Genomic DNA, 112,782 nt, shown 5'->3' with positions numbered 1-112,782 from the left:
AATGGACACGGGAGATACGATCTCGGTCAATGCGACGTTCGTCGTCGGGTGTGACGGTGGCAACAGTTTCGTCCGGCGCACTCTCGATATTAGGTTTGAGGACCTTGTGTTCGACCAACCATGGCTCGTGATCGACGTCGTTCTAGGTGACGAAGACGTCAATCTGCCGGAGACGAACGTACAGTTCTGCAACCCCGCCAGGCCACACACATTCGTGGTGCTACCGGGGAACTTGCGGCGCTGGGAGTTCATGCTGCTGCCTGGCGAAACTGGCGAAGAGATCAATCGATCGGAGCGCATCTGGGAACTTCTTTCTCCGTGGCTGAAGCCGGGGCAGGCGGAAATCTGGCGCTCGGCGACCTATAGGTTCCATGCCTTGGTCGCTGAATCCTGGCGCAAGGGCAACGTGTTTCTCGCTGGAGACGCCTGTCACATGACGCCGCCTTTCCTCGCGCAGGGGATGGTTCAGGGTATCAAGGACGCGTCGAATCTCGGTTGGAAGATCGCCAGCGCACTACAGGGAGGTCCCGCGAAATTACTGGATACCTACGAGCAGGAGCGAAGGCCTCTCGTCCACAAGGTCATTTCTATAACCAAAAGCTTGGGTGAGGTCATATGCGAAATCGATCAAGAACGGGCGGAGGCAAGAAATGCGGCGATGAAGGCCCTGGTAGCGGAAGGAAAGGGTACCGTTATCAGGCAGAGCCTCTTTCCCCCGATAGCTGACGGCGCCATCGGCTTTGCAAGTAATGGCCGGCCGGCACCTGGTGCCGGTGAAGTTTGCCCACAGCCGCGCGTGGTGGTGGGCGGTATATCGATACTGTTTGACGATGTGCTTGGGAACGATTTTGTCGTCATTGCCAAGGGCTTGAACATCACCGATGCGGTTCGGAATCAATTATCCCGGCTCGCCATAGCGCTTTTTGAGTTCGGCGTTGCGGATGGATTTGAGGAAGAAGAGCATATATTAGAAAGTTGGCTGTCAGAGCGGGGTTTCCGCGCGATCGTCGTTCGTCCAGACCGTGTGATATTCGGCGCCGTCTCTGACGAAAGTGAACTGACGATGCTACTCGAACAACTTGCCGGGTGGACCGTTTCCGCGAACGATGAAGGTGACCGGACCAAAGCGTGGGTGGATAAATCTCGATATTGAAGTCCGCCATGAATACCGGCGCATAGGCGTTGGCCGCGTTGATCGTGTCGATGCCGCGCAGCCGCAGTTCTTGACCATGCGATCCTGCAGCGTCTGGTTGGCCTCTTCCACGCGTCCCTTGGCCTGCGGGGTGTTGGCGCAGATGATATCGATGTTGAGTTCAGAGAGAGCCCCCCGAACTGCGTCAGGCCGCTCGTCCGGTCTTCTCCGACGCACGGATCGGGCGCAACGCTGTAGAATGCCAGAGGTTTGCCCCATTGCTGCAAATAGGCCTTCGTCGCATGCAGATGGACACGGACGGTGAACAAATAATCTCGGGGGCTGACACAGCAGCTCAAAAGAGCTGATTCAATCAACATTTGTGTGCCATATAAGCGTTTACGTGCCTACTGGGAGAAGCCTCCCGAGCTTTACCGCGTTGCCGACCAAGAAGAGGGATCTTTCGTTAGCCGCAATTCCATTGACGCCCTCTCCTGACAATCGCTCAAGCGACTGAGTCTCGAATTGGCCGAACGATCCCTTGCCTACAGCGGCGCCAAGTCAGTTTGAAATCCCGCCGAGAACGCCGCCAGCGCGATTGCCGTCCAGACAACACACGCGCCGGGATTGCGTCCGAGGCCCATCTCGGCCCGAGCAAATCAGATGCTAAGGCAGAGATATTTGATCTCGATATAGTCGTCGATACCGTATTTCGAGCCTTCGCGTCCTTGGCCCGACTGGATGATACCACCGAACGGCGCCACTTTCGTTGAGACGAGGCACTTACGGGTGTTGATACGGTGACGGTCTCTTAAGTCTGATCCATGGCCAATCCTACGAAAGAGAAATCCGGTCCGATCTCGGTACCATGTCAGCGTCGTGCGAAGTCTATGATAGGACGGCGTTCGCTCAGTGGATACCGAAATTGGCTAGGCGAAAAATGGTAAGACTTGATCCAAGCTCTTCCTCGCATCACCATAGAACATACGGGTGTTGTCCTTGTAGAAGAGCGGGTTCTCTATGCCGGAATATCCGGTTCCCTGGCCACGCTTGGAGACGAAGACCTGTTTGGCCTTCCAGACTTCCAACACTGGCATGCCCGCGATCGGTGAGTTCGGATCTTCCTGGGCAGCCGGGTTGACGATGTCGTTGGAGCCGATGACGATGACGACGTCGGTCTCGTGGAAGTCGTCGTTGATCTCGTCCATTTCGAGCACGATGTCGTAGGGTACCTTGGCTTCAGCGAGCAGAACGTTCATATGTCCGGGCAAGCGGCCGGCCACCGGATGGATGGCGAAACGGACATTTTTGCCGGCGGCGCGTAGCTTGCGCGTCAGTTCCGACACCGACTGTTGGGCCTGTGCCACAGCCATGCCGTAGCCGGGGACGATGATAATGCTGTCGGCCTCGTTTAGCGCACTCGCGACACCTTCTGCATCGATCGCTACCTGCTCACCAAGTATTTCCATGGCTGGGCCGGCAACCGCGCCGAAGCCGCCGAGGATGACCGAGACGAAGGAGCGGTTCATTGCCTTGCACATGATGTAGGAGAGGATCGCACCCGAGGAGCCGACCAGGGCGCCGGTGACGATCAGAAGATCGTTGCCGAGCGTGAAGCCGATCGCCGCAGCCGCCCAGCCGGAATAGCTGTTCAGCATCGAGACGACGACCGGCATGTCGGCACCACCGATGCCCATGATCAGGTGGTAGCCGATGAAGAAGGCGAGTGTCGTCATCAGCACCAGCGTCCAGGTTCCGGCGCCGTTAAAAAACATCACCAGCAGCACGAGCGTGGCGATGGCGGCAACGGCATTCAGCAGATGACCGCCCGGCAGTTTCCGGGCCTTGCCATCCAATTTGCCGGCCAGCTTGCCGAAGGCGACGACCGAGCCAGTGAAGGTGATCGCGCCGATGAAGATGCCGAGGAAGACCTCGACCTTCATGATCGACATTTCCACCATGTCCTTGCGCGCCAGAATGGCGGCAAATCCGGTGAGCGTTGCGCGGGATGCTTCGTTAAGACCGGCGACATGAACCGCCTCGAGATGGGCATTGAAGCCGATGAACACGGCGGCGAGGCCGACGAAGGAATGCAGCGCCGCAACAAGCTGCGGCATTTCTGTCATCTGCACCCGGCTGGCGACATAGTAACCGAGCACCGCGCCGCCAGCGACCATCAGCGCGATGATGAACCAATTGCCGACGCCGGGACCAAAGATTGTGGCGACAACGGCGAGGGTCATGCCGACAATGCCGTACCAGACGGCGCGCTTGGCGCTTTCCTGGCCGGACAGGCCGCCGAGCGAGAGGATGAAGAGAACCGCTGACGCAACATAGGCGGCTGCTACGATACCAATGGTCATTGTGAAGATCCCTGCCACTTAAGTTTTCTGGAACATGGCGAGCATGCGCCGGGTGACGAGGAAGCCACCGACGATGTTGATGGTGGCGATCAGCACCGACAGGGCCGCCAGCGCCACCACCAGCCCATTACCCGAGCCGATCTGCAAGAGCGCGCCGAGAATGACGATGCCGGATACGGCGTTGGTCACCGCCATCAGCGGCGTATGCAGCGAATGCGACACGTTCCAGATTACTTGGAAGCCAATGAAGCAGGAGAGCACGAAGACGACAAAATGGCTCATGAAGCTCAACGGCGCATAGACGCCGACCAGCAGCAGAAGCGCCGTGCCGATGACGAGCATGATGCCTTGGTTCTTGGTCTGCGCCTTGAAGGCGGCCATTTCCCGGGCCCGCTTTTCCTCCGGCGTCGGCTCCTTCACCTTTTCCTTCGGTTTTGCGGCGGCGATCGCCTGTACCCTCGGCGGCGGTGGCGGATAAGCAATCTCGCCACCCTTGGTGACGGTAGCCCCGCGGATGACGTCATCGTCCATGTTGTGAACGATCACGCCATCCTTTCCCGGAGTTAGATCCGTCAGCATATGGCGGATGTTGGTCGCGTAGAGCGTCGAGGCCTGCGCCGCCATGCGGCTCGGGAAATCCGTATAGCCGATGACGATCACGCCGTTGTCGGAGACCGTTTTCTGATCCGGCACGGTGAGATCGCAGTTGCCCCCGCGCTCGGCCGCCAAATCGATGACGACGGAGCCCGGTTTCATCGCCGCCACCATATCCGCGAGCCACAGCTTCGGCGCATCCCGGCCGGGGATCAGGGCTGTGGTGATGACGATGTCGATCTCCGGCGCGAGCTCGCGGAACTTGGCAAGTTGCTTCTGTCGGAACTCCGGCGAAGACGGGGCCGCATAGCCGCCGGTCGCGGCGCCATCCTGCCGTTCGTCGTCGAAGTCGAGATAGACGAACTGGGCACCCATGGACTCGATCTGCTCGGCCACTTCCGGGCGCACGTCGAACGCATAGGTGATCGCGCCCAGCGAGGTCGCCGTTCCGATCGCGGCAAGACCGGCCACGCCCGCACCGATAACCAGCACTTTGGCCGGCGGTACCTTGCCGGCGGCCGTGACCTGGCCGGTGAAGAACCGCCCGAAGTTGCTCCCAGCCTCGATGACCGCCCTGTAGCCCGCGATGTTGGCCATCGACGACAGCGCGTCCATCTTCTGGGCGCGCGAGATGCGCGGCACCATGTCCATGGCGATGACAGTCGATCCGGTGGTCTTCGCCTGCTGCAGCAGTTGGTTGTTCTGGCCGGGATAGAAAAACGAGATCAGCGTTTTGCCGGCACGTAGGCGCTGTACTTCCGAGGCTTCCGGCGGACGCACTTTAACGATCACGTCGGCCGCTTCGTAAAGCGCCGCCGCCGTGTCGACTATGACAACGCCGGCTGTACGATAGGCATCCTCGGAAAATCCGGCCGCTCTGCCCGCACCAGTCTCGATGACGCACTCATATCCGAGTTTGCGCAGTTGGAGCGCGCTCTCGGGCGTCAGTGCAACCCGGGCCTCGCCTTCCCATATCTCTTTCGGGGTGCCAATCAGCAAGTCATCCTCCCAACGCTATGAATTCTAATCAAATCTCTCAGTCAGCAGACGACCACGCGACGGACGCTTTGGCCCGAAGTTCGACGTGCTTGTTGATGTCTTCGAATGCCAGGCGGTGATCGGTTTTGATCTCGATCTTGCCCTGCATGTACCAGTCGACGATGTCAGGCACGCTATGCGGCCGCGGGCGGCTGCGACACCGGATGCGACCCTTCAGCTGCGCCAGCACTTCGTTTCAAGCGCGGCAACTCCGCAGATGATCGAGAACACTCCAGACCAAATGCAGCGGAGTGCCGATCGTGATTTCAGTTTCCAAAACAAACCCGGATAGATCTCTTGAAGGAGAGGGGGCCGGCCAGCGCCGTTTCGCGAGAGCGCTGCGGTGCCGGTCAAGAAAATTCCGCCGGCACAGCAACGCCCCGCTTGACACCCTCCTCCGCCAAACGCTTGGCGGTACCTGCGGTAATGGGAATACCGTCCGCGCTTCGCCTTGCAGCCGTCAGAAATCCTCGCTCTCCGGGCAACAGCACCTCCTTGACGCCGGCCGCCGGCGGCAGGCCTTTGATGGCTCGTGCCAGCGCCGCGATATCTTCCACGACCGCATGCGGCAATCCGAACGCGAAGGGATTGATGGCTATTGCCAAGCCGTTGAAGCCGTTGTCCTTTTTCTGCGAGAGGGCTGCTGAAATCAGCGGATTGCCACCAAGTACGCTCACCAGAACCTCAATCATCAGCGACAGACCGGAGCCTTTTGGTCCTGCCATCGGTAGAACCGCCTTGACTTTGGAAGGATCGGTTGTCGGGACGCCCTCAATGTTCACCGCCCAGTCCGGAGGAATCGGGCGGCCCGCGTCCTTTGCCGCCATGATCTTGCCGAGCGCGACTGCTGCAGTCGACATATCGAAGATGAGAGGGTTTTGTCCTTCTCCAGCCGGTGCACTGATCGCAATCGGATTGGTCGAAACCCCCTCACCCCGTGCTCCATGATAGACCATCAATGGCTTCGAGGCCGCCATGACAATACCGATCATTCCGGCTCGGGCGATCTTCTCAGCGAAATAACCGATGGCGCCTGAATGGCTTATGCGGGAAATTTCGCACAGACCGATGCCGAACGTCCCGGCAAGCTCAATGGCCCTCTTCGTCGCCATCGACATCCCGACTGCGCCCGGAACAAGATTGCCATCCAAACGGCAAATCGCGCCAAATTCATGCGACACGGCAGGCTCGGCGCAGCCCTTTACGATGCCGAGTTCCACCATTTCGATGTAGCGTGGGATGCGCAAAACGCCGTGGGAATCGGCGCCCCGCATATTGGCCCAGACCAGAAGCTCGGCGGACTGTTTTGCGTATTGTTCGCTAAAACCGCCTGCCTGCAGCAGCGCCGCCGCAAAATCCTCGAGTGCCTGCCTGCTGATAGGCTTTGTCTCTGAAGCTCCACTCATGACGCAGTGCCCAGCGGAGACGGAAAGAACTTGTCCAGCCAACCTTTCATCATCGCCTTGGTGCGCGGCGCATCGCCTGGTGCAAGCGGGAAGTGCGCCGTCGTATCGATCAACATGAGTTCGGTTGGCTGGCCGGCCCTCTCGAACATGCGGATGGATTCACTTGTCGGCGTGATGATGTCATTGGCGGTGTGGAACAAAAGCAAGGGGCGCGGCGCGATATTGCCGATGACATCGTCCGCACGGAAATTATACATCGACCACGCAGTTTCGACCGGGATCTCCATGATTGCCTTCGGCGAGAGGTTCTTGCGCAGATGTTCAGGGATCGGGACGGCATCGAAGCGGGACATCCAGAGGCTTTGGCCGGTCTCCTGCTTATGCTTGCGACCGTTTTCGAGAATGCCGATGAACTTATCCCATGATTCGGGCGTCGGGTGCTGGCCGCGGAACTTTCGCTCGCCGTTACCCCAACCACAGGACGAGAGGCAGCAGGCAACACGCTCGTCAACACCTGCCGTGTAGACGGAGACGGCCGCACCGAAACTATGACCCGTTATGCCGATACGCGCCGAATCCACTTCCTCTCGGCCGGCAAGGAACGTCAGGGCGTTCTTGGCATCAGCAACCTGGTCGAAGCAGCGCACCTGCGCACGCTCCCCCTCGCTTTCGCCGCAGCTGCGAAAATCGAACCGCAAGGCGATATAGCCGAATGCTTCCATCATTTCGGCCTGAATCTGCGCGTGACTTTCATCCTTGGAGCCAACAAAACCGTGGCAGACGATGAATGCGGGGAGCTTCTGCCCGGCCTGGCGAGCGTCCGGGATATGGAGCACGGCTGATATCTTCAGTCCGTCCGACATAAACGTGAGCTTTTGTTGCATGACATCTTACCTCGGATTGTTCAGACGATCTTGGTGAAGGGGTGGAAATGTTCACGCCATTCCAATGGCGCAGGCGTGCCCCAGACGTTCATGTCGCGGACGTTACCGGGGCGTTCCAAGTTCGTTATGACGTTGGGTTCGAAGTTCAAGTCGTCAGCAATGTGCGACATCGGACCAGAGCATTCGATCATCATGCCGCTGGCATCGGTGTAATAGGCATAGGTATTGTCGCCCGGACGATGCCGTCCTGGGCCCCAAAGAAGTTGCCGGTCAAAGCGGTCGAGGATATCGCCGAGCCGGCAATACATGTTGAACTCTACAAACTCGAACGAGACATGGTGCAGCCCGGCTGCGGCACCCTTGACCACACCAAGAACATGGTGCTGGCGGTTACCGCCATACATCCAACTGAGCGCATCATTGACCATACGCTCGGACAGCTTCATGCCCCCAACAGCTTCAAGCTGCGCTCTGGTGGCAACCGGATCCGGCGAAATCAGATTGATGTGGTCAATGCGGCGCGGCATGATGCCGTTCGTGGGAAAACGCTGCCCCCGAATGTTGTTGCGGATCGGCGTATGGACCTCGAAACGCAAGCCTTCCGGTGTCGCGAAGGTCACGCCTGCATCCATGCAGGACAGGCTTGGTTGGTGAGACAGAATACGGCAGCCGGCAGGCTCTATACGCGACGCCACAGCCTCGACGTCGGTCTTTGTCAGGGCTTCAAGGCCGATCGTGTGGGCCGAATTCTCGTCTCCATGGACCAGCACCAGCTCAGCCGCACGCCCGTTTGAGCTGAGCCAGGTCTGATCCCTTTCCTGGTGAGAAACCCTCAATCCCAAAATTTCGGTCGAATCACGAATAACCGCATCCGGGTTCGTCACATTGACCTTCAAGTGCCCAATGGCGTGCACGAGGTGCGTCATTTCTTCCTCCCTTGAAATTGCGATGCTCTGTTCCGCTGCAGTTCTGATACGCCAGTTAGATCGTCAATGCAAGGGATTTTCGAAATTATGGAGTTTTACGAAATTTATGATTGGGCGCATTTCGAATACGGTTTTTTCAGAATGGAAATGATAAATTTCGCCAAGATTGATTTTTTCGAAATTATCCCTAAACTTCCATAAGGGTTGAAACGTGTGGCATCTCAACACATGAGCCGGGAGACCATCTTGGAAAAACAAAATGCAGGCGGCGAGACACGAGCCGGCGACGTGCTGCAACGCATGCGACGGGATATCGTAAATTGCGATCTCAAACCCGGTGAGAAGTTGCGCTTTGAAAGCCTGCGTGAACGCTACGAAGTAAGTTTCTCGACCTTGAGAGAAGCCCTCTCACGTCTCTCTGCAGAAAATCTTGTGGTTGCAGAAGGACAGCGTGGTTTTGTGGTGGCACCCGTCTCGATTGCCGATCTCAACGATCTTACGGATGCACGCGTCCTCATTGAACGAGAAGCACTTGCCAAAGCGATACGCAAGGGCGATGACCTTTGGGAAGGCAATATCCTTTCCGCGTTTCATCGAATGGAGAGGCTCCAGCAGCGCATCGGCGGAGAATACTATCTTTCTGATGAGTGGAGCGTGGTGCATGGCGAATTCCACTATTCGCTTGTTGCTGCCTGCGGCTCGCCAGTGCTGCTCGAAATGAGAGCCAAGCTTTTTGAGCGCGCACATCGGTATCGACGCATGTCGTCACAGTTTCGCACGAAATGGCGGGAGAAGGACGTTGAACACAAGATGATCGTTGACGCTGTCATGGAGCGGAATGTCGATACGGCATTAAAGTTGATCGAGCTTCATATCCGGGAGACGAGCGCGAACGTCATCGAGCATGCCGGTCATCTATTTCCGGAATTGACGTCGGAAGCCCGACGGCCGACCAAGAAGCCTCCGAGCGTCGCCGCCGAATAAGCGCTCATCGGAGTGGCTTTTTACCTGTTCCGTTGAAAAGAAGGCGATCAAGGAGTAAGGCCGAGGCTACCGGTTATCGTTCTGAACTGACCTCCCCCCGATACTCGCGGTGATCGTCTCCGTCCGGCGACCGATTGAGACATGACGTCGTCACGTCAGCCAACAACTGCCGTGCCCAGCGATGCAAGCCCGATTTATGGGTCCGCTCTGTCCAATACATGTCGATGTCGATTGCAATGTGAACCGGAAAACGCCGCACGCAGAGTCGCCCGCCGTAGGCACGTGCCAGCCTGTTGGGAATGGTCGCAACAAGGTCCGTGCCAGCAATCATTAGTTCAATACTATCGTGACTTGGAAGGGTGAGCTGCGGCGTGAGAAAGATGTCGTGTTCACGCAGCGCCGCGAAATAAAGCGCCTGCCATTGGCCGTTGTGCGTGACGGCGACATGAGCGGCTTTGCGGAAGCGCTCAAGCGTCAATTCATCGGCGGCAAGCGGATTTTGCGCATCCATGACACAGGAATAGTGGTCGGAGAATATCCTTCTACGGAAATAGCCTTCTCCGAGGATGCGGACTGGCCCAAGCACGATATCGGCGCTGTTTTCCTTCAACTGCTGCTTTCCGTTGACGGCCGATTCCAAGACATTGAGCACCACCTTCGGCGCCGCCGCCCGCAAGGCCGGGATGAACGTTGGCAGCAGCAGGAAGCGCTCGTGGTGATTGCATGAAAGTGTCACTGTACCGTCCGCGGTCTCGGGATCGAATTCCTCCGGTACGGCAATCGCCAGCATGCGGTCGACGATCTCGCGCGCTTGCGAGACGAGATCCTTGCACTTGTCCGTCTCGGCAATGCTGTTGCCCTGCCGCACAAAGAGGGGGTCGCGGAATGCGCGGCGAAGGCGGTCGATCGCATAACTCACCGTGGACTGGCTGATATCCAACTGCACAGCCGCAGCAGAAAACGACCTTGCGTCATGGACTGCAACAAGCACATGCATCGATCTCAAATCGATCTGGGCCAAATCGTCCGGAATCATCGCTTTTCCTGGGTCATCGAAAAATCCGATGACATTCATCGTATCCATCCAATTGTCGCAAGGAAAGTCTCTTTGTAACTTCATCGCTGAGCAACTCGCTGGAGGGCGAGATTGGAGGAGATACAATGCCTGCAAACGATCAAAGATCTGTGCCCGCAATTTCGGATGTCTCGTTCGGCGAGCTTTTGAAGGATCCTTATCCGACTTTCGAACGCGCTCGCAAAATGGCTGCCATCGTCAAGATCGAAGCCGCCAATATCATGGTTGCGACCCGCTACGACGACGTCGTGGCCATGGAACGTGATTCTGAGACATTCTCGTCGGTCAATCCGCAATCCCTCGTCAACAAGGTCATGGGCCACACCATGATGCGTAAGGATGGGGAGCTTCACGCACGCGAACGCAAGGCCATCGAGCCAGCGCTGCGACCGGGCGCGGTCAAATCCTGTTGGGCACCGCGACTGGAAATCATTTTCGACGAGGTGGTCGCCACTTTCGAGAAAGACGGCGAGGCTGATCTGCTGAATGCGCTCGCCGCCCCGATGGCCGGCCGGGCATTGGCGGAGGTGCTCGGTTTCATCGACATCGACTGGCAGACGATGGCGCTCTGGTCGCAATCCTTGATCGACGGCGCCGGCAACTACTCGGCCGATCCCGAAATCTCCCAAAAGGCGGAGGACGCCGCACGCGGCGTTGAAGATGCAATCCAACGCGCGCTGCCCTACCATCGTGACCAGCCGAACGGTTCCGTTCTGTCTTCGATGCTCCATGCGGAGGATCCTCATAGCCTCGAGCAGATCTATGCGAATATCAAGGTTGCGGTTGGCGGTGGCCTGAACGAACCACGCGACTCCATCCTGACGCTGTTGCTCGGACTTCTCGAGAACCCCGATCAGCTGGAACGGGTCAAGGCTGACCCGAACCTTTGGCCGACGGCTTTCGAGGAATCCGTCCGTTGGATCTCGCCGATCGGCATGTATCCGCGCCGAGTGACGCGAGACGTGGTTTTTTCCGGCATCCAGCTGCACGAGGGGGACCAGATCGGCTTATGCGTCGGCGCGGCCAACCGCGACGGAAGCCGCTTCGAGGCTCCCGACCATTTCGACGTCTTCCGGGAAAAGAAATCGCATCTGGCTTTCGGGGCCGGCCCTCACTTCTGTGCCGGCGCCTGGCTTGCCCGCCATATGGTTGGTCGTCTTGTCGTACCCGGACTATTCGAACGCCTTCGCAATTTGCGTCTTGCCCGTCATGACGAGGTGCGCGTTCACGGATGGGTTTTCCGCGGGCCGACCACCCTGCCCGTGACCTGGGAGGTTTGAGAGGAGGAAAAAATGGCCAACGTCACATTCATACTTCCGGACGGAAGCGCACGTGCATGCAACGCATCCCTGGGTCTCAGCCTGATGGAGGTTGCCCTGCAGAATTCGGTGACGGGTATCGTCGCCGAATGCAATGGCGCCGCCGCCTGCGCGACTTGCCACGTGATCATCGATGAGGACCTCGCGAGCAGGCTCGATCCTGCCAGCGACCACGAAAATGACATGCTCGATTTCACCACCGCGGCCCGTGAACCCGGCAGCCGACTCGGTTGCCAGATCAAGGTGGACGCTCGGCTTGACGGCGCGATAATCCGCGTCCCCAGGGGGATGTAAACCATGGCCACGCGCGTTGTCATTATAGGCGCCGGGCAAGCCGGCTTCGCCGCGGCGGCAACACTGCGGCAGGAGAAGTTCGAAGGTGTCATAACGCTGCTCGGCGCTGAGGAGGTGACGCCCTATCAACGCCCGCCGCTCAGCAAGGCATACCTGCTCGGAACGCTTGCGGCCGAGCGCCTGTCGCTTCGCAATGACGACTTTTACGAGCGAAACGGGATAGACCTACGGCCCGACGAACCCGCACTCTCTATCGATCTCGCCTGCAAGACCGTCGAGACATCACGAGCGCAATTGCCCTACGATCATCTCGTTCTTGCCATGGGGTCCAGTCCGGTGCGCTTGCCGGCGTGTATGACGGAAGGCATCGACAGGATCTTCTACCTGAGGAGCAAGGCAGATGCGGATGCACTGCGACCACTTCTCGTTCACGGCGCTCGCCTTCTCGTCGTCGGCGGGGGCTATGTCGGGCTAGAAGTGGCAGCGGCCGCACGCCAGGCTGGTGTCGCGGTGACGCTGGTCGAGATGGCGCCACGTATCCTCAACCGCGTGGCCGCTGAACCGACGGCTGCCTACTTTCGGGAATTGCACCGCTCCCAAGGCGTCGACATCCGCGAGGGTACCGGCCTTGCTGGGCTCAAATCGGACGGTGCGGCGGTCATGGCCACGTTGGAGCACGGGTCGTCTCCGTCTTTCGACGCGGTTGTGGTCGGGATCGGTGTCCGACCTGAAACAAGTCTTGCAGAGTGTGCCGGCTTGGACACGCAAAGTGGCATCCTTGTCGACGCATTCGGCCACACATCCGACCCTGCAGTCTGGGCCGCAGGCGACTGCGCCGCGTTCGAACATGCCGGTGAGGTAATTCGGATCGAGTCGGTCCCGCACGCAATCGACCAGGCGGAACACGTTGCACGCAATATCCTCGGTATGAATGTTCCCTACCATCCCCGCCCCTGGTTCTGGTCAGATCAATATGCAACGAAATTGCAGATCGCTGGTCTCAATCGGGGCTACGATCGTACGACGACCACACTGGGCGCTACAGAAGCCAGCATGACCGTGTCCTATCTGAGCGGCGACCGGCTCCTTGCCGTCGACTGCCTGAACGATGCACGCAGCTTCATGCAAGCCAGGCGCAGTCTTGGTCTCTAAAGGTTACAACGATCAAGGTCACGGTGTCGTGGCAATAGGCTCGGCATCATTGTCGAGGGGGACGCTTCGAGCGAGGCGCGGCCAATAGTGCGCCACCGCTAAGCTCAGGTTCATGAGCCGGCTCGCAGCACCCCATCGAGCTCCCGGCAGGGCCTCGAAGATCGGCGACGAGACCGTAGTCGGCGACCTGGCACATCGGCGCCTCCTCGTCCTTGTTGATGGCGACGATGACCTTACTGCCCTTCATGCCGGCCAGATGCTGGATCGCCCCGGAGATGCCGGCGGCGATACAAAGCTGCGGGGCGACGACCTTGCCGGTCTGACCGACCTGCCAGTCGTTCGGCGCATAACCGGCGTCGACGGCGGCACGGCTGGCGCCGACGGCAGCGCCGAGCTTGTCGGCAAGCGGCAGGATGACTTCCTTGGACTTCTCCGCCGCCAAGCGCCCGGCCACCGGAGATGGTGATCTTCGCCGAGCTCAGTTCGCGGTGCATCCCTGATGAAGGTGGGCAGGTCAGCATTAGCCGCGGCGGCGATGGCTTCGACCGGCGACGAACTGCCTTCGGCCGCGGCGGCAAACAAGGCGGTGCGCACGGACCGGGAGAGGAGATGCGTTGACGAAACCCTGCCGGATGCGCTAACGTTAGCAAGAATGGAGACCAAGATGAAGATTGTACGCTACCAGGCAGCCGATGGAATTTACTACGGGGTCGAAAGTGAAGACAGGATCGAACGGATCGCTGGTGATCCGTTCCAGATTATCGAGCGGACCGGCGAGGTGGATCCGCTCTCGGATATCCAACTGCTATGCCCGGTCGATCGACCCCGGATCTTTGGGGTTGCCTACAATTACCGAGAGCACACCAGTGAATCCGGAAAGGAGCAGCCGACGCTGCCCGTTCTGTTCATGAAACCCAGCACGGCAGCGAGCGGAAACGGAGATGCCATCGAATATCCGTGCGACGGTGAAATCGTGCATTATGAAGCTGAACTTGTCGCCATCATCGGCAAGGGCGGACGCCACATCAGCAAGGAAGATGCCCTGCAGCACGTCCTTGGCTACACATGCGGCAACGATATCAGCGATCGCATCATTCAGCGCCAGGAAAGCAAATTCGGCTGCCTGTTGGCAGGCAAGGGCTACGATACCTTTGCCCCGATGGGTCCGGCCATCGTAACCGATCTTGATCCGACCGATTTGGACGTCATCCTTCGTCAAAACGGGATGGTCAAACAGTCGGGAAACACGCGAGATCTGGTTTACTCGGTGGCCGACATCGTTGCTTATCTCAGCCGCTTCATGACGCTTCTGCCAGGCGATGTGATCATGACCGGCACGCCGGCCGGGGTTGGCCCGATCCAGCTAGGCGACGAGCTCGAAGTCGAAATTCCCGGCATCGGCATCTTGAAAAATCCTGTCGTCGCCGCTTCTCATCGGGCCTAATTTCGCATCCGGAAAGATTTTGGTTGACCTCATATTTCGGAATGCTATCAATGCAAACGTTAGCACTTGACCTTGGTCACGGCACTTGCCTGGACGATTGGGCAAGTCGATCTACGACGGCAAATTGAGGGTGGAGAAATGGCACGAGTAAGATACGTCTCGAATTCGGAGCTGGCCGAAACGGAGCCGGCGCTCAACGCGCGCCTGCTGAACGAAAGGAAAGTTCCGACGGGAAACATCTTCCTTGCGCTTGCCAATGCGCCGGCGATCCTCAACGACTTCCTGACCTACGCAAATGCCGTGCGTGCAGCCGATCTCAGCCCCAAGCTGAGAGAAATGGCCATCCTTACGGTCGGCTATTGCACAAATTCGGAATACGAGGTGAAGCACCATCATTCTCATGGCCTCAAGGCCGGACTGTCGGAAGAGCAATTTCACGCAATACCGAACTTCGAAACTTCCGAGCTTTTTGACGAACAGGAAAAGGCCGTGATGGCGTTTGCCAAGGAGTCGACGCTCAACGTCGATGTTTCCGACGAGGCATGGAAAGACCTGGCGAGGTTTTTGACGGAAAAGCAGCTTGTCGAGCTCGCGATCAACGTTGCTTGGTATAACTCCGGTGTTCGTCTGATGGGCGCGCTGAAGATCGATCTCGAAGAGGGGTATCGATGATGGGTCGGTCAGCGGGGCGCTTTTGGCCTCGCTGGCTCGCTACATGATTTCGGCGGCGGCTCATCTTCGCAATCCGGAGCTATCAGCGTCTTGCCCTCGGCTGGCGGATGAATCGCGGCCAAACAAGAGAGGTGCGCGTTGCGTGAGACGTGCACCTCTCCGCTATTGAGCAGGCGTCACCGGGTTATGGAGCGCCCGTGCTGCCGCGAATGACCAATTGGGGAGGGGAAATGAAGCTGTAGGGTTTGCTGAGGTCACCCTTGTTCTGAAGGTGGTGCAGGAACCAAAGCCCGCAAGCGGTTGCCAACTCCGAAACAGGCAATTGGACTGTCGTCAGTCCCGGACCCCACCACCGATATCCAAGTTCATCGCCGAACCCGATGACCGAAATGTCTCGGGGAACGCTCAAAGCCTGGTCCTGGATTTCATCGATGACGCCGGAGGTGTTTTGGACCGCACCGATCACGAGCGCCGTCGGTCGATCCTTCAGGGAGAGAAGGCGCCGCACCGCCTCCCGTCCGAATTCGGGCGAGGAGGGCGCCCCCAGTTCCTCATGAACGACGATCGTTTGGCCAGAGTTTCTTACGGCGTCCCGGAAACCCTGCACGCGAGCCGCGCCGGTGGGCAGTTCTTCCGTGCCGCCGATATAAGCAATCCGTTTGTGACCTTCGTTGATGATATGTTCAGTGCTCTCGTAAAGCGCCCGTCTGTCATCAATCCCAAACCATTGATCGCCGAGCAGCGGCGCCTTTCGCAGCAATTGGATATGAGGCGTCATCTTCAGGATTCGCGCAGAATCGGGATGAGGCTTGGCGCTCGGGACGAGAATGATCCCGGCGACGTTCACACTCGTCAGTTCCTTGATGTGGCGAAGCTCATGCATGCGATCGTCGTCGGTTTCACACAAAGTCAGTTGGTAATTCGCCGACAGAAGGCAGCGCGAGAGAGCATGGGCGATCGTTGAATAAAAGCTGTTCCTGATATCTGGGACGATCAGTCCGACGAGATTACTCTGAACGCCGCGCATCATCCGTGCGGCGCGATTGGCAACGTAGCCCGCTTGAGCTGCCGCTTCGTTCACCTTTCGCTTCATCTCGGCGCTGATGCGGCGATCGTCGGCAAGAGCGCGCCCCACGGTCGAAGGGGAAACTTGAAGTACCGCGGCTATGTCTTTAATTGTTACCATTGTGCTCTGGCTCGAATGATCGATTTGGCCAACGATAGCATTGACGTCGCAGATGTCAAACTTTCCATACCGTTTAAGTAGCAATGATTTAATTTTTGCCCGTGACGTTAGGGCGCAATGACCGGTTACTGTATAAAAATAGAAATATTTCAGGCGATTAATCCTGTTGCGGGGATCGCCGCGCCAGCGCCGCTGCGGTCGCGGAGGAGCTTGGGCGCCACTTAACGTCTCCAAAGCCGTTGACATGAGGGTCGTGCTGTGGGACGAATGCTGTGCGAACGTTAGCGCAAACGGGAGGAGGCATAACGTATGGATGTTCTGGTATTCCTGGCATCGGTCATCACGTCAGCAGGACGCGGATGCCGATGACCGCCGCTCTCTTCTTGCAATCCGCTGTCGGCGGCGTCCTGTTGGGCGGGATCTATGGCCTGCTGGCGATGGGTCTCAGCCTGAGCTGGGGCCTGTTGAAGCTGGTGAATCTCAGCCACTTCGCGCTGGCGTTCCTTGGCGCTTACCTGACCTACCAGCTCGGCACCGTTTATGGCGTTCCGGCATTCTTGAGCGCTCTTCTGATCGCTCCGCTGTTCTTTGCGCTCGGCGTTGCCTTGCACAGCGTGTTCGTGCGCTTCAAGGTGAAGGAGTTCGCCTCTCTGCTGGTGACGTTCGGCGTCACCATCCTGATCGAGTCGCTGATCCAATGGATCTGGTCGGCCGACTTCCTCCGTTACGAAACACCCTATGCCCAGGCTACCATCCGTCTCGGTCCGATCTTCGTGCCCGTGCTGGAGCTTTCGGCCTTTGTCTGCGCCGGCGTGCTTGCTGGAGGCGCCTGGTACGCGTTGAACAGGACGATGCTCGGCAAGGCGCTGCGTGCCGCTGCCCATGACGCCCCCGTCGCGTCGGCTTTCGGAATCAATGCCACGCGCGTGTCATATATTCTGGCTGGCCTTTGCTCGGCGACAGCCGGGATCGCCGGCGTCTTCATCGCCCTGATCGGAACTTTGGCTCCATCTCAAATCGAGGCCTGGATCGGGGTCGTATTTGCCGTCGCCATCATTGGCGGATTGGGCAGCCCCATCGGAGCACTGGGTGCCGGAGTACTGATCGGCGTGGCCGAGAGCCTTACCATGTCCGTCGTCAATCCCGCTTGGGCGCCGCTCGTGGCATTCAGCGTGCTCATCGTCATCCTTCTGCGCAAACCGGTGATTTGACCATGAAAAAGCTTCTCATCACAGCGCCGATCGTGGCGGTTTTGGCCTCGCTGCCTTATCTGGGGATGGCGGATTACTACCTTTCCTACCTGTACATCATCTTCTTCTGGGTCGTGCTGGCAACGAGCTGGGGCATCCTCAGCGGTTACACCGGCTACTGGAGTTTTGGTCACGCCGCATTCTTCGGGATTGGCGTCTATACGACGGCCACGCTGACGACGCAGTTGTCCTGGCCTTTCGTCGCCACGATCCCTGCTGCGGCCCTGCTGGCGGCCGCAGTCGCCGTCCTGATTGGCTTGGTCGTCTTTCGCTCAGGCGCTCTGCGCGGCGAATTCTTCGCGCTGCTGACGCTTTCGGTGACGTTTGTCATCGCGGCCGTAGTGTCGAACACCTCCCTTGACTCCGGCACAGGCGTCTTCCTCTCGGGGATCGAAATCCCGATGATTGGCGCGACGGCGTCCGGCTCCCTCTACATATTCGGGCTTATCGCGGCTCTTGCGGCGCTGGCGACCTCATACTTCATCTTTCACAGCAAATTTGGTCAGGGCTTGCTGGCAATCCACGACGATGAAGACGTCGCAGAGGTGAAGGGCGTTCCGACGTTCCGCTATAAGCTGATCTCGTTTGCCGTCTCGTCGGCGCTTGCCGGCGCAATGGGTGCGATCCACGCCGTATATGTCGGATACGTCACGGTTGGCGAGACATTTGCTGTGACCGTGCCCCTCTATGTCGTGCTCATGAGCATTCTTGGCGGTGCTCGCCATTGGGCAGGACCTGCCATCGGCGCGGTCATGATCACCGTGCTGCAGAGCGCTATCGTCAGTGGCGCTCATGCGGAATTCGGCCGTGCGGGCGTAGCTCTTGCGCTGATCGTCGTCATCCTGGTGCTGCCGTCAGGCATCGTTCCCAGCCTCATTCGCAGGTTCGCCGGCAAGCGCAGCGGGATTGGCGCAGGCGAGGCGGCTGCCCAGGCCGTTACCGAGCTTGCCCCATCAGCCGCGGCAGGTTCCGATCCGGTGCTTCTCAAATGCGAGGACGTCACCAAATCCTTTGGTGGGATCCGCGCCTTGACCGGCGTGAGCCTGGACGTCTGGCGGGGTGAAATCCTGGCCCTGGTTGGTCCGAATGGCTCCGGCAAATCCACACTGATCAACATGATTAGCGGCCACTACGCCATGACCTCCGGTAGGATCACACTGGAGGGCGAGGAGATTTCCGATCGATCACCGCACTGGATCGCGCAGCAGGGCGTGGCACGGACTTACCAGATCCCGCGTTTGTTCGACAATTTGACCGTGCTGGAAAACGTTGAGCTCTGCGCGAAATTCGGCAGTGCGGATGGCATGGGCGCGGCAGCGGCCGATGCAGTCGCCAGGGAGGCGCTCGCCTTCACGGGCCTGGCCGACAAGGCCAACGTTCTGCCCGACGCATTGAACCTGCATGACCGAAAGTTTGTCGAATTCGCCAGGGCGCTGGCTGCAAAACCGCGGCTGCTCCTGCTCGACGAGGTGCTTTGCGGCTTGAATCCGGCCGAGGTCGACCACGCGGTCGAAATGATCAAGCGGATAAAGGCCGGCGGTACGACGATTATCTTCGTCGAACATCTCATGCGGGCGGTTGTCGCGCTGGCAGACCGTGTCGCGGTGCTTGATCAGGGCAAAGTTCTGGCACTTGGACATCCAAGCGAAACGATGCGGGATCCGGCAGTGGTCAGCGTATATCTGGGAGGCAGTCATGCTGCTTGAGGTCGATAAGATCGAGGTCGGCTACGGAGATGCGATCGCTCTGTGGGACCTGTCCATTAGTGTAAGGCCAGGCGAGATCGTTTCGGTCGTCGGCCCGAATGGCGCAGGCAAGAGCACGCTGGTAAACGCCATTGCCGGCATTCTTCGCCCGCACAAAGGAAAGATCGTTATCGAAGGTAACGACGTTTCCAAAGTGCCGAGCCACCGGGTCTGCGACTACGGCATAGCGGTGGTCCCGGAAGGGCGCCGTCTCTTCACCGCGATGACGGTCCTCGATAACCTGCTGCTCGGTGCCTACCGCTCGCTCGCTCGTGCGGAGCGCGACGCCACGCTCGCTGAGGTGTTTCAGCTTTTCCCTGTTTTGCAGGAGCGCCAGGCTTCATTGGCTGGCTCCTTGTCGGGCGGGCAGCAGCAGATGGTTGCGATCGGCCGTGGCCTGATGGCCAAGCCGCGCGTGCTGCTCATGGACGAGCCGTCGCTCGGGCTGTCGCCGTTGATCGTCGGCGAGATGTTCGAAATCATCCAGATGATCAACGAGCGTGGCGTAGCCGTGCTGCTCGTCGAGCAGAACGTGAACAAGGCGCTTGAAATAGCCCATCAGGCCTACGTGATCGAGCAGGGCCGTGTGACGGCCTCCGGAGCGCCTGAGGTCCTCATCAACGATCCGAGCATCAGGGAGGCCTATCTTGGCATCTGAAACTTCGAGCAGAAGAGTTCCCGTGCATATCAGGCGAGTCGTGACCGAGCACGGCAATAAGGGTGCTGCCCGGTTCGCTGAGGACGGTGCCGTGCCGCGCACTGATATATTCAAAACGGTCCCTGGATTGGTGTCGCGAATGATCTGGTCGACATCGGCTTCGACGGCCGTTCCATTCGACGGAACCGATCCTACTTCGCAGGTGACAAGCTTCGTCCCGGAGCCCGGCGAAACGCGTTTCCTCGTGCTAACGTTCCCACCGGATGCTGTTTTCATGTCTCCGGATTTCAATGGCCCGGCGGCTATGGCAGAAAATTTGGCGGTCAGTCCCGGTTTGGCCGAACGTTTCGAGCCGGATGGCAAACATCAAACGCCGACCGTCGATTATGGCATCGTGCTCGACGGCGAGATCTGGATGGAGCTCGACGACGCCAATGAGACCCGCTTGAGCCAGTTCGACACCTTCGTACAGAACGGAACGCGTCATGCCTGGCGAAACAAAAGCGACAGACCGGCAACCATCGCCGTGGTGCTCGTTGGCGCACGGACCCCCGATACGACGGATTACGATGACGGCCTGTGAGCCTCGATGATCCAAAATTTCAACCTGACTTTGTGGACCAGCTGAACATGATGAACACCGAAATTCGAAAAGTGCAGGGCCGTCGCGTCTGGGATTCCCGTGGCAGGCCGACCGTTGAGGTAGAAATCGAGCTGGTCTCCGGTGCCATCGGCCGGGCCATCGCACCCGCCGGCGCATCGACTGGGACCGGCGAAGCGCTCGATCTTCGTGACGGCGGCAGCGCCCTTGCCGGCCTGGGCATCAACAAGGCCCTGACTGCCGTCAACGGCGAGATCGCTAAACTGCTGGTTGGCCGGGATGCCAGGCATCAAGCCGAACTGGATCATGCCATCATCGAGCTTGACGGCACTAAGAACCGGAGCAGACTGGGTGGAAATGCATCTGTCGCGACGTCGATGGCGCTGCTTCACGCCGCAGCGGCGGCGGCCGATCAACCGATCTGGCGGCATCTTGCAGGCACCAACAAGGGAATTACCATGCCGCTGCCGGAGATCCAGATTTTCGGCGGCGGAGCGCACGCAGCGCGTCGTGTCGACGTCCAGGATTTCATGATCATGTGCCCTGCCGCCTCGACATTCTCGGAGGCCTTGGAGTGGACCGCTGAAGTCTACCGCGCCGCCGGTGAACTTATGAAACGTGCCGGCAAGCTCCAGGGCGTGGCGGACGAGGGAGGCTACTGGCCAGCCTTCACCAGTAATGAAGAGGCGCTCGATGCCCTGGTGCGTTCGATCGAGGCAGCGGGCCTGAAGCCAGGCGCCGAAGTTGCGATATCGCTCGACATTGCGGCTTCCGAATTCGGCCGTAAGGGCAAGTATTCGCTTGCGCTTGAAGACCGGCAGCTCGATACGGCCAAGATGATCGACATGCTTGGCGGCTGGTTGAAGGCATATCCGATCGTCTCGATCGAGGATCCGCTCGCCGAGGACGACCCTGATGGTTTCAAGGAATTTACCGCCCGCTACGGCTCCAGTTGCCAGATCATCGGCGACGACTTCTTTGTCACGAATGCGGCGCGGGTTACCGAAGCGATCAAGGAAAAAAGCGCCAATGCGGTTCTGATCAAGCCGAACCAGGCGGGCACGATCACAGAGACGTTCGACGCGCTCTCGGCTGCCAAAAAGGCGGGCTTTCGGACAATCGTTTCGGCGAGGTCCGGCGAGACGGAAGATGTGACGATCGCCCATCTGTCGGTCGGCTGGGATGCCAGGCAGCTCAAGGTCGGGTCGTTCTCGCGCTCCGAGCGCATGGCAAAGTGGAACGAGGTACTCCGGATCGAGGAGGCTCTTGGAAAAGAGGCTTCATTCGCTGGCTGGTCGGCGCTGAACTTGGCTGAAAAGCCGGCTGCGGTTGCCGCGGCAGGTTAGACGTTGGAGGGGCCGGTGGCGGGTCTCGCTCAAAAACGAACATTGACAAAAGATCTGGCCATTTTATGCTAACGTTAGCAACGCAAACGAGGATGACATGCTTCCGGCTGTTAATTTGAAACCTCCCTTCAACATCACGCGCTTCAGCCACGTCGTGCTTGAAGTCAACGATGTGGAGCTTAGCCGCGATTTCTACGTGAATGTCGGCGGCCTCGTCGAAACGGAATTCGCGGACGGTGTTTCATACCTTCGCGGATTGTCCGAAGCCTGTCATCACAGCCTCGTCCTGGCGCCTGCCGGCGGGCGGCCGACATGCAGGCGGATCGGATATCGGGTATTTCTGGAGGAGGACCTCGACAAGGCCAAGGTCTTCTTTGATGAGAAAGGGCTTCCGGCAGAATGGGTCGAAGTTCGAAACCAGGGACGGACCCTGCTGGTCAGCGATCCGTCGGGCGCTCGCATCGAGCTTTGCTCCAGCATGAGCGTCCATCCCCGCAAGTTTCTCGAGGTGCATGAACATCGTGGCGCCCGGGCCCAGGGCCTCGACCATTGCCAGGTCATGGTTGCCGATCCGCTCGGTCTAAGCGCGTTCTACGGTGAACTCGGTTTCCGGACGTCCGAATATATCGCGGCAGGCGACAATCTCATTGCGAACTTCATGTATCGCAAAGGTGTCTGCCTCGACCTGGCATTGGTGCCCGGGATCGGCCCGCAGTTGCATCATTTTGCTTATACGGTTGGGGAAAGCAGCGATATCTTTGCGGTGTGTGACTTTGCCAGCCGTTATGGATATGGAGACAGCGTCGAGCGCGGCCCCGGGCGCCATGGCCCATCGGGAGTCCTGTTCGTCTATCTGCGCGATCCGGATGGACATCGGGTGGAGTTCTTCAACAGCCACTACACCACGATCGACGCGGAATTGGAGCCCATTCGTTGGGACGCGTCATCCCTTAGCACCAATGTGCATTGGGGGATGCCGGCCGTCTCGAAATGGTTCTTCGAGGCCAGCGAATTTACCGGAGTGCCGCTGAAGCATCCCGAGAAAATGCCGAACCCTATGACGCTGGAACGCTACGCAGAAGAGCTGGCTAAGAGCTGAGACCTGCCGTCGCATCGCGGATGGCAGGAGACTGGCGCGCTACGACAGGCGTGAGCGCGGTGATGTGCTGGAAGCACTTGGGAGGATGAGATGAGTGCCAATTCCATTTTACTGAATAGACGTGCATTTCTCGGGTCTGCCGCCGCCGTGGCAGCGTTCAGTTCGATGCCGAGGGCTTTTGCGCAAGCGGGCCCGATCCGCGTCGGCGGGACGCTGCCGTTGACAGGTCCGCTGGCGGGCGTCGGCGCAATCCATAAGCTCGCGGCAGAGGTGTTCGTCGAGCAGATCAACGCCAAAGGCGGAATTCTCGGCCGAAAAATAGAGTTCGTCCTTCTCGACGACCAATCGCTGCCCGCCAATGCTCGAACGCTCTATGAGCGCCTGGTGACGGCCGATAAGGTCGACCTGCTGATGGGGCCGTATGGCACATCCTCGATTATCGCAGCGATGGGCGTCGCCGCCCGGTTCAAGAAGATGCTTGTTCAAAGCAGCCTGGGGGACCCGAGTCTCGCACCGTATCCGCTGCAGTTCCCATCGCTTCCGATCGGGGCCGAGCCGCAGTTGACCGACACCGAGGTCGTTCTCGATGCCTATGCCAGCCTGCCGACCCCTCCGAAGACGATCGCATTCATCACCAGCAAATTCCCGTCGGCTCTGACGATCGCCAAGGGCGGCCAGCAAGTCGCCGAGAAGCGTGGCATCAAGAACGTGCTGGAGCTTGAATACGAATTCGGCACCAAGGATTTCGGCGCCATCGCCAACCGCATCAAAGCGGCTGATCCGGATCTGTTGTGGTCCGGTGCGATCGGCATGGAGGCCGTGCAGCTTCTCGATGCCATGAGCCGGATCGAATACCAGCCAAGGAACCAATTCTACTTGTTCCCGGCACCCGGCCCGACCGCAGCGCACCCCAAAGCGAACAGCTTAACCTCGCTCACCTGGTTTGAAGAGCACGAGCCGTTCCTCAAAAATCACGGCGCTCAGGAGTTCGTAACCGCTTATGACAGCAAGGCGATGGCGGCGGGCTTTCCCTATCCGCACGCCGAGTATCAGGCCGCTGTCGAATATGCTGCGTGGCAAATCCTTACAGCGGCAGCAGAGGGAGCAGGCAAGCTGGACGATGCCGCAATGGCTGCGTGGCTGCGCGCAAATTCCGTCGAGACGGTCGTTGGGCCAAGGACTTTCGACGGCAAGTTTAATGCCGGGAAGCCATCGACAAAACTCAAGCAGGTTCAAGGAAAGGATTGGGTGACTGTCTGGCCTGCGGACTTCCGACCGGCCGGCAAGGAGTTCCTGGCCGCCCTCTGACGAAACCGCTCGGCGCTGCCGCGCACCCTGTCTGAAACTGAAAAATACATTCGGTCGGGCACGGTCCGACCGATGTCCCTATGGAGGAGTTAATGGTTAAAACTATGATCGCCGCCCGGCTGCATGCTCTGCATCAGCCGATGTCGTTGGATGAAATTCCGGTTCCCGCGCCCCGGCCCAACGACGTCCTGGTGCAGGTCAGGGCCTGCGGTATCGTGCCCAACATGGCCAACGTCATCAACAATTGGCCGACCTGGTTCCCCCACCAGCCGCTGCCGAAGTTTCCGGCAGTGTTCGGCCTGGACCCGGCCGGCGTCGTCGCCGAAGTCGGCGAGGCGGTCACCAATGTCAAAATTGGCGATCGTGTCTATGTCAGCCCTCTCAGATCCTGCGGTTCCTGCAAGGCGTGCCGGTCGGGCAACCGCAGCCAATGCCGCTACTACACCCTGAACGGCTACTTCAGCACCAGCCGCGATGGTCAAAGAATCTTTGATCTTTATCCCTATGGCGGCTTCAGCCAGTACATGACGGCCCCGGAATATTCACTCGTATGCCTGCCGGATAATCTTAGCTTCGAACAGGCAGGTCGCTTCGGTTACCTCGGGACATCCTATGGCGCGCTGAAGAATGCGCAGGCCGGACCCGGCCAGGTCTGCCTCATCGACGGGATCACCGGTACGCTCGGCGTCGCGGCCACCAAACTTGCCCTTGCAATGGGTCTCTCCAAGATTCTGGGCACCGGCAGAAATAAGGAACTGATGGATCGCATAAAGGCCATCGCTCCCGATCGCATTGACACGATCATGCTCGGCGAAGGCTCGACGGGAGAATGGGCGAAGGCCCAGACCGGCGGCGAGGGAGTCGATTTCGTTATCAGTGCGCTGGGTGCCAGAGCCCCCGCCGCGACCGTGGTCGACTCGATGCGCGGCGTGCGCCGAGGCGGCCGTGTGGTTGTCGTTGGTGGCGTCGCGGAAGATGTTCCGGTCGACGTAAAGTGGCTGATGGACGAACAGGTTCAGCTCATCGGCTCGAACTGGTTCAGCGCTGCCCAGGGGCAGGAAATGGCCGACATGGTCCGCACCGGGGTGCTCGACCTTTCGTATCTCGAGCACAAGATCTACCCGCTCGAGCGCGTGAACGAAGCCATTTCAGGGATTGGCGAGCGCGATGGCGGCTTCAGCAATTACGTGGTCGTTCCGCCGATCCCTGCCTCCTATCAGTAACAATGACCGGCGCCGGCGATAGCCGGCGCCTTCCTCACGCGAGAAGAGAGAACATGTCCAAGAAAGATATCGCGGTCCTGGTCGGAAGCCTTCGTCAGGCTTCGATCAACCTGAAGCTCGCCCGTGCAATGCAGAAAGTGGCGCCTGATCAACTGAACCTGGAAATCGTACCGATCGGCGATCTTCCGCTCTATAATCAGGACTTGGAGACGGACACGCCGCCTGCGGAGTGGACGTCCTTTCGCGAGCGCATCAAGGCTTGCGACGGCGCGATCTTCGTGACGCCGGAATACAATAGATCCGTACCCGCGGTCTTGAAGAATGCGATCGAAATCGGTTCCCGGCCGTTCGGCAAAAGCGTGTGGGATCACAAACCCGGTGCGGTGGCCGGGGCTTCTCCGGGTCTCATTGGCGCTGCCGCTGCAGCACTTCAGCTCAGGGTTATCCTGACCAACATCAATGTGCCGACCATGCCGCAGCCTGAAGTTTACCTCAGCACGGCCGACAAATTGGTCGGTGATCACGGCATATTCCTCAACGAAGGAACCCAGAAGTTTATCGAGAGCTTCCTGGTTGCATTCGAAAGCTGGGTCGCTCGGTTCTGAGCTGAGGCAGATGCAACGTCTCATCGCCATCGCGGAAAACAGCGCGATGGCTTTTGCGCTCTCATTCACTAAGGCTCATCTGACAGACGAAATCCAGCGGGCGTATCCTGGTCGGCCGGCCGATGCGACGCGCGATCACGGCTTTGAGAATGTTATCCTCGGCTTTGCAGTGATGCCATGAATTCGCGCTTCTGACCCATTCCATAAGGACCCGCGGCAGTCGGGGGTAGTAGCGGCAAAGAATATTCCGCTGCCTGGCGGCGTGGGGTCCGTTATGGAAACCAGGCTTGTGCCACGTCAACGAGCTTTTGCCGAGGCGACACGATCAGCGGGATGGCGACTTTGCGGACAGTTTCGCGCTGACATTCGTCGGTGATATATTCGACGGGCGATTTGCCGTCGATCCGGGCGAGGAGGAGGGCGGGCAGCAAGCCTGCGGCCCGCGCCTCGAGGGCGTCCCGATCCTCCCAGTCGACCTGATCCATGTAGGCTGCCGTCAAAGCTGCGAAGGACGATGCGAGCTCGGATGCCGCCTTTCCAATAACGATCTTCTTCAACAACAGATGGTTGAGGCAGAAGGCCAGGTCGAAGGCCGGATCGCCGAACCAGGCGCATTCGGCATCCAGGAACACGGGGCCGTTCTTCCCCAGCAGAATGTTCTTCGGGCTGACGTCGCCGTGGACCAGCGCCAGCTTGGTTTCGGCCGTGCGCCGAACCAGTTCTGCAAGACGATCACCGACGAAAGGGTGTTTGGCGGCAGTCGCCACCAGGTATGGCTCAAGCCGGAGAGCGTAGAAGTTCGGTCCGGAGTCGAACTTTTCCGGCAACCCTGATGTCCGGGCACTGACGGAATGGATCTGTCCCATCCGCTGGCCCGTTGCCTCTGCCGCCTTTCGGTCAACGCTCCCGTGAAGCAGCTTGGTCTTCCAGAGTGGGTACTCGTCGCCGGCGAGAAACTCCATTGCGAAAACACCGGACGACGCGTCGTGCGCGAGAGGCTTCGGAACGGCGGAAGGAAAATGCTGCGCGACGAAGGAAATCCAGTTCCATTCGTAGACATTTCTCGACACCGGCGCCTGCCAATCGGCAGTGACCTTAAGCTTGGGAAGTGCGCGTTTCACACAGATAAGCCGGCCGGGAAGCTCCACACGGTAGATATCCGAGGAAACACCCCCCGTCAGGGGCTTGTAGATCGCTTCCTCGGAAGCGCTCTTCAAACCGCTCTTCAGCAAGAAATCGTCGAAAGTCGTCGTCTCGGCTACAGACATGAATAGAGTGTCCTTGCGGCGTTAGCGGCGGGGGCTGTTGCGGGCTTGTTCAGGCATCTCTCCGGAGAGAACCCGGACGACCTCCTCTGCTGCCCGGCGGCGCAGCTCGATCAGCGAAGCATCCGAGGAGAAGGCGACATGCGGGGTGATCATCGCGCCGGGGTGAGCGATCAGCTCCGGTGGAACGTGTGGTTCATCCTCGAGCACATCCAGGCCGACCCCGCTCAGAATGCCGGAGTCCAAGCCTTCGATCACAGCGGCAGTATCGACGACGCCGCCTCGGCTGACGTTGATCAGCAGGCTTCCACGACGCATCCTAGAGATGGCGTCCTTGTTGATCAGATGGCGCGTCGCAGGTGAAAGCGGCGCGTGGATAATGATGATATCGCTCCTGGCCAGAAGCGTGTCGAACTCGGCAAGCTCCACATCGGCAGGGACATTCGAGGCATAAGGATCGTGTGCAACCACCCGGCATCCGAGCGCCTGCATTTTTGCCGCCGTCGCGCGACCGATGCGACCAAAGCCGACGATGCCGCAGGTCAACTCCGAAAGCCTGCGGAGATTTGCCGAAGCGGGATCCCAGCGTCCTTGACGAACGTCGCGATCAAAGTGGATCAGGCCACGAGCCCAGGCAATTGCAAAACCGACGGCATGGTCGGACACTTCTGCAACGCAATAGTCGGGAACGTTCGTGACCCAAATTCCCCGCTCCGTCGCCGCATCGACAGCGATATTGTCAAGGCCGACTCCGAGGCGAGCGACGATCTTGAGATTGGGAGACGCAGCGATTGCCGTCTCGCTGACCTGAGCCCAGCAGGTCAGGATCGCGTCCGGCCGATGCTCTGCCGCCAAAGCGTCGATCTCGGCAGAGGGCGAGGGTTCGGCAGGGCCGCTGACGAGGGTGAAACCGGCCCTCTCGATCACCTCGCGCTCCACCTTGTCATCCGGCCAGGCATAGTCCGTCAACAGCACGGTCCGTGTCATGATTTCCTCCCAGTTGTGCAAACGTTAGCGCAATGTTTTCGCCGAGGTCAAGAAAAATAGGCTTAGGCCATCCGTATTGGCGCTTTGCTACCCGCTGTTTCGCAGCCCCGCGGCAATGCCATTGATGGTCAGATGCAGCGCCTCTTCCGTGTCCTGGTCGCGTTCGCCGGCACGGTGGCGGCGAAGAAGGTCGATCTGCATGTGGTTCAGCGGATCGAGGCAGGGAAAGCGATGATGGATCGACTGTTTCAGCGCCGGATTGTTCTCCAGCAGCGAAGCCTGATCCGTGATGCCGTAGAGTGCGGCCGTCGTCGCTTCCCATTCGTCTCTTATGCGCGCGAAGATTTTCTCATGGCCGGGAGCGTCGGGGGCAAGGTCCACGTACCGTGCCGCGATCGCCATGTTGGTTTTGGCCAGCACCATCTCCATGTTCGCAATCAGCGTCTGGAAGAAAGGCCAGTCCCGATACATCCTTTGAAGGGTTTGCAATCCATCGGGATGTCTGGCCAGCCACTGTCTGACGGCCGAGCCAAATCCAAACCAGCCCGGCAACATGATGCGGCTCTGCGACCAGCCGAACACCCAGGGTATCGCACGAAGATCTTCGATGCGGCGTGACGAACTGCGTGAGGCTGGGCGGCTGCCAATATTCAGCTTGGCGATTTCGCCAATGATCGTGGCTTCCCAGAAAAACTGTTCAAACCCCTCGGTCTCATAAACCAGAGAGCGATAGGCGGCAAAAGCCAGGGCGGACAGTTCCTCCATGGCGTCAAAAAATTTGGGATCCTGCTCTTGTGCGTCGGAAGGCAGCAAGGACGCTTCCAGCGTCGCGGCGATAAGAAGCTCGAGATTTCGGCGGCCGAGTGCCGGGTTGGAATATTTCGCCGCAATGACTTCACCTTGCTCCGTCAGCCGGATCGATCCGGCAACCGCGCCAGGGGGCAGGGCGGTGATGGCTTCATAGCTTGGGCCGCCGCCGCGGCCGACGGAACCGCCGCGGCCGTGAAACAGGCTGAGGCGAATGCCTTCACGCTCGAAGAGCTGAATGAAGGCCATCTCAGCCTTATAAAGCTCCCATCCCGAGGTCAGATAACCGCCATCCTTGTTGCTGTCGGAATAGCCGAGCATGATTTCCTGTTTGCCGCCGAGTGCCCTCAGGTATGCCCGATAGGTTTCGATGGCCAAAACCGTCTGCATACCGTCATGCGACCGGCGAAGATCCGAGATTGTCTCGAAAAGCGGTATGATGTTGACTGACGCCGCTTCTGGCTCATCGGGCCGGAACAGCCCCGCCTCCCGGAACAGGACCATGACCTCCAGAAGGTCGGAAGGGCTTGCCGCCTTCGAGATGATGTAATTCGGGATGCTGGCGCGGCCATAGTGCTTATGGGCTTCGGCGGCTCCACGCAGAACGGAAAGCTCCGAGGTCGTCTCGGCCGAATAGGTCTTGAGCGGTGTAACCAGCAACTGGGAAGACCGGAGTTCGTCGGTGAGCAGGCGGATCCGCTCGCTCTCGGCGAGCGCCTCATAACCTGTGCCGGGGCGCACGTTCTCGAAAAGCTCATGAACGACTCGCTGATGAACCTCGGAATTCTGTCTCAAGTCGAGGCTGACGAGATGAAAGCCGAAGACGCCTACGGCGCGCTGGAGGCTGCGCAGTTTTCCAGCGGCGATCTTTTCTGCACCATTGGCTTTCAGGGATTTGCTGATTGTCGCCAGGTCTTCGGCGAATTCTGTGGGGCTCTGGTAGCAGGGGGCGGCCGCTACCGGTTCGCGAACCAGCTCCGTGCTGCCGAATATGCGGGCCGTGGCCGCCAGGCGAGCATAGATACCCGAGATCGCCAGGCGATATGGCTCGTGCCGGCGCTGCTGCGATCGATCGGGAGAGTCGGTCGCGAGGCGCCGAAGGTCCCGTGAGACCTTCACATACCGATCATCCAAGGAAAGTTCCGCTCCGAGGCTGTGCAGTTCGCCGAGATAGAAAGAAAAAACCCTCTCACTCTGCAGCCGGAGCGCCTCCCTCAGGGTCTCGCCGTTGACATAGGGGTTGCCATCGCGGTCGCCGCCGATCCACGAACCCATGCGCAGGAACGGCGGCAGCGCCTCTTGACCGAAGCTCCAAGGCGAAGCTCGAAGCTGATTTTCGAGAGCTTCATAAACTTCCGGGATAACGCGAAAAATGGTGCTGTCGTAATAGGACAAGCCATTGAGGATTTCATCCACGACCTGCAGTCGCCGACCTCGCAAGCTATTCGTTTGCCAAAGCGTCGTCGTCGCTCTTTCCAAGTCCTCCCGATATCGATCTGCCTCGTGCGCGGTCAGGCTGGCCTGATCGAGCCGGGTCAAGCATCGGGCAAGCTCCTGCTCGATATCGATAATGCTCTTTCGTCGGACCTCGGTCGGGTGCGCTGTGAAAACAGGCGAGACGACCGCTTCAAACAGCAGCTTGCGGATATCTTCCGCTTCGACCCCTGCGGCGGCGAGAACGGAAAGCGATCTGGCAATGGTTCCCGGCATGGCAGCTTCGGCATTGGCTGTGCTGAAGCGCTGCTCTCTGGCCTGGTAAGCGTCTTCGGCGATGTTCACGAGCTGGGAAAACTGGCTGAACGCGCGGATCACGCGCTTGAGGGTGCGGGGAGGCATGTCTGCGCAGAAGGGGGCGAGCTTCTCGTTCAGGCGGGGGCTGGTCTTTCTGCGGCCGGTCACCGAAAGGGCCCGGACCTGTTCTACGATCTCACGGACCTCCCTGCCGTCGCTTGCTTCAATGGCGTCGCACAACAGGCGGCCGAGCAGCCGAACATCCTTCACCAGGGCCCTGGCCGTGAGACGCCTTCCCGGCATGCCTGCTTTTCTCACCTGAAGGTCCAATTGCGTATCCCTCATGCTAACGTTAGCATAAAACTGGCAGGATTTGGCTGAAGAGTCAAGGACGCTTGCAATCGAACATCAGCGAGCGGTCGAATAGGCCCGGATTAGCCCGCAGCGCCTTTCTGGTAAAGCGCCACCTCTTCCAGCAGCCATGCGCGGAACGCCGCGACAGGACGAAAGTCCTTCCTGCTGAATGGCGCGACCGCATAGTAGGCGCTGGGGCTTTTGACCTGATGCGGAAAGGCTTGGACGAGCTGGCCATTCGCAAGCTCGGAGTCGATGAGGAAAAGCGGCATCAATGCGAGCCCCAGTCCGGCAATGCAGGCCTGGGCCACGTTGCTGAACTGTTCGAACCGCATGGCCTGCGATGGGGTGCCGCTGATCTCGAGGCTCTCGAAAAAATGGCCCCAGGCCCCCGGACGGGACGCCATCTGCAGTAGCGGCAGGCGAAGCAGATCTTCGGCCTTCAAGATCGGATGCGAACTGAGAAAAGACGGGGACGCGACCGGTGCCACCATCTCCTCCATGAGAAATGTGCTTTCCGCCCCTGGCCAGTCAGGCTGGCCGATATAGATTGCCATATCGATGTCGTCGCGGTCGAAATCGAACAATCCTATGCGGGTCGCGAAGTTCAATGTGATCTCCGGATGTCTTGCGACAAACTGCGGAATGCGCGGCATCAGCCAGCGTGTGCCGAATGTTGGCAAGATCGCCAGGTTGAGCTGATCGTTATGCTGTTTTGTCATGGCGTGCAGTGAGGCGGAACGGATTTCCGCGAGAGCGCTGGCAATAGCCCGCGCATAATCGGCGCCGGCCTCCGTGAGAATTACACCACGGCTGGTGCGCTCGAAGAGTAGAACGCCCAGCTGTTCTTCCAGGGCGGCGATCTGCCGGCTGATGGCACCCTGCGTCAGGGAAAGCTCCTCGGCCGCGGCAGAGAAGGTGCTGAGCCGCGCGACGGAATCGAAAGCGGCGAGAGCGGAGGTCGAGGGAAGGAGCCGTCGCGAGAGGTTTGCCATAGGCTATTACTACAGCTCATAGGCCGATGAGTAAACCTCGCTTTCCCGATGACGGAAAACCGGCTTTCATTTCATCAAATCGAACTGCCAAAAACCTCAACGGGAGGATAACGATCTTGGCCTTTTCTTGGAATGACCCTTTTCTGCTCGATGACCAGCTGACCGAGGATGAACGGATGATCCGCGAGTCCGCTGCGGCTTTCGCACAATCCGAACTCTTGCCGCGCGTCCACGACGCCTATCTCGAGGAAACGACCGATCCGGAGCTGTTCAGGTTGATGGGGCAGACCGGCCTTCTCGGTGTAACGCTGCCAGAAGAGTACGGGGCCGCGAACGCATCCTACGTCGCTTATGGCCTTGTAGCTCGCGAGGTCGAACGTATCGACTCCGGATATCGCTCAATGATGAGCGTGCAATCCTCACTGGTCATCTACCCGATCTTCGCCTACGGCTCTGACGAGCAGAAGAAGAAGTATCTGCCGGGCCTCGTCTCGGGTGAGCTGATCGGCTGTTTCGGCCTGACCGAGCCTGATGCCGGCTCCGACCCCAGCAGTATGAAAACCCGCGCCGAGAAGATCGAGGGCGGCTACCGACTGCGCGGCTCGAAGATGTGGATCTCGAACTCGCCGATTGCGGATGTTTTCGTCGTCTGGGCAAAATCTGAGGCTCACAACAACGACATACGCGGCTTCGTTCTAGAAAAGGGCATGAAGGGCCTTTCGGCTCCGAAGATCGGCGGCAAGCTTTCGCTGCGTGCCTCGATCACGGGCGAAATCGTGATGGACGGCGTCGAAATCACCGAGGATGCGCTCTTGCCCGGCGTTTCCGGTCTCAAGGGGCCGTTTGGCTGTCTCAATCGGGCTCGCTACGGCATCTCCTGGGGCGTCATGGGAGCGGCCGAGGACTGCTGGTTCCGCGCTCGTCAATATGGTCTGGACCGTAAGCAGTTCGGCAAACCCCTTGCAGGGATGCAACTTTATCAAAAGAAGCTCGCTGATATGATGACCGACATCACGCTCGGACTGCAAGGTTCGCTTCGCGTTGGCCGCCTGATGGATGAGCACAAGATGGCCCCGGAGATGGTCTCGCTCGTCAAGCGCAACAATTGCGGGAGGGCGCTGGATATCGCGCGGCAGGCCCGGGATATGCATGGCGGCAACGGCATTCAGATCGAATACCATGTCATGCGCCACGCCCAGAACTTGGAAACGGTCAACACATATGAAGGCACCCACGACGTCCACGCCCTGATCCTTGGCCGGGCTCAGACGGGCCTCCAGGCGTTCTTCTAATTCCCCATAAACTGTTTGGCAGAGATCGTCCTTCAATCTCCGGATCAACGAGAGGCAGCATGCCTATAGCGAATAAGATATCTACCGTCGCCGTCATCGGCGCCGGCCAGATGGGGACTGGCATCGCGGAAGTCGTGGCGAAACACGGGTACGAGGCAATGGTCTACGACCTCGATGGCAATCGAGTGCGAGCGAGCATCGAAGCAAGTGCCGGATATTTCGAACGGCAGGTCGAATCCGGCAAAATGCCGGGCGAGGCGGCTGCGCAAGCGATCTCCCGAATAAAGGGAGCGTTCTCACTCTCGGATCTGGCGAGCGCCGATTTGGTCGTCGAAGCGGTCAGCGAGAATGAAGACGTCAAGAGAAAGGTCTTCACGGGCGTCTGCCCCGTCCTGAAGCCCGAGGCGATCGTGGCGACGAACACATCGTCGCTTTCCATAACGCGGCTCGCCGCGTCGACCGACAGGCCCCATCGTTTCATAGGGATACACTTTATGAATCCGGTACCGGTTATGAAGCTGGTCGAGCTGGTTCGCGGCATCGGTACGGATCAGGAGACGTTTGCTATAGCGAGGGATTTCGCCGAATCCATCGGCAAAACCGTCACCGTCTCCGAGGATTTTCCGGCTTTCATCGTAAACCGCGTCCTCATCCCCATGATCAACGAAGCGATCTACACGCTCTATGAGGGTGTCGGAAACGTTGAAGCCATAGACACCGGCATGAAACTCGGCGCCAATCATCCGATGGGGCCGCTCGAACTGGCCGACTTCATCGGTTTGGACACATGCCTTTCCATCATGCAGGTCCTTCACGAAGGGCTGGCCGATAGCAAATACCGTCCGTGCCCGCTGCTGGTCAAATATGTCGAGGCCGGCTGGCTCGGGCGCAAGGCGCAACGCGGGTTCTATGACTACAGCTACACGCCGGCTCGGCCAACTCGCTGATCCCATCGCATTCCAACATCGAGACTTGTCAGGCATTTATCATGACCGAAGAACACGCAGACGAGAGCCGCGAAAGCATGGAATTCGACGTGGTGATCGTCGGCGCCGGCCCGGCCGGTCTTTCGGCGGCGATCCGGCTGAAGCAGGTCAATCCGGAGCTTTCGGTCGTCGTGCTCGAAAAGGGCTCGGAAGTCGGCGCCCACATCCTCTCCGGCGCCGTCGTCGACCCGATCGGCATCGACCGGCTGTTGCCCGATTGGCGTGAAGACAGTGACCATCCCTTCAAGACCGAGGTCACATCAGACCACTTCCTGCTGCTCGGGCCGGCCGGCTCGATCCGGCTGCCGAATGTGCTGATGCCGCCGCTGATGAACAATCACGGCAACTACATCGTCTCGCTCGGGCTCGTCTGTCGTTGGCTGGCAACGAAGGCCGAAGAACTCGGTGTCGAGATCTATCCGGGCTTTGCCGCCACCGAGGTGCTCTACAATGACGAAGGTGCGGTGATCGGTGTTGCCACCGGCGACATGGGGATCGAGAAGAATGGCGAACCCGGCCCGAACTATACCCGCGGCATGGAATTGCTCGGCAAATATGTGCTGATCGGCGAGGGCGTGCGCGGCTCGCTCGCCAAGCAACTGATCGCCAAGTTCGATCTGCAAAAGGATGCCGAACCACAAAAGTTCGGCATCGGCATCAAGGAACTCTGGCAGGTCAAGCCCGAGAACCACCGTCTCGGCCTGGTGCAGCACTCCTTCGGCTGGCCGCTCGGCATGAAGACGGGCGGCGGCTCCTTCCTCTATCACCTCGAAGACAATCTGGTCGCCGTCGGCTTCGTCGTCCATCTCAATTACAAGAACCCCTATCTCTATCCCTTCGAGGAATTCCAGCGCTTCAAGACCCATCCAGCGATCCGCGGGACCTTCGAGGGCGGCAAGCGGCTCTCCTATGGGGCGCGTGCCATCACCGAGGGCGGTTACCAGTCGGTGCCGAAGCTGTCCTTCCCCGGCGGCGCGCTGATCGGCTGTTCGGCCGGTCTCGTCAACGTGCCGCGCATCAAGGGCAGCCACAATGCGGTGCTGTCGGGCATGCTGGCGGCCGAGAAGGTCGCTGCCGCAATCGCAGCCGGCCGCAGCCATGACGAGGTGGCCGAGATCGAAAACGAATGGCGCAAGGGCGATATCGGCAAGGACCTGAAGCGGGTGCGCAACGTCAAGCCGCTGTGGTCAAAGTTCGGCACGGCGCTCGGCGTGGCGCTCGGTGGTCTCGACATGTGGACCAATACGCTGCTCGGCTTCTCGTTCTTCGGCACGCTTGGTCACGGCAAGACCGATGCGCAGTCGCTGGAGCCGGCCGCAAACCATAAGCCGATCGCCTATCCGAAGCCGGATGGCGTGCTCACCTTCGACCGGCTGTCCTCGGTGTTCCTGTCGAACACCAATCACGAGGAGGACCAGCCGGTGCATCTTCAGGTCAAGGACATGGGTCTGCAGAAACGTTCGGAGCACGATATCTATGCCGGCCCGTCGACGCGCTACTGTCCGGCCGGGGTCTACGAATGGGTGGAGAAGGACGGGCAGGACACCTTCGTCATCAACGCCCAGAACTGCGTGCACTGCAAGACCTGCGACATCAAGGACCCCAATCAGAACATCAACTGGGTGCCGCCGCAGGGCGGCGAGGGACCGGTTTATCCGAATATGTAGGACAGGATGTTGGTCCGCGGGCATGGGAATGATGAAGGAGTTACCGATGCAATTTCCGCTTGAAGGCGTTCGAGTCGTGGAACTGGCGCGCATCCTGGCCGGTCCATGGGCTGGACAGACACTTGCCGACCTGGGAGCAACCATCATCAAGGTGGAAAGCCCGGAGGGCGACGATACGCGCCGCTGGGGACCCCCCTTCATCAGGGATGGCGATGATGTCGCTGCAGCCTACTTCCATAGCTGCAATCGGGGAAAACTGAGCATAACGGCGGATTTCAACTCAGCGGAAGACGTCGAAAAGCTCCGCGCCCTGATCGCGAACGCGGACGTCGTCATCGAGAACTTCAAGGTCGGCGGGCTGAAGAAGTTCGGTCTCGATTACGAGAGCCTGAAGGCGATCAATCCAAGACTGATTTATTGCTCAATTACCGGCTTTGGCCAAACCGGCCCATATGCCGGTCGTGCAGGATATGATTTCATCGTCCAGGGCATGGCGGGCATCATGGATTTGACCGGTGAGCCTGATCGGGAGCCGCAGAAAATCGGCGTCGCGTTCGCCGATATCTTCACGGGACTCTACTCAGTCATTGCGATCCAAGCCGCGCTGATCCTCAGAAGTACGACCGGTGAGGGACAGCATATAGATATGGCCCTTTTGGACAGCGCGGTGGGCGTGCTGGCTAATCAGGCGATGAATTTCCTGGCCTCCGGAAAGACGCCGACGAGGCTTGGCAATGCGCATCCCAACATCGCGCCGTACCAAGTATTTCCGGTATTTGACGGCAACATTATTATCGCGTGCGGGAACGACGCTCAGTTTGCACGGCTATGCGATATCCTGCGGCTATCCGGTGTGGCAGATGACGTCCGTTTCAAGTCGAATGCGGGAAGAGTTCGCCATCGAGAGGCGCTGACATCGGTCATGGAAGCACAGACGAAACTGTTCAAACGGACGGATTTGCTAGCCGACCTAGCGCGCGTGGGGGTTCCGGCCGGACCGATCAACACTGTGGAAGACGTTTTCGCGGATCCGCAAGTCGCGCATCGAGGAATGTCGATCATAAATGACGGAATTGCAGGCATCCGGACACCAATCATCTTCTCTGGAACTGCGCTTACCTCCCACAGGAGATCGCCCAAGTTGGGTGAGCACAATGGCACGGTTCCGTTTGATTGGTCATCGAAGACCTAGCTCGGCGAATGCGTGTTGAATATCGACGTGAGATGCCTGCGCCATAAGCCCGCCGCGGCGCAGTAGGCAGCTTTGTCGGCACAGCTAACACATTGGCAAAGATGGAGATAGGCCATGAAGATTCTCGTGCCCGTCAAGCGCGTCGTCGACTACAACGTGAAGATCCGGGTGAAGCCGGATGGTTCCGGTGTCGAGCTTGCCAATGTGAAGATGTCGATGAACCCGTTCGACGAGATCTCGGTGGAAGAGGCGCTGCGGCTGAAGGAGGCCGGCAAGGCCGGGGAAGTGGTGGTGGTGTCGATCGGCCCGGCCAAGGCCGAGGAGACGCTGCGCACCGCGCTCGCCATGGGTGCCGACCGGGCGATCCTGGTCGAGACCGAGGATGCCGTCGAGCCGCTCACTGTGGCCAAGATCCTTAAAGGCGTGGCCGATGCCGAACAGCCGGGTCTGATCATCGTCGGCAAGCAGGCGATCGACGACGATTCCAACCAGACCGGCCAGATGCTGGCGGCCCTGCTCGGTTCGGCGCAGGCGACCTTCGCCTCGAAGATCGAGATCGGTGATGGAAAAGCGACCGTCACCCGCGAGGTCGATGGCGGCCTGCAGACGATCGAGATCAAGCTGCCGGCGGTGATCACCTCGGATCTGCGTTTGAACGAACCGCGTTATGCCTCGCTGCCGAACATCATGAAGGCGAAGAAGAAGCCGCTCGACAAGAAGAGCCCTGCTGACTTCGGCGTCTCCACCACACCGCGGCTGAAGGTGCTGAAGACCGAGGAGCCGTCCGGCCGCAAGGCCGGCGTCAAGGTCAAGTCGGTCGCCGAGCTGGTCGATAAATTGAAGAACGAAGCCGGCGTGCTTTAAGGCAGGAAAGAGAGAACACCATCATGACCATTCTTCTTCTGGCCGACCACGACAATGTCAGCCTTTCCGACCAGACCGCCAAGGCGCTGACGGCCGCAAGCCAGATCGGCTCCGATATTCATATTCTCGTCGCCGGCAAGGGCGCCAAGGCTGCGGCCGATGCGGCGGCCAAACTCGCCGGCGTTTCGAAGGTACTGCTGGCCGAAAGCGACGAACTCGCCAACAATCTCGCCGAGCCGCTGGCCGACCTGATCGTCTCGCTTTCTGCCGGCTACGACACGATCATCTCGGCCGCCACTTCGGTCGGCAAGAACGTGCTGCCGCGTGTGGCTGCCCTGCTCGATGTCGCCCAGGTCTCCGAGATCATCGAAGTTGTCAGCCCCGACACCTTCAAGCGGCCGATCTATGCCGGCAATGCCATTCAGACGGTGCAGGCAAGTGATGCCAGGAAGGTCATCACCGTGCGCACCGCCTCGTTTGCCTCGGCATCTGAAGGCGGCTCTGCCTCCGTCGAGGTGATCCCGGCGGCTTCCGATCCTGGCCTGTCGACTTTCATCAAGGATGCGCTGTCGGCTTCCGACCGTCCGGAACTGACCTCTGCCAAGATCATTCTCTCCGGCGGCCGGGCGCTGGGCTCGGCGGAGAAGTTCAAGGAAGTCATCCTGCCGCTTGCCGACAAGCTCGGTGCTGCCGTCGGCGCCAGCCGTGCGGCTGTCGATGCCGGTTATGCGCCGAACGACTGGCAGGTCGGCCAGACCGGCAAGGTGGTTGCGCCCGATCTCTATATCGCCGCTGGCATCTCCGGCGCCATCCAGCATCTGGCCGGCATGAAGGATTCGAAGGTGATCGTCGCCATCAACAAGGACGAGGAGGCGCCGATCTTCCAGGTTGCCGACTACGGTCTGGTCGCCGATCTGTTCGAAGCTCTGCCGGAACTGGAAAAGGCGCTCTAAGCGAGGGGACTGAACGTGGCGCGCGCGGTGGGACGTCCAATCAAACGAGGGGTAGACCTTCTCCCGAACCAGATCGACAATCTAACCCGATGTGTCGGCGGCTCGGGGTGTTTCAAGGCGAGAAAGCCAGCACAGCAATCTTAGTTATTCTCAGCACGAGCCGCAAGCCGACCCCGGCGAGCGCGCGAGCTTTTGGCGCCGCGGCTGACCGGGACCACTGGGTCTCAAGCCAGTGGCAAATGGGCGTAAGAACAACCCGCCAATGTTCGAAGGCAGACTTGAGCATGATGGCTCAGCATTTCCAAAGGAGTTCTCGTCGGTGAACGACGGTTAGCGCGGCGATACCTGCCTCATTGGCCGCACGCAAAAAAATTTGGCGAAATTGCTCCGGAGCAATCTGGCCGCTGATCGCATCGACGCAGGCCTTCACTGCGCTGACGTATTCCTCGCCGTCATCCGAAGGCCAGTTCTTAATCAGGATATGCGCTGCGTCGCCGAGCGTGCACACCACCTTGTGGGCTGGTCGGCCGCGCAGGGCAAGCCCGACTGGCGTGAAGGTCGACGATGTGTTCCAGTTCATTGCTCTTGACCCCTCACGGCATGGATGCGCAATCCCAAGTGGACTAAGCGCGTGCGAAAAGCCTCCTGCGGCAGCTCCGATGATCAGCTAAGGGGCGTGAACAGCGCCGACCTCCTAACCCCTCTCCGGATTTCCGGCCAAGATTGTTATAACGCGTGTACGGTGCGCGAAAAGCGACCCAAAAGAATTAGGTCGCCCGCGCATTACAGGTCTCCTCGACGATCGACTTCGTGACCTGGAGATATCGGTCTAGCTGTCAGTCCACAGCCGTTTCGGCCGATTGGGCAGCTCCTATGTCGCTGGCACAGCGTGAGCTTTCAAGGTCAGCCCGCTTGTTGCTATGGTGTTCACGTTCCGGGCCAAAAAGATCGCATAATGGATCGAACGGAACTGGCCGGGCAGCGAGCAAAGAAGATAAGTGTTGGCAGGGACATCGCTACTTACAAGGTGGTTACGGTTCGATCCGTTCAAGGTGATCAATTTTCCCCTCAAGCATCGCCAGATGTTCGGAGCACACCGTCTCGACCAGCTCAAGCAATGAAGAAGTTTGCATTGAAAGCCAGTTGAGAGCCTCCTCGCTGATTTCGTAATGCTTTGAGTACCGTGCCTTGACATAGGCCTCGTTCAGCGTGTTGAACCAGGCGCGCTCACGATGCTGATCCCTGGGAAATGCCTCAGCAAGACGCCGATCCTGTTCCTCGGCAAGCGAGCGGAGGAATTTGATGTTGTGGGAAGGCGGGCCGTAGTTAGTGAGGGTGAGGAGAACACAGGCGTAGGCCTGTTCCAGAGTCTGATGCAAATCGAATGCTGCCACATCAAAATTGCCTCTGCTGATATGAAAAGCGGCGCCTTCTGAAAACTGTTTAAGTAGCCTCGCGCGACTTTCAAAATGGCCTTTCGCAATCCTCAATCGATCCCCTGGCGAGAGCGGTTGAGGCTCCGCAAGCGGCTCGTCATCCAGTTCGTAGAGTACGATGCCTTCCCTCCGGATATCGGAGAAGAAGTATTGCCCTTCCTTGAGGTAGGTGTTCACCTCGCGCCTGGAGTGGACGATGAAACTCACGGGCGTTTCGATCGACTTGTCGTGGATAAGCCGGTCAGCGGCCTTGTACCAGTACTCGGCGAACTCGCAGAGCTTGCGGTTGTTGACGATGATCAAGAGATCGAAATCAGAGCGATATCCCTTCATCGTAAAAGGTTCATCCACCCAGCCACCCTTGGCGTAGGAGCCGAACAGAATGATCTTGAGGATCCTGCCGCGCTTCTTGAATTCTGCCGTACCATCCTTCAACGCGTCCTCGAATTCCTCGTGGAGAATTTCCAGAACGCGGCCAATCTCGCGCTGCTTGCGAAGTGGCATGTGGTTGAGGGATGATTTCATCATGAAGAGCAATGATCGCGGGCGGGTGGAAAACATTATGAAAAATTCAGATCAGGCTCGATTCTACACTTGTTACCTCAAACCACAACCGTAAATGGCCTAATGATGCGCCGTAGACAGAGCGAGTCGACGGCTCCAGCCGCTTCAAGGTGGTCAGCGCGCGATGCCCACAAGCCCAGCCGAGCGAACGGATTTGCGCGCTCGGCGTGCCGGCGGACGTATCGCGGCCAGGGAGTCAGATCGACTTGCGAAGCGGCTTGAAAGCTGCGCGCAGATCGGCCTTGAAAAGTGCCGGCTGTTCCCAGGCTGCGAAGTGACCACCCTTGGGGGCCGGTTATAGAAGATCAGCTTAGGGTAGGCCTTCTCGACCCAGCTCTTCGGCGCTTGGTAAATCTCGTCGGGGAAAGCACTGACCGCGACCGGTGTCTTGATGCCACGGGGATCGAAGAAGCCACCCGACGGAAAGTGCACATTGTCCCAATAGAGGCGCGCTGACGACATCGCGGTATCGGTCAACCAGTAGAGCGTGACGTTGTCGAGGATATGCAGGCGGATCCGGAAGAGGACAATGTTCTCTCCGAGTTCGAAGCCCTCATCCGGCAAGCGCGGCAACTGGAAAGAAAGCAACAACTCGAGACGCAGACCTCGGTCTCTGACGTCCCTTATGACGCATCCGAAAACCGGTAGTTCATCCTTGTGTAAATCTGTTCGAAACCAGTCGCGATGAGATTGGCGTGAGAGATATTCGGGTCGTTTGCCGTCGGTTGCGCAGTTTCGACGACAAATGACTTAACTCCCCGAATGGCACCCTCGTTCAGGCGCGCGGCGATGAGCGCCTTCTGCGCTCCGCGATTGCGAAACTCGGGAACCGTTGCGCCACCACCAAGCCATGCCCAGCCATTTGACGCATACATCGCGCCGGTCGCAATCGCTTTTCCTTCCAGCTCGGCAAAGAAAGAGGTCCAGCCTTCCTTGCCGACGATTGCCGACCAAAGTGGCGTCAGGTTCGCTGGAAAGCTAAATCCGGCGCACATCATTGATCCGAAAAGCTCGGCTTCGGCGACATTGACCTGTCGGTGGTGATATCTCCAACGTGGGGAAGTGGAACGGTAGGAGCCGCTCGTCGTAGCTTTGCCCAGCCATTCCCCTCGGGGAAAAGACTATTTTCCCTTATCCAATCGCGCGTCCGTGGAGGAACGGCGTCAGGGTCTATTTGCAAGTAGCGGCGGCCTGCCTTCTTGCTCATCCACGCGTAGGCGGCGTCGAGGTCATCGGGTTCTGCAATGCCGAGGATACGATTGAGACCGATGGCGGGCGCACTGGGCAGCGATATTGCGCAGCCTGCACCCAATTGCATGCAGCAAAACTGGGCCTGGTCTACGAGCGTCTGGGATGCGATCATGAACAGATCGACAAATGCTTTCGCTTCGATGACATCTTCTTCCGGCACAGCGGGACGCGATGCTGACGGGCGTTCCATGGCGGTGTCCTTGAACTATCTTGAAGCCAAACAGACATCACCGCGGCCAGACCGGCCACGGGACAAGGAGGCTGGAGCTGCGGGCGGAGTTAGTGCAGGAAATTTACAATCGCGGTGGCGGTGGCAGACGAATGCGTTTCCAAGGCAAAATGGCCCGTATCAAGGAAACGAACCTCGGCATTTGGGAGATCCCGTTTGAAGGCTTCTGCGCCGGCGGGCAGAAAGAACGGGTCCTTGTCGCCCCAGATTGCCAGGAATCTTGGCTTGTACTGGCGAAAATACGCCTGGAACCTCGGATACATCGCCACGTTGCTCGCGTAATCGAGCGCAACGTCGAGCTGGATTTCTTCGGCATCCGGGCGCGCCATGTAGAAAGCATCAAGCCAATAGCCATCGGGTGACACGTCCGACAAATCCGAAACGCCATGCTCGTACTGCCAGCGGATGGCGGCGGGTTTCATGATCTCGCGCAGGGCGTCTCGGTTGGCGTCCGTCGGCTCGGACCAGTATCGCCTGATCGGGTTCCAGACGTCGCTCAATCCTTCTTCGTAGGCATTGCCATTCTGGGAAATGATGGCCGTTATGCGTTCCGGATACATCATTGCAACGCGGAAGCCGATGGGCGCTCCTATATCGAAAGCGTAGAGGGCAAACCGTTCGATGCCCATGACCTCGGTAAACCTCTGGATGACGCGGGCGAGATTGTCGAAAGTGTAGGAGAAGTTCGCGCGTGCGGGCGCTTCCGATTGGCCGAAACCTGGTATGTCGGGCGCGATAAGGTGAAATCGATCGGCGAGCTGCGGAATGAGATCTCGAAACATGTGGCTTGAAGACGGAAACCCGTGCAGTAGCAACAGCGTCGGTTTCGTCGGATCGCCCGCCTCGCGATAGAATATTTCGTGACCGTCGATATCGACACAGTGATAGGTTGCGCTTCTCATCTTGTCCTCGCTTTAAAAGCCGAAATCGCTGAGACCGGCGTGGTCGTCCGGCCGCCGGCCGAGCGGCCAATGAAACCGGCGATCCTGGCTCTGGATTGGTGCGTCGTTGATGGAGGCGAAACGCTTTCGCATGAGGCCATCGGCCTCAAATTCCCAGTTCTCGTTGCCATAAGACCGAAACCAGTTTCCGCTGTCGTCGTGCCATTCATAGGCAAAGCGAACCGCGATACAGTTGTCGGTAAAGGCCCAAAGCTCCTTGATCAGCCTGTATTCGAGCTCGCGTTGCCATTTCCGGGTGAGAAAGCCGACGATCGCTGCGCGGCCGGTTATGAATTCGGAACGGTTGCGCCATTGGCTGTCAGGGGTATAAGCAAGCGCTACCCTTTCGGGGTTCCGGCTATTCCAGCCATCCTCGGCGAGCCGCACCTTTTCCGTTGCGGAGGCGATCGAAAAAGGTGGCAGAGGCGGTCTTGTCGTGTCCATCATTGCTCTCCAAGTTCCTTCAGCCGAGCACGCAGTTCTGCATTCTTCGCTTCCAGTTGCGCGAGGCGCTCACGTAACGGCGTTACCGCTGTCTCAACTTCCAGCTCGGTGTACCGAGGTATGATATGCTGAGGGCAGTTCCAATCGAACGCTTGCAGCCGAAGCCGGAAAATTCGCTCCGCCTTTGCCCGGTAGCCGGCGTCGAAAACAAGCTCTGTCAGAGCCGGGTCGGAATCGAGTGTCAGCTTCTCGACATGCATGTAAATCTTGAGACGCGCTCGCCGTGGGTAATCCACCAAAAAGAGACAGGCCCGGTCGTTTGCCGCAAAGTTTCCGGTGCTGATGTACTGGCGGTTCCCCCTGTAATCGGCGAAGGCCAGGGTTTTCCGGTCGACGGCTTTCAAAAAGCCCTGCGGCCCGCCACGGTGCTGCACATAAGGCCAGCCGGTTTCCGAGACGGATGCAATGTAGAAGCTGTCTCGTGCCGAGATGAAGGCAAGTTCGCTTTCGGTGAAACTATCGGACTCGCGATGGTGATCACCCAGCCAGATCTGATCCGCCCCCATCTCGGCCTGTGCCAGCCGTACATTCGGCGTGATTGCAACTTCCAAAAAATGGTACGGCATCGGCGATCTCCAAAATCCGGAATATTTGTCTCGCTATGCGGCGGTGCGACCATGGTTTGGCGGACCCTCGGTCGCACCGCCAGCGACCATGCATGATGGTCATTTCTTTGCGATGTTGCGATCAAGAAAATCGTTGATAAGAGGAGCGGCGACGTCCAGCTTTTCTTCGAGCAGGAAGTGACCCGAGTTCAGGATATGGACCTCGGCATCCGGAAGATCTTTGAGATAAGGATGAGCGCCGGCCTCGGGAAAGATATAATCGTTCTTGCCCCAGACGATCAGCGTGGGTGGTTTGCGCTCGCGAAAGAAGCTTTGAAAGTCAGGGTAGAGCGGCACGTTGGTGCGGTAGTCATACAACATATCGAGCTGTATGTCCTTGTTGCCCGGACGGTCGAGGAGAGCCTGATCGTGAACCCAGTTGTCGGGGCTGATGCGTGACACGTCTTCCATGCCGTCGGTATACTGGAATTTGGTCGTTTCAAGGGTAACGAGGCCGGAAAGCGCCTCGCGGCTCTTGTCTGATCCGTCGGACCAGTAGGTCTTGATCGGGTCCCAGAATTCCTTGAGCCCTTCCTCGTAGGCGTTGCCGTTCTGGATGATCAGACCGCTGACCCGTTCCGGATGTTTCAGCGCCAGACGATAGCCGACGGGCGCGCCGTAATCCATGACGTACATCGCGTAGCTTTTGGCGTCCAAATGAGCCATCAGTTTATCCACGATGTCGGCGGCTCCGGCAAACGTATAGGCATACGTGCTGCGATCGGGAGAGGCGCTTTGCCCGTAACCCGGATAGTCCGGCGCGATGACGTGGTACCGGTCTGCCAGAAGCGGGATCAGATTCCGGAACATATGGGAGGACGTCGGAAAACCATGGAGCAGCAACACGACCGGAGCGTCGGCTGGGCCGGCTTCCCGGTAGAAGATATCGAGGCCGTCGATCTTTGCGGTCCGGTAGTGAATGGGAACCGGAGCTTTGCGGTCTTCCGTTGTGGCTTGTGCGGGAACCGCTGATACCACTGTTGCGGCGGTTATGCTGGCGGTCGCCAGCATCAGGCATATGATCAAACTGCGCATGATGGTCTCCCAATAATCGAGATGAAACAAAGTGGCTTCGAATAGGGGGCTGAGTCTGGCCGTTAAGACCGCACTTCAGCCCTCGCGATAGGCAATGTCAGGCCGTCGCCTCCGGTCAGGGGGGTGCGGCAACATGGAATTTCGATGCACGTAAATGTTGTTTGAACGCAACGGTGGACCAGCCGACGTCGCGGTTCATCAAGGGCTTCGATGTTTAGGAGTAAGCGGGTTTGTAATCGCTCTCAATTGCGATCTAGGTCACGCGCAACTAGACGAAGGCATTGCAGGCATAGACCTTGGTATATCGATTTGTCCTTACGTAACGTACGGAAATCCCCTAATTATTTCCCGCGGACGATAGTAAAGTCGGGCCTTTTGGGTCCCGTCTCAAGCTCTGCACGGAGAGTGTTGTGGATATAGAGCCGGAAACCGATCCCATTATCGACCTGATCCCCGCAATGGTGTGGTCGGCAACAGCGGGTGGCATGCTCGATTTCGCCAATCAGCACTTTCTCGACTTCATCGGAGCGCCGCTTGAGGAAATCTCCGGAGAGAGGTTTTATGGGATATTCCATCCCGACGACACGTCACATCTCGCTTCGGAATGGCATAAGATCATGGCCTCGAAGAATGCGAGGGAGGTTGAGGGGAGGCTCAGGCGCGCAGACGGCCAATATCGTTGGTGCACGCTTCGGCAAAAGCCACGGCTCGATGCTGAAGGAAATGTCGTGAGATGGTATGGCGTGGTCCTCGACATCGAGGACCGCAAACAGGCCGAAAACGCATTGAAAGAGACAAAGACTGCACTTGCAGCCAGCGAAGAGAACCTCAGCCTCATCATCAATTCCCTGCCTGTCCTCGTATGGTCGGCACGACCGGATGGCAGCGCCGATTTCGTCAATCAAAGCTGGTTGGATTATGCAGGCCGTCCTGCCGACCAGATCCTCGAGTGGGGTTTTCTGGACCTTTATCATCCTGACGATATTCCGGGCATGGTCGACATCTGGAAGAGAGACCTTGAGCATTCCGACCAAACGGTTCTGAAGGGGCGTATTCGCGGAGCAGACGGCAACTACCGCTGGTTCTATTTCTCAGGCCGCAAGCTGGTTGATGCCAACGGCGTTGTGCGATGGTTCGGCTGCAATATCGACATCGAGGATTTGCAATCCGCAGAGAATGCTCTTCGAGAAAGCGAAGCCGCGCTCAGGGAAAGCGAACACAAGCTCAGCCTTATCATCAACACGATACCTGCGATGGCTTGGTCTTGCACCTCGGATGGTCGGCTTGAATATTTTAATCGAAACTTGATCGATTATGTCGGTCTACCTTTCGAAGAGATCGTCGGCTTCGGTTTCTATCGCATGTTTCATCCTGATGATGTCGAGCCGATGCGCATGGCTTGGGACGATATCGTTGCCTCAAAAATAAGTCGTCCGGTAGACGCCCGCATCAGACGCGCCGATGGCGAATATCGCTGGTTTAACCTTCGACAATGCCCCCTCCTGGATTCAGATGGAAATGTCGTGCGATGGTACGGCGTCGTCGTCGATATCGAGGATCGCAAGCGAGCTGAGGAGTCCTTGCGACAAAGCCAGAGTGATCTGGCGCATGTGACGCGAATGACAGCCGCTGGTGAGCTCGCCGTTTCGATTGCCCATGAGGTTAATCAGCCGCTGATGGCAATCGTCACGAACGCGGGCACATGCCTGCGCTGGCTCCAACCGGGACATACTGATATCGATCAGGCTCGGCTGGCTGCTGAGAGGATTGTCAAGGATGGTCATCGGGCCGGCGACATTATCACGAGTATCAGAGCCATGGCTCAGAAGTCACCGGCCCGGATGGAGCAAACCGACTTGAAGAGCGCCTTGCGTGATGTTCTTGACCTTTTGAGAGAGGAACTCCGCCACCGGGAGATCGAGATCGATCTCGATCTCCCGGAAAGGTCTCTTGAGGTTTTTGGAGATCGAACCCAGTTGCAACAGGTCGTTTTGAATCTGGTCATGAACAGCGCCGAAGCAATGGCTGCTTCTCCAAGGGAAAGGCGTATCGGCATCAGGTGCGCAGGGGACGAGCAGAAAATTTTGAGCGTGAGTGTTTCGGACACGGGGCCCGGTGTTTCACCCGACGAGTTGGACAGGGTTTTCGAAGCATTCTACAGCACGAAGGGCGACGGTATCGGAATGGGCTTGTCGATATGCCGTTCAATCGTCGAAGCGCATGGTGGCCGCATTTGGGCTTCAGCGGTGGAGAACGGGGGCGGGGGCCTGTTCACGTTCACCTTGCCAATGGCGGAGGGCGCTGTCGTCTATGATAGATGATCGCAAGAGGGGGCGACCCACAGTTATTGTTATTGATGACGACGAAAGCGTCCGCGACGCTTTGAGAGGATTGTTCGAGTCTGTCGGACTCGTCGCGGGAACGCATGGCTCGGTGGCAGAGTTCCTTGCAGCGGATGATCCTGAGCGTGCGGGCTGCATTGTTCTGGATATCCGCTTGCCGGGCCAAAGCGGCCTCGAGTTTCAAGAGGCGTTAGCAAAAAGCCGGCACCCAAGGTCAGTGGTGCTGATCAGCGCTCATGTCGATGTGGCGATGGCTGTCCGCGCCATGAAAGCGGGAGCTATCGATGTCCTTACCAAGCCAGTACGCGAGCAGGACCTGCTCGAAGCCGTAAACCGCGCTTTGGCAAGTGATAGCGCTCGACGCGAAGAGGCAAATCAAACGGCTGCATTTCGCCTAAGGTATTCCAAACTTACCGAGCGTGAGCGGCAGATTATGACTTTGGTTGTCGCCGGGAAGCTGAACAAGCAAATTGCGGCTGAGGTTCAGCTCGCTGAGGCCACCGTGAAGCTTCACCGCGGTCACATGATGCGAAAAATGCACGCATCGTCAGTTGCAGATTTGGTGAGGATCGCCAGCATTCTGGAGGACTGAAAGCAGCTATTTGGAGGAAACGTGACTCGATCAATGCAAGAGCTGAAATCCTTACATCGGCAGATGGCGATTGAGCCTGTGCTTGCGTGCCATAATCCGGACTTGAAAACCTCACGTTTCGATTTGAACGTCTGCTCCTGAGTGAAGGGCACCGGGAGCTGCCGTTCCGCTCACGGCCCCATATTAGCCGTTCCGCTGAAGACACGCCGACTTCCGCCGCTGAACAATTTCAGCGTGTTAGCTTATGAAGAATTATAGGGTCGATGGTTCTGATCCTTTCAAGACCAATACACCGCAGCCCTAAGCGTCACGGCCTTATCTGCACTCGGTTGACTACAAATCCTGCTACCGGAATTGTGCGGAGGATCGTCGGTGGATATAGACTGGTGGTCCGGCAATCGTTATTCCGGATGTAGCAGCACATCATCAAACCATCCCGTGGATTCTCCAAGGCCTCATATATTGAAAAAAGTGCAACGCAGTTTTGCCGTCGAGTACAAAACCGGCAGGCGAAAACTCGATCCCAGGTCAAACTCGATCTGGGGCAATATGGATCTAAAGTCGGTCGCTCGCGCCCTGGAGGAAGAGGCAACGCCGTTTCTGTCGGGTAGCTCTCAGGGTGGCAAGCGCGGCAACGATATGTCTTTACCGGCACCAGATCAGGCCGAGCCGTTGTTGACACCGCCTCTCGGGCCGTCGACAACTGCATCAGATACACAGGAGATGAGCATGGCCGACGAGACTGATACGACAACCAAGGCCGATGGGCCGACCGTTATTGAAACGCCTACTGCGCCGAAGAAACAACGCAAACCCCGCGCCAAGAAAGCGGTGGCACTTCAGACACCGTCAGCTGACGCTGCGGCAGAGCCGGCAGCTGCTCTGGCCGGCGCCAGTGGTGGCAAGAGGAGAAGGCGCAAGACAAAGGTGATCGAAGCTGCGGCGAGCGCCAAACGTGCACCTGTGCGCCGTGCTCCAAAGGCCGTGCAGACAGCCCCAACCGCGCCGATGACGGCGATCGATGAGATGGCGGATCTATTGCAGCTGGAAGAGGAAAATCAGCGACTTCGCAAGCTTCTGGCTGAGAAACTTCGCGCTGAAAATGCCGATCTGCGCAAACGGCTCAAGCTCGATTGATATAAGCAGCGGTCACCGCCGGCCGCTTTTCGTTGCTATCGAGACATTCATTTTGGCGGCGAATGCCGTTGCCGGAATTAAGGCTCACTGCCTGCTTGCGGGATAAAACGCGAGGTTGGATAGATGGCGTCTCCCTGGAAATTTCTTGCCCGACTGATCTCACCGGGGCGCGACCGAAAGAGAGAAGAGGGCTCGACCAACGAGGTTACGCCGGACTCCTCAGCTATTGCGAGTAAGACTGAACCGCCTGCCGAGGAGAGCCCGAATACCGCTGGCCGACCGGCAAGCGAGGAGTTGCCTCGTCAGGATAAAGCCGCTGCAATTTCCGCAGCACCTGTGCATTCCGAAACCGAAAACGGTGGCCGCGATAAGGCCGACCGCGAAGACGCCAAAATCGCGGAGGCCGCTGATCCAGCTCTATCCGGTGATACTGGTATCGAGATCACCGCGCTACATAATACCCCAAGGATCAAGCGAACTGTCGAAGTCGCACCGCGCAAGCAAAGGAGCCGCGGCAAGGAAGCGGTGGCGATAGCGAACGATCGCCAGGTTCTCCACATTGCAAACGAGATGAGCCTCGATGACGAGATCAGAGTGCTTAGGGGGCTGCTGGCCAGAAAGCTGAAGCTGCAAAACGCGCAGTTAAGAAAAATGCTACAGCGGTTTGAACGGTGAGCGTGGCGCGCTGCCTGCCCTTTTCCCGGGATCGATTGCGAGCCTGTTGCGGGTGGACGAATCTCAGATTTGAATAGGGTGTCGCCGCTTCGAGTCCTTTCAAGGCGTCGCACTCGGTCGGCAGATTACTGCGCCGGCCATGCCAACGATTAGCGCTTTCGCAGTTCAAGCTGATAATCTTCGGATCATGCTGCCCGGGAAGGCGATTGTTTCGGATGCACGCTCCCCTGTGATCATGCCGACAATGGCATCGATCATCTTTTCGGTCGGCTGTTCGTAGCTGGTCAATCCGTATGCGGGGCCACCGCCCAGTTCAATGTTGTCGAAACCGACGACCGCGAGATCGTGTGGAACTCGTAGTCCAAATTCGCTTCTGGCGACATCCATTGCTCCGAGCGCCAAAATGTCGTTCTCACACATCAAGACGTCGATGCGCGAACCCGGCGGGCTATCGCTCAAATAGGCCCGGGCTGCCTCTGCGCCGGCCTGAGCGCTATATCTTTCCGCGGTCAGTTCCATGACGCCTTCAATACCCTTCTGGCGCCAGCAATTCGCAAAGTGACGGCGTCTGCCCAGAGCGGTCGAAAGGGTTCTCGCTCCCGTCATGAACCCCGGGCGGCGGTACCCTTTGTCGAACAGATATTCGACGATTTCGTTCAAAGCGACTTCGGTATCACACGCGATTGCCGGCACGCCGGGAATTTGACTGTCTCTGGCAAGGACAAACATTGGGGGAAGACCTTGACCGAGCCGCCGATCCCCCAGCGTTTCCTCACGAAAGGCGGTTCCGAACAGAATGACGGCGTCGAATTGCCGTTGGTCGGCATTGATCAAGGCGTGAACGTGATCGAAATGGCGGTTGATATTGATCAGGACGGTCAGGAGACCCTCCGCCTGCAAACGCTCGGTCAGCATCTCCAGAACGGGGAGCTTATGTGGGTTGGCGAAGTCGTCGACGAAGACGGCGACCTGGTGCGTGATGTTCGTCGCAAGACTGCGGGCAAGCAGGTTGGGTGAGTAATTCAGAGCCTCTGCCGCCTGAAGCACTTTCTGTCGGCTGGCATCCGTAATCGACGCACCTGGAGTGAAGGCGCGGATCACCGTCCATTTCGATACGCCGGCGGCTTCCGCCACCTCTTTTGCTGTCGCCCGCTTGCGCATCTGCCGCCTCCCTGATTGGAATGAATATTCCACAAAAAAATAAAAATGGAATGGATGCTTGATTTTTGTTGAGGATAAAGTAATTTTGCCGAGCTTGCTACCGGGTGCAAAGGGAGTTGCAACCGGTAGCATTGGGAAGATCCACCCGGTGGATCGTTTTGGGAGGGTAAAATGAAATTTGGTCTGAAATCACTTTTCGCAGGCGCAGCCTTTGCGGCGGCGATTATCGGGTCTTCGGCACTTGCCAATGCCGCCGACATTCGCATCGTCGCCGTCACTCACGGTCAAGCCAACGATCCATTCTGGTCCGTCGTCAAGAACGGCGTGACCGCAGCGGCGAAGGACATGGGTGCCAATGTCGAATATCGTGCTCCGGAAACTTTCGACATGGTGTCGATGGCGCAGCTTATCGATGCTGCCGTCAATCAGAAACCCGATGGGCTGATCGTCTCCATTCCGGACGCCTCGGCGCTCGGTCCCTCCATTAAGAAAGCCGTCGCTGCCGGGATCCCGGTCATCTCAATCAATTCCGGCTCCGATGTTTCGAAAGAGTTGGGCGCGCTTCTGCATGTCGGTCAGGACGAATATACCGCCGGCAAAGCCGCCGGCGCAAAGCTCCAGGAACTCGGTGGCAAGGAAGGCCTGTGCGTGAACCAGGAAGTCGGCAATGTTTCGCTAGACCTGCGTTGCAAGGGCTTCGCCGATGGTTTCGGCGGCAAGGTCACGGTGCTTCCTGTCAGCAACGATCCGGCCGATGTTCGGGCGAAGGTCAAGGCAGCGCTGAGTTCCAACACAGCCGTCGATGCCGTTATGGCGCTCGGCGCCAGCACAGCCGGTGAGCCGGCTTTGGCAGCCGTCGAAGATGTCGGCATGACCGGCAAGATCAAGGTGGCAACCTTCGACCTTTCGGCTGATTTTCTGAAGGCTGTGGCAGACGGCAAGGCCGCTTTCGCGATCGATCAGCAGCAATTCCTTCAGGGCTATTTGCCTGTCGTGTTTCTGGCCAATTACGCCAAATACGGGCTCATCCCCGGTGGCAACGTTCCCTCCGGTCCGAACCTGATCACCAAGGAAAAGGCCGCTCAGGTGGTCGATCTTTCCGCCAAGGGGATCCGCTGATCGAGATTGCCGAAAGGCATCCTCCCCGAAGTTCCTCCCCGTTACCGGGGAGGGGCTTTGGTTCGATGGAACGCGCTGCGAGGCAGCGCAGCTGAAGCGCTAAATCACATTCACAGGGAGAAATCATGGCTTCGCTTGAGCAGAAAGCGGCGGTCGCGCCGAAAGCCGATGAGCGCATCAAGCAGGTGGGCTTTCTGACGCAACTGATGCGCCGGCCCGAGCTAGGTGCGGTGGCCGGCCTGGTGCTCGTTATCGTATTTTTCTTTCTCACCGCAGACCCCACGATGTTTTCGCTATCGGGCGTGATGACGATCATGGCGCCGGCTTCCCAATTGGGGATCCTCGCTATCGCGGCCGCACTCCTGATGATCGGCGGCGAGTTCGACCTCTCGATCGGTTCCATGGTCGCGTTCGCTGGACTGGTCTTTGGTGTCATCCTGACGAACTTCGGGCAGCCATTGTCGGTCGCCATCGTGATGACGATGCTTTTCGCGGCCTTCATGGGCGCGATCAACGGACAGATCGTGATCCATACACGTCTGCCATCTTTTATCGTGACGCTGGCGTTCCTCTTTATTCTCCGCGGGCTGACGCTTGTCGGCCTGAAATGGGCGACCGGTGGCTCGACACAGCTCCGCGGCATCAGCGACCACGTCAAAGACAGCCCGCTGCTTGGAATTTTCTCCGGCGAAGCCCTGAACGGCGCCTTCCTATGGCTTGCGGATCATGATCTGATCGACAAGTTCCCCAATGGCGTGCCGAAGGTAACGGGCGTTCCGGTTTCCGTCTTGTGGTTCGTAGCCCTTGCCCTGCTTGCGACCTGGATCTTACTGCGTACGCGCACCGGCAACTGGATCTTTGCCGCCGGCGGCGATCCCAATGCGGCGAGGAACTCGGGCGTCCCGGTCCACAGGGTCAAAACCGGCCTCTTTGCGCTGACGGCATGTGCGGCAGCTCTCGTCGCGATCATCACCGTACTCGATGCTGGTTCCACCGATGCCCGGCGCGGGTTCCAGAAGGAATTCGAAGCCATCATCGCGGCCGTTATCGGCGGGTGTCTGCTCACCGGCGGCTACGGCTCGGCGATCGGGGCCTTCTTCGGTGCGATTATCTTCGGCTCGGTTTCGATCGGCCTGACCTATACCAAGTTCGACTCCGACTGGTTTCAGGTCTTCCTGGGCTCAATGCTGCTGTTGGCAGTGCTCTTCAACAATTTCATTCGCCGCAAGGTTACCGGGGAGCGCTGATCATGGTTGATCTCAACATTCGAACTCCGGTCATCGAAGTGACCGATATCGTCAAGCACTACGGTTCGGTGATCGCATTGAACGGCGTTTCCATGCAAGTCTCAGCCGGGGAGGTGCTTTGCCTTCTCGGAGACAATGGCGCGGGCAAATCCACGCTGATCAAGACGCTATCCGGTGTTGTCCGCCCGAGTGGCGGCGAGTTCCGGGTGGAGGGAAAGCCGGTCGATTTCAGGAGCCCCCGGGATGCACTCGATGCGGGGATCGCGACCGTCTACCAGGATCTGGCGATGATCCCCCTGATGTCGATCACCCGCAATTTCTTCATGGGGCGGGAACCTCGCAGAGGTGTCTTCCCATTCCGCCACATCGACTTCGATCACTGCAATGATGTCACGCGCGAGGAAATGCGCAAGATCGGCATCGATATCCGTGATCCCAACCAGGCCGTCGGCACGCTTTCCGGCGGTGAACGCCAGTGCGTAGCCATCGCACGAGCAGTCTATTTCGGTGCCAAGATCCTGATCCTGGACGAACCGACCTCGGCACTCGGTGTGGCGCAGACCTCCATGGTGTTGAAATACATCCATCAGGTCCGGCAGAAAGGATTGGGCGTAATCTTTATTACCCACAATGTCCGCCACGCCTATGCGGTGGCCGACCGTTTCACCATCCTCAACCGCGGTCAAACGCTTGGCACCTACGCAAAGGCGAACATCGCGATGGACGAACTCCAGAACCTGATGGCCGGTGGCAAGGAGTTGCAGCAGTTGTCCGAAGAACTCGGCGGTACGATCTAGCCTGCGGTCACACCACGGGCGTGTGCTCGACCAGAACAGCTACGCCTTTCAATTCACGCAATAACGATGGAACACGATCATGAACGATCGATCACGAGAAGATTTGCCAACATTTTCGCTCGCCGCCTGTGCGGAAATGCTCTGGCGCGACAAGGCGATCGAGTGGCGAGCCTCCCGCCTTAAGGAATTGGGTTTTGGCGTAGGGCTATGGAATTGGCCGGATCACGATCTGAACAAGCTGGAAGCAACGGGCGCGACCTTCACGATCATGAACGGATATCTCTCCGGCCGTCTGACGGACGACGAAGGTGCTGCCGAACTTCTCAAGACAGCACGCGAAACGGCGCAGATCGGTAAGCGGCTCGGCGTGCAAAGGCTCAATCTGCACGGCACCGGTCTGGGAGATGGAGGTCTGCCGGTCCAGCCGGTCGACGTTGTGACCGGCGCCATGTGGCTAAAGGCGCGCGACACCCTCTGCCGTGTCGCCGACATGGCCGAAGAAGAAGGCGTCACCTTCACCCTCGAAAACCTCAATCTGCCGGTCGATCATCCGGGCGTGCCATTCGGGCGCGCCGAAGACACGCTGGCGCTCGTCTCAAGCGTCAATCATCCGCGGGTCCGCCTCAATCTCGATCTCTACCATGCCCAGATTGGGGAGGGAAACCTGATCGAGCTGTGTCGCAAGTGCCTGCCTTGGATCGGCGAAATCCAGGTGGCCGATGTGCCCGGCCGCTGCGAGCCAGGTACCGGCGAAGTCAATTATAAGATGATCGCACGCGCGCTCAAGGACATGGGCTATCGCGGCGCCATCGGCATGGAAGCTTGGGCTTCCGGCGACGATGAGGCAGCGCTCGACCGCTTCCACGATGCCTTCACGGTTTGAACGATCCGACAGTTAACCCTTACAAATACGGAGAAATATCGATGATCAGGCTTGGAGTGATCGGCGCCGGTCGGATAGGCAAGGTACATGCTGCCACCATCGCAGCGAACCCGAAGGCAAAGCTCGTTTATGTGGCCGACGCTTTCAGGGCCACGGCAGAGGCGCTTGCTGCCCAGACAGGCGCCGAGGTCGCTGACGCAGAGGATATCATCAAGTCGCCTGCGGTGGATGCGATCCTGATAGCAACGCCGACGCCCAGTCATGCCGATCTCATCGAGGCGGCTTCGAGGGCCGGCAAGGCGACCCTCTGCGAAAAGCCGGTATCCTTGTCGGTCGAACGCATAAATGGCTGTCTTGACGTTGTCGAGAAGAACAATTCCATCCTTATGATCGGTTTCAATCGCCGGTTCGATCCCAATTTCGCCAGTGTGGAGGCACGGCTGCGTCGCGGCGATGTCGGGGACATCGAAATCGTCACCATCACCAGCCGTGATCCCACTCCGCCGCCAGCCGAATACGTCAAATCCTCCGGCGGCCTGTTCCGCGACATGATGATTCACGACTTCGATATGGCCCGTTTCCTCATGGGCGAGGAATTCGTCGTGGTAAACGCGCTTGGATCGTCTCTTGTCGACAAGGCGATCGGGGCCGAAGGTGATGTGGATACTGCCGCAGTACAGATGCAGACCGCGTCGGGTCGAATCGCTGTCATCACCAATTCGCGCCGAGCAACCTATGGCTACGATCAACGTATCGAAGTCCACGGTTCTGCCGGCATGCTTGCGGCACGGAATATCCAGGCAACCAGTGTCGAGCTTTCCAACGCCAGCGGCATCAGCGGCGACCCCGTCCAATATTTCTTCCTTGAGCGCTATGCGCAGGCCTACGCCAACGAGATCGATGCTTTCATCGACGCGATCGACAGCGGCAACAGATCCCTGAGACCAGGTGGACTGGATGGACTTCAGGCCCAGAAACTGGCGGAGGCGGCGACCGTGAGCTGGCAGACGGGCAGGCCCGTGCAGGTCGAGTAGCAAGGTTCGATGCGATGCAGCCGTGTCTTCCCGTTGCTACGGAGGATGACATGTCGCGTCCTGATAGTGCTCGGGTGGCACCGAGATTACGGGAAGACGGTTCTTTAAAAGGTGAGGCGCCATGCTACAAGACAAAGGCCACCGTCCTCCCGCGACGCTGCAGGAACTGAAGTGTTTTATTGCCAAGCGGCAGCTCGTCTTTCCCAACAGTCTCGAGCAGGTCGCCAGGCTGATGTTGGAACGACCGGAAATCATCGCCTTCGAAAGTGCTGCCGCGATTGCACGCAGATGCAGCGTTTCACCAACGACCGTCCACCGGCTTGCACAGCACATTGGGTTTCGGACATTCGCCGAGCTCCGTGCAATGGTACGAGAACACCTCCGCAGCTCCGTCACACATTCTCCTGACCCGATGTTGATATCACATGCGCCAGCAGAGTTCCCCTTGGCGGAGAAGCTGGCATCCTTGTCGAGGTGGACGATATGATCCTCACGCCGGTCATCGACGCGTTCGAGAGCTACCCCAAAGCTCCGCCATTCCTGGGGTCTGTTGGACGGCGAGCGGGACGCGGTGGCCAATGCAGCAAACCTGTCGGCGCTGGTCTTCGAACTGGTTCCCGATCTCAACTGGGCCGGCTTCTACTTCCTGAAATCGGAAGATGAACTGGTTCTCGGCCCGTTCCAGGGCAGGGTCGCCTGCGTGCGCATTCCGGTCGGCAACGGTGTGTGCGGCACGGCTGTGGCTGAGGCGCGCTCCATGCTGGTGCCGGACGTTCACGTCTTCCCGGGCCACATCGCCTGCGATGCAGCCTCCCGCTCGGAATTGGTGACGTCGCTCATCAAGGGTGGAAAGATCCACGGCGTGCTCGACCTGGATAGCCCGACACCCGGCCGCTTCGACGCGGAGGACCAGGCAGGCTTCGAAACGCTCGCCGCGATCTATGCCGCAGCTGGCGGCGCGCCGCATCTCAACCGGTACTAAAAGGAACCCTCTGTTCTGTCTCTACAGCTGCGGCGAGCCTTTCGGCAATCTCCATTAGGGGTTCCACATATCGGGCCGTCGCCTCCTTGATCGAGAGAGCGGACCGGATCCAGATGATCGAGATGCATGCTGTCATTACGCCGCCTGGCATCACCGGTACGGCAATTGAGGACGTACTGGGTCGGAATTCGCCTGCCTCGCGGGTAGCATAGCCCTTCGCCCGGATATCGGCCAGAAAATCGCTCATATCGATGGCTTCCAGAAATGAAAGATCCTCAGGCACAGCGAGCCTTCGGATATGCTCGACGACAAGCCTGCGCTCCTCATCGGAGATGAACGCGAGGTAGGCCCGTCCCGCCGAGGTCCTGAGGACGGGCATGCGGTAACCGATCATGCCCCTGTAATGACCATCGCCGCGCTTTTCGTAAACACTCAGGTCGTGCGGGCGCATGCTCGAGGAATTCGACACCGGCCACCCCGTCGTGCCGTGCATCGAAAGCGATTACTTCGCCCGGATCGTCAGCGCCTTTGTCGCCGGCGGTCAGGGCGCACAGGGTTTGGTTGGAGATGCGCCATCGGTGCTGGTCGATGCGGACCCTGTCTGCAGCTTCGCTGTCGCCTGGCTGGAGCATGCCAGCGCGCTGATCGGCTCCGCTCCGGCTGGCTCATGCTCATCCCCGCCGGCTCCTTGAACTCGCCGAACAAAACCCAATGGTGATGTTGGTATGGCCATAGCAATATGGCTATCGGCGGAATCAATGCATGAGCCTCTCCAGTGTTGATTGGCCTGGCCATAACCGGCCTGACAGTCGCCCCGACCATCGCGCCCGGGATACGGAGCTGCGCATCGGCCCCGGCGGCGCCGGCGTCTACGACCGGATCGCGATTACGACAACGGCGCCGGTTCTTGGTTCCGACAAACGGAAAATTGCAGCCCCACCCCGATGGCTTGGGCAGAAAACACCCCACACGCTGAAGATGTAGTCGTGAAATCCCAACACCCATTTCCGATTATCCTACGATGCACCTCGCGGCAGCAAGCGCGCCCCCGGCCAGCGGGTGCTGTCGGCTGCACTATAACTTTTTCCCTCTTGCCTGATCGAGCAGAATACGATTATGTATACAATATTGGCTACAAGTAATGGCTTTGCTGGTCCGTGCCTCTGCGGATTCCGACGGGGGCTATTTTGGAGACAAATCGACTGCCATACGGACTTGCCGCTTCTGCCTATACGAAATCTGCGAAGACAAGCGCCTCGCGCGAAATTGAAAATGGGTTGCTGTCTATCGAGCAACACGGGCTGGCGCTGCCAGAATTGCATTTCGATCGACATGAACGGTTCCGGGTTCGAAAGGCGGGGCCGAGACGATGGAAAGTACAAAGCTCGTGACCGAAGCGATATTGTTCGATTTTCGACCGCAGAAGGTTCGAAAAACTTCAAATGACCTACCTGAAAGGTGGAACGGTAGAATGTCGGCGTTTCAAAAAAAACCCAAGAGTGGTGTGCTCGGTGCCGAACTGGAAACTGCAACTGTCCACCTGTCCTGTGACCAGGCTGAGCAAATTGCGTGCCACCATTATGGCCTTGCTGGTCACGCAACATGGCTATGGGGCGAGAAGGACAGTAATTTTCGCCTGACACTTGAGGATGGCACCGCATATCTTTTAAAAATCCTCAATCCGGCAGAGAATCCTCTCGTTACCTCAATGCACAGTTTGGCGCTCTTGCATGTGGAGGAGGTCGATCCGGGAATTCCCACCCAGCGTGTCATTCTCACGCGTAACGGTGCTGCGGACTTTCGCTTTGTGGCCGATGACGGCACCGAACGGGGCGTCCGCATGGTCACGTTCGCGCCGGGCGTTGCGCAACGTACCGCGCCACAGTCTCCTTTGCAGCGCCGGCGGGTTGGCGCGATGCTTGGACGTTTGCAAAAGGCCTTGAAGAGCTTTTCACATGAGGCCGCATTACATCGCATCACCTGGGATTTGAAACATGCGGCGGGGATGCGTGAAGTTCTGCCGACATTTTGTGATGTCCATCAGCGAACACGCCTCGAAAATGCGATCAACGAGTTCGAGGAGGCGATCGTGCCTGTCATGAACACGTTGGATGCCCAAGTAATCCACAACGACTTCAACATGGAAAATATCCTTGTCGATACGACAACGCCGGATACGATCACTGGCATCATCGATTTTGGCGACATGGTGCATGCTCCGACGCTTTTCGACGTGGGTGTCGCGGCTGCCTATCAGATCGGGGATGAATCTGATCCGATAGGGGCGATGTGCGATCTCATCAGCGGATATCGCAGCGAATGTTCCCTGTCCGATGGCGAAATCCCCCTCATCTATAAGGCAGCGGACATGCGGTTGGTGATGCGACTTTGTATTACGAGATGGCGCGCACGGCTGTTTCCCGAGCACGCTGAGCGCTTGACCACCCAAAATGCGGGCGTTTGGGCGCAATTAGCACGCCTTGACGCAATTCCAAGAACCGTCGCTATCGAAAGACTGCGCGAAGCCATTCGGTGATCAAAAGGATGAAAGAAACCCTTTCCCACAAACCGAGCGCACCAATGGTCAACGGTTTCGATTCGGCGCGGCTCTGCAGCCTGCCGGAACGAGAGCGAAGGATGATCGAGCGGCGACAGATGTTACTGGGACCGTCGTATCGGCTCTTTTATGAAAACCCAGTCCATGTCACGACGGCCAAAGGCGTATGGCTATATGGACCGGACGGAGAAGCCTATCTCGACGCCTATAATAACGTACCGTCGGTCGGTCATTGCCACCCGCACGTAGTGGAGGCAATAAGTTACCAAGCGTCGCAACTCAATACCCACACACGCTATCTGAACGAGCAAATCCTCTCTTACTCAGAAAGGCTTTTGGCGACATTTCCGGCCGAACTCGACCGCGTCATGTACACCTGCACCGGAAGCGAGGCGGTCGATCTGGCACTACGGTTGGCACGTCATTATACAGGCGGTACCGGTATTATCATTACGGAGAACGCCTATCATGGCGTTACGGCCTCGGCGGCGGAAATCTCGCCGTTGCTTGGGAACAGCGTACCCCTTGGCCAGCATGTTCTGACAGTGCCGGCACCCGACACCTATCGCGCCAATGGTCGCGATGTCGGCGCGGCATTGGCAGACGACGTCGCTAAAGCGATCGGCCACATGCGACGCCGGGGTATCACGCCAGCCGCCTTTATCGCCGATAGCATCTTTTCCTCGGATGGCGTTTTTGCCGACCCGCCCGGTTTCCTCAAACCCGTTGTTGATGTGCTGAAAAAAGCTGGCGTGCTTTATATCGCTGACGAGGTGCAGCCCGGTTTCGGGCGACTAGGTACAAACATGTGGGGTTTCGCACGTCACGAAATCGTCCCAGATATTGTCGTAGTGGGCAAGCCGATGGGCAACGGAATGCCAATCGCAGCAGCCATTGTGAAGCCGGACATCCAGGAGTGTTTCGGCCGCGATATACGTTACTTCAACACATTTGGGGCCAGCAACGTTTCTTTGGCCGCTGCCTCGGCGGTACTTGACGTTATCGAGAACGAAAACCTTATGCAAAATGCGCGCAAGGCAGGGGACTACCTGTGCGCAGGAATGAGGAGCCTGAAAGAGGCGTTCGCTTCGATTGGAGATGTACGGGGCAGCGGTTTGTTTCTCGGATTGGAGTTTCTTCGCAATCAGGACAGCCGCGAGCCAGATAGCGCCCTCGCGCTGAAAGTTGTTAGCAAGCTTCGTGACCGGCGTGTGTTGATAAGTGCCTCCGGACTGAATGGTAATGTTCTCAAAATTCGGCCACCGCTCCCTTTCTCTCGCGAAAATGCTGATATGCTGCTCAACGCACTGCAGGATGCCCTTGTCGAAACCGAACGCGAGGGCTGGAACAGTGGGCGGTGAGTCGATTTCGAGGAGGTAGGGAACAGTGATGCGCTTGCCATCCCGCGCGCCAAATCAGCGTTTTTAACTTGCTGAATGAAACGTAGCTACCGCCGGCGACTCTATTGCCGGTCGGTCGTTCTGCTCCTTTCAAGAGCAAAGTAGAGTCAGCGCCACGGCAAGCCAAGTCAGACAAACTACATGATCGCGAGGCGCGGGAGTGAAAGCCGAATGGACAGTCCTGCTGGCGTCCATGACCGCTCGATATCAATATTAAGGCTCCGTGCTATTCGTTGCTCCAGGATGCTTCCGAAGCCGGAAGAAGCCGGAATTGGATCTCCTTGCGTGGGTCCGTTCGTTTCAAGCCAAACCAACTCGACGGTGTCGGACGAGACTGCTGTTGCGATCTCGACGGCTCCGCCGTCGATAGAGAGCGCTCCGTACTTTGCCGAGTTTGTCGCAAGCTCGTGAAGCAGCAGCGCGAGATTGGTGATCTTCGCCCGGCCTACATCGAGGTCATTCCCATGGAGACTCCATTGCCGGCCGTCATCTTGGCCATACGGCGCAAGAATGTTCGAGAGAAGCTGAAACAGCGTGGCTGGCGGATCTACAACGGACTGTTCCGTTAGACTTGGCAACGTTATCTCATGTGCGCGGGCCAGAGCCATGAGCCTTTCCATCGTGCTGGAGGCGAGATCGCTGGGCGTGGCCGCGGTCCGGGCGGCGAGGGTGATAATGCTGCAGATGATTGCGAACAGGTTTTTTACCCGGTGATGCATTTCCCTGAGGAGCAGCTCACGATGTTCGGCTGCCCGTCTAAGCTCCGAGATGTCACGGGCGATCTTCGACGCTCCGATAATTTCGCCGCTGGCGTCCCTGATCGGGGAGATTGTCAGAGAGATGTCGATCAGTTTGCCGTCTTTGCAGCGTCTTACCGTTTCAAAGTGATCGACGCGTTCACCGGCTTGAATGCGGCTAAGAATGGCCGGCTCTTCATCGAGGCGATCCTTCGGGATGATGATGGTGACAGGCTGACCTATGACCTCGTCTGCGGTATATCCGAATATTCGCTCCGCTCCTTTGTTCCACGTCATGATGACGCCGGACAAGCTCTTGCTGACAATGGCATCGTCTGACGATTCGATAATGGCCGCAAGAAAGGCCGCGGCGTCATAAGTAGGCCGAGCCGCCGCCGCGGCCGGTATTTGTTGATCACCCAAACCCATAATTCACCTAAGTTCCTGGCAGAAAAGCGACTTCGCACGGTCGCCGATCTGAAACATATCGCAATGCCGCCTGCATCCCTATAAATATTAAAGGCTTTCGAGCGAACTGCGCGGAAACGCACAGATCTTGTGGTCCGGTCGATTCTTACACGTGTAAGAGAGATAATTCGAGGGTTTTGCGAAGCTTCGATGTAGCCCGGCAAGGAGGCGAGGCTATGCCAAGGATCACTCAAACGGGGATCACGAATAGATTGCTGCGCCTGCTTCCAGGGGAGGCGTTTGAGCATATTGCATCTGATCTCAAACACGTTGAGCTCCCCCTCGGGCGGCCGTTGGTTGAAGCCAACAAGGTGATCGAGTGCGTCTACTTTATAGAGAGCGGCTTAGCCTCAATGGTGGCTGTGAGTTCAGACGGCAAACGTACTGAAGTCGGCCAGATCGGATACGAAGGTATGACTGGATACCCTGTTTTGCTCGGCACCGACCGAACGCCGAACCAAATATTCATGCAGGTCTCGGGCTATGGTCTTGTGTTGTCGACCAGCCGCTTTCACTCTCTCGTTGCTAACTCGGAAGCTCACCTGATCTTTCTCCGTTACGTTCACACCAGAGAGCTGCAGCTAGCTAATTCCGCCTTGGCGGCTGCACGATACAGCTTGCACCAGCGATTGGCTCGCTGGCTACTCATGTGTCATGACCGTCTTGTCGTGGACGACATGCCTCTAACGCACGAGACTCTATCTTCGATGCTTGGGGTCAGGCGTTCGGGTGTGACCGATCAACTGCACATCCTCGAAGGAATGCGGGCCATCAAATCGACTCGCGGCAACGTCAGAATATTGAACCGTCAGATTCTGATTGATGTTGCGGGCGCTTCCTACGGCGCCCCCGAGGTCGAATACGAACGGCTGCTAAGCTCAGACCGGTCAATCGAAGTGTTGATTTCCACCGAGAACTGACCCTGCGTTAGGGAATTGGGGGTGCGGACGAAAACTTGGACCACCAGGAGGTAGTTCATGTATTCCTACGCAGACAGACTTCGCGCAGTCGAGCTGTATCTCAAGCTCGGCAAGCGGGTTAAGGCGACGATCCGGCAGTTGGGTTATCCCGCCAAGATCGCCCTGAAGAATTGGTGCCGTGAGTACGAGCAGCATCTCGACGTGCGTGCTCGCAGCGTGGCTCGAGCGCCGAAATATCCCGAGGCTGAGAAGCAGGCGGCGCTGCCGCAGGCGCTCATGACATCAAGTTACCAGCTCTGCGAATGCATGCTGCCATCATGCCGCGGCCTCGTAGCGTGCTGAAGCCGGGCTCTCGCGGCCTTCAAGCCGAAAGCGTGCGATCATGTCAGTAAGTGCGAGCGTCTCTGACGAGAGCTGTTGGGTGGCAGCATTCGTCTCTTCCACCATCGCCGCATTTTGCTGCGTCATACGATCAATATCGTTCACCGACGCGTTGATTGACTGGAGTGTTGTTGCCTGTTCGTGGCTTGAGGAGGCGATCAGTTCAATATGGCCAACGATGTGCACGATCTCGCTAGAAATCTCCATCAGCGCATCGCCCGTGCGGCCGACGAATTCGGAGCCCGACGCAACCTCTCGGACGGAATTGTTGATGAGTTCGCCGATTTCCTTGGCCGCGCGAGCCGATCGCTGCGCCAGTTCCCGCACTTCCTGCGCCACGACAGCAAAGCCCTTGCCGGCCTCACCCGCTCTCGCCGCTTCGACTCCCGCATTCAGGGCCAAGAGATTGGTCTGGAAAGCAATGGAGTCAATCGCGCTGACAATCTGAAAGATCTTGCCCGACGCGTCCTCAATCCGCCCCATGGCCGAGACCGCGTTTCGGACCACTGAAGCCGAGGCGTCCGCGCCCTGTTTGGCGCGTTGGACAAGCGCAAGCGCTGCTGCTGCCCGTCCTGAAGAGGTGTTGACGGCGGAAGAAATCTCCTGCACTGCCGCTGCGGTTTCCTCAAGGGCAGCCGCCTGCTTCTCCGTTCGGCTGGCCAGGTCATCAACGGCTTCCGCCATCTGGCGGCCATTGTCGCTGATGAGGGAAGACGTCTCGCGGATCTCGCAGAGCGTCTCTCTGAGACCCGCCACAGACATGTTGAAATCGATGCGGATCCGGTCGAGTTCGGGGGCAAAGGGCGTATCGATCGCAAAATTCAAGTCCCCGCGCGACAGCCGCGTGAGCCCTTCTGCGAGCGCCTCGATTGCGGCGTCAACCTGGACCTTGGCGCTACGTCGCTCGAGTTCGTTGCGGGCGCGCTCGGATTCCGCGTCACTACGCGCGGTCTCGGCTTGTTGTTCCATTTCGACCTTCGATAGCGCATTTTGTCTGAAGACGGAAAGCGCGCGGGCCATTTCCCCGATTTCGTCGCCCCGTTTCTCGCCGGTGATTGCGGTGTCGAGCCTTCCCTCTGCGATCTTGCGCATCGCTGCGGTAATCTGGGTGATCGGTCCCTTCAGGGTAACGACCAGCGCGGCACCCGCGATCATAGCAATCAGAATGCCGATCACAATCGCGCCGCCAGATATCCTGTTGGCTTGTTGACGATCCTGGCCAGCATTTTGCTTCTGCGTGTCGGCGAATTGCGCAAGCAGGTTCCAAGTGTTGTCGATCTGCCCCGCAGCGCTATCGAACTCAGCCAGCTTGCGCGCCTCACCTTCAGAGAGCGCCGCAGCGTTCGCCGCAAGCAGATCGAGAACGGGTTGAGCCTTCTTCGGAATTTCGGCAAAAACCGGATCGTCGGTGACCACGCCGGCGAGACGGCCGAGCTCGGTCTGATACATGTAGATCGATTGCTGCACTTTTTTCACGCGCGCGTCGTCTGGTTTGCCGGCGAGTTCGGCGAAGCCGACGCGGATCTCGTTATTGCTGTTAACGATAGCACGCAGTTCGTTGCCGACATTCGTCGCCTGAGAGATATCCTTATCAGACGCGGCAAGCGCGAGTACGGAGGCCCGCATCAGATCGTCGCTAATCGTCTTGAGACTGTCGCCAGTCGCAGCAAGATTGGAGACGGCGGCATCCGTTGTGGAGACATCCAAAGTGTCCGGCGACGCCTTCGAAGCGTTGGCGATGGCATCTACAGCAGCGGCATACTGCGTGGCGAGGGCTTGTCTGTCGGTCCCTATCGCAGGCGAAAGCTGCTCCTTTGCGTTCTGCAAATCGGGCGCATATTTGGCTAGAAGGCTAAGCTTGTCAGGCGGCGTTGTAGCATTTGTATAATCATTGCGAAATTTAGTCGCAACACTGGCGGCCGCGATGATGGAGACTGAATTAGTCAGGCCGCTCTTGTTGGCATTTTCCATCTTTTTCGCACTGGCCATCAGCATGAACGAGCGCTTGCCAACCTCCCCTTGCAGGTCAAGAAGTGCCGCGGAAGCAGCGTCCACATCACTGAGAATTTTCTGCTGTCCCGTTTCGATTTGCCAGATCGCTTCGATCTTTTGCGGAATGATTTGCGATTGATCAAGCGCCCGTTCGAGAAGCTCCACATCGGTCGTCGACCTTAGAGTCTCAATCGTCTCGTTCAGGTTTGCCAATTGCTGTTGGGCGTCCGCAAGCGCAGTATCACGAGCTTCCTGCGACGGCTTCATCAGAAAACCTGTCATGCTTGAAGAAACATGTTTGAACCCATTCAGGGATTGCAAAACATGGTTGGAGATCTCCATCCGCCCTTCGAGAAGGCTCGACGCGTAGTATCCCGTCAATCCTACTGCGCATAGGCTAATGACGAATGGCGCCAAAAGCACGAGCACCTTCGTCTGAATGCGAACCCGCGACATCAAACCATGTATCATGAATGCACTCCCAAATTTGAAGTAAAGCTGCCATCATTTTCTTAAGGACGCATGAAGCGACTCCCATGGACCCGAACCGCGCAGAACAACACCCGTGACCCTGTTGCACGGATCAGGTCGCATTCAGGATTCAAAGTTTCAACGAATCAGCCCCTGACGCGCTCGTAGTTTGCCCGTCCGAAGGCTGACATGCGGTCCAGCGTTGGCGGCGATCTGGATCGTGTCCCGGGGGTTGGTGTAGCTGACGGCTGATTGCCGTGCTTTCCGACGTCGGGTCGGAAGGGATATCAACGCGCCACAGCGGGCAGGCTGATTTGCGGATCATCGCTCATTTGGGCCATTGTCTCAAGCGTCAGATATCTCCCACGCTGGACAGTCCACTCGTCGTTTGCCTCGCGACGACCTCCGTCCGGCGTTTGATTTAGCCGTTGAGGCGCTCAATTGGATTCGTCGAGTGCGACTTCGCCCGGTGTTCTTTCGGAAAGGTCATATAGGCGAGCTGAACTGATGAGGCGGATGCCCCCGGTTTGGCAAGAAGATTTTTGACGGTCGTCCGCGAACAAGGAATTCTATCGGTGGTGTGTCAGGCCTCTTGGTGTGGCTGGTTAGCCAGGGGCCGGGATGCAGTTCGAAGAACAGGGACCACATCGGTTCAGATCTCGATTGACAGGTTCGTATTCCCGAATTCCCTGTGTGAAGAGTAGTCCCTTTATGCGATTGACGTGGAAGACGCGCTCGGCAATCAGATTTTTCCGCTCCCGTCCAATCCGTCGGTTGTCGTCTTCCGCGGGTGTGAGAAGCCTGACCATTGAGCACGCACGCGGCTCGCCACGTTTCCATTCAATCAAAGCGCGGATCAGCGTCTCACCGTCGATGCGGTCGGTCTTTGCCCGGCGATGCCGGCGCGGCATGGCAATCGATGCGGCTTCTACAATGTGGCTCTCTATCCAAGCTTCCTTGCTCAGCACTCGTCCCAACCAGCAGCCATCCAGCCCGACCTCTTGGATCACGACCAATGGGTACAATGTGTTCTTTCGCCGTTTGACCTTCTGGCGAAGCGCTGCAAAGCATGCAAACAAACCGGCGATATCGCCTCCGCTGACGGTGTGGCGGGACATTTTCTTGCTGCCAGGTGACAGAGCCGTCACCAGCCATGTTGACTTGCTTAATTCCAACGAGACGAAAATTGCGCCAAGATCGACGAGAGTAATGGTCTGCGCTTGAGATTGATCTGCTGTCATCGGCATGGTTGGCCTCCAGAGAGTTTTCTAGCGACCTCACTCTGCCACCGTGCAGGCCGCTACTCACCCCTGATGGGATCTCAAGGCGACATGTATTCTGGCGCTTCCTAAAGCCGATTGATTTGACATCCATGAGGGACACCTCGATGTGAAAGATTTCCGCCCCTCGATTGAAAAGGTAGTGACGTATAGGCGCTCTGCAGCTCCTCGACATCTCGGTCCTGGTCCACCTATCGAGAGATCGCCGCGGCTCAGCTCTCGCTGGATAGTGCGCTCTTAAGATCTGTTTCTATAAAGTCACGCCCTTTGAACAGGATCGGCATCTTGAGAGTGTCCGCGCAAGCATAGGACAGGCAGTCGGCGAAGTTGAGTTGGGCGGGATGGCCCTTTCCCTTGCCGTAAACGGCAAAGGCTTCCACCGCGCGCCGGGCGATGGCATCGGTGATTGGAACCACGGTAATTTTGGCCGCTTGAAGAAAAGCCTCGAACATCTCTTGGGCATCAAGGACTTCTAGCCCAAGAATACGCGCCAGATTGATGGTCGCCTCAAGCCGGACATGCGCGCCGGTTTGACGCCGTGCGGCGCCGTCGATCGCGTCCAAGTAGATATCAGCTTCCGGCTCTCCGGCAAGGATGGCGACGAAGGCTGAGGTCTCGATGAACATCATTGACCCCAGAGTGCGTCACGCTCCTCTTTCGTTAAGGGTGGGGCAGGTGGGAGCTTTGCCTTGGCAAGTGCCCGCGCACGAATCTCTGCGACGTGCTGTTTCAAGGGCATAGCTTCGTCAGCTCGCTCAATCTCGTGCTGCAATGCCAGCTTGATAGCCGCAGTCAGGTTGGAGGCGCCACGTTTGCGCATAACGGTTTCCGCTAGGGTACGAACTTCCTGATCTCGGATACTGAGCATGTGGCGTCCTTGTTGTCATGACAATGACTGTATATACGCATGGACGCCGTTTGTCCATACGCGTGCGCGTTCGAGATTATATTGTTCGCCACGCATCGGGGGAAATCGTCGTCGCAGCATTATTGCACGGCAAGCATCGGGTAGTTCGAGTGGCCTTCCGCCTCGTCTCATTTGGTTAATAGAGCGTGGGGCAATTAGGGCCGTCCCGTATGAAAAGCCTTGATTGATTAGCCACGTTCATAAGCCTATGCGAATTGCCATGCCTAATCGAGCGATGGCAACCGCGCTATATTCAACTGGGCTCGTGACGACGAGAGTGGAGCGCCGAAATTATTGCGGTTTGATGCTCCGACGAAAACAAGTCCGCGTCGGCCGTCTGCACGGCGGCCCTGGGTTTCTATCCAGCGAATGCGGTTGTTAACTGGCGAACAATTAATGAGGAATGGCCATGAACTGGTCACAGGATGAGCTTGCGAAAATCGATCAGGCGGACGATCTGAAGAAATCGCACCATTTCGCGAGGATGGCGCGACCTACGGCACCCCGACATGGATCTGGGAAGTCGTGGTTGATGGTAGTCTCTATGTGCGTGGCTACCATGGCCAAAAGTCGCGCTGGTACCAGGCCGCGCTTCATCAGAAAGCTGGCCGGATTATTGCCGCCGGCATGACGCGGGAAGTCGCCTTCGAGCCGATCGACGGGCCGATCAACGACCGCATCGACGACGCCTATCGCGCAAAATACGGCAAGAGCCGGTATCTGGCGCCTATGATTAGCGCTCGGGCACGCTCGGCGACCATGAGGATCGACCTCCGCGAGAACCGCTGAGGGTGAGGTCGGATCGCAATGAAGTTCGGGGCGCGCAATCCTGAGAAGCACGGCGTCTCATCCGCATCTTAATGATGCTGGCCGTCGAACACCAACTCCAAGGAAGGAACTGCAACATGATTAAGCGCAATCTGCGGCAACTGAAGATGCACGGCATGGCACAAGCCGTCAGCGAGCTCACGGAGCAAGGATCGCCAGCGTTCGAGGCGGCAATCCCCATCCTGTCGCAGCTCCTCAAGGCCGAGACCGCGGAACGTGAAGTGCGATCGACTGCCTACCAGCTCAAGACGGCCCGCTTTCCTGCCTATCGTGATCTGAACGGCTTCGACTTCACCAGCAGTGAGATCAACGAGGCGCTGGTCCGTCAGCTTCATCGCTGCGACTTCCTCGGCAACTCCAACAACATCGTCCTCGTCGGCGGTCCCGGCACGGGCAAGACGCATATCGCCACGGCCATCGGTGTCCAGGCCATCGAACATCATCACAAGCGGGTCCGGTTCTTCTCGACCGTTGAGCTGGTCAACGCGCTGGAACAGGAGAAGGCGCAAGGACGGTCTGGACAGATCGCCAACCGGCTTGTCCACTCAGATCTCGTCATCCTCGATGAGCTCGGTTACTTGCCGTTCAGCGCGTCAGGCGGTGCGATGTCAATCGGCGGGCATGCTTCGCAAAGTCCGTGGTGGGGCAACGATCGAGGCAGGAAGCCATTTCGAAAGCGATTTCCGGTTTCGCCAGCAGCAGGAGGGCGACGCCAAGCGCCGCATGGCCGAAGCCGCCCTTGAGCTCGTCGAGCCCGGGATGACGATAATGGTCAACGACGGGTCTATGGCGTCCGTGCTTGGTGAAATGCTGCCGCAGAAGAGGCCGCTAACGGTGATCACGAACAATGCGGCGGTCATCGATCGACTCAAGACGGAGTCAGGGATCGACCTCATCGCAGTCGGTGGAAGCTATTCGGTGAAGTTCAATGGGTTTTTCGGCGTCGTCGCCGAAGAAACACTGTCGCGTCTCAGCGCAGACATCGCCTTCATCTCAACGCCAGCCGTTTCCGGATCCCGCGTCTACCATATGGATGACGACGTAGTCCGCGCGAAACGAGCGATGATCGCAAGCGCCGCGCGCCGATGCCTGCTCGTGAACCATAAGCGCTTCAATCACACCGCTCTTCATGTCCTTGCCGCGGTCGAGGAGTTCGAAATTATCATTACCGACCAAGAGCCACCTGTTGAGGTGCGCTTGGCTTTAGAGGCGGCCAAGGTACCTCTTCAAGTGGCATCGTAGGATGCACTGGATTCTCCCTGACAGTACACCAGTGAGAGTTCCATAAATACCCGATATGCCACATGATTGAGATGACGCTCGGCGGTTCGGACACATTCAGGAGCAACTACAGGAAACGAGAACCGGCAAAGGCAGCTCAACAGCGCTATGGCATTTGTCATTCATTTGCATTAACATCTCATCTGAAAGTCGGAGATCGCAATGGCTGCAAATGCACTGGTACAAACTCGTATTGACGCCGAGATTCGGGATCGTGCCTCCGCAGTGCTTGGAAATATGGGGCTTACGGTATCGGACGCGGTTCGTATCTTGCTCACCCGGACAGCCAACGAGGGTGCGCTGCCACTGGAGCTTCTTTCAGGCAGCGAGGCCCATGACGCTTGGTTTCGCGCCAAGGTACTTGAAGCGCTGAACGATACGCGACCGGACGTTTCGGACGATGAAGTCGAGACCCATTTTGCTGAACGTAGAGCGGCCGCTCGCCTTAACGCGGGCGCGCGCAAATCGTGAAGCTCACCTGGTCTGCGTTCGTGTTATCGGATCGCGACGCCATCTTCACATACATAGAAGCAGAAAATCCGTCAGCCGCCATTCTGGTCGACGAACGGATCGCTGCTGCCGTCCGTCGGTTGATAGATTTTCCAGCGAGCGGCCGTGTTGGCAGAATCGCTGGCACCCGAGAACTGGTGATCAACGGCACGCCCTACGTCGCGGCGTATTCATTTAATGAAACAGCGGTCCGAATTCTTCGCGTTCTCCACGGTGCGCAGGAATGGCCAGATACTTTGCCAACGGGATAGGCTTTTTTCTATGCTGAGGATAGTCGGGTCGCTGGTTCGTATCGGTTCAAGGCGGAGACGAGGACGCTCGGCCCAGATGCAACATGTACTGAGTATCCGAGCCGAGCATCTCATTCGATTTTTGCAGCTTCCCAAACCTGATTGAGGATCTTGGCGGCCAGTGCGGCCTTGTCTTGCGGTAGGAAGCGACCGTAGTGCTGCTGAACGACATCGGGCGTATCCTGAATTGCGTAGCTCGCCTGCTCGTAGGATCCGGTCTGCTTCAAAATATGCGTCGCGAGAATGTCCCGCAGGTTATGCGGTCCATGCGGCAACAAGCCCTTGATGGCACCCCGCCCAGTGTAGGGGTTATAAATTCCATAGCGTTGGGTGACGGTCCTCCAAGCCTCGTAGAATGTGGTCGAGTTGTAAGCGGCGTCGATGCTTGTGTTCTTCACTGTCTTGACGAACAGGGTTCCGGGATCTTTGGCTCCTGCAAGGAGGACCCCACGATGACGGTCAATATAGGCATCGAGATATTCGTAGAGGTCGAGCAGGTCCGGCAGGATCAGCCGAAACGGTTTCTGTCCAAAGAAGGATGAACCGGAGTTTTTGAATGCGACCGACGGGATAAGGACCTCCCACCCATGGTCGCGATCGCTCCAGCGCAGCTCACCGCATTTCATGTTCTCAAGCTGGCGTTCTGACGTCGGATAGTGTCCACGGGGGCATACTCGAAGTTGGCGGAGGTTCTTTTGTCTGAGCCCAAGGTGCAGGCCAAGCCGAAGCAATAGGAATGACCTAACGGCCTCGGCGGCCGGTCGTGGATATCTGTTTCCATCCGGCATACGTCTCACGATCTCGTCCGTGATCTTGCGATACTCCGCCAGCGGACTGTCCGCTTCAAGTACACACATGATCGGTTCAAATGGATCGCGATGCACGCGCATCACTCGCTGGATCTCCTTGGAACGGTTAGCGGCATGCCGGTGAAACGCATCACAGGCGCCATGCCAGTCGCGAGCCGCGAAGTCGATTTCTTCCTGCTCGATCAAACCCGCGATGGGCCTGACATTCCGAAGCAGCTCCGGATGCTGCCGGATCCAACCGACATCAGCGCGAGATAGGGCTTGGGCGACCATCAGCATGTCTTCTTCCCACTTGGTGTAGAAGCCACGTCGCTGTTCCCGCCACTGCAGATACCAGTCCCAAACACCGGGGAAGACGAGAAGGCCGAAGCTCAACTGACTGACCGGCACACCGAAACCCTTCACGACCCCGTTTGGCGAGGCAGCCAGCGCACCAAACATCAAGCCGAGGTGCTCAATCTTCTGGGAAGCCGTTTCTTCACCCCAGACGCCATTTCGCTGAAAGCCAATCGCCGTCAGCGTCGAAGTCTTGAAGCGGATGAGATCAGCCATTTCCATGGCAAGCCTCGGCGGCGCATCGACAACGCCGGAGAGCAGATCCGGATCATTAAGTTCTGCCGCGACATTCTGATTGGCGCCGGCCGCGGAGACCAACGATCGAGAGAAACGGAAGCTGCTGCCATAAGTGATGCCAGGAAAGCGGATGGCATAACGCTGCTTACTGGCTGCCGCCTGATAGCGGCGATATTCCGTAGAGCCGGAAATTATGACGCGGCGCACCCAATCGAGTATCTCTTCCCGTCTGGAGTAGGGCAAACTGCTGAAATCATCCGGAAGATGCATTGAGATCCTTCGCCGCTCAGCCGGGCTGATGTCGCCGAGATCGTGACCATAAAGCGAACGCGCTTGATACGGCAGCTTCTCTTTGAAATATCCCTCCGAAAGTCGATAGCGTCGCTCGATGCGGCGGAGGATATTGAAACTGGCAACAGATCGGGGCACGCGCTCCCCCTGGATCCAGGATAGCAGCGTCTTATTGTCGAAGGTCTCGTTCAGATAAAGAACGGCGCGGTAAAGCTGCCAATAAGTGTCGCCGAACCGACGCATATGATAGACCAGTGCATCCTGAAAGCTCACTGGATTTTCTGTCGCTTCGAACAGTGGTTCCGGGAAATGGCTAATCGGTTTTGGAGCTGGCCCACGTGGCGCAGATGCAGACGGGGCAAAGGTGCCGTCGGCCGTCGCACGTTGAGGCTTTCTGGTTGAGGGGACGGACGCTGCCTTTCTGGCCGGCGCCATTTTTTCCGGGCGAGCCCTCGGCTTCGGTGGCCGTTGTTCTTCGACTGCTGGTGGTCGGTCGAGCCATCGGATGATTGCGTCCAAGCCCGGTCGGAGCTGCTTTTTCAGTTCTACCGTCAGCTCAGCTTCGATACCACAGGCGTGGCCTATCGCCGTCCAGTCGATATGACCATTCAGGAGCGGGGGTGGTTTCCGGTAGATAATCAAACTGATGAGATAGGGCCGAATATTCTCCAGTACCCGCCTGGATGCGATCGGCGCGATACGCAACTCGCAGAATTCGGATATCTTTCGTTGAAAATGGCGTGATGAAATGTCGTTTTTGCTCATGCTCATTCCGTTTCTCTCGGCGCCAATGCCGAGGGCGAGCGGGAATATGAGGTGAGCTTTAAGAAACGATGTATCGGGCGTGTCACTTCTAATGGCGCCCGTTCATCGTATTAGGCGCCGATGTCGCCTGGATCAAAGCTCAGGAGTTCAATGTCGGTGCGTTAATTAAGCGCGCTTATCTAAGCCTGTCGATTAATTAAATGAAATGCGTCTTGCTTAAATAAGGGGCGCGGCTGATATTTGGTTATGTCTGATTCCGAATCCAAAAACCGCCTGGGTCGTTTCGTCGAGACGGCCGCCGCCAGTGAAAGAGTGCGGGCGTTCGTGCCCCCGCCATTGCCGCCAGAGCCGGCGATTGATGTGCTTTCATTGCTAGAGCGCCTCAGCTTGGCTGAGCGCGCGCTAGGACGCTTGGATGGTATCACAATGCTGCTGCCGAGACAGGAGCTGTTTCTTTATATGTATGTGAGAAAGGAAGCCGTTCTTTCCTCGCAGATTGAAGGCACGCAGTCGACGCTTTCTGATCTCTTGCGGTTTGAGACCGAAGCTCAAGCCGGGCAGCCGGTTGATGATATCCGTGAAGTATCCAACTATGTTGACGCCATGATGTATGGTTTAGAGCGGCTGGAAACGCTGCCCATGTCGTTGCGTCTGATCCGTGAGATGCATGCCAGGCTCCTACACAGTGGGCGGGGAGGCACCAAGGATCCTGGAGAGTTCCGCCGCTCGCAAAATTGGATTGGTGGCACGCGCCCCGGTAACGCACTCTTTGTACCGCCACCCGTCACTGAAATGGCCGGTTGCCTGGATGCGTTCGAGCGCTTCATGCATGACGACCAATCGCGGTTACCGGCGCTAATCAAAGCTGGCCTGCTGCATGTGCAGTTTGAAACGATCCATCCGTTTCTCGATGGCAATGGTCGCATCGGCCGTCTGCTTGTAACCCTATATCTTTGCATGCACGGGGTTTTGCGAAAGCCGCTGCTCTACCTCAGCCTCTATCTAAAGTCCCATCGGAGAGAATATTATCGGTTATTGCAAGAGGTCCGTGAGCATGGAAACTGGGAAGCTTGGCTTGACTTTTTCCTGGCCGGCGTTGCCGACACTGCCAATCAAGCGTTTGAGGCTGCGACCCAGATCGTCAATCTTTTCAAGGAAGATCGGGAGCGGATCACGATGGAGAGCGATAGAGCAGGGTCGGCCCTTCGTATTCACGAGCTTTTCCAGCAGAATCCTTTTCACACAGCGAACCAGATTGTTCAGATCACGGGTCTTTCCGCACCAACGGTTAATGCCGCACTTGCTGATCTAGAGCGATTGGGTATCGTTGATGAGGTTACCGGCCGCAAGCGTGGCCGCGTGTTCAGCTACCAACGATATCTTGCAATCCTGAACGAAGGCACCGATCCCTTGCCTCTCAATTCATGACGAATAGATGGGCCGAAGGTTCGATTTTCATCAACGCGAGCACATCGGATATTGTGTCGGTCTTAGAGGCGTGGCCAAGTCTGCGATTCACAGACGACCTTCAGGACGCAGCCCTTCAGCTTCAAGGCATTGCCTGAGACCGTCACGGAGCCGTCGTAGGTCTTGTTGGCGTCGGGATCGGTGATCCGGCCTTCGTAGCTGCCGTCCCTGCCTTTGAAGGAGCCGATCTGCTTACCTGCGTGCTTGCCGGACTTGAGCGTGATGCAGTAGCCGCCGCCGCAGGACGTGATCGCGGCGGTATCTCCAAGCTCCGTTTTCCAGTTTCCGATGATCGGATCTTCTGCATGGGCGATGGTGGGGATGGCCGCGAGTGCGGCAATGACGATGGACATGCGCTTCATGGCGTTTCCTTCCGCGGTTGAAGATCAATCGACTTCGATGTCGAGCTCGTCTCTGTCCGGTGTTCGCTCCTAACCCCGACGGCGAGGCCGGGGCGCTCCAGTTCGGTGGTGAAGCAGAAACCCGCCCGCTAAGTCTTCATTGGGGCTTCGCCCCGTCGCACTACGAGGGGCATACGTCCCAGAAGCCGGTCGTCTTGGCAGGAGTGGTGTAGTACCAGCAATATCCTGGCTTGGGAGGCGTGCCCGCTACCGAGGCCGCTGCCGCCCCCGCGATGAAACCGATGGCGGCGCCTGCAGCGATCGCGCCGCCTGGCCTCCAGTAGCGACGGGGAGCGACGACCACGACGCCACGCGGTACTGGACGATAGGCAGGAGCTGTTCGTGCCCCGGCAGCGCAACCGCGTGGTCCGCAGGCCGCCGCAGCGCAGCCTCTAGGTCCGCACGCGGCCGCCGCCCGTCTCGCCTCCGCGGGCGAGGGGCCGAGTATTGGAGCAGAGACGAGCGTTAAAATCGATATCGTCGCGAGCATGCTGGCGGCCGATTTGAGAAAGTTCATCAGTGATCTCCCTTATGGACTCGCTGGTAATCGACCGCCTTGGCGACCGCAGGACCTATTTCGGAAACAGGAACGTGAGCGCTACCCGGAAGCCCAGTCCATCGGGTCCGTTGTCCGGCGCGTCCGCCCAGTAACGAATGCCCGCCGTGAGGCTGATCGGCTGTTTGTCGACTGTGATCAGCTTGGCGACGGTGAAGTTGATCGGGACTGACCAGTCGTTCGCCTCCCAGTTATAGGTGGATTCCGTGTTCAGCGAGAACGTCCAGGCGTCCTTGGTGGTGTAGGAGACGAACGGCTGGAGAAACGTCGAACTGACGTCCGGCCGATCGCTCTGACCCGCGAACGACCAGATGTGGTTCCCGAGCATCCCGAACGTCCATGGTCCCTCCTGCTTAAGGACGACCGCCGTCGGTCCCGCGCCCCATTTGCCGGTCCCGAGGAGCTCGTCGGTCGCCGTAGGAATGAGGAACACCGGGCCTGCGCCCCAGATGATGCCGCCTTCCGTCGGTTTCGAAGGCGAAAAGAAGAAGCTCTGGGTGATGTCGCCCAGGCCGAACTGCGTTCCGGACGGCCCGGCAATGTCGTTCTGCCACGTGACCGGCAGGATCGTGCGCGAGATGACGTTCCAATCCTCGTTGATTGCGAACGGAATGACGGGCTGGATGTTCAGCGTCGCCTTGTCGCCATCGTCCGGGCCGTAGCCATGATCATAGTTGAACTGGAAGGGAACGCTGATCAGAGAGGCGATCGGATTGGAGAGCTTCTTCGCCAGGTCTTCGTTCGACTGGGCATGGACAACTCCTGCTCCCAGCCCGAGCGCGAGGATAGCAACCACCGTCCGATAGGTCATGCCTTTCATTGCGCTACCCCCATTAACGAACCCAGATGTCACGCAGACTGCGGCCTAGAAGTGAAACGCCACGCCGATGATCGGTCCTTGCTCGACGACGTCGAAGACGAACCCGTCGTTATCGTAGTTCACACCGACCGCGCGGTAGCCGGCGACGGCCGAGATCGTGTCGGTGAACTTGTAGCCAAGCGCCAGGGAGACGTCCCAGTCGACATCGGCGCCGCCGCCGCCGACCAGGCCCCAGCCGGTCACGTAGACTTCGGGCGTGAAGAAGTAATTTCCCCGAACACCGACGAGGGCGTCGACCCAGGTCGCACCGTCGTCCGCTTCACGCCCGCCGAGCAGCCCCCCGTTGAAGCTGATGGTCGTGTCGACCGACCAGACGCGGACGCCGCCGACGATGTCGAGATGTCCTGACTGGTTCTCGAGTACCGAATATCCGGCCCCGAGCAATCCGGCGAAGGTCTTCGAGGTTACGTCGACACTGTCGGCCAGAATGCCCCTTCTCGTGTTCGCGTCTGCTCCGAGCTTGGTGTACATGATGTCGGCAAAGATGCTGAAACGGTCGTACCGAGCTTCGCCAGCCGCCATGAAGGCGAAGTCGAGGTTGTCCAATATGTCGCCGAAGTCGGAGTCGATGTGAACTTCCGGCAAACCAAATTGCGCCATGTCTCCGGAGAGCCCCGCGGCCCAGAAGTAGGGCGCGACCGTATACGTCCAGCCGCTTTCGCTCTGGACCACCTTGGCCTCCGGAATCCCCGGCGCGATATCCGCCGTATAGGCCGAAGATGCGACACCTAGCCCGACGCACAAGGCGGCGGCCTGCAACCATAGAACTCGCATGTATCCCCTCATTTGCCTGAGACGGAATTGCGCCGAATCGCCGTCTTCATCCCCATTGAAATCATGCTGTAAAAAGCGCGCCATGACCATGTATGTTACCGTATCCTCTGTCCGCGATATCATCGTTTGCAGTTCGGCGTCGGTCGCGTTCCATCGCAACTCCCGGAGGCGGCCGACCGTGTCGTGTTTGCACCCGCCAGGCTTCCGACTTGGGTCGCGTAGTTGTCGCGCGTGTCCTGATCAACCACGGCAACTGGCGCGGCCAGCACCAGCCCCGCAACGTTGCCCGCCGCGGTCGCAGCTCCGGTGGTCGCCACCAGGATCTGATCGCCAAGCCCGACGTGGCTGTCGGTCAGCGTCTGCCCCTCGGAGATGCGCTGGCCGATGAGCTGGACGATCTGCGGCGACTCCGCAAACTTGCCGTGGTTCATGCTGTCGCCGGATTTGATCTTGGTCAGATCGATGACCATGATCTTGTTGTCTTCCAGTTCCTTCTTGTAGGGCGCCTGCTCCGGGTCGATGGCACCAAGCCTGGAGACGTCGCCCCAGACACGGCGCGAAAATGCCAGTGCTTTGTCGTCACGCGAAACGAAGAGCGTGAACTGTGGGTGCTGCTTGCCCATGTCGACGATCTGCTGGCTGAAGACATCGACATCGACGTCGGGTGCCGCGAGCATCACGTTCTTGAACTTCGCGGGCAGACGTCCGTTCCTGATCGCCATTTGACGCAAGGATTCCAGCGCCAGCCAGTTGCCCATCGAATGGGCAAGGATCGACACCTCCTTCACCTCGGGATCTTTCGCGAGATATTGGAAGAGCGTCTCCAGCGCGTTGCGTGTGTAGTTGGTGCTCTCACGGTCGTAGCCGTAGGCCAGCAGGCTGCCGCGCGACGGCCACGTCACCAGGACGGGCGCGCTATGGACGCCGGAATCGTGGACGATTTGGGCGAAGCGGTAGACCGCATCCTCGAACCGATTGTTGAAGCCGTGAATAAAGACGAGCACGCTGCCGTCCGGCGTCTTCCGGACGCTTGCGCTCAGCCATTTCTTGGCTTCTCCGACATCGAGGTCGTCGGCCTTGACGGTGGCGAAATCGGTCGCCGGATTGGGCGGCAATCTCTTCGGCCAGGCGACTTGTCCTTCCTTGCGCACCTTGCTCGGTGGAATGGATATCGTCATGTCGGCGAAGGCGGGGGTTCGCGAGCGTTCGCCATTGAACATTTCACCCGGCACAGTCGAACGGGTGCGGGTCGTGGCGATCAGCATGTCCACCTTCGGCGACTGCGGAGACGTGTCGGTCACCGGGGTGAGCACGTTCTTCGGATGCCCACCACATCCTTGAAGCAGCACCAACACGACACCTACGACGAACCAACGAAACCAGCTCTTCGGAGCCGACTCCACCCCATCATCAATGCTGCCCACCGATCGCCCTCAATTGAACCCCAGCACATCCGAAGCCAAAAAACCGCTCCGGGCAAGAAAACTATCTCCCGAAGGCACGGAACGCCCGTAACTTCTGGTATGTTCTGTGCTGCGACGGCGATCTTTGGGATCACAGTCTAGGGCACGGAAACCGGCGGCCCTTTTCTCGGCAAGACCATCGACGCCTCGACTTCATCCACCGCAGGCAGACCGGCCTTCCTGATGTCTGCGATCAATCTCGCCCGGTCCGCGGGCTGGAAGTTGCGCGATTTCAGCTCGGCGACGATGTTCGGAATGAAATCAGGACGCATTTCGTTGAACCGTCTAGCCTCGCGCCTCGCGTCGTCCATCATGTCCGCGTCCACGTAGATGACCGCCGCAACCGCATGATACAGCGGGAACTTCTGCAGGTCCGCCCGACTGATCTCGATGAGCGCCGTCCTTTTGTCATGAAGCATGTACGCTGCAAAGCCGCGCATTCCGTGATAGTAGCCCCCGGCAGCCGGATTGAGCTCGATCGCGCGATCCAGTAGAGCTGCCCCTCGCTCCCACTGCCCGCTCTGGGCTACACGCGTGCCGAACTCGCCCAGAAGTTCAGTATCGTTTGGATTGGTTTCCAACGCCTGTTCGCCGACCTTCAACGCCTCGGCGACCTGCTGGTTGAAGAACAGCGCGGTCATCAGAGCCTGTAGCGCACGCGTGTTGCCCGCGTCCAGTTGAACTGCGCGCCGAGCGGCGCTTAGGCTGCGCTCGACCGCCGCCGGCGTGCCGGACCTTGTATTGAACCGAAACCGTTCCTCGTCGAGATAGATGATCGAGAGCATTGCCCATGCAGTTGAGAAGGACGGATATCGCTCCACAGCGTGCTCGAGACAGTTCCGTACGTTCGCATGCTGGTCTACCGTCAACCGCGCACGATAGGCGTAGAAGCCCAGCGTGCAGGTGTACACTCCAACATCGTCAGGAGGCGGATTGACGGCATCCGCCTGGGCCATGATTCCATAGGGTTGCGCGACTGCAGTCGCAACCTTGTTCGCCACGTCGGACTGAATGCTGAACAAGTCGCGGATGTGAGTGTCATCGTCGTAGGTAGCGGACCAGAGGATCTTGTCGGTCTCGGTCTCGACCAGGCGTGCTGTCACCCGCACGCGATTGCCTGAAACACGCACGCCGCCCGCGAGCAGAAACCGGGCACCAAGTTTCCCTCGCACCTGCGAGGCAGGAACGCCCGGCGGCAGCGATCTGGATGTCTCCCGTCCGAACACGTGCACCTCCTTGAAGCGAGGAAGCACTGTCAGCAATTCTTCGGTCAGGCCGACCGAGTAGAGTTCCGATTGTGGCCCGTCACCGAGATCGGCAAACGGAGCGACGATGAGCGTGGGGCCTTCCTGAAATGCCGACACTTTCGGCCGGCCTGGAAGCAGGTGAGCGAACAGGCCGATCGCGACAACGCCGACGCCGAGCGTGACGCCAACTCCAAAACTGAGCGGCATCAGGCGCCGCAGCCCGAAGCTCGACCGTCGAGGGATGTGTGTATCGACATCGTGGGCGACGGCGTCGTCCGCCGTTTCATTCCAGACGAAGGAGGGCGCGTAACCACCTTTCGGGATGTCGATCCTTACGGGATCGTGCTGCCCCGCTATCAGATAGTAGCGTTCTAGCACACGCCGGAGACGTCCGGCCTCTATCCGAACGACCGGATCGTCCTGTTTGAAAGCTTCGCTGCGCTTGAAGACTTCGACGGCGATCGTGTAGCCTTTGATGCGCTCTGCACGGCCAGCAAGCGCTTCTTCCGTCACGTAGGTCAGGAATGCGGCGCTGCGACCGACACGGGGGAATTCGGGACTGGCGATGATGCGGTCGAGTTGAGAACGGATATCACCCGGAGCCGGCTCAGGCCGAGACAGAGACGGCGCATCCTCGCCCCCCGATGGCAACTTGTTCTGCACGGCCTGCACCTCACCCGCTCTTGAGGGTCGTCGCTGATGCAACGCATATTACCGTTTGCGAATGCAACCTAGCGCAGAACCTGATCGTCGTCCATAAGAGAATGGTCTAGTGGCAGGCGGACTTCTCTTGCGTCGCGATACTATGCCATCGGGGAGTCTGACCGTAAGATACTGTAACATACTTGCGCTTCCCGGTCGTTCGAAGACGATCCCGGCCGAGGGCGAAGCCTCTGTTCACTGCCGACGTTCAACGAGCCACAGGGATAAAGGTCGATGCGCAGGACACCTATGAGAGCAATCCTCTTCAGCTCCACCATTCTCGCCTTCGCCGCGTCGGCGTCGGCGCAGGAAAGGCAAGCATTCTTTGGCGAAACGCACGTGCACACGGGCTGGTCGTTCGACGCCTACATCTTCGGCAACACGAAGACCACGCCCGCCGATGCCTATAGGTATGCCAAAGGAGAGCCGATAAAGCATCCGCTCGGCTATGACATCAGGATCGAGACGCCGCTCGACTGGATGGGTGTCACCGACCATTCCGAATATGTCGGAACCGTCGCCCTTGCCAACACGCCAGGTTCTGCAATCAGCAAGCTTCCGATCGCGCAGAAGCTGATCGTCAAGGACCCGGCCGATATCACACGCATCTACCTCTGGCTCGGAGGCACGATCGTCGACAAGGACCCGATCAAGGAACTGATATCCCCGCAGGTCGCCGGCTCCGTCTGGAAACAGAACAACGACATGGCTGATCAGGCGAACGAGCCTGGCAAGTTCACCGCCTTCTGCTCGTATGAATGGACTTCGACGCCGAACAACCGCAACATGCACCGCAACGTCTTCTTCCGCGACTGCGCCAAGGTCCCGGAAGTACCCTACAGTTCGATTGATTCAAGCGACCCGTCGGATCTTTGGAACTGGATGGATGGCCAGCGCAAGGCAGGCAACGACCTTCTGGCGATCTCGCATAATGCCAATCTTTCTGACGGCCAAATGTTTCCTACCGACATCGACGAGAAGGGCCGACCCATCGACGCCGCCTGGGCGGCGTCGCGAGACCGTAACGAGCGCCTGAGCGAAATCAAGCAGATCAAGGGCGCGTCCGAGACCCATCCGGTCCTGTCTCCCAACGACGAGTTCGCCAACTTTGAAATCCTCACCTACCTCCTCGGCGATCCCGCCGGCCGCTTCCCGAGCGTCCCCGGCAGCTACATACGCCAAGCGCTCAAGGACGGCCTCTCGATGGCGGAGGCGAAGGGATTCAATCCCTATAAGACGGGTTTCGTCGGCGGTTCGGATTCGCACAATACGGGCGTGCCCTATCGCCAGGACAATTTCTACGGCGGCCACGTGCGCAACGACGGCGACATCAAGCAGCGAATGTCGGGCTACGTTTTCGCGGGGCTCGACGTCAGGCTTGAGAATCCCGCGGGTCTCACGGGTGTCTGGGCCGAGGAAAACACCCGCGCTTCGCTCTTCGACGCCATGCAGCGCAAGGAAACGTTCGCGACCAGCGGTCCGCACATCAAGGTGAGGTTCTTCGGAAGCCCTGCCGCGCAGGATGTCGCCAAAGCCGACTGGATCAAGACGGCCTATGCCAGCGGTGTGCCGATGGGCGGCGACCTGCCGCCTCTCGGAGAGGCAAAGGCGCCTTCGTTCGCCGTCTGGGCGGTGAAGGATCCGACCTCCGGAAATCTCGACCGCATCCAGATCGTCAAGGGCTGGTCGAAGCACGGCCAAAGCTTTGAGAAGGTCTACGACGTCGCCTGGGCCGGAAACCGCACGCCCGATGAATTCACCGGCATCGTTCCGCCGATCGGCAGCACCGTGAACATCTCCGACGCCAGTTACACCAATTCCATTGGTGCGGTCGAACTGAAGGGCTCGTGGACGGACCCCGAATTCGATCCGAGCCTGGATGCCTTCTACTATCTACGCACCCTCGAGATCCCGACTCCACGCTGGACCACTATTCAGGCGAAGGAACTGGGCATTGCGCCTCCCGACAATGTCGCAGCGACCGTTCAGGAACGCGCGTGGAGTTCGCCAATCTGGTATACCCCGACCCAACAACTGCGTGCTGCCGCCGATAAGGGCACGACCGTGGCCGATCTAAAGCAGCAAGGTGCTACGGCGCTTGATACCAAAGCACTCACTGACCTCGTCGTCGGCAAGTCGAGCTGGGTCCGCAACAACGTCACGGGTGAAGTCTTCAACATCGCCTGGACCACGTCTGGCCAGCGGCTCGTCAACAACGTCAACGGCTCGATCCCGAAGCCCAGCGAGATCGGGGACGTGTTGCATGGAGGCCTGACGGGGCAGGGCACCGCCTACGCCATCAAGGATGGTGCGATCGTCACCACCCTCAACAACGCCCCGTACGAGGCAACCGTCTACAAGCTCGGCGACAAGTACTACGCGGCGCGTAGCAACGAGTTCGGCTTCGCGAACTACGAAGTCGTTCCGACGCCGCAGATGCTCGATCCTGTGCAGCAGCAGAAAGCGCCTTTCTGAGCGGAAACCTTCGTTGACCGCGGCCGACCGCAGTCGGCTGCGGTTGGACGGTTGGCTGGAGGTAATGGAGAATCCCATGGTCACAAAAGCATCCGTCCGCCTGCTTTTGAGCATCGTAAGTGTGATCCTGGCGTTCGCCGGGGATGCGCAGGCCTGTGCCATCTGCTTCCGGGGGCTGGCGGTCACGCCCGGCCAGAAGCTCGACGCCGCAGATCAGGCGGTGTTAGCCGCTCCCGTGGATGGGCAAGGACAGTTCCGTGTCATGGAAATCGTCAAGGGGAACGGCGCTGTCGGCGACGTCGTCGTGCAGCCCGGACTGTCGACCCCAGTCGCCGAGGCTGTGATATCCGTGGACGGTCTGACTGTCGGCGACGGAGAGGCGGCGAAACTCGACGAGAAGCCCTTGCTTCTCCTCCACGACACGGTTTCGGAGAAATGGACAAGTTTGGGTGCAATGCCGATCGACTTTGCCGGGTGGCTACGACAACTCGCGCAGACGAAGCAGAGCGCAGAGACGCCGACAAGAATTTGGCCGCAACTGACCCTCACTTCCTCATATCTGACCGACGCCGAATGGGGCGAACGGATTGTCGTCATCGCGCCGCAACTTCAAAGCCCTGAACCTTTGGTGGCGGAAATCGCTTATGGCGAGCTGTCGCGCGCGCCCTACGGCGTCACACGGCTGCTCAAGTCGCAGCTCGAGCCTGCCAAACTCGTGGCATGGACGAACGATCCGACATTGGCCTCCCGACGTCCGGCCTACACGTTGCTGCTGGGGATCGCAGGCGGCCCCGACACGGCCGTCGCGCTTGAACAGCAAATCGACACGGCGTTGACGACACGGGACGCGACCAACCTTTCGGCCTTGCTGGCGGCGGATCTGGAATTGCGTGGCGCAGGCCGCGTCGACTGGCTGGAGACGACCTTCTTCGCGGATCGCCAGCGGACCTTGCCGGAAATCCAGGCGGCTCTTCTCGCACTAAGCGTCCATGGCGGAGCCGATGGTAGCATTCCCCGCCGGCGGGTGATCGAGGCCTATCGCTACTTCATCAAGGCCCGCAAGCCGATGGCAGGATTCGTCGCCATGGAACTGGCGGATTGGGAGGCCTGGGATGCGACCGCGGATTATGTCGATATCATCAGATCGAAGGCGGTCCGCGATCCCGCAGAGCAGTTCGCGATACTCAGCTATCTCAAACGCAGTCCGCTGACCACTGCTCAGGCAGCTTTAGGTCCTTCCGCCGATCAACGGCAATAGGAGTGTTATGAAGATTCTGTCCGACGTCCCGAAAAAGAATTGGCAGCGGCTTCTGAGCGAACCGCTGCTGCACTTCGTCGTCATCGGCCTGGTCGTGTTCGGTGGCTACCGCCTGTTCACCCCGACACCCAAGGAAGTCGTCGATCTGCAGAAAATCAGTCTTACGAAGGATGACGTCCGTCAGCTTGCGATGACTTGGCTGGCGCAGGGCCGGCCTGCGCCGACGCCGGATGAGTTGCGCAGTCTGATGGACCAGAAGGTCACCGAAGAGATCCTGTTCCGCGAGGCCGTCTCCCTCGGGCTTGATCGCGACGACGAGATCATCAAGCGCAGGCTGGCCCAGAAAATGGACTTCCTGGCCGCCGACCTGGCGACGCTGGACGAGCCAAATAACACTCAGCTCAAGGAGTGGTACGCGAAACGTGCAGATCGCTTCGCGCTTTCGCCACACCTGAGCTTTCGTCATCTCTACTTCTCATTCGACAAGCATGGCGAGGCCGCTCGCGAGGCTGCCGAAGCCGCCATCCCTTCCGTCTCAGGCAAAGCTGCGGACTCGCCGGAGGTCGCTTCGGTCGCCGACCCGTTCATGTTCCGGAACTACTACGGCGACGCCACGCCCGATCAGATGGCCAAGGAGTTCGGACCGGATTTCGCCAAGGCGCTCTTCACCCTGAAACCCGGATCGTGGGAAGGGCCGGTACAGTCCGGTTACGGCTGGCATCTCATCTGGATCGATTCCGTCGAACCCGGACGGGTTCCTGCCTTCGAGGAAGTGGCACCCGCCGTCAAATCAGCCTGGCTCGACGAGCGTTACGCCGAGGTGAAGAACAACGCCCTCAGAGAGATGCGTTCACGCTACGTCGTGAGCCTGCCGACAGTAACCGCCGATGACCTCCGGGACCTGGAAGCTCCCACCGGTGCTGGTACCCAGATCGAGTTGTCAGCACAATGAGCGCCCGGCTGATGTTATCCATGTCGATTTGGCGTTTGTTGCTTGGTGCTGTCGTGGCAGCCGTCACGTTCGTCTCGAGCGCCGTCGCCCACGAGATACGGCCCGCCTATCTTCAGATCGATCAGATGGCGGCTAACCGTTACAAGGTCGTTTGGCGCACGCCCATACTGTCAGGCATGCGGCTCCCGATCGTTCTGCGGTTTCCCGACAGCGTGCGCAACGTGACGGAGCCGGCCCAGCGCGACCTTCCGGATTCACTTGTCCAGACGCGGGTGGTGGAGACAGATGGCGCTGGTCTTGCAGGTAAGCGTGTAGAATTCGTCGGTCTGCAGGCGACGATCACAGATGTGCTGGTCCGCGTTCACCTGCTGGACGGCACCGTCGAGACGACGATGATCCACCCCTCCCAACCATGGATCGACTTCGCCGCCACGCGCAGTCCACTTGCCGCGGCGAGAGTCTACTTCGTGAGTGGCTTCCAGCACATCCTTCTCGGTATCGATCATTTGCTGTTCGTCTTCGGTCTGCTCTTCATCGTCCGCTCGCGGTGGATGCTGGTGAAGACGATCACCGCCTTCACGGTCGCCCATTCGATCACGCTCGCCGTCGCGACGCTGGGCAAGGTCGCGGTTCCGGCGCTTCCACTCAACGCGATGATTGCACTGTCCATCCTGTTTCTCGGTCCCGAGATCGTCAGAGTGTGGGGTGGGCAGACGAGTTTTACGATTCGCCATCCATGGATCGTCTCCTTTGCCTTCGGGCTGCTGCATGGCTTTGGGTTTGCGAGCGGACTAACGGCGCTCGGCCTGCCGCAGGGCGACATCCCGTTTGCGCTGCTGATGTTCAATCTGGGCGTCGAGGCGGGCCAGTTGGCCTTCGTCGGGCTCATTCTCCTGCTCATCGCCGCCTTGAAATCGATCGAGATCAGGCTGCCGCGCAGCCTGGAACTGCTGCCCGCCTATGTGGTCGGGATATTGGGCGCCTATTGGACCATTGATCGTATCGCGGTGATGATTGGGGGAATGGCATGAGACGTTCAGCACTTCATCGCATGGGACTTTTCACTACGGCACTCCTGCTCTCTGCCGGCGCCGCCGAGGCCCATGTCGGGAGGGGCGGCGCGTCGGGTTTCACCGCCGGCTTCCTCCATCCGATAACTGGGCTTGATCACGTCGTGGCGATGATTGCCGTTGGCCTGTGGGGCGCGCAATTGGGCAAGCCTGCCATCTGGATGCTGCCGATCACGTTCCCCCTCGTCATGGCATTCGGCGGCATTCTCGGCCTTCTGGGCGTGCCTATGCCCGGCGTTGAAATTGGCATCGCCCTGTCGGGCGTCCTGTTGGGGGCGGCCGTCCTCACCGAAACCCGGCCGCCGCTGTTTGCGGCGGCGATCCTGGTCGGGGTGTTTGCGATCTTCCACGGTTACGCGCACGGTGCCGAACTGCCGCACGGAGAAAACGCCCTGTTCTTCAGCCTAGGCTTCGTGATCGCGACCGGACTGTTGCACGCCATCGGCATCGTCATCGGACTGCTCTACCAGTGGCCTTGGGGAAAGATCACCGTCAGGGCCGCCGGTGGCGCGGTCGGAGCCGTCGGCGCGTTCTTCCTATGGAATGCACTGGCATGACAAAGGTTGGGGCTCGCGGGAAAAATCACATTAACGCCGGATGGGCGTCTATCGGGATCGCAGCAATGCCTGTCGAGGCCAGCGCTCATCTCGTCAATACCGGGCTGGGGCCGATCTATGACGGGGTCGCTCATTTCGCGATGTCGCCGGAAGCAATTCTGCCCATCGTCGCGCTTGGTATATTTGCCGGACTTCGAGGGCCAATCCACGCACGCGCTTCGGTTCTGATCCTGCCGGTAGGGTGGGTTGCATTCGGCCTGGTGGGAATGCTGGTCGGCCCGCTCGCCCTCAACTCGGTCATCGAAAGTCTTCCGTTGCTGATCCTGGGGGCCCTGGCGGCTGCCGACATCCGAATGCCGTCATGGGGAACGGGATCGCTGGCCCTGCTGCTCGGGGCGTTCGAAGGTTGGAGTTTCGGGTCGGCATACTCTGCCTCCCGCGACGGTCTCCCTGCACTCGCTGGGTCGGCCGGTCTTGTCTTCGTCTTGATCGCCTTCGTCTCGGCTGCCGTGCTGAAAGCGAGGTGGGACTGGACGCGCATTGCGATGCGGGTGGTCGGCAGTTGGACGGCGGCGAGCGGTATGCTGCTTCTGGGATGGGGGCTGCGTTGACTGGAGGCCCGGCCTCGAGATCGTTTGTTACTGTAAGATACGGTGCCAAGAGAGAAATCTGGATCATCATGTTGTGAACTTGTCTGCTGAGAGGCGACGTACGCGAATGGATAGACCGGATGACCAACGGTGTTGGATTCGTGAGGGACTGCTTCAAGGTGCGCGCCAAGGTGGTCGAGGAGCTCGCCGCCCGCAGCGAGGGATTCCGTGACCTTTGCGACGATTTTCTGACTGCGCATGACGAGAAGCTCCGGTGGGAAGGCTCGTCTGCTCCCGAGCGGGGCGAGCGGGTCGCCGAGTATCAGGAGCTCATCGACAGCATGCGGATCGAGATCGAGCAGGCGCTCGACAGAGCAGCCATCGTGCCATTGAGACCCTCACGACGATAGCCGTCGACCACTTCAGATCAATCGCTCGAGGAAAGGAAGAATGATGATAGAGAAAATTCGCATCTTCGCAGGAACGGCGCTCGCCGCGCTCCTGTCTATGACGGCCGCGGGTCAGGCAGACACGATCAGCTATGCTGATGCGGTGACGACGCTCGCCAAGGAATGCGGGTCCGACATCAAGAAGTTCTGCAACGGTCAGAACCTCGGAAACGGCCGCATCCAGGCTTGCCTCGAGAAAAACGCTTCAAAAGTCTCGCCGAGCTGCACCTCGACCCTTGGCAGCGTCATGACATCGATCGCTCAGCGTCAGGAGGCACAGGCCTCGGTCTTCAAGGTCTGCCAGCACGACATCTCGCAGTACTGCAACGGCATCAAAGGCGACGGCAACATACTCGCCTGCCTCGTCGAGACGAAGCGCGTCGATAACAAGGAATGCAACCAGGCAATTGCCGACGCAGGATGGCGTTGATCCATGGCCAAAGACAGGGGAAACAAGATGATCGTTCAAGGCCTTCGTATCTCGGTGGGCTCGGCCTGCTTCTGGCGCCGTGCGTCGTTTCCGCCCAGCAGCTCGACAACAGTCAGATCATGAGCACGCTCGGACAGGTGAAGTCCGCGGCACCCGCCGTCGATGTCGCCCTGCTCGTCGAGGAAGCCAACGCCAATGTTGGGAAGGGCGTCGCGGCACTGCCCAATTGGAGCAAGCTGTCGGAGCTTTCGCAGTTGATCGTCGAGATCGATTTCGAAAACAACGCGACCGCCATCGAGCCCAAATCCTACCGCACCGTCGGGCTGATCGCCGACGCGCTCCACCATCCGGACCTGTTCCGTTACAAGTTCCTCATCGTCGGGCACTCGAGCGCGACCGGAACCGCCAAACACAATCTCGAACTCAGCCAGAAACGCGCCGACGCGATCAACGAGGCGCTTTCGACCACCTTCGCGGTGTCGCCTGATCGCCTGTTTTCGGTCGGCGCCGGAGAAGAATGGCCGATCGATCCCGGCCACCCCGAATCGGCTGACAACAGGCGGGTACAACTCATCAATCTGGGACTTTTGAAATAGCGTCCCTCAGCTAGAAAGAGGAGTAGAACTGATGCTTAGAATTTCCGGCACATGCGTCATCGCAGTGGCTGCTGGTCTGCTAATCACGTCTCCTGCGCTTGCACAGGACGCGATTTCAGCACCCGCACAGAAGACGATTGGCGCGACCAAGTCGAAGATGGTGCCGTCGCTTGCCGTTCTCAATTCTGGAGGTGCAAAGCTCGAGAATGGCAAGCTCACCATGAGCGGTATCTCTGCAACATCGATCGTGTTCGCCGACCGCCCCGTGCGATCCGCGGGCCATGTCCTGACCTCCGAGTTCATCAAGCAATGGGATGAAGGCCCCGACAGTTTCGCAAAGGATCCTCCGAACGCGACGATCTCGGTCTTGAGCGGCAAGGGGGATAGCGTCGCCGATGCGGTCGTCGTCCTGAAGACGCCGAAGCTGGAGGGTGGAAACCTCACCTTCGACGTCGCCGTCCTCGAAGGTGATCTCGCCGGTGCCGATGGTCCCGCGTCGCTGTTCATTGACTGGTTCGCAGCCCGTGGCCCCTACGGGGGTGTCGCGGTTGGGGGTGTTGGTCGTGCAGCGGTCTGGCGTGGCGGCTGGTACGCTCATCCCGGCGCGTACTACGGCGCAGGCGTCGTCGCAGGGGCGGCGCTGGGCGCGGCTGTCGCTTCCGAGCGTCCTTACTATTACCCGCATCCGGCGTGCGGATATTACCCCTATCCGCCGTGCTACTAGCACCAAGGCCAAGCGACATGCCTGTGCTCGTTTCGGTGCGGTGGGAGGTTTGCAAGAGCCTTCCACCGGAGGCGACAGGACTGAGGAGGTAGATTGGACCATCTAGCGAGCCCGAACCCGGTATTCGAAATCTTCGTCGGCACTGTGTTTCTGATCGTCGTCATTTTCGTGCACGGCGTGGGTATCCGGAGCATCAGCCTTCAGTTCAGCAAATCCTGGGCACATGTCACCGGCGCTACGCCGCGCTGGCAGCTGAATCTGATACTGTCGGTGACGATCGCCGCGCTGGCGCTCCTGCACTTCGCAGAAACTCTGATCTGGGCGGTTCCCCTCTATGTCAGAGATATCATCCCCTCGATGCGCGACAGCTACTATTACGTGCTGGAGAGCTATACGACGCTGGGGGAGGGCAACGTCACTCTCCCGGATCGCTGGCGTCTGCTTGGGCCGATCATAGCAATGTCCGGCTTGTTCACCTTCGGTTGGACGGGGAGCGTCCTGGTCAGCATCATGACCGACTTCGGCAAGTTCGACAGACTGCAGGCGAGGCGCGAGCGTGTGGAGGAGGACAAGGCGCCATGAGGCGGTTCTCGCTTTCGCCGCTGCTGCTTAACGTAAGCGTGCGACCCCAGCTTCTATCGATACCCTTGCTGCGAGATGAGGAGCAGCCTCTACGCGGCGAGCGACGTCGATCCAGCAATCCCGAGCCTAATCAACGGTCGGTTCCGATCAATTTTCAAGTGCCAAAACTTTTCGAAATCGAGAGACACCAGTCAGCCTGTTAGCAGGTCTGGCGACAGCGGGTCCGACTTCGTCAGCGTGCGAGTTGACGCCCTGCTGCCCCGAAGTGATGAGACGAAAGGAAGAACCATGAGACCAATTCACGGCTATCTATCCACATTGATTCCGCCGTTCGCGGCAGGCACTTTCCTGGCCATGCAAACAATTGCCGCCTTGGCGGAGGCACCGCCAATCCCCGAATCCATTGCAACGCCTGACGTCGTCGATACCAATATCGGCAAGTTCGAGTTCAAGGACGGTGTGCCGAGCAAGTCCACCGCAGATAGGCTCTACGACAATCTCGACTTCACCTATGCCTACCGCGCCTTCATGGACAACATGCGCGGCGTCAGCATTCATGCGCTGCGCAATGCCATGCAGGATATCGGCATGAAGGAAAACGAGGTTCTCGTCTTCTCCGAATTGATGGATGCCAAGTCGCTCTTCCTGACGGCCAATGCCGACACGATCTACGTCATGGGGTATCTCGACCTCTCCAAGGGACCCGTGGTGCTGGAGGCTCCGCCCAAGTTCCTCGGCGTCGTGCAGGATGCTTGGTTCCGCTGGGTCGTTGACCTGGGTGGACCCGGACCCGACCGCGGAGAAGGCGGCAAGTACCTGATCGTGCCTCCGGACTACGACGGGCCGCTGCCGGAGGGCGGATACTATGTCACCCGCGCCCGGACCAACACGATACTGTGGTTCGGCCGATCGTTCCTCGAGAATCATGACGATCCCAAGCCAGTGGTGGAGACAATCCGTAAGTTTACCAAGGTCTACCCGTTTGAGCCCGGTGGTGTCGGTACCCCCATCGCCGAGTTCCTCGCCGGCAAGGCTAAATTGGGCAAGATCGAGCCGCCGCCGCCCACCGTCTTCCACGAAGGCAGCGGTAAGGTGATGAACACAATCCCGCCCAACGACTGGAACTATTTCGAGATGCTGAACGAAGTGGTGCAGCGCGAGCCTGCCACCTCGCTCGATCCGGAACTGATGGGGCCGCTGGCGGCAATCGGCATCGTCAAGGGGAAACCCTTTGCACCTGATGAACGCATGAAGAAGATCATGAGCGACGCGCTCGCGGTGGGCAATGCAACCTCGCGCAGTCTTTTCATGTCCCCGCGTGATCCGAGCTGGTTCTATTATCCGAACTCGTCCTGGTTCAATTTTCTCTTCCTAACTGGCTACGAGTTCGAAACACCGATCCCGGAGATTACCGCCGAGGGCGTCAAACCATTTCCCGCGACAGGCTATCGGACCATGGACGCGCGGACGAACTTCTTCTACGGCGTGACCGGTATCACCCCGGCCATGGCGATGCGGCTGCCGGGCATCGGCTCGCAATATCTGCTGGCGATGACGGATGCCGACAAAAACCACTTCGACGGTGCCAAGACCTACAAGGTGACGTTGCCGAAGGGTATACCCGAGGCGAATTTCTGGTCGTTCACGGTGTACGACAATTTGACTCGCTCGATGCTCGACACGCCACAGCGCTATCCGCGCTCGGGTAGCCAGAATTATCCTTCACCCGCTGCCGAGGCCGCTGCGGACGGCTCGACCACGGTCTGGTTTGCGCCTGAGCAGCCGCAAGGCGTTCCGCGCGGCAACTGGATTCAGACCGACCCGAAGAAAGGCTGGTTCACCATTCTGCGTTTGTACAGCCCGACCGAGCCTTTCTTCGACAAGTCATGGCGACCGAGCGAGATCGGACTGGTAAAGTGAGCATCTGGGCTACGTTTGTGCGGGCCAACCAACTCTAACGTTGGCCCGCAAGGAGGCGAATTTGGCCGGTCGTACGGCCGCGGTTGCCTGCCAGGGCTCCGAACTTCCCGATCGAGCTGCTTGATGATGTCACCCGCGCCTTGAGCGCCTAACATGCTGAAATACCTGGTCTCCACCCAAAGCGTCGGTTCATATCCGTTCAAGGCGAGGGTTTGCGCTAAGGCTCGTCGAGTGCTTCTTTGCGTTCGCAACAGCCTACGAAAGCTGGCACCATTGAATTCCCCGCTAATGAGCATTCTCGGCCGTGGACGAACCGCGAACGGAAACATGAAGAGAGGCGGCTTCTATGATCCGCTCACGCGTGCCCTAACCGGACGCTCCGAGCCACTACTCCTAACGGTCAGCTCGATCTGCGAGCCCACTGGCGTGAGACCTATGCGATTGCGCAGATCGGCAGCGCCATGAACTTGCCGACCATCGACAGCTGCCACCACGTCACCCGGTTTTAAACCCGCTGCAGCGGCCGGGGATCCCTGTTCAACCGCGGCGATCAGCGCGCCGCCCGCGTCTTCCAGCCCGAGCGACGCTGCGATATCGGAATCGATATCCTGGATCGCCACGCCGAGCTTGCCGCGAATGACCTCGCCATGCTGGATCAGCTGAGTCATCACCAATCTTGCGATCTTGCCAGGCACCGCAAACCCGATACCGATGTTGCCGCCCGCTGGGCTCAGTATTGCGGAGTTGATCCCTGCCAGCCGGCCGTCGAAAGTCACCAGCGCGCCACCCGAGTTGCCTGGATTGATCGAGGCGTCCGTCTGGATAAAATCCTCATAACCTTCTCGGCTGAGACCGCTTCGGCCAAGCGCGCTGACAATTCCGGACGTGACGGTCTGACCCAGCCCGAAGGGATTGCCGATCGCCACAACATAATCGCCAACGCGCAATGCGTCCGAGTCACCGAAAGGCAACGCTGTCAGATTGCGGGCCGGTATCTGGAGAACCGCAATGTCGGTACCCTTGTCGGAGCCGACAAGCTTTGCATCCAGCCGCCTTCCATCCTTCAGCGTCACGAGGATCTTGCGGGCATTTGCGACGACATGATGGTTCGTCAGGACGTAGCCGCGTGTTGCATCGACAATGACGCCCGATCCGGCGCTCAGTCGCGGCTCCGCCTGAGGTCGATCCGGAAGGTTGAAGTAGCGGCGGAAATAGGGGTCGCTGTAGAGCGGGTTATCCTCTTCGGGGGCCTGCGAGACAACCGAGATGTTGACGACTGCCGGCGTTACCTTCTCCAGCATCGGAGCAAGCGTCGGCACGCTGCCGCCGATCCCGTGCACGAATTGCGCCTGGGCTGGCAAGCCGCCAATGAGCAGGGAGACGGTGAAGACGATGATCAACGGCCTGATGAGCTTAACGAACGCAGACATGGTCCCTCCTTCGTTTTGAACATGCTGACGCAGAAAAAAGCCGGAGGACGTCCTCCGGCTTTTTCCTTAATGTTTGATCGCGATACGTTTGACCTGCGACTGCGCCTTCTCGTCCTTGGGCAAGGTCACAGTCAGCACGCCGTTTCGGAAGCGCGCTTCGACCTCGTCTTCCTTGACTTCGACGGTGAGCGGAATATGGCGCTCGAAGCGGCCATAGTAGCGCTCGGTAAACTGGCGATCCCTGTCTTCGGTCTCCGAGCGCTTCTCGCCCTTCAGCGTCAGCACGCCGTCATTCAGGAGGACCTCGATGTCCTTCTCCTCCAGGCCGGGGACTTCGGCCGTGATCCTGATCTCCTTGTCGGTGTCGGAGATCTCGACGCTTGGCCAGCCGGAACCGAGGCTGGAAGTGCTGGTAAACGACGGCAGACCGGAGCCGAAGCCGCGGAAGACGTCGTCGAACAGGCGGTTTACTTCGCGATGCAGCGACAGGAAGGGATCACGGTCGTCATCGCGTGGAAGACCTGGAACCTGATTGCCATTGCTTCGGCCCCAGGGAATCAAATCACGAACACTCATGTTTTTTCTCCTTATCTTGTGGTTCATTCGGCAAAGCTTCGCTGCCGGCCCCAGGCGTCGCTCAGGGCCTTGTGCGCGCATTCGCGCCGAGGATGGCTTAAGCCGCTTGCTTGTTGGCTTCGATCTGCTTTGTCTCAGTCATAGGCAGCGCTTCGCCGGTGCTGATCGCGATCTGGCGCGGTTTCATCTCCTCGGGGATTTCGCGCTTGAGATCGATGGTCAGCAGACCGTTGACGAGGCCAGCACCCACGACTTTGACGTGGTCGGCAAGTTCGAACCGTCGTTGGAACGAGCGGCCGGCGATGCCCCGATGCAGATACTGCACATCGTCAGCATTTGCCTTCTGGCCGAATACGAAGAGCATGCTCTGATCCTGCGTGATCGTCAGTTCGTCCTGCGAAAAGCCGGCCACTGCCATGGCAATGCGATACGCGCCTTCACCGGACTTGACGATGTCGTAGGGCGGCCAGTTGTCGATCGTTTCGACGCGGCTTGCAGCTTCGAGCGCATTCATCATTCGGTCGAAGCCAATGCTCGACCGGAACAGGGGAGAGAAATCGAGGTTTGTTCTCATAGCCATATCCTCCTTTCAAGCAACATGGATACAAGAAGACGCCAAGAGCAAATGGCGCCTCCTGGACTTGCCGATCCCCTTTGGGCGACCGGACAATAGTGATATAATTCAGTAGCTTGTAGTTTCAAGAACGTTGGATTTGCTCGGTAGAAAAATTTGATTTTTTCTGTTTGGACCACCAGATTCCTGTGATGAAACAAAAGGAGTAATGGGTATGACAATGACCTCCGAAGACGTCATCGCCATCCTCGGACCTGTCGACGAAACTTTGATAGCTGATGTGGTGGCAACTGGTGCCAACCAGGCTGAACTGGCGGAAGCCTTCGCATGGGTCAACTGCGACGAGGCGTTGATGAGTGAACGGCGGCCTCTGCCGACAGGCAGGACCGCCTTGGTGATCGACCTTCTCGTCTCAGACCAAGAGGAGTTGGAGTAGGCAAGCCGCCCGTGTGGAAGCAGCCTCGTCTATGCGGTGGTCAACACGCGAACCTCGCCCTGGCGACCGACAGTGTCAACCACCACGCTACGTCCGGAGCGGCGAATGGCAACGTCGGCCCAGCCGTTCCCGACCCGCAGGTGGCGCAGCATCACCTCATCCAGGAAGGAAGGCAGTTGCGGCTCGTCGAAGCTGATGATCCGGGCATTCGGTTCGAAGTCGAGGCCGAGGCAGGATTGCAGCAGAAGGAGGGGCGCCGCGGCCGCCCATGCCTGAGGAGAGCAGGCAACAGGATAGAAGGTCGGCCCCTGAGCCCGCTGGCGTGGCAAGCCACAGAAGAGCTCCGGAAGACGGCGCAAATCCAGATATGTCGAGGCCGCAAACAAACCTTCGAGGATCCGACTTGCCTCAGCGCGGTATCCGTAGCGGGCGAGACCGCTGGCGATCATTGCATTGTCATGCGGCCAGACAGAGCCATTGTGATAGCTCATCGGATTGTAGCGCGCTTCGGTGGAGGCGATGGTGCGAATACCCCAGCCGCAAAAGGACGACGCGCTCATCAGAGTTTTGGCAACCTGGGTGGCCCGCTCCGGATACGCGACACCGGTGAAGAGGGCATGGCCCGCATTCGAGGACCGGACCCTGCAAGGCTGCTTGTTCCCGTCGAGCGCCAAAACGAAGGTGCCGAGTTCCTCATTGAAAAAACTCGTATCGAAGGCACGACGAAGACCTTCCGCCCTTGCCAAAAATTTTGCCGCGCGTTCGGGTCTGCCGAGCAGGCGGAAAATCGCGGCGGCTGCCTGCCAGGCGCCATAAACGTAGGCCTGAACCTCGGCAATGGCGATCGGGCCTTTGGCGAGGCTGCCGTCGGCGTGGAAAACAGAATCGTGGCTGTCTTTCCAGGCCTGATTGATCAGCCCTTCCTCCGTCAACCGCCCGTATTCCACGAAACCATCACCGTCGCGATCGCCGTGTTCATCGATCCAGGTGAGAGCGGCCTCGATATTCGGCAGAAGGCGATTGATTGTGGCAAGATCGCCGGTTCGTTTCAGGTACTCGCCTGCCAGCAGTATGAACAAAGGTGTGGAGTCGATACTGCCATAATAGCGGCGGAAGGGCACTTCGCCCAGTTCGGCCATTTCGCCATAGCGCACTTCATGCAAGATTTTTCCGGGCTCGGCGTCTGCTGCCGGATCGACCTCGGTCGCCTGGTTCGCCGCAAGATGGCCGAGTACGCCACAGGCAATGCGCGGATCAAGCCACAGCGTTTCCAGCGCCGTGATCAGCGCATCGCGTCCGAAAACGGTGCTGAACCAAGGAATTCCGGCATAAGGATAGGGGCCTTCCGGCTTGTCGGTCATCAACATGTAAAGGTCGGAGACGCTTCGCTGGGCGGCCTCGTTAAAAATATCGTTTGACGTGACGATCGATGCCGCGCGCGAAGAAGAGGAGCGCAATGCACGGCGGGCATCGCGTAGGCCAAGGAAAAACGACTGGTAGCCTAGAGGCTTATCGTTGGCCTGGTCGCAGCAGATCTGGATGAATAGCGACCGCGTTTCGTGTGGCGCCAGATCAAGGTCATAAGTGACATGGCCGCTACCAAGTTCATCTGGGCGCGGATCGAAGGACAACTGCGTAGAGCGCTTCCGATCGTCGAGGCCGATATAGGACAGAAGAACGCGATCCTGTTCCACCACGGCCGGAAGCTGGCAGCCTTTCTTCGCCCTGACGGTTCCGCGTACCTCGAACAGATCGGCGAAGTCCGCTCCGAACGAAATTTCGATGCGCACTTGTTGTCGTCGCTCGTCGTAGTTCCTTACCCCCAAGCGCTCGTAACAACCGCCATTCCACAGAAAGCGTGTCCTGCGCAGGTGAATGAGATCATGCTCAAGTGTGAGCTTCCCCTTTTCGTCAAAGAGATCGGGGTTCGTGAGATCGCAAGTCAAGGTCGCATTGTCGTCGCGCAGCGTCGACGACAGAAGCATTGGCCGCTTGCCGTTGATCGTCAGATGCAGATGCGACAGGCAGCGTGTGTCCCGATGGAAGATGCCTTCCGGGCTGCCGGGCCCGGAAAGCGCGTCACCATTGTGGTCGAAGACGGCGAACGTGTCGCCGTGCTTCAGGGTGCGAGGCCGCCGCTCCTGCAGCGAGGCGGTTGCCGGAATGAAAAACTGCGCGATCGGCGCCCGGCCACCTGCCGATGCGGATTCATCGTGTACAGAAGCGATCGACATGCTGACGGCCTCCGGATTATGCCACGACCTGCAGATCAAGGTCCTGCCCGTTGGCACGGCGCAGCGGGGCCGCCTTGGTGCGCACGCCAGGAAGATTGCGATAGATGTCCAGATAATCCCGTGCCATCCGCTCGGCGCTGAAACGCGCTTCGAATGTCGCGCGAACCTTCTTTCGATCCATCTTGAGCGCCCATTCGACGTTCTCGGCCGCGTCGGCCACGCTATCGACGAGGATCCCAGAGATACCGTTGTCGATGACCTCCGGCACGGAGCCGCATCCGAACGCGATGACGGGCGTGCCGCAGGCCATTGCTTCAATCATGACCAGCCCAAACGGCTCTGGCCAGTCGATCGGAAACAGCAACGCGCCGGCATTGCCGAGGAAGCCGGCCTTCTGATGCTCGTTGATCTCGCCGATGAATTCGACATTCGGATGGCTCCTGACCATCGGCTCGATCACCGTCTCCCAATAGGCCCTGTCGGCATGGTCGATCTTGGCGGCGATCTTCAGCGGCAAACCGACCTTCGCTGCGATCTCAATGGCGCGATCCGGTCGCTTTTCCGGCGATATCCGTCCGAGGAAAGCAAGATAGTTGTCCTTCGGTTTCTCTGTAAATGGCAACAGGTCGACCGGCAGGCCATGGTAGACCGTTCCCGACCAGTTGACCGGAGGCATGGGGCGGCGCTGGTCATTGGAGATCGACACCAGCGGGATATCGGGAAAAGCAGAGTAAAAGGGCTTGAGGTCCGGCAGGTCAAGACGGCCGTGCAGCGTTGTCACCGTGCGATCGGCAAACTCCCGGATCATCGGGAAATGCAACAGATCGATGTGGAAGTGCAGCACATCGAATTCATGCGCCCGCCGACGGATTTCCTCCAGCATCACGACCTGATGCGGCAGATGGTCTTTCACGGCCGGATTGAGGCGTAACGCGACGTCGGAGGAAGATACCAGGCGGGCACGGGTGACAGAATCGCCGCTGGCAAAGAGGGTGACATCGTGGCCTTGGGCTACGAGTTCTTCGGTAAGATAAGAAACGATGCGTTCGGTGCCGCCATAGAGCTTGGGCGGAACACGTTCGGCGAGTGGTGCGATCTGAGCGATCTTCATCGGCAAAACCTCCTCGATTGAGCAAAGAGTCGTCGGTAAAAACCAGGGCCGCGTCCTCAACGAGGCACGCGGCAAGTCAGATGGAAGCTCTAAATCTCAAGTGGCTGTCGGCGATGGCTTCCTTTCCGGTAGCTGCACAGGCCAAATGCGCCGAAACGGCGGGCTTGCGGTCTGCGATGACGGGTCTGGCGAATGTCGAAGGAACTGGACGAGCAGTGTCTTTCAAACCGCTGACCGTGCGCGTCGAGCGTTTTCAGCGCTTCGACTATCTCATCGTACGAGACAGCTTGATTCGTACCAGGATAAAGACGAAGGGCTGGAATGGACTCGACGGCGAAGATGTCGGACGCCCATGAGGCAAGGATGGCGCGCTTTTCCTCATGGCCAATATGATCGGCGGCAAGCACGTCACGCGGGTGACTGAAATGATTTCCCGGATGAAGCAGATGCGCGGCGCTTATCGCTGCCTCCGCGTCATAGCAGGTTTCACTTTTGTTGATGTCCTCTCTCATTTTTTGGCTCCATGGATGAATCGATGGTACCTGGGTTGATGTTCCGCAACGCGTGAAGCGCGCCGCCCTGCTCCTCATAAGCCACCGGCATGTCGGCGACTGCCATCGCTTCCGACAGAAGGCTGTCCCGGTCTCGCATGCCCCTGTTGAACAATCTGGCGACTCTGGCGGTCAGCCGGCCGATGGAGAATGGCTCGGCTATCCCTTTTGCTCGGGCAACCTCTCTGACGACGCCGGCGCAAAGGCGCGCGTCTTCTTTCGACGGCAAGTGCATGTTTCCTCCGCTGATGGCTCGCCCCACGGCGGCTGGGGCGAGCCTTGCCGATCGCCTTTTTAGAAATCCATTCCGGCGCCGGCGGGCATTGCCGGCGCGGCGTCCTTCTTGGGCTTTTCGGCGATCATCGCCTCGGTGGTCACAAGAAGGCCAGCAACAGAGGCCGCATCCTGAAGCGCGGTGCGAACCACCTTGGCGGGATCGATGACGCCCTGCGCGTAGAGATCACCGTATTCGCCGGTCTGGGCATTCCAGCCGAAGGAGAAGTCGGTCTTCTCGCGCAGCTTGCCGACGATCACGGAGCCCTCGGCGCCGGCGTTCTCGGCAATCTGGCGCACGGGGGCTTCGATGGCCCTGCGGACGATCTCAATGCCGACCTTCTGGTCCTGGTTGGCCGTGCTAAGATTGTCGAGAGCCTTCACCGCCCGCAGGAGTGCAACACCGCCACCGGGTAGGATGCCTTCCTCGACTGCTGCACGGGTCGCATGCAGGGCGTCGTCAACGCGGTCCTTCTTCTCCTTGACCTCGACTTCCGTGGATCCACCGACGCGGATGACGGCGACGCCGCCGGCAAGCTTGGCCAGCCGCTCCTGCAGCTTTTCGCGGTCATAGTCCGACGTGGTTTCCTCGATCTGCGCCCGGATCTGTGAAACGCGGCCGTCAATCTCGGACTTGGAGCCGACGCCGTCGATGATGGTGGTGTTCTCTTTCTCGATCGCCACCTTCTTGGCCCGGCCAAGCATGTTGAGCGTCACATTCTCGAGCTTGATGCCGAGATCTTCGGAGATGACGCTGCCGCCGGTCAGGATGGCGATATCTTCCAGCATCGCCTTGCGGCGATCACCGAATCCCGGCGCCTTGACAGCCGCAATCTTCAGGCCGCCCCGCAGCTTGTTGACGACGAGCGTTGCAAGCGCTTCACCCTCGACATCCTCAGCAATGATCAGCAGAGGCTTGCTCGACTGGACAACGGCCTCGAGGACCGGCAGCAAGGATTGAAGGTTCGACAGCTTCTTTTCGTGAATGAGGATATAGGGATCCTCGAACTCGACGCGCATCTTATCCTGGTTGGTGACGAAGTAGGGGCTGAGGTAGCCGCGGTCGAACTGCATTCCTTCGACAACCTCGAGCTCGGTCTCGGCGGTCTTGGCTTCCTCGACGGTGATGACACCCTCGTTGCCGACCTTCTCCATCGCCTCGGCTAGGTACTTGCCGATCTCCTCGTCGCCGTTGGCCGAGACTGTGCCGACCTGGGCGATCTCGGAATTGCTGGTGATCTTGCGGGCGTTGGTCTTCAGTTCCTTGACGACGGCGTCGACGGCAAGGTCGATGCCGCGCTTCAGGTCCATCGGGTTCATGCCAGAGGCGACCGCCTTGGCGCCTTCCTTGACGATGGCCTGGGCCAGAACGGTCGCCGTGGTGGTGCCGTCGCCGGCGAGATCATTGGTTTTGGAAGCAACCTCGCGCAGCATCTGGGCGCCCATGTTTTCGAACTTGTCTTCGAGTTCGATTTCCTTGGCGACGGACACGCCGTCCTTGGTGATGCGCGGAGCGCCGAAGGACTTGTCGATGACCACGTTGCGGCCCTTCGGGCCGAGCGTGACCTTTACGGCGTTGGCAAGGACATCGACCCCACGCAGCATGCGTTCACGGGCGTCGCTGTGGAATTTGACTTCTTTCGCAACCATTTCTTTAACTCCTCAATAGGCAGCTACTGACTGATGGTTTTCCGGATGCAGAGGCTCAGGCAGCTTTTTCTGCTCGGCCTCGGCTTCGATGATGCCCATGACATCGCTTTCCTTCATGATCAGCAGGTCCTCGCCGTTGATCTTGATTTCGGTGCCGGACCATTTGCCGAACAGGATGCGATGGCCAGCCTTGACGTCGAGCGCCTGCACCTGGCCGGCTTCGTTGCGTGCACCGGGACCGACGGCAACAACCTCGCCCTCGGAGGGCTTTTCCTTGGCTGTATCAGGGATGATGATGCCGCCTTTGGTCTTTTCTTCGGATTCGACCCGGCGGACGAGAATGCGGTCATGGAGCGGTCGGAACGACATGTTTTCCTCCGTTGAGCAAAAATGATGACGTTGAAAACCCTGGCCGGACCGGATGACCAGTCCGTGCGGGTGCAAACCTCACTCGAGCGTTTGCGGGCAAAAATTTATTTTCGCGATTTTTCGATTTCAAGAGGGTCGACAAGAAAAATTAGCACTCGACGGCGGTGGCTGCTAACATGCTGGAAAGGAACAAGAAACAGCGTCAAAGCGTTGAGGAAGCCATTGATGGCTGCACGATTTTGCGCCACCTTTGCAGTGTCATAAAACGGAGATGAAGCATGCATTTCTCATCGGATCTGGAGCGTCAGCTCAATGGCTATGGGTTGACCACCGCGCATATCCTCTATCGCATTCCAGACTTCGAATCGGTCCTGCAAACCTATGTCTGGCAGGACTACGATCTGGCACCCGATTTTCCCGAAATGCACCAGTTTCTCGACTTCTGGCGCGACAGCCTTGACGGGCCGCTGCACTCTGTCCGCTATACACACCAGCGCCTGATCGGACCGAACGAATGGCGTCGCGTCGAGGGCGAATTCAACTTTCAATGAACTCTTGAATTTGATTTTTCGTCTTCCTAGCTCATTGCCCGTCCTGGCGGATCTGCAGCCAGCGCAGAGTGTGTGAGAGTGGAAGCGGCATGGAAGAGAGCATCAATACCATTAAATGTGCCAACATCGCAGAACGAGAAGAAATTATCGTCGATTTCGCCCGATGGCTTGAAACAGCTTCGCAGGAGGCGCTGGTTTACGGCGAAGGGCGCTTTGCGATGCTGTCCGTCAGCATGGCGGAGGCAATGCGCGTCAATGCCGACGAACTTGCTCGCGAAGATCCTGAAAAGGCCGAACGTGTGCTCCAGCAAGCAAGCGCGATGATGGCGCAGTTCAAGTCCGCGTATCCTTATCGGGTCGTCAGTCGATCCGTCCACTAAAAGGGCTTCAAGGTACACTTGATCTGCGACCTATCCCAGGGACGGGATTTCGTGGTGAGGATTAGAGCCAAGCACGTCGGATTTAGACGCTCTTATTCGGTGCGAATTTTTTTGTAACAGATCTTGAATCCCGAAATCGGCTGAACCAAATTGATTTTCACCAGCCGCTGAAACAAGGGCTGGCCTTGCTGGGAGCGCGGCCTTTCGGCGCTTCCGTACCCATGTTGCTTCAAGGAGGATATGGCTATGGCAACATCTTACGACTATGCACCTCTCTTCCGCTCGAGCGTCGGCTTCGACCGGATCTTCAATCTCCTCGAAAACGCCCAACGTGCCCGCTCGATCAGCGACTGGCCGCCCTATGACATCGTCAAGACCGGCGATGACAGCTATCGGATCTCGGTAGCTGTAGCAGGTTTCGAGCAGAGCGATCTCGACATCACCTTCCAGTCCAATCTGCTCATCGTGACCGGCAAGAAGCAGGAAGCGACAACCGAAGGCTACCTGCATCGCGGCATCGCGGGCCGTCCGTTCGAGCACCGGTTCGAGCTTGCCGACCATGTGCGGGTGGATGGCGCGGACCTCAAGAACGGCCTGCTGTCGATCGATCTCGTCCGTGAGATCCCGGAAGCATTGAAGCCGCGAAAGATTTCGATCCAGAGCTCACCGGCGTTGACGTCTTCCCGCCCGACTCAGATCGACGCACAGGCTGCTTGAATTCCAAACGTAATCGTCAGGCGAGGGCGCCACTGCGGTGGCGCCCGACAACATTCCGGGTTGGGAAGGAGAGAACGATGAAACCCGATATGTTCACAAAACCCGTCACCATTCTTGTCGGCTTGGGCTTCCCTGCAGAAGTTCGCAGCGTGATGGACGCTTATCGACACCTTGCCGAATGGCCGACATCGTTCAGGGACACGGCGCACTCTGTTGCTATGAAAGCGTGTCAGGCCGCACTTCGCGGGGAAATCGAAGCCGAAACGGCGCGCGGCCTCTTCGCAGCATTTGCGGCGAAGCATGATCTGCTGGCTCCCGAAACCCCAGCGATTGCTGCCTCTCGCATGCGACGCGACCGCGATCCCCACGTGCACTGAGGTGCTGTTATGGAAAACGCCATTTTGCAGCAGGCGGTCGACCGTGCAGTCACCATGGGGCCTGTAGTATTGATGCCAGGCATGCAACTCGGGGCCAGAACAAGAGCAGTCCGAAATCGATGGGATGGAAGGCTCCCGCTCCCCCGGTGCTAGAATGGCATCGTGTGTGGAAGGCTCCCGCGTTGAGGGAAAATGGCTTCGTTATGCAGCGCATCTCGAGTGCAGTCGTGTGTCCGGCCTTTAATGCAGCCCTTCTTTCGACTGCTGGCCTTGAAGGGTTCCGCCAGAATCGTGCCCCCAATCGATTAGACGGACTTTGACGTGTCAATCGGCGTCGTAACGGGGGTCTGACTCATTCTCGATGATGTTTTGAGTTCAATTGGCCTGGTTTCCAATGGAGAATCAGCGCCATGCGAGCCAAATTTAGGCTTTCCGATCTGATCCCTGCCGAGTTAAGCGTTGAAGCAGTGCATCATTGTGCTGACGCGATCGTCATTGCCGCATATGGTCGGTCCCGAGATTGCAGATGTCCTGAATGCGGTGCCGCTTCCCGTCGCGTTCATAGTCGCTATCCCCGGATGATTGCCGATCTTCCGTGTGCGGGTCGAAGGATTGAATTGCACCTGACGGTCCGACGCTTGGTCTGTGGTGCCGAACAATGCCGCCGAAAGATTTTCGCTGAGCGCTTCGGTGATGACATAGTCCGACCCATGGCCCGCCGGACAGCACGTCTGGACTGCTTGGTTCGGCATCTTGCTCTTGCATTGGGTGGTCGCCCGGCAGCTCGGTTTGCCGATCGTCTCGGACTTCCGGTGAGCAATGATACGCTGCTGCGAACCGTCCGCCGATATGATCGCCCGCCGCCGGCGCCGCCGACCGTTATCGGCATCGATGACTGGGCATGGCGTCGCAATCATCGATACGGCACGATCATCTGTGATCTGGAACGGCGAAAGACGATCGCGTTGTTGCCCGACCGAGAACCCCCGACCGCCAGGGCTTGGCTGGTCGAGCAGCCGCAGATCGAAATCGTCGCACGAGACCGCGGCGGCGGCTATGCGCAGGCCGCGGCACAAGCCCTGCCACACGCCGAACAGGTCGCCGACCGCTGGCATCTGATGGAAAATGCCAGCCACGCCCTTCTTGACGCCGTTCGCAAGTCGATGCGGCAGGTCCGCATTGCAATCGGCACAGCAACTGTAAATCCAAAGCTTCTGACAGCCGCCGAGCGACTGCAATATGAGGGATATCTGCGGCGTGAAGAGGCAAACGCCGTCATCCGTAGTCTCGTCAGCGAAGGCGTATCCATTAAGGAGATCGTGCGCAGAACCGGGCACAGCCGAAAGCTGGTTCGCAGTGTCGTCCGTGGTCAGCGGACCGACATCTTTCGGGTCCGGCAAACTTCCCTGGAACCGCATCTGCCTTGGCTTGAAGCGCAATGGGACGCCGGATTGCGGAACGGCGCTGAACTTTGGCGGCAGCTTCGGTTGGCTGGCTTCGGCGGCGGTCTCCGTGTTGTCACCGAATGGGCAACGCGGCGAAGGCGAGCCGAAAAGGCCGAGAGCGGACTCGGACATACGCCGGCCGCACGCACTATCGTCCGCCTGATGACGCTTGAACGCAACTACTTGACCAAGGCTCAAACGATGACAGTCGCCGCCATCGAAGAGAGGCTACCGGATCTTGTCGAGGCAAGGGATGTCGTCGAGAGCTTCCACAAAATGCTGCGCAGTAAGTCTAAAGATGATCTGGAAGCTTGGATCGACCGTGCAGCAAGAAGCTTGGTCTCGTCATTCGCCAACGGTGTTATCCGCGACCGGACAGCGGTCCAGAACGCAATAACTTCGATGTGGTCGAACGGCCAGACTGAGGGCCAGATCACCAAGCTCAAACTCATCAAGCGACAGATGTACGGCCGCGGAAAGCTGGATCTACTCGAAGCCCGTATTGTCGGAGCGCCCTAATGTCATCGAGATTGCGTCAGACCCCTTATTCCATGCCTAATCACAGCCATTACGTCATGGCGATATTCGAATGTCGAGTGGGGGCTATCCGCTACAAAGGAGGGTGAGTCATGCGCCTTTCTGTTGACTTGCAGCGTCAGAATTCAAAATTCTTGGGTTCTGCGAGGCCAGCTGAAACGCTTCTCAGTCATTGTGAGCGGAGACGCCGTCCGTTATTCCGACGGTTTGGGGAAGCCGCGGTAGAAGCGTGTCGGCTTTCGGCAGCGAACTGACGGTGTTGGACACGATAGGCCCACCCGCCTCGCTCTTCGCCTTCGCCTCCTGCCACTCGGGATCGGCGATGAACTCGCGCCCATTTTTGCTCGCGCCAGACGGGCGGGAGGTGGCGTGAGCTGCGCGCGAAATCCACCTGAAATGCCGGTCGTCTACACAAGTGGCGACAGTGCCGGGCCTCAAAAGGCGTTACAGCCTCATACTTCAGAAGCAATTCGCCCTAGCGCAATTGCGGCGATCACAACTGCTCATCCAGAGCCCGATGGTGACTTTCGACCGAGGGGAAACCACAAGTGGTATGTGATTCCCGCTGGACCCCGACACGGGCGCGGTTAGCCCGAAATCCATTGGGATTCAGTGCTCGAACACCTCGACGGCACTCAAACCAGTCGCGCTGGCTCTGCGCGGCCAAGCAGCTCACAGGATCGTTACGCACCGTTGGCGATGCAGCATATATCGTGCTCAATAAGCTATGTCGTGATCCTCGCCACTGGTATGTCGGCTCGATTTCCAAATCTCTGCCAGGATCCTTGAAGTGAAAAAAGATCGATCGGAAGCCGTCACATCGGCGCGCTTTCTCTTGGCGGTCTAATGTTCAGCAATTGATGCGCAAGTGACATCCGCTTGCGCAGGTGGCCTAGTTCTTTCGAGATGAGGCACGCAGCGAAAGGACCGGCCGGGCCGGTCCTTCGATTTTCTTACCAGGTCTGACGGCCATACCATTCATCAATGTCGGATTTGGCGCGGTCCTTCGCGAGGCCATAGCGCTCCTGGATCATACCTTCGAGCTGATCTCGCTTTCCGGCGATTTCATCAAGGTCGTCGTCGGTAAGCTTACCCCACTGTTCCTTGACTTTGCCTTTAACCTGCTTCCAGTTGCCTTCGACGCGATTCCAATCCATGGCAGTTTCTCCTTTTCGGGTTACCAGGATCAATGCTCAGAGATGCGAATTGTTCAATTCTTAGCGGCGGTCCTTGGGCGGCGTCGCATCTTTCGGGTCGATTCCCGATGTACCCTTCGTCGTCTTTGGCTAACAGTAAGGCGACTTTCGCAGCGGGTATTTCGTTGATGGAATCCTCGGTGCGCGCCTCCAAATTGCTGCATCGGAAAGGCTTTGAGGAACTTGCCGAGATCAGCGCCGGATTGGAATCAGCTGGGACCGCAATTGCTTGGTAGCTGGCGACATCCTCGACCCGGACAAGCCCGCAGGCTTCGCCGGCCTCGTCATCGACGGCAAGCTGAAGCTTTTCAGACAAGCTTTTGCCAATTGCGTCGCTGAGTTTGCGGATGTACGAGATCTGCTTCATCAGAGAGAGGTTCCATAACTCTTATGCCACGCTTTTAGCTAGCCGTGGCACAAATTAAGATTAGCCGGACGCGTACTTTAAATTCGCCGAGAACTCGGTTAATGATAGCCGATGACAGACTCGCCGCCACCGAAAAAGCTGATTGAACGCAAAGCCCGACTGATCGTCGAAACTGCGCTGGCTGACACACGAGTCGTGCTCATCGCCGGCCCGCGGCAAGCCGGAAAGACCACCCTTGCGCGACAGGTCTCTGGCTCCGATCGTCCATTTATAACCCTCGACGATGTTGGTACGCTTAACGCAGCAAGGACCGATCCGATCGGCTTTATCCGAGGCATTAAACGGGCCGTGATTGACGAGGTGCAACGTGCGCCCGAACTGATACTGGCAATCAAGGAAAGCGTTGACCGCGATGACGAGCCCGGACGGTTCTTGCTCACGGGCTCAGCCAATCTGGCCACCGTTCCGGCGATTGCAGACTCGCTCGCCGGTCGTATGGCGGTTGTCCCGTTGCTGCCATTTGCCCAATCGGAGATCCGCTCCGCTCCGGGACGTCTCCTGGATCGGCTGTTCGCCGGCGAGGAGCCTTCCGCCGGGGAGGACACCGTCATTGGCGACGATCTGCTGTTGACGGTGCTCCAGGGCGGCTATCCAGAAGCTTTGCGTCGGCCGACCCCCCGCCGGCGGACTGCTTGGCTGGAAGATTATGTGAAATTGATCCTCGACCGCGACGTGCGTGATATCGCCAACATCGATCAGTTGGACCGGCTTCCGCGGCTGCTCGATGTTTTAGCGGAGCACGCCGGACAATTGGTCAACCATAGCAGTTTCGGTGCAGCGCTCGGGTTGTCGAGCATCACAGCACAGAAATACGTTGCTATCCTTGAGCGCCTCTTTCTCATCAGGACGCTTGTTCCGTGGTCCAACAACCGCTTGAACCGGCTCGTCAAAACGCCGAAGCTCCACTTTCTGGACTCGGGTTTGCTTGCCACTTTGCGCGAGGATGAAGCGAGCGCGTTACGCGACAACAAAACTCGTTTTGGCGCCCTGCTTGAAAGCTTCGTGGTGTCAGAACTGCTGAAGTTGGCATCCTGGTCAGGCCGGCGCTTATCGTTCTCGCACTACCGGACGAGAGACCAAGATGAAGTCGACGTCATTATCGAGGATCGTCGCGGCCGGGTCGTTGGGATAGAAGTAAAGGCGTCAGCAACGGTGAAGCCTGACGATTTTCGCGGGTTGCGCCAGTTGCAAGATGTTGTCGGCGATCGTTTCGTGCGAGGGCTCGTCTTACATGACCACGACCGAGTGACGCCATTTGGAGAAAAGCTCCAAGCCGCCCCGCTATCTCTTCTATGGACAATGTGAACCGCAAGCGAGCAGCGTCGCGCGACTTCGCTTCCTCGGCAGCACGAATGAAGGCGAGCTTTGCTTTCGCGCTGGTGAGCCTCCCCGAGACAGGCTCGCCGAGCAGCGGAAAAGGACTTTCCTCCTTTTGTGGGCCAAGAGGTCATGAGGCACGCCATGGCATCCCGTGTGCTGCCGACGCTCCGAAAATGATCGGAGTTTTCGATCATCAACTCTATTGGCTTTTCCCACAGATCATCACTCATGTTGTCACCTCAGGAGTGTTTGCCGCGGAAGAAACACGCAGCCTTCCCACCCGTTCCGGCCATCGGACCAAGGTCCCGGTGCGTCTGCGACTAAAGGCCCGGGAGGCGACTATGACCCTCGAAGCGAGGCCATTCACGGTCCGGACTGAGCGTATTGCCGAAGGCCTCGGTATCACGCCGCGAGAGCCGATCGCGTCATGCAGGCGCGCCGCGTCCTTGTCTTTGCCCGCGAGAGCCGCGCTGGCACTCGTTTAGATAAGGTTGCGGTCAGATGGTGCTCCGACGGCTTCGAGATCGGCTGCGACACCAAGGAGGAGGTCCGGGTGGCTTTGCCCACGACTACTGTGACCTTGAAGCAAACGCCCATGTCGCCACCACCGAGATCATCAAGAGCCATGCAGGGCCTCGTGATCACCGCCTTGGAGAACCTGCTAAACCATCCAATGGCTCACTTCGACCTCGAGCGATCGCATCACCGCGCGTCGCTGCGGTTTGGTGACAGTGCGCCCTCTGCCCCGGATCGGTTGAGAACCTCCCACGCTTCTGGAACGTGCCGGTTGGCCGATATCACTGTCAATGATGAGACGTGGATGTCGGCGCGTTGATCTGCAGCGAATGAGGGCTATCAAACTTCATAATCAGCAGCGTGACCAGCTCCTCGCGCGTCTTGTGGCCTTCATTATATAGGTCGACCGCCGCGCTGCAAAGCAGCTGCATTGATTGTTCCGTTGGCGCGGCGTGATTATGCCGGAACCAAGTCCGAACAGCATCCGAAAGCACGTTCACTTCTTCCATCGGGAGTGTGAGATTGAAGTCGGCCATATCATCCTCCGCGTTGCAACAGCTGGCTCGGATCGCGATAAGAAAATCGTAGTTCATCAACCTTGCCGGGCCAACCATCAGTGCGGTTTCGCACAATCGCCGGCGCGCTTCGCAAAGTCAGCGGCATTTCGCTCCAGCTCAAATCAAGCGAATTTCTCCTGGCGAGGTGGAAAGCGAGCGCGCAAGTCGTCTGTAGTTGGTGGAACATTGTCAGTGAAAGCGCCAAGCTACCGCTAAGTTGTGTGATACGGTGCAGCTTATCGACTTCGCGGACGCGGGCAGAGAACGAAGCCTTGCGCGAGAGCGCGGCAATTAACCGCATGATTGAGTGTTGGCCAGCCTTCGATGAAATCGATCTCCTATCTTCGGCGACGACCAAAGTTTCGAACGAGGCGGCCCCAAGGCGGATGGCCAGTCGCGGTTTGCCATTCCCGAATTAATGTAAAGATATCCCCGCCATCGCGGGGATTAATGGATGGGGGTGTTAGTGGCATTGCACATGGCGCCACAAATATTCTGCACGATAGTTGAGCTGTTGCAATAAGTAGTACTTATGCAATCTCTGTTTATTAAAGCACATTTGATTGTACGAATTCGCGCCAAAGGAGAAATAAAGTATTCAAAAGAGTATCGCCTATTTATTAATCGAGGCCGCTCAGCGATTATTTGTTTACCCCAAGCAAATCTTTCTCCTGTGCGCTGGGCGGCCACCTACTCTTATGTTCATTTGCAAGCTTTTTGGTCATGATTTTCCTTTCCGACTTTGACGACGGAGGGACCAGTGTGAAGCTGTTGAACAAAGGAGGAGACAGGGCGTTTTGACGACGGCTGGCATACTCTTATGCGCGGGTTGGATACCGCATTTCCGTTTGTTCGTCTGGGGCTACCTCGATCTAGGATCGGGCATGGACGGTGTCCGCCACATAGTAGGCGCGAGGATTCCCCACCGGAGCCCTGCCTCCATCTTTGTCCAACAGCAGATGACCTTTATGTTTCCACTAAAGCGTTGCTCTTCAAGCTGACCGATGAGGTCTAGCCTTTTGCCGTGGGTGCGACCTCCTGCCCGATCGCCCACAGGAATGCTGCCATTTCCCGAGCAATGGCAGTGACTGTGATGACCTTCGGCTTGCCTGCCGCCATCAGCTTGCGATACCGCGCGCAAAGCCTCACTTGGCCTTTCCAGGCAATCTCTCGAACTGTCCTCGGTAATCCCTCTAGCCGGGTCTGGATCTTCGGACTTACACGTGCGGGGAAGCGATACGTCCAGGCGCCTTCGATGAGGACCCGACGCACCCTTGCGTTGCCCGCCTTGGTGATCCCGCCCCGCTTGATCCGTGCGCCGGTTGAGCTCTCCGATGGCACGAGACCGAGATAGGCCATCAGCTGACGAGGATTGTCAAAGCGCCTGACATCGCCGATTTCGACGACAAAGGTAACCGCCGTCATGAATGCAACGCCGCGCATCGATTGGTAGGCGGCCACAACCGGGGCCATCGACCAGGATGCTGCAGTCTCCACCACCAACTCGGTCAGCCGGTCCAGGCGTACGCCGGCATCTTCGATGGCTTGGCAATATTCCGCCAACAGGATGTGGTGGGCGGGGTGATCGAAGGTCTGGCGTGCCAGCCATCTTGTATGGGCGCGCGTCCATGGGGTGCGACCGGTATAAATCCGGCCGTGGCGCAGGAGAAAAGACTGGAGTTGCTGGCGTGCCTGCTTCAACGCGCCGTTGGCAGCCTCGCGCGCCCGCACCAGGTCGCGGATCGCCTCATGAGCTTCATCCGGAACCCAGACCGCGGTCAACTCGCCCGCGCGGTGCAGGCGCGCCAGGCTGACGGCATCCCGGCGGTTGGTCTTCACCCGGTCGCCCACTCGCTTGGGCACCAGCGACGGCGCCACCACCACGCAGTCATGCCCCAGTTCGACAATCTGCCGGTAAAGACCGTAACCGGTCGGACCTGCCTCATAGCAGAAATGAAGCTTGGCTCCACGCTTGGAAAGCTTGTTGACCATCGATGCCACCGACGCCGGCTCCGAGGAGATGTCGCCGAAAAACCGCACCTCGCCGTTGCGCTCTCCATCCGCAACCGCC

Annotated in this window: 105 protein-coding genes and 15 pseudogenes (2 of these 120 running past the window's edge); 68 read left to right on the top strand and 52 right to left on the bottom strand. The window is 58.6% G+C overall.

The features are described from left to right. A protein-coding gene (locus tag NE852_RS32385; protein ID WP_008532829.1) for a bifunctional 3-(3-hydroxy-phenyl)propionate/3-hydroxycinnamic acid hydroxylase crosses the window boundary here: on the top strand, positions 1-1,153 show its 3' portion. Its footprint begins 467 nt before the window's first position; 1,153 of the gene's 1,620 nt are visible here — the last part of the coding sequence; its start codon lies beyond the left edge, outside the window; the stop codon is at positions 1,151-1,153. Here NE852_RS32385 and NE852_RS32380 read toward each other — a convergent pair. The 4 genes and pseudogenes from NE852_RS32380 to NE852_RS32365 form a co-directional block, all read right to left on the bottom strand. Further along, positions 1,149-1,443 (bottom strand): annotated as a pseudogene (locus tag NE852_RS32380) (ISNCY family transposase); the annotation flags it as partial. The gene NE852_RS32385 and the pseudogene NE852_RS32380 sit on opposite strands and share 5 nt — an antisense overlap. A 348-nt stretch (positions 1,444-1,791) precedes the next feature. Next, the gene (locus NE852_RS32835; RefSeq protein ID WP_374992026.1) at positions 1,792-2,007 is read right to left on the bottom strand and encodes an aldehyde dehydrogenase family protein; all 216 of its coding nucleotides are present in this window, start codon (positions 2,005-2,007) and stop codon (positions 1,792-1,794) included. Between the two features lie 54 nt (positions 2,008-2,061). Further along, a complete protein-coding gene (locus NE852_RS32370; protein ID WP_008532831.1) occupies positions 2,062-3,495 on the bottom strand; it encodes an NAD(P)(+) transhydrogenase (Re/Si-specific) subunit beta in 1,434 nt (477 codons plus the stop codon). Between the two features lie 18 nt (positions 3,496-3,513). Then, a complete protein-coding gene (locus NE852_RS32365) occupies positions 3,514-5,088 on the bottom strand; it encodes a Re/Si-specific NAD(P)(+) transhydrogenase subunit alpha (RefSeq protein WP_008532832.1) in 1,575 nt (524 codons plus the stop codon). An 85-nt stretch (positions 5,089-5,173) separates the two neighbouring features. Between NE852_RS32365 and NE852_RS32830 the strand changes: the two genes are divergently transcribed. After that, positions 5,174-5,419 carry a hypothetical protein gene (locus NE852_RS32830; RefSeq protein WP_128623618.1) on the top strand — a complete coding sequence of 82 codons (246 nt, stop codon included), beginning with the start codon at positions 5,174-5,176 and terminating at the stop codon, positions 5,417-5,419. Between the two features lie 58 nt (positions 5,420-5,477). On the opposite strand, the gene NE852_RS32355 is transcribed toward NE852_RS32830, so the two are convergent. Genes NE852_RS32355 through NE852_RS32345 form a run of 3 tightly spaced genes read right to left on the bottom strand, consistent with a single transcriptional unit; the run spans position 5,478 to position 8,343 of the window. Then, on the bottom strand, positions 5,478-6,533 hold the full coding sequence (locus NE852_RS32355; RefSeq protein ID WP_008532834.1) for an Ldh family oxidoreductase: 1,056 nt from the start codon (positions 6,531-6,533) through the stop codon (positions 5,478-5,480). Then, positions 6,530-7,417: an alpha/beta hydrolase gene (locus tag NE852_RS32350; protein ID WP_037174183.1), complete on the bottom strand. Its 888-nt coding sequence runs from the start codon at positions 7,415-7,417 to the stop codon at positions 6,530-6,532. Before NE852_RS32350 ends, NE852_RS32355 begins: the two co-directional genes overlap by 4 nt. 20 nt (positions 7,418-7,437) lie before the next feature. After that, positions 7,438-8,343, bottom strand: coding sequence for a VOC family protein (locus NE852_RS32345; RefSeq protein ID WP_008532837.1), 906 nt, complete (start codon positions 8,341-8,343; stop codon positions 7,438-7,440). Between the two features lie 228 nt (positions 8,344-8,571). Between NE852_RS32345 and NE852_RS32340 the strand changes: the two genes are divergently transcribed. Then, positions 8,572-9,327, top strand: coding sequence for a GntR family transcriptional regulator (locus NE852_RS32340; protein WP_008532838.1), 756 nt, complete (start codon positions 8,572-8,574; stop codon positions 9,325-9,327). A gap of 73 nt (positions 9,328-9,400) precedes the next feature. Here NE852_RS32340 and NE852_RS32335 read toward each other — a convergent pair whose 3' ends face one another. Continuing rightward, complete coding sequence (locus NE852_RS32335; protein ID WP_258157079.1) at positions 9,401-10,402, bottom strand: LysR family transcriptional regulator; 1,002 nt, start codon at positions 10,400-10,402, stop codon at positions 9,401-9,403. 86 nt (positions 10,403-10,488) lie between these two features. Here NE852_RS32335 and NE852_RS32330 point away from each other — a divergent pair, with 86 nt between their 5' ends. Genes NE852_RS32330 through NE852_RS32320 form a run of 3 tightly spaced genes read left to right on the top strand, consistent with a single transcriptional unit; the run spans position 10,489 to position 13,167 of the window. Continuing rightward, positions 10,489-11,682, top strand: a complete 1,194-nt coding sequence (locus tag NE852_RS32330) for a cytochrome P450 (RefSeq protein WP_008532840.1) — start codon at positions 10,489-10,491, stop codon at positions 11,680-11,682. A gap of 12 nt (positions 11,683-11,694) precedes the next feature. Then, a complete protein-coding gene (locus tag NE852_RS32325) occupies positions 11,695-12,015 on the top strand; it encodes a 2Fe-2S iron-sulfur cluster-binding protein (RefSeq protein WP_008532841.1) in 321 nt (106 codons plus the stop codon). Positions 12,016-12,018: 3 nt separating this feature from the next. Continuing rightward, positions 12,019-13,167, top strand: a complete 1,149-nt coding sequence (locus tag NE852_RS32320; protein WP_008532842.1) for an NAD(P)/FAD-dependent oxidoreductase — start codon at positions 12,019-12,021, stop codon at positions 13,165-13,167. Between the two features lie 157 nt (positions 13,168-13,324). Here the strand turns inward: NE852_RS32320 and NE852_RS32315 are convergent. Continuing rightward, positions 13,325-13,764: pseudogene (locus tag NE852_RS32315) on the bottom strand (electron transfer flavoprotein subunit alpha/FixB family protein); the annotation flags it as partial. Between the two features lie 67 nt (positions 13,765-13,831). Here NE852_RS32315 and NE852_RS32310 point away from each other — a divergent pair. Together NE852_RS32310 and NE852_RS32305 are read left to right on the top strand one after the other, a co-directional pair. Next, positions 13,832-14,611 (top strand): fumarylacetoacetate hydrolase family protein, encoded by a 780-nt coding sequence (locus NE852_RS32310; protein ID WP_037174186.1) that lies wholly within the window; start codon positions 13,832-13,834, stop codon positions 14,609-14,611. Between the two features lie 138 nt (positions 14,612-14,749). After that, positions 14,750-15,283, top strand: coding sequence for a carboxymuconolactone decarboxylase family protein (locus NE852_RS32305; protein ID WP_008532847.1), 534 nt, complete (start codon positions 14,750-14,752; stop codon positions 15,281-15,283). A 184-nt stretch (positions 15,284-15,467) separates the two neighbouring features. Here the strand turns inward: NE852_RS32305 and NE852_RS32300 are convergent, their stop codons facing one another. Further along, the gene (locus NE852_RS32300) at positions 15,468-16,469 is read right to left on the bottom strand and encodes a LacI family DNA-binding transcriptional regulator (protein ID WP_037174212.1); all 1,002 of its coding nucleotides are present in this window, start codon (positions 16,467-16,469) and stop codon (positions 15,468-15,470) included. A gap of 359 nt (positions 16,470-16,828) precedes the next feature. On the opposite strand from NE852_RS32300, the gene NE852_RS32295 reads away from it, so the two are divergent. From NE852_RS32295 to NE852_RS32250, 10 genes are all read left to right on the top strand, one after another. Then, positions 16,829-17,680, top strand: a complete 852-nt coding sequence (locus tag NE852_RS32295) for a branched-chain amino acid ABC transporter permease (RefSeq protein ID WP_008532849.1) — start codon at positions 16,829-16,831, stop codon at positions 17,678-17,680. A 2-nt stretch (positions 17,681-17,682) separates the two neighbouring features. Continuing rightward, on the top strand, positions 17,683-19,425 hold the full coding sequence (locus tag NE852_RS32290) for a branched-chain amino acid ABC transporter ATP-binding protein/permease (protein WP_037174189.1): 1,743 nt from the start codon (positions 17,683-17,685) through the stop codon (positions 19,423-19,425). Next, positions 19,415-20,122, top strand: a complete 708-nt coding sequence (locus tag NE852_RS32285; RefSeq protein ID WP_008532851.1) for an ABC transporter ATP-binding protein — start codon at positions 19,415-19,417, stop codon at positions 20,120-20,122. The genes NE852_RS32290 and NE852_RS32285 overlap by 11 nt, the downstream gene beginning before the upstream one ends. Further along, complete coding sequence (locus NE852_RS32825; RefSeq protein WP_037174193.1) at positions 20,112-20,705, top strand: cupin domain-containing protein; 594 nt, start codon at positions 20,112-20,114, stop codon at positions 20,703-20,705. The genes NE852_RS32285 and NE852_RS32825 overlap by 11 nt, the downstream gene beginning before the upstream one ends. A 47-nt stretch (positions 20,706-20,752) precedes the next feature. After that, entirely contained in the window at positions 20,753-22,069 is a 1,317-nt protein-coding gene (gene eno / locus NE852_RS32275) for a phosphopyruvate hydratase (protein ID WP_037174214.1), read from the top strand. Positions 22,070-22,166: 97 nt separating this feature from the next. Then, positions 22,167-23,168: a VOC family protein gene (locus NE852_RS32270; protein WP_008532856.1), complete on the top strand. Its 1,002-nt coding sequence runs from the start codon at positions 22,167-22,169 to the stop codon at positions 23,166-23,168. Positions 23,169-23,258: 90 nt separating this feature from the next. Next, on the top strand, positions 23,259-24,476 hold the full coding sequence (locus NE852_RS32265) for an amino acid ABC transporter substrate-binding protein (RefSeq protein WP_008532858.1): 1,218 nt from the start codon (positions 23,259-23,261) through the stop codon (positions 24,474-24,476). Positions 24,477-24,580: 104 nt separating this feature from the next. Then, positions 24,581-25,699: an alcohol dehydrogenase catalytic domain-containing protein gene (locus NE852_RS32260; protein WP_258157075.1), complete on the top strand. Its 1,119-nt coding sequence runs from the start codon at positions 24,581-24,583 to the stop codon at positions 25,697-25,699. Between the two features lie 53 nt (positions 25,700-25,752). Then, positions 25,753-26,304: an NADPH-dependent FMN reductase gene (locus NE852_RS32255; protein WP_008532860.1), complete on the top strand. Its 552-nt coding sequence runs from the start codon at positions 25,753-25,755 to the stop codon at positions 26,302-26,304. Positions 26,305-26,314: 10 nt separating this feature from the next. Continuing rightward, complete coding sequence (locus NE852_RS32250) at positions 26,315-26,485, top strand: hypothetical protein (RefSeq protein WP_164841447.1); 171 nt, start codon at positions 26,315-26,317, stop codon at positions 26,483-26,485. A gap of 91 nt (positions 26,486-26,576) precedes the next feature. On the opposite strand, the gene NE852_RS32245 is transcribed toward NE852_RS32250, so the two are convergent. From NE852_RS32245 to NE852_RS32230, 4 genes are all read right to left on the bottom strand, one after another. Continuing rightward, positions 26,577-27,572 (bottom strand): phosphotransferase family protein, encoded by a 996-nt coding sequence (locus tag NE852_RS32245; protein ID WP_008532861.1) that lies wholly within the window; start codon positions 27,570-27,572, stop codon positions 26,577-26,579. A gap of 21 nt (positions 27,573-27,593) precedes the next feature. Beyond that, a complete protein-coding gene (locus NE852_RS32240; RefSeq protein WP_258157074.1) occupies positions 27,594-28,556 on the bottom strand; it encodes a C-terminal binding protein in 963 nt (320 codons plus the stop codon). 87 nt (positions 28,557-28,643) lie between these two features. After that, on the bottom strand, positions 28,644-31,397 hold the full coding sequence (gene ppc / locus NE852_RS32235; RefSeq protein ID WP_258157073.1) for a phosphoenolpyruvate carboxylase: 2,754 nt from the start codon (positions 31,395-31,397) through the stop codon (positions 28,644-28,646). A gap of 131 nt (positions 31,398-31,528) precedes the next feature. Further along, on the bottom strand, positions 31,529-32,443 hold the full coding sequence (locus NE852_RS32230) for a LysR family transcriptional regulator (protein WP_008532873.1): 915 nt from the start codon (positions 32,441-32,443) through the stop codon (positions 31,529-31,531). 116 nt (positions 32,444-32,559) lie between these two features. Here NE852_RS32230 and NE852_RS32225 point away from each other — a divergent pair, with 116 nt between their 5' ends. The 6 genes from NE852_RS32225 to NE852_RS32200 all read left to right on the top strand — a co-directional run bounded on the left by NE852_RS32225 (position 32,560) and on the right by NE852_RS32200 (position 39,397). Next, complete coding sequence (locus NE852_RS32225) at positions 32,560-33,735, top strand: acyl-CoA dehydrogenase (RefSeq protein WP_008532874.1); 1,176 nt, start codon at positions 32,560-32,562, stop codon at positions 33,733-33,735. A 59-nt stretch (positions 33,736-33,794) separates the two neighbouring features. Then, on the top strand, positions 33,795-34,682 hold the full coding sequence (locus NE852_RS32220; protein ID WP_008532875.1) for a 3-hydroxybutyryl-CoA dehydrogenase: 888 nt from the start codon (positions 33,795-33,797) through the stop codon (positions 34,680-34,682). 41 nt (positions 34,683-34,723) lie between these two features. Further along, positions 34,724-36,388, top strand: coding sequence for an electron transfer flavoprotein-ubiquinone oxidoreductase (locus NE852_RS32215; RefSeq protein WP_008532876.1), 1,665 nt, complete (start codon positions 34,724-34,726; stop codon positions 36,386-36,388). 46 nt (positions 36,389-36,434) lie between these two features. Next, complete coding sequence (locus tag NE852_RS32210; RefSeq protein ID WP_037174242.1) at positions 36,435-37,580, top strand: CaiB/BaiF CoA-transferase family protein; 1,146 nt, start codon at positions 36,435-36,437, stop codon at positions 37,578-37,580. A 114-nt stretch (positions 37,581-37,694) separates the two neighbouring features. Next, positions 37,695-38,444, top strand: a complete 750-nt coding sequence (locus NE852_RS32205) for an electron transfer flavoprotein subunit beta/FixA family protein (protein WP_008532878.1) — start codon at positions 37,695-37,697, stop codon at positions 38,442-38,444. Positions 38,445-38,467: 23 nt separating this feature from the next. Next, the gene (locus NE852_RS32200) at positions 38,468-39,397 is read left to right on the top strand and encodes an electron transfer flavoprotein subunit alpha/FixB family protein (protein WP_008532880.1); all 930 of its coding nucleotides are present in this window, start codon (positions 38,468-38,470) and stop codon (positions 39,395-39,397) included. A 292-nt stretch (positions 39,398-39,689) separates the two neighbouring features. Here the strand turns inward: NE852_RS32200 and NE852_RS32195 are convergent, their stop codons facing one another. The 8 genes and pseudogenes from NE852_RS32195 to NE852_RS32160 form a co-directional block, all read right to left on the bottom strand. Further along, positions 39,690-39,977, bottom strand: coding sequence for a DUF982 domain-containing protein (locus NE852_RS32195; RefSeq protein ID WP_008532881.1), 288 nt, complete (start codon positions 39,975-39,977; stop codon positions 39,690-39,692). Between the two features lie 451 nt (positions 39,978-40,428). Continuing rightward, on the bottom strand, positions 40,429-41,394 hold the full coding sequence (locus NE852_RS32190) for a nucleotidyltransferase and HEPN domain-containing protein (protein ID WP_008532882.1): 966 nt from the start codon (positions 41,392-41,394) through the stop codon (positions 40,429-40,431). Positions 41,395-41,593: 199 nt separating this feature from the next. Beyond that, positions 41,594-41,901: pseudogene (locus tag NE852_RS32185) on the bottom strand (epoxide hydrolase); the annotation flags it as partial. A 119-nt stretch (positions 41,902-42,020) separates the two neighbouring features. Further along, positions 42,021-42,838: pseudogene (locus tag NE852_RS32180) on the bottom strand (N-acetyltransferase). Positions 42,839-42,927: 89 nt separating this feature from the next. Continuing rightward, the gene (locus NE852_RS32175) at positions 42,928-43,779 is read right to left on the bottom strand and encodes an alpha/beta fold hydrolase (protein WP_008532884.1); all 852 of its coding nucleotides are present in this window, start codon (positions 43,777-43,779) and stop codon (positions 42,928-42,930) included. A 12-nt stretch (positions 43,780-43,791) separates the two neighbouring features. Then, the gene (locus NE852_RS32170) at positions 43,792-44,262 is read right to left on the bottom strand and encodes a nuclear transport factor 2 family protein (protein ID WP_008532885.1); all 471 of its coding nucleotides are present in this window, start codon (positions 44,260-44,262) and stop codon (positions 43,792-43,794) included. Continuing rightward, positions 44,262-44,888 carry a pyridoxamine 5'-phosphate oxidase family protein gene (locus NE852_RS32165; protein WP_008532886.1) on the bottom strand — a complete coding sequence of 209 codons (627 nt, stop codon included), beginning with the start codon at positions 44,886-44,888 and terminating at the stop codon, positions 44,262-44,264. The genes NE852_RS32170 and NE852_RS32165 overlap by 1 nt, the downstream gene beginning before the upstream one ends. 99 nt (positions 44,889-44,987) lie before the next feature. Further along, positions 44,988-45,962, bottom strand: coding sequence for an alpha/beta fold hydrolase (locus NE852_RS32160; RefSeq protein WP_008532888.1), 975 nt, complete (start codon positions 45,960-45,962; stop codon positions 44,988-44,990). 410 nt (positions 45,963-46,372) lie between these two features. On the opposite strand from NE852_RS32160, the gene NE852_RS32155 reads away from it, so the two are divergent. The 4 genes from NE852_RS32155 to NE852_RS32140 all read left to right on the top strand — a co-directional run bounded on the left by NE852_RS32155 (position 46,373) and on the right by NE852_RS32140 (position 50,708). Beyond that, positions 46,373-48,283, top strand: coding sequence for a PAS domain S-box protein (locus tag NE852_RS32155; RefSeq protein ID WP_008532891.1), 1,911 nt, complete (start codon positions 46,373-46,375; stop codon positions 48,281-48,283). Next, the gene (locus NE852_RS32150; protein ID WP_008532893.1) at positions 48,273-48,896 is read left to right on the top strand and encodes a response regulator transcription factor; all 624 of its coding nucleotides are present in this window, start codon (positions 48,273-48,275) and stop codon (positions 48,894-48,896) included. Before NE852_RS32155 ends, NE852_RS32150 begins: the two co-directional genes overlap by 11 nt. A 462-nt stretch (positions 48,897-49,358) precedes the next feature. Next, on the top strand, positions 49,359-50,033 hold the full coding sequence (locus NE852_RS32145; protein ID WP_008532894.1) for a transcriptional regulator: 675 nt from the start codon (positions 49,359-49,361) through the stop codon (positions 50,031-50,033). Between the two features lie 123 nt (positions 50,034-50,156). Continuing rightward, positions 50,157-50,708 (top strand): hypothetical protein, encoded by a 552-nt coding sequence (locus tag NE852_RS32140; protein WP_008532895.1) that lies wholly within the window; start codon positions 50,157-50,159, stop codon positions 50,706-50,708. A gap of 165 nt (positions 50,709-50,873) precedes the next feature. Here the strand turns inward: NE852_RS32140 and NE852_RS32135 are convergent, their stop codons facing one another. Continuing rightward, on the bottom strand, positions 50,874-51,869 hold the full coding sequence (locus NE852_RS32135) for a substrate-binding domain-containing protein (protein WP_037174238.1): 996 nt from the start codon (positions 51,867-51,869) through the stop codon (positions 50,874-50,876). Between the two features lie 171 nt (positions 51,870-52,040). On the opposite strand from NE852_RS32135, the gene NE852_RS32130 reads away from it, so the two are divergent. The 7 genes and pseudogenes from NE852_RS32130 to NE852_RS32100 all read left to right on the top strand — a co-directional run. After that, complete coding sequence (locus NE852_RS32130) at positions 52,041-52,988, top strand: sugar ABC transporter substrate-binding protein (protein ID WP_008532900.1); 948 nt, start codon at positions 52,041-52,043, stop codon at positions 52,986-52,988. Between the two features lie 125 nt (positions 52,989-53,113). Then, positions 53,114-54,235: an ABC transporter permease gene (locus NE852_RS32125; protein WP_008532901.1), complete on the top strand. Its 1,122-nt coding sequence runs from the start codon at positions 53,114-53,116 to the stop codon at positions 54,233-54,235. A 2-nt stretch (positions 54,236-54,237) separates the two neighbouring features. Beyond that, positions 54,238-55,032, top strand: coding sequence for an ATP-binding cassette domain-containing protein (locus NE852_RS32120; RefSeq protein WP_008532902.1), 795 nt, complete (start codon positions 54,238-54,240; stop codon positions 55,030-55,032). 79 nt (positions 55,033-55,111) lie between these two features. After that, positions 55,112-55,915 carry a TIM barrel protein gene (locus tag NE852_RS32115; protein WP_008532903.1) on the top strand — a complete coding sequence of 268 codons (804 nt, stop codon included), beginning with the start codon at positions 55,112-55,114 and terminating at the stop codon, positions 55,913-55,915. 41 nt (positions 55,916-55,956) lie between these two features. Next, on the top strand, positions 55,957-56,949 hold the full coding sequence (gene iolG / locus NE852_RS32110) for an inositol 2-dehydrogenase (protein ID WP_008532904.1): 993 nt from the start codon (positions 55,957-55,959) through the stop codon (positions 56,947-56,949). Positions 56,950-57,070: 121 nt separating this feature from the next. Then, on the top strand, positions 57,071-57,436 hold the full coding sequence (locus NE852_RS32105; protein WP_008532905.1) for a MurR/RpiR family transcriptional regulator: 366 nt from the start codon (positions 57,071-57,073) through the stop codon (positions 57,434-57,436). A 57-nt stretch (positions 57,437-57,493) separates the two neighbouring features. Beyond that, positions 57,494-57,931: pseudogene (locus NE852_RS32100) on the top strand (GAF domain-containing protein); the annotation flags it as partial. Here NE852_RS32100 and NE852_RS32095 read toward each other — a convergent pair. Further along, a complete protein-coding gene (locus tag NE852_RS32095) occupies positions 57,918-58,382 on the bottom strand; it encodes an IclR family transcriptional regulator C-terminal domain-containing protein (protein ID WP_008532908.1) in 465 nt (154 codons plus the stop codon). The pseudogene NE852_RS32100 and the gene NE852_RS32095 overlap by 14 nt on opposite strands. On the opposite strand from NE852_RS32095, the gene NE852_RS32090 reads away from it, so the two are divergent. From NE852_RS32090 to NE852_RS32070, 5 genes and pseudogenes are all read left to right on the top strand, one after another. Further along, the gene (locus NE852_RS32090) at positions 58,381-58,623 is read left to right on the top strand and encodes an aminoglycoside N(3')-acetyltransferase (protein WP_008532909.1); all 243 of its coding nucleotides are present in this window, start codon (positions 58,381-58,383) and stop codon (positions 58,621-58,623) included. The genes NE852_RS32095 and NE852_RS32090 overlap by 2 nt on opposite strands. 70 nt (positions 58,624-58,693) lie before the next feature. Next, complete coding sequence (locus NE852_RS32085) at positions 58,694-58,915, top strand: hypothetical protein (protein ID WP_128623622.1); 222 nt, start codon at positions 58,694-58,696, stop codon at positions 58,913-58,915. A gap of 197 nt (positions 58,916-59,112) precedes the next feature. After that, a pseudogene (locus NE852_RS32080) lies at positions 59,113-59,330 on the top strand (NAD-dependent succinate-semialdehyde dehydrogenase); the annotation flags it as partial. 72 nt (positions 59,331-59,402) lie between these two features. Beyond that, positions 59,403-60,467 (top strand): phosphotransferase, encoded by a 1,065-nt coding sequence (locus tag NE852_RS32075; protein WP_008532910.1) that lies wholly within the window; start codon positions 59,403-59,405, stop codon positions 60,465-60,467. Between the two features lie 44 nt (positions 60,468-60,511). Next, positions 60,512-61,849 carry an aspartate aminotransferase family protein gene (locus NE852_RS32070; RefSeq protein ID WP_037174254.1) on the top strand — a complete coding sequence of 446 codons (1,338 nt, stop codon included), beginning with the start codon at positions 60,512-60,514 and terminating at the stop codon, positions 61,847-61,849. Positions 61,850-62,025: 176 nt separating this feature from the next. Here NE852_RS32070 and NE852_RS32065 read toward each other — a convergent pair whose 3' ends face one another. Continuing rightward, complete coding sequence (locus NE852_RS32065; protein WP_008532912.1) at positions 62,026-63,054, bottom strand: PAS domain S-box protein; 1,029 nt, start codon at positions 63,052-63,054, stop codon at positions 62,026-62,028. Positions 63,055-63,269: 215 nt separating this feature from the next. On the opposite strand from NE852_RS32065, the gene NE852_RS32060 reads away from it, so the two are divergent. Continuing rightward, the gene (locus NE852_RS32060; protein ID WP_008532914.1) at positions 63,270-64,013 is read left to right on the top strand and encodes a Crp/Fnr family transcriptional regulator; all 744 of its coding nucleotides are present in this window, start codon (positions 63,270-63,272) and stop codon (positions 64,011-64,013) included. Positions 64,014-64,070: 57 nt separating this feature from the next. Beyond that, positions 64,071-64,277: pseudogene (locus NE852_RS32055) on the top strand (IS3 family transposase); the annotation flags it as partial. Positions 64,278-64,328: 51 nt separating this feature from the next. Here NE852_RS32055 and NE852_RS32050 read toward each other — a convergent pair. The 5 genes and pseudogenes from NE852_RS32050 to NE852_RS32030 all read right to left on the bottom strand — a co-directional run bounded on the left by NE852_RS32050 (position 64,329) and on the right by NE852_RS32030 (position 68,957). Then, complete coding sequence (locus tag NE852_RS32050; RefSeq protein ID WP_037174260.1) at positions 64,329-66,857, bottom strand: methyl-accepting chemotaxis protein; 2,529 nt, start codon at positions 66,855-66,857, stop codon at positions 64,329-64,331. 287 nt (positions 66,858-67,144) lie between these two features. Next, a pseudogene (locus NE852_RS32045) lies at positions 67,145-67,356 on the bottom strand (transposase); the annotation flags it as partial. A 157-nt stretch (positions 67,357-67,513) separates the two neighbouring features. Next, positions 67,514-68,098: pseudogene (locus tag NE852_RS32040) on the bottom strand (IS110 family transposase); the annotation flags it as partial. 251 nt (positions 68,099-68,349) lie between these two features. Beyond that, positions 68,350-68,766: a type II toxin-antitoxin system VapC family toxin gene (locus NE852_RS32035; RefSeq protein WP_008532922.1), complete on the bottom strand. Its 417-nt coding sequence runs from the start codon at positions 68,764-68,766 to the stop codon at positions 68,350-68,352. Further along, positions 68,763-68,957 carry a type II toxin-antitoxin system VapB family antitoxin gene (locus tag NE852_RS32030; protein ID WP_008532923.1) on the bottom strand — a complete coding sequence of 65 codons (195 nt, stop codon included), beginning with the start codon at positions 68,955-68,957 and terminating at the stop codon, positions 68,763-68,765. Before NE852_RS32030 ends, NE852_RS32035 begins: the two co-directional genes overlap by 4 nt. Before the next feature lie 496 nt (positions 68,958-69,453). Between NE852_RS32030 and NE852_RS32025 the strand changes: the two are divergent. The 5 genes and pseudogenes from NE852_RS32025 (at position 69,454) to NE852_RS32005 (ending at position 71,914) form a co-directional block, all read left to right on the top strand. Continuing rightward, positions 69,454-69,833, top strand: a pseudogene (locus tag NE852_RS32025) (DUF2255 family protein). 116 nt (positions 69,834-69,949) lie between these two features. Continuing rightward, a pseudogene (locus NE852_RS32020) lies at positions 69,950-70,480 on the top strand (ATP-binding protein); the annotation flags it as partial. Between the two features lies 1 nt (position 70,481). Continuing rightward, positions 70,482-71,114: pseudogene (locus NE852_RS32015) on the top strand (DeoR/GlpR family DNA-binding transcription regulator); the annotation flags it as partial. A 201-nt stretch (positions 71,115-71,315) separates the two neighbouring features. Beyond that, positions 71,316-71,624 (top strand): type II toxin-antitoxin system RelB/DinJ family antitoxin, encoded by a 309-nt coding sequence (locus NE852_RS32010; RefSeq protein ID WP_008537324.1) that lies wholly within the window; start codon positions 71,316-71,318, stop codon positions 71,622-71,624. Then, entirely contained in the window at positions 71,621-71,914 is a 294-nt protein-coding gene (locus NE852_RS32005; protein WP_258157061.1) for a type II toxin-antitoxin system RelE/ParE family toxin, read from the top strand. Before NE852_RS32010 ends, NE852_RS32005 begins: the two co-directional genes overlap by 4 nt. Positions 71,915-72,024: 110 nt before the next feature. Here the strand turns inward: NE852_RS32005 and NE852_RS32000 are convergent, their stop codons facing one another. Further along, the gene (locus NE852_RS32000) at positions 72,025-74,397 is read right to left on the bottom strand and encodes a hypothetical protein (protein WP_037174289.1); all 2,373 of its coding nucleotides are present in this window, start codon (positions 74,395-74,397) and stop codon (positions 72,025-72,027) included. Between the two features lie 240 nt (positions 74,398-74,637). On the opposite strand from NE852_RS32000, the gene NE852_RS31995 reads away from it, so the two are divergent. Next, positions 74,638-75,819, top strand: a complete 1,182-nt coding sequence (locus NE852_RS31995) for a Fic family protein (protein WP_008532933.1) — start codon at positions 74,638-74,640, stop codon at positions 75,817-75,819. A 62-nt stretch (positions 75,820-75,881) separates the two neighbouring features. Here NE852_RS31995 and NE852_RS31990 read toward each other — a convergent pair whose 3' ends face one another. The 6 genes from NE852_RS31990 to NE852_RS31965 form a co-directional block, all read right to left on the bottom strand. Beyond that, positions 75,882-76,220 (bottom strand): DUF2147 domain-containing protein, encoded by a 339-nt coding sequence (locus NE852_RS31990; RefSeq protein WP_008532934.1) that lies wholly within the window; start codon positions 76,218-76,220, stop codon positions 75,882-75,884. Positions 76,221-76,380: 160 nt separating this feature from the next. Continuing rightward, positions 76,381-76,776 carry a hypothetical protein gene (locus tag NE852_RS31985; protein WP_008532935.1) on the bottom strand — a complete coding sequence of 132 codons (396 nt, stop codon included), beginning with the start codon at positions 76,774-76,776 and terminating at the stop codon, positions 76,381-76,383. A 55-nt stretch (positions 76,777-76,831) separates the two neighbouring features. Further along, entirely contained in the window at positions 76,832-77,626 is a 795-nt protein-coding gene (locus tag NE852_RS31980) for a transporter (protein ID WP_245270714.1), read from the bottom strand. A gap of 54 nt (positions 77,627-77,680) precedes the next feature. Further along, positions 77,681-78,469, bottom strand: coding sequence for a hypothetical protein (locus NE852_RS31975; protein ID WP_037174305.1), 789 nt, complete (start codon positions 78,467-78,469; stop codon positions 77,681-77,683). A 119-nt stretch (positions 78,470-78,588) separates the two neighbouring features. After that, positions 78,589-79,818, bottom strand: coding sequence for an alpha/beta hydrolase (locus NE852_RS31970; RefSeq protein WP_037174308.1), 1,230 nt, complete (start codon positions 79,816-79,818; stop codon positions 78,589-78,591). Between the two features lie 212 nt (positions 79,819-80,030). Beyond that, the gene (locus NE852_RS31965; RefSeq protein ID WP_037174294.1) at positions 80,031-81,842 is read right to left on the bottom strand and encodes an adenylate cyclase; all 1,812 of its coding nucleotides are present in this window, start codon (positions 81,840-81,842) and stop codon (positions 80,031-80,033) included. 273 nt (positions 81,843-82,115) lie between these two features. Between NE852_RS31965 and NE852_RS31960 the strand changes: the two genes are divergently transcribed. The 12 genes from NE852_RS31960 to NE852_RS31905 all read left to right on the top strand — a co-directional run bounded on the left by NE852_RS31960 (position 82,116) and on the right by NE852_RS31905 (position 93,484). Then, positions 82,116-84,356 carry a DUF3604 domain-containing protein gene (locus NE852_RS31960; protein ID WP_258157060.1) on the top strand — a complete coding sequence of 747 codons (2,241 nt, stop codon included), beginning with the start codon at positions 82,116-82,118 and terminating at the stop codon, positions 84,354-84,356. Between the two features lie 76 nt (positions 84,357-84,432). Then, entirely contained in the window at positions 84,433-85,614 is a 1,182-nt protein-coding gene (locus tag NE852_RS31955) for a hypothetical protein (protein WP_008532942.1), read from the top strand. Between the two features lie 7 nt (positions 85,615-85,621). Further along, positions 85,622-86,566 (top strand): peptidyl-prolyl cis-trans isomerase, encoded by a 945-nt coding sequence (locus tag NE852_RS31950; protein ID WP_008532943.1) that lies wholly within the window; start codon positions 85,622-85,624, stop codon positions 86,564-86,566. Beyond that, positions 86,563-87,597, top strand: a complete 1,035-nt coding sequence (locus NE852_RS31945) for a HupE/UreJ family protein (protein ID WP_008532944.1) — start codon at positions 86,563-86,565, stop codon at positions 87,595-87,597. Before NE852_RS31950 ends, NE852_RS31945 begins: the two co-directional genes overlap by 4 nt. Next, on the top strand, positions 87,594-88,193 hold the full coding sequence (locus NE852_RS31940; protein ID WP_052034581.1) for a HupE/UreJ family protein: 600 nt from the start codon (positions 87,594-87,596) through the stop codon (positions 88,191-88,193). Before NE852_RS31945 ends, NE852_RS31940 begins: the two co-directional genes overlap by 4 nt. Positions 88,194-88,258: 65 nt before the next feature. Then, the gene (locus NE852_RS31935) at positions 88,259-88,804 is read left to right on the top strand and encodes a HupE/UreJ family protein (protein ID WP_245270706.1); all 546 of its coding nucleotides are present in this window, start codon (positions 88,259-88,261) and stop codon (positions 88,802-88,804) included. Between the two features lie 119 nt (positions 88,805-88,923). Continuing rightward, complete coding sequence (locus NE852_RS31930) at positions 88,924-89,193, top strand: hypothetical protein (RefSeq protein WP_008532948.1); 270 nt, start codon at positions 88,924-88,926, stop codon at positions 89,191-89,193. A gap of 40 nt (positions 89,194-89,233) precedes the next feature. After that, on the top strand, positions 89,234-89,662 hold the full coding sequence (locus tag NE852_RS31925) for a cysteine rich repeat-containing protein (RefSeq protein ID WP_008532949.1): 429 nt from the start codon (positions 89,234-89,236) through the stop codon (positions 89,660-89,662). After that, positions 89,653-90,258, top strand: coding sequence for an OmpA family protein (locus NE852_RS31920; RefSeq protein WP_008532950.1), 606 nt, complete (start codon positions 89,653-89,655; stop codon positions 90,256-90,258). Before NE852_RS31925 ends, NE852_RS31920 begins: the two co-directional genes overlap by 10 nt. 31 nt (positions 90,259-90,289) lie before the next feature. Beyond that, on the top strand, positions 90,290-90,982 hold the full coding sequence (locus NE852_RS31915; protein WP_008532951.1) for a hypothetical protein: 693 nt from the start codon (positions 90,290-90,292) through the stop codon (positions 90,980-90,982). Between the two features lie 93 nt (positions 90,983-91,075). Beyond that, the gene (locus NE852_RS31910; protein ID WP_008532952.1) at positions 91,076-91,564 is read left to right on the top strand and encodes an ion channel; all 489 of its coding nucleotides are present in this window, start codon (positions 91,076-91,078) and stop codon (positions 91,562-91,564) included. Between the two features lie 288 nt (positions 91,565-91,852). Beyond that, positions 91,853-93,484: a DUF1254 domain-containing protein gene (locus tag NE852_RS31905; RefSeq protein WP_008532955.1), complete on the top strand. Its 1,632-nt coding sequence runs from the start codon at positions 91,853-91,855 to the stop codon at positions 93,482-93,484. Positions 93,485-93,828: 344 nt separating this feature from the next. On the opposite strand, the gene NE852_RS31900 is transcribed toward NE852_RS31905, so the two are convergent. The 3 genes from NE852_RS31900 to NE852_RS31890 all read right to left on the bottom strand — a co-directional run bounded on the left by NE852_RS31900 (position 93,829) and on the right by NE852_RS31890 (position 96,064). Beyond that, complete coding sequence (locus NE852_RS31900; RefSeq protein ID WP_008532957.1) at positions 93,829-94,914, bottom strand: Do family serine endopeptidase; 1,086 nt, start codon at positions 94,912-94,914, stop codon at positions 93,829-93,831. A gap of 66 nt (positions 94,915-94,980) precedes the next feature. Beyond that, positions 94,981-95,490: an Hsp20/alpha crystallin family protein gene (locus NE852_RS31895; RefSeq protein WP_008532958.1), complete on the bottom strand. Its 510-nt coding sequence runs from the start codon at positions 95,488-95,490 to the stop codon at positions 94,981-94,983. Positions 95,491-95,587: 97 nt separating this feature from the next. Continuing rightward, a complete protein-coding gene (locus tag NE852_RS31890; protein ID WP_008532959.1) occupies positions 95,588-96,064 on the bottom strand; it encodes an Hsp20 family protein in 477 nt (158 codons plus the stop codon). Between the two features lie 214 nt (positions 96,065-96,278). On the opposite strand from NE852_RS31890, the gene NE852_RS31885 reads away from it, so the two are divergent. After that, the gene (locus NE852_RS31885; RefSeq protein ID WP_008532960.1) at positions 96,279-96,500 is read left to right on the top strand and encodes a hypothetical protein; all 222 of its coding nucleotides are present in this window, start codon (positions 96,279-96,281) and stop codon (positions 96,498-96,500) included. Positions 96,501-96,529: 29 nt separating this feature from the next. Here NE852_RS31885 and NE852_RS31880 read toward each other — a convergent pair whose 3' ends face one another. From NE852_RS31880 to NE852_RS31855, 6 genes are all read right to left on the bottom strand, one after another. Next, the gene (locus tag NE852_RS31880; protein WP_008532961.1) at positions 96,530-98,734 is read right to left on the bottom strand and encodes an amylo-alpha-1,6-glucosidase; all 2,205 of its coding nucleotides are present in this window, start codon (positions 98,732-98,734) and stop codon (positions 96,530-96,532) included. A 16-nt stretch (positions 98,735-98,750) separates the two neighbouring features. Beyond that, on the bottom strand, positions 98,751-99,845 hold the full coding sequence (locus NE852_RS31875; RefSeq protein ID WP_192731983.1) for a glycosyltransferase family 4 protein: 1,095 nt from the start codon (positions 99,843-99,845) through the stop codon (positions 98,751-98,753). Between the two features lie 89 nt (positions 99,846-99,934). Continuing rightward, entirely contained in the window at positions 99,935-100,357 is a 423-nt protein-coding gene (locus NE852_RS31870; RefSeq protein WP_008532962.1) for a hypothetical protein, read from the bottom strand. Continuing rightward, entirely contained in the window at positions 100,332-100,631 is a 300-nt protein-coding gene (locus tag NE852_RS31865) for a hypothetical protein (RefSeq protein WP_008532963.1), read from the bottom strand. The genes NE852_RS31870 and NE852_RS31865 overlap by 26 nt, the downstream gene beginning before the upstream one ends. A gap of 59 nt (positions 100,632-100,690) precedes the next feature. Then, complete coding sequence (gene groL, locus NE852_RS31860) at positions 100,691-102,319, bottom strand: chaperonin GroEL (RefSeq protein WP_008532964.1); 1,629 nt, start codon at positions 102,317-102,319, stop codon at positions 100,691-100,693. A 12-nt stretch (positions 102,320-102,331) separates the two neighbouring features. Further along, on the bottom strand, positions 102,332-102,688 hold the full coding sequence (locus NE852_RS31855) for a co-chaperone GroES (protein WP_008532965.1): 357 nt from the start codon (positions 102,686-102,688) through the stop codon (positions 102,332-102,334). Positions 102,689-102,966: 278 nt separating this feature from the next. On the opposite strand from NE852_RS31855, the gene NE852_RS31850 reads away from it, so the two are divergent. From NE852_RS31850 to NE852_RS31830, 5 genes are all read left to right on the top strand, one after another. After that, complete coding sequence (locus NE852_RS31850; protein WP_008532967.1) at positions 102,967-103,239, top strand: usg protein; 273 nt, start codon at positions 102,967-102,969, stop codon at positions 103,237-103,239. Positions 103,240-103,328: 89 nt separating this feature from the next. Beyond that, positions 103,329-103,619, top strand: coding sequence for a hypothetical protein (locus tag NE852_RS31845; protein WP_258157055.1), 291 nt, complete (start codon positions 103,329-103,331; stop codon positions 103,617-103,619). A 246-nt stretch (positions 103,620-103,865) separates the two neighbouring features. After that, complete coding sequence (locus NE852_RS31840) at positions 103,866-104,336, top strand: Hsp20 family protein (protein WP_008532971.1); 471 nt, start codon at positions 103,866-103,868, stop codon at positions 104,334-104,336. Between the two features lie 77 nt (positions 104,337-104,413). Further along, on the top strand, positions 104,414-104,713 hold the full coding sequence (locus tag NE852_RS31835; RefSeq protein ID WP_008532972.1) for a DUF982 domain-containing protein: 300 nt from the start codon (positions 104,414-104,416) through the stop codon (positions 104,711-104,713). A gap of 410 nt (positions 104,714-105,123) precedes the next feature. Next, positions 105,124-106,677, top strand: a complete 1,554-nt coding sequence (locus NE852_RS31830) for an ISL3 family transposase (protein ID WP_258157053.1) — start codon at positions 105,124-105,126, stop codon at positions 106,675-106,677. Positions 106,678-106,889: 212 nt separating this feature from the next. Here NE852_RS31830 and NE852_RS31825 read toward each other — a convergent pair. The 3 genes and pseudogenes from NE852_RS31825 to NE852_RS31815 form a co-directional block, all read right to left on the bottom strand. Then, positions 106,890-107,044: pseudogene (locus NE852_RS31825) on the bottom strand (NIPSNAP family protein); the annotation flags it as partial. 604 nt (positions 107,045-107,648) lie between these two features. Next, positions 107,649-107,852 carry a CsbD family protein gene (locus NE852_RS31820; protein WP_258157052.1) on the bottom strand — a complete coding sequence of 68 codons (204 nt, stop codon included), beginning with the start codon at positions 107,850-107,852 and terminating at the stop codon, positions 107,649-107,651. Continuing rightward, complete coding sequence (locus NE852_RS31815) at positions 107,812-108,258, bottom strand: hypothetical protein (RefSeq protein WP_258157050.1); 447 nt, start codon at positions 108,256-108,258, stop codon at positions 107,812-107,814. The genes NE852_RS31820 and NE852_RS31815 overlap by 41 nt, the downstream gene beginning before the upstream one ends. 111 nt (positions 108,259-108,369) lie before the next feature. Between NE852_RS31815 and NE852_RS31810 the strand changes: the two genes are divergently transcribed. Then, on the top strand, positions 108,370-109,623 hold the full coding sequence (locus tag NE852_RS31810; protein WP_258157048.1) for an ATP-binding protein: 1,254 nt from the start codon (positions 108,370-108,372) through the stop codon (positions 109,621-109,623). Between the two features lie 125 nt (positions 109,624-109,748). On the opposite strand, the pseudogene NE852_RS31805 reads toward NE852_RS31810, so the two are convergent. Further along, positions 109,749-109,832, bottom strand: a pseudogene (locus NE852_RS31805) (DUF982 domain-containing protein); the annotation flags it as partial. A gap of 302 nt (positions 109,833-110,134) precedes the next feature. Here NE852_RS31805 and NE852_RS31800 point away from each other — a divergent pair. Beyond that, positions 110,135-110,296, top strand: a pseudogene (locus NE852_RS31800) (IS3 family transposase); the annotation flags it as partial. Positions 110,297-110,441: 145 nt separating this feature from the next. Here NE852_RS31800 and NE852_RS31795 read toward each other — a convergent pair. After that, complete coding sequence (locus NE852_RS31795) at positions 110,442-110,690, bottom strand: hypothetical protein (RefSeq protein WP_037174338.1); 249 nt, start codon at positions 110,688-110,690, stop codon at positions 110,442-110,444. Positions 110,691-111,722: 1,032 nt separating this feature from the next. After that, positions 111,723-112,782, bottom strand: the 3' portion of a protein-coding gene (locus NE852_RS31790) for an IS110 family transposase (protein ID WP_008536701.1). Its footprint extends 59 nt past the window's final position; the window shows 1,060 of its 1,119 coding nt (coding positions 60-1,119); the start codon falls outside the window, past its right edge — the gene reads right to left on this strand; the stop codon is at positions 111,723-111,725.

Origin of the sequence: Rhizobium sp. Pop5, from assembly GCF_024721175.1 — a bacterium.
In the GTDB taxonomy this organism is placed as follows: Bacteria; Pseudomonadota; Alphaproteobacteria; order Rhizobiales; family Rhizobiaceae; genus Rhizobium.
Note: the sequence above shows the minus strand (reverse complement) of the source record. Positions and strands in the feature narration are given on the sequence as shown.

Excerpts from the sequence above, each read along its gene's own strand:
- NE852_RS31820 (WP_258157052.1), bottom strand. The coding sequence starts at position 107,852 with ATGGATTGGAATCGCGTCGAAGGCAACTGGAAGCAGGTTAAAGGCAAA.
- NE852_RS31950 (WP_008532943.1), top strand. The coding sequence starts at position 85,622 with ATGAAGATTCTGTCCGACGTCCCGAAAAAGAATTGGCAGCGGCTTCTG.
- NE852_RS31890 (WP_008532959.1), bottom strand. The coding sequence starts at position 96,064 with ATGAGAACAAACCTCGATTTCTCTCCCCTGTTCCGGTCGAGCATTGGC.
- NE852_RS31845 (WP_258157055.1), top strand. The coding sequence starts at position 103,329 with ATGGAAGAGAGCATCAATACCATTAAATGTGCCAACATCGCAGAACGA.
- NE852_RS31830 (WP_258157053.1), top strand. The coding sequence starts at position 105,124 with ATGCGAGCCAAATTTAGGCTTTCCGATCTGATCCCTGCCGAGTTAAGC.
- NE852_RS31995 (WP_008532933.1), top strand. The coding sequence starts at position 74,638 with ATGTCTGATTCCGAATCCAAAAACCGCCTGGGTCGTTTCGTCGAGACG.
- NE852_RS32195 (WP_008532881.1), bottom strand. The coding sequence starts at position 39,977 with ATGAACTGGAACACATCGTCGACCTTCACGCCAGTCGGGCTTGCCCTG.
- NE852_RS32035 (WP_008532922.1), bottom strand. The coding sequence starts at position 68,766 with ATGATGTTCATCGAGACCTCAGCCTTCGTCGCCATCCTTGCCGGAGAG.
- NE852_RS32200 (WP_008532880.1), top strand. The coding sequence starts at position 38,468 with ATGACCATTCTTCTTCTGGCCGACCACGACAATGTCAGCCTTTCCGAC.
- NE852_RS31920 (WP_008532950.1), top strand. The coding sequence starts at position 89,653 with ATGGCGTTGATCCATGGCCAAAGACAGGGGAAACAAGATGATCGTTCA.
- NE852_RS31835 (WP_008532972.1), top strand. The coding sequence starts at position 104,414 with ATGAAACCCGATATGTTCACAAAACCCGTCACCATTCTTGTCGGCTTG.
- NE852_RS32105 (WP_008532905.1), top strand. The coding sequence starts at position 57,071 with ATGCTACAAGACAAAGGCCACCGTCCTCCCGCGACGCTGCAGGAACTG.
- NE852_RS32320 (WP_008532842.1), top strand. The coding sequence starts at position 12,019 with ATGGCCACGCGCGTTGTCATTATAGGCGCCGGGCAAGCCGGCTTCGCC.
- NE852_RS32295 (WP_008532849.1), top strand. The coding sequence starts at position 16,829 with ATGCCGATGACCGCCGCTCTCTTCTTGCAATCCGCTGTCGGCGGCGTC.
- NE852_RS32230 (WP_008532873.1), bottom strand. The coding sequence starts at position 32,443 with ATGGCAAACCTCTCGCGACGGCTCCTTCCCTCGACCTCCGCTCTCGCC.
- NE852_RS31880 (WP_008532961.1), bottom strand. The coding sequence starts at position 98,734 with ATGTCGATCGCTTCTGTACACGATGAATCCGCATCGGCAGGTGGCCGG.
- NE852_RS32270 (WP_008532856.1), top strand. The coding sequence starts at position 22,167 with ATGCTTCCGGCTGTTAATTTGAAACCTCCCTTCAACATCACGCGCTTC.
- NE852_RS31915 (WP_008532951.1), top strand. The coding sequence starts at position 90,290 with ATGCTTAGAATTTCCGGCACATGCGTCATCGCAGTGGCTGCTGGTCTG.
- NE852_RS32125 (WP_008532901.1), top strand. The coding sequence starts at position 53,114 with ATGGCTTCGCTTGAGCAGAAAGCGGCGGTCGCGCCGAAAGCCGATGAG.
- NE852_RS32285 (WP_008532851.1), top strand. The coding sequence starts at position 19,415 with ATGCTGCTTGAGGTCGATAAGATCGAGGTCGGCTACGGAGATGCGATC.
- NE852_RS31865 (WP_008532963.1), bottom strand. The coding sequence starts at position 100,631 with ATGCACTTGCCGTCGAAAGAAGACGCGCGCCTTTGCGCCGGCGTCGTC.
- NE852_RS31850 (WP_008532967.1), top strand. The coding sequence starts at position 102,967 with ATGCATTTCTCATCGGATCTGGAGCGTCAGCTCAATGGCTATGGGTTG.
- NE852_RS31955 (WP_008532942.1), top strand. The coding sequence starts at position 84,433 with ATGGTCACAAAAGCATCCGTCCGCCTGCTTTTGAGCATCGTAAGTGTG.
- NE852_RS32115 (WP_008532903.1), top strand. The coding sequence starts at position 55,112 with ATGAACGATCGATCACGAGAAGATTTGCCAACATTTTCGCTCGCCGCC.
- NE852_RS31945 (WP_008532944.1), top strand. The coding sequence starts at position 86,563 with ATGAGCGCCCGGCTGATGTTATCCATGTCGATTTGGCGTTTGTTGCTT.
- NE852_RS32075 (WP_008532910.1), top strand. The coding sequence starts at position 59,403 with ATGTCGGCGTTTCAAAAAAAACCCAAGAGTGGTGTGCTCGGTGCCGAA.
- NE852_RS32265 (WP_008532858.1), top strand. The coding sequence starts at position 23,259 with ATGAGTGCCAATTCCATTTTACTGAATAGACGTGCATTTCTCGGGTCT.
- NE852_RS32010 (WP_008537324.1), top strand. The coding sequence starts at position 71,316 with ATGGCTGCAAATGCACTGGTACAAACTCGTATTGACGCCGAGATTCGG.
- NE852_RS32095 (WP_008532908.1), bottom strand. The coding sequence starts at position 58,382 with ATGCGCCCGCACGACCTGAGTGTTTACGAAAAGCGCGGCGATGGTCAT.
- NE852_RS32335 (WP_258157079.1), bottom strand. The coding sequence starts at position 10,402 with ATGAATGTCATCGGATTTTTCGATGACCCAGGAAAAGCGATGATTCCG.
- NE852_RS32070 (WP_037174254.1), top strand. The coding sequence starts at position 60,512 with ATGGTCAACGGTTTCGATTCGGCGCGGCTCTGCAGCCTGCCGGAACGA.
- NE852_RS31925 (WP_008532949.1), top strand. The coding sequence starts at position 89,234 with ATGATGATAGAGAAAATTCGCATCTTCGCAGGAACGGCGCTCGCCGCG.
- NE852_RS32325 (WP_008532841.1), top strand. The coding sequence starts at position 11,695 with ATGGCCAACGTCACATTCATACTTCCGGACGGAAGCGCACGTGCATGC.
- NE852_RS32310 (WP_037174186.1), top strand. The coding sequence starts at position 13,832 with ATGAAGATTGTACGCTACCAGGCAGCCGATGGAATTTACTACGGGGTC.
- NE852_RS32030 (WP_008532923.1), bottom strand. The coding sequence starts at position 68,957 with ATGCGCAAACGTGGCGCCTCCAACCTGACTGCGGCTATCAAGCTGGCA.
- iolG (WP_008532904.1), top strand. The coding sequence starts at position 55,957 with ATGATCAGGCTTGGAGTGATCGGCGCCGGTCGGATAGGCAAGGTACAT.
- NE852_RS32210 (WP_037174242.1), top strand. The coding sequence starts at position 36,435 with ATGCAATTTCCGCTTGAAGGCGTTCGAGTCGTGGAACTGGCGCGCATC.
- NE852_RS32050 (WP_037174260.1), bottom strand. The coding sequence starts at position 66,857 with ATGATACATGGTTTGATGTCGCGGGTTCGCATTCAGACGAAGGTGCTC.
- NE852_RS31815 (WP_258157050.1), bottom strand. The coding sequence starts at position 108,258 with ATGAAGCAGATCTCGTACATCCGCAAACTCAGCGACGCAATTGGCAAA.
- NE852_RS31975 (WP_037174305.1), bottom strand. The coding sequence starts at position 78,469 with ATGCGAGTTCTATGGTTGCAGGCCGCCGCCTTGTGCGTCGGGCTAGGT.
- NE852_RS31930 (WP_008532948.1), top strand. The coding sequence starts at position 88,924 with ATGACCAACGGTGTTGGATTCGTGAGGGACTGCTTCAAGGTGCGCGCC.
- NE852_RS32170 (WP_008532885.1), bottom strand. The coding sequence starts at position 44,262 with ATGGACACGACAAGACCGCCTCTGCCACCTTTTTCGATCGCCTCCGCA.
- NE852_RS32140 (WP_008532895.1), top strand. The coding sequence starts at position 50,157 with ATGGCGTCTCCCTGGAAATTTCTTGCCCGACTGATCTCACCGGGGCGC.
- NE852_RS32260 (WP_258157075.1), top strand. The coding sequence starts at position 24,581 with ATGATCGCCGCCCGGCTGCATGCTCTGCATCAGCCGATGTCGTTGGAT.
- groL (WP_008532964.1), bottom strand. The coding sequence starts at position 102,319 with ATGGTTGCGAAAGAAGTCAAATTCCACAGCGACGCCCGTGAACGCATG.
- NE852_RS31795 (WP_037174338.1), bottom strand. The coding sequence starts at position 110,690 with ATGGCCGACTTCAATCTCACACTCCCGATGGAAGAAGTGAACGTGCTT.
- NE852_RS31875 (WP_192731983.1), bottom strand. The coding sequence starts at position 99,845 with ATGAAGATCGCTCAGATCGCACCACTCGCCGAACGTGTTCCGCCCAAG.
- NE852_RS32290 (WP_037174189.1), top strand. The coding sequence starts at position 17,683 with ATGAAAAAGCTTCTCATCACAGCGCCGATCGTGGCGGTTTTGGCCTCG.
- NE852_RS32000 (WP_037174289.1), bottom strand. The coding sequence starts at position 74,397 with ATGAGCATGAGCAAAAACGACATTTCATCACGCCATTTTCAACGAAAG.
- NE852_RS32085 (WP_128623622.1), top strand. The coding sequence starts at position 58,694 with ATGAGCCTCTCCAGTGTTGATTGGCCTGGCCATAACCGGCCTGACAGT.
- NE852_RS32305 (WP_008532847.1), top strand. The coding sequence starts at position 14,750 with ATGGCACGAGTAAGATACGTCTCGAATTCGGAGCTGGCCGAAACGGAG.
- NE852_RS31855 (WP_008532965.1), bottom strand. The coding sequence starts at position 102,688 with ATGTCGTTCCGACCGCTCCATGACCGCATTCTCGTCCGCCGGGTCGAA.
- NE852_RS32175 (WP_008532884.1), bottom strand. The coding sequence starts at position 43,779 with ATGAGAAGCGCAACCTATCACTGTGTCGATATCGACGGTCACGAAATA.
- NE852_RS32190 (WP_008532882.1), bottom strand. The coding sequence starts at position 41,394 with ATGTTTTCCACCCGCCCGCGATCATTGCTCTTCATGATGAAATCATCC.
- NE852_RS32065 (WP_008532912.1), bottom strand. The coding sequence starts at position 63,054 with ATGGGTTTGGGTGATCAACAAATACCGGCCGCGGCGGCGGCTCGGCCT.
- NE852_RS32350 (WP_037174183.1), bottom strand. The coding sequence starts at position 7,417 with ATGCAACAAAAGCTCACGTTTATGTCGGACGGACTGAAGATATCAGCC.
- NE852_RS32165 (WP_008532886.1), bottom strand. The coding sequence starts at position 44,888 with ATGCCGTACCATTTTTTGGAAGTTGCAATCACGCCGAATGTACGGCTG.
- NE852_RS32370 (WP_008532831.1), bottom strand. The coding sequence starts at position 3,495 with ATGACCATTGGTATCGTAGCAGCCGCCTATGTTGCGTCAGCGGTTCTC.
- NE852_RS32120 (WP_008532902.1), top strand. The coding sequence starts at position 54,238 with ATGGTTGATCTCAACATTCGAACTCCGGTCATCGAAGTGACCGATATC.
- NE852_RS31840 (WP_008532971.1), top strand. The coding sequence starts at position 103,866 with ATGGCAACATCTTACGACTATGCACCTCTCTTCCGCTCGAGCGTCGGC.
- NE852_RS31940 (WP_052034581.1), top strand. The coding sequence starts at position 87,594 with ATGAGACGTTCAGCACTTCATCGCATGGGACTTTTCACTACGGCACTC.
- NE852_RS32245 (WP_008532861.1), bottom strand. The coding sequence starts at position 27,572 with ATGTCTGTAGCCGAGACGACGACTTTCGACGATTTCTTGCTGAAGAGC.
- NE852_RS32205 (WP_008532878.1), top strand. The coding sequence starts at position 37,695 with ATGAAGATTCTCGTGCCCGTCAAGCGCGTCGTCGACTACAACGTGAAG.
- NE852_RS32355 (WP_008532834.1), bottom strand. The coding sequence starts at position 6,533 with ATGAGTGGAGCTTCAGAGACAAAGCCTATCAGCAGGCAGGCACTCGAG.
- NE852_RS32135 (WP_037174238.1), bottom strand. The coding sequence starts at position 51,869 with ATGCGCAAGCGGGCGACAGCAAAAGAGGTGGCGGAAGCCGCCGGCGTA.
- NE852_RS31935 (WP_245270706.1), top strand. The coding sequence starts at position 88,259 with ATGCCTGTCGAGGCCAGCGCTCATCTCGTCAATACCGGGCTGGGGCCG.
- ppc (WP_258157073.1), bottom strand. The coding sequence starts at position 31,397 with ATGCCGGGAAGGCGTCTCACGGCCAGGGCCCTGGTGAAGGATGTTCGG.
- NE852_RS32090 (WP_008532909.1), top strand. The coding sequence starts at position 58,381 with ATGCTCGAGGAATTCGACACCGGCCACCCCGTCGTGCCGTGCATCGAA.
- NE852_RS32340 (WP_008532838.1), top strand. The coding sequence starts at position 8,572 with ATGAGCCGGGAGACCATCTTGGAAAAACAAAATGCAGGCGGCGAGACA.
- NE852_RS31960 (WP_258157060.1), top strand. The coding sequence starts at position 82,116 with ATGCGCAGGACACCTATGAGAGCAATCCTCTTCAGCTCCACCATTCTC.
- NE852_RS32250 (WP_164841447.1), top strand. The coding sequence starts at position 26,315 with ATGCAACGTCTCATCGCCATCGCGGAAAACAGCGCGATGGCTTTTGCG.
- NE852_RS32160 (WP_008532888.1), bottom strand. The coding sequence starts at position 45,962 with ATGCGCAGTTTGATCATATGCCTGATGCTGGCGACCGCCAGCATAACC.
- NE852_RS32150 (WP_008532893.1), top strand. The coding sequence starts at position 48,273 with ATGATAGATGATCGCAAGAGGGGGCGACCCACAGTTATTGTTATTGAT.
- NE852_RS32240 (WP_258157074.1), bottom strand. The coding sequence starts at position 28,556 with ATGACACGGACCGTGCTGTTGACGGACTATGCCTGGCCGGATGACAAG.
- NE852_RS31900 (WP_008532957.1), bottom strand. The coding sequence starts at position 94,914 with ATGTCTGCGTTCGTTAAGCTCATCAGGCCGTTGATCATCGTCTTCACC.
- NE852_RS32345 (WP_008532837.1), bottom strand. The coding sequence starts at position 8,343 with ATGACGCACCTCGTGCACGCCATTGGGCACTTGAAGGTCAATGTGACG.
- NE852_RS32255 (WP_008532860.1), top strand. The coding sequence starts at position 25,753 with ATGTCCAAGAAAGATATCGCGGTCCTGGTCGGAAGCCTTCGTCAGGCT.
- NE852_RS32300 (WP_037174212.1), bottom strand. The coding sequence starts at position 16,469 with ATGGTAACAATTAAAGACATAGCCGCGGTACTTCAAGTTTCCCCTTCG.
- NE852_RS32060 (WP_008532914.1), top strand. The coding sequence starts at position 63,270 with ATGCCAAGGATCACTCAAACGGGGATCACGAATAGATTGCTGCGCCTG.
- NE852_RS31870 (WP_008532962.1), bottom strand. The coding sequence starts at position 100,357 with ATGAGAGAGGACATCAACAAAAGTGAAACCTGCTATGACGCGGAGGCA.
- NE852_RS32130 (WP_008532900.1), top strand. The coding sequence starts at position 52,041 with ATGAAATTTGGTCTGAAATCACTTTTCGCAGGCGCAGCCTTTGCGGCG.
- NE852_RS31895 (WP_008532958.1), bottom strand. The coding sequence starts at position 95,490 with ATGAGTGTTCGTGATTTGATTCCCTGGGGCCGAAGCAATGGCAATCAG.
- NE852_RS31810 (WP_258157048.1), top strand. The coding sequence starts at position 108,370 with ATGACAGACTCGCCGCCACCGAAAAAGCTGATTGAACGCAAAGCCCGA.
- NE852_RS32220 (WP_008532875.1), top strand. The coding sequence starts at position 33,795 with ATGCCTATAGCGAATAAGATATCTACCGTCGCCGTCATCGGCGCCGGC.
- NE852_RS31990 (WP_008532934.1), bottom strand. The coding sequence starts at position 76,220 with ATGAAGCGCATGTCCATCGTCATTGCCGCACTCGCGGCCATCCCCACC.
- NE852_RS31985 (WP_008532935.1), bottom strand. The coding sequence starts at position 76,776 with ATGAACTTTCTCAAATCGGCCGCCAGCATGCTCGCGACGATATCGATT.
- NE852_RS31885 (WP_008532960.1), top strand. The coding sequence starts at position 96,279 with ATGACAATGACCTCCGAAGACGTCATCGCCATCCTCGGACCTGTCGAC.
- NE852_RS31980 (WP_245270714.1), bottom strand. The coding sequence starts at position 77,626 with ATGACCTATCGGACGGTGGTTGCTATCCTCGCGCTCGGGCTGGGAGCA.
- NE852_RS32330 (WP_008532840.1), top strand. The coding sequence starts at position 10,489 with ATGCCTGCAAACGATCAAAGATCTGTGCCCGCAATTTCGGATGTCTCG.
- NE852_RS32215 (WP_008532876.1), top strand. The coding sequence starts at position 34,724 with ATGACCGAAGAACACGCAGACGAGAGCCGCGAAAGCATGGAATTCGAC.
- eno (WP_037174214.1), top strand. The coding sequence starts at position 20,753 with ATGATGAACACCGAAATTCGAAAAGTGCAGGGCCGTCGCGTCTGGGAT.
- NE852_RS31905 (WP_008532955.1), top strand. The coding sequence starts at position 91,853 with ATGAGACCAATTCACGGCTATCTATCCACATTGATTCCGCCGTTCGCG.